We start from the raw sequence: 115,343 nt of genomic DNA, 5'->3' as shown, positions 1-115,343 counted from the left end.
TTCACTCAGCTGATCGGTTCACCCGGGGTTGCACGCCGGGCTCGAAATGCACGCCAGCGGTCGGCCCGTGTGAACTTGTTTCATATCAGGAAAATCATGCACAAGTGTTCACCCACCAGACACCACGATAGAGCGCACCTGGTGCGGGTGATGCGTACCCCCATAGATATACGCAGTCTGAACTTCATCCCGGATCAACTGCTGTGATGCGCTGATCTTTTTGAGTGCATGCTCCAACCGGTTTGCAGTGTCAGGATCACGCTTGGCATCAAAAAGCAGCAAGCACACCGGTTCGTCTTTGTACTCAAGCGCCTCGAACGGGTCTACCCCAAAACGCGTCGCGGAGTCGATCGCCAAGTACCAGCGAAAATTGACCGGAACGGTATCGACCGTATTGACCACCTGAAGTGTCCGGCAGTCCAGGGCCGGCAGGGTCTGTTGAATCAAGTCACGCGCCGACAGGTCGCCGCGTGACTTGTAGGGCCGGGCCATCACCTCGGCCATGCCGCCGAGACCGATAACACTCAGCCCGCACAACACCCAAACCAGCCGTCTGTGTACCCACTTTTTGGGTCGTCCCGACAGCGCAGTAACCACCCCCACACCCGCAAGCAGGCAGATCGACGGCGCCAGGTGTTGCGCTATTCGGGCACTTTGTCCATAGGGATACCAATGCAACGCGGCAGCTACCACGTTACCTGCAAACGGCATCAATATAATCCACAGCAGGAACCACTGCCGTGTCCTATAGAGAGAAATCGCACCGACACACACCAGAAGCAGCGTCAGAACACTGCCGAAGTGTCGACCGCCCAGCGGATAAGCCATCAGCCGGCCAGCAGACTGCGCCACAAACCAACCGAGAAATCCGAACCCATTCCCGGGAGGGAATCCCCCTTGCCAGAGCGTTTTAAGCAGTTCGCTGGCCTGTGCCTGAGGCACGATGATGACCGTGTATTGCGTGACAACCATGATGATGGCAAGCACCACGATCCCGAGCGTGAGATACAGTCTGTAGCGTTCACGTTTCACCAGGGCATCGGCCAAAAGACCTGTGATGACCCCCGCAGTCACGAAGACGGAGGGGAATGAACACAGCGGCGCCAGCACAATAACCAGAACCAGGCCGCTGATCTGCCAGCGGCCAAACGGATTGCACCGAAACCGATGGCCCGCAAACAACAGGCCCACAGCCAGCAGCAGATCCAGCGCGTAGGGTTTGAATTCACTGCCATGGCGGACGCTGTAATAGGCCACCGCCAGCACAGCCACCGCACACAGTGCAGAGCGTTGCTCAACCACATCATAGGCAAACCGGGCAAACAGCAGCAGCGCGGCAATCCCAAACACGAGCGCTGGTAATCGCAGGATCCATTCCGAATAGCCCGAGATCTGCATGAGGGTGCCGTGCAGTAACATGAACAAGGGAGGTGCAACCTGTCCCATATCGAGCGGCTGCAGCCAACCATCCCAGCTGCGATCCAGAAAATTAAGTGCCAGCATGACTTCATCACCCCACATCGGCATGCCCAGGGACCAGCGCAGCACCCGCCAGCCAATACCGAGACACAGCATCCAGCCCAACCAGCGGCAGGTCGAACGGCTATCGTTTTTAGCCCACTGCATCAAGGTCGCCGCTTCTTTTGGTGCCAGCCGTCCTGACTGTGGGCGGGCTGAAATAAAGACACCTGACGCCGCTTGAAAAAGGGCACCAGCACAACACCGGCAACAAAGCCCCCAATATGGGCGAACCAAGCCACCCCGGGCCCGTCACCTGTCGTGAGTGAACTCAGAATCTGCATCACGAACCAGATCACCAGCACTATTCCAGCTTTAAGCCGCATCGTATACAGAAAAAACCCGAGCGGAATCAGCACCAGTACCCGTGCCTTCGGATAAAGCAGCAGATAGGCGCCGAGCACACCGGATATCGCTCCACTGGCACCGATCATGGGCACCGTCGATTCGGTGTTCGGTAAAGCCTGTGCCAGAACAGCGACAATGCCGCAGATGACATAAAAGACGATGAAACGGCCGTGCCCCATGGCATCTTCGATGTTGTTACCAAAGATCCATAGATAAAGCATATTTCCTGCAAGATGCATGAACCCGCCATGGAGAAACATGGACGTGACCGGCGTTAACGCGGGTGCGATCCACTCCAGTTCCGGTGAAAGTCTGGCATGGTCAAACACCACTGCCGGGATCGCACCCAACGCATATACAGCCGCCACCTGTTCTGGCCCCAGCGACCATTGCCACAGGTAAATCAGTACACACGCACCGATCAGACCGACAGTGAGAAACGGTGTGCTCTCTGTAGGGTTGTCGTCGTGCAGTGGTATCAAAAGAATTTACCGGGTGTTGGGCTGCTTATTGTAAGTTGCGACAACACCACTGCTAGCCCGCTGAGAAGGCCCAATCACTGCAGGCGATGTTGCAATCCAGACTTGCGTCGGGCTTGCTGGCTGACCGCCAGTGACAGTATGTCTTGACTGCCCCAGATCTCCAGCGCGTGCACTGCTCGGCTCAAGGCGGTGTATATCAACTCCCGCGACAACACCGGTGAAGGTCGCTCGGGCAAAACCAAGACAGAACGACCAAATTCAGAGCCCTGGGATTTGTGCACCGTCATTGCATAAACGGTGTCGTGGGCCGGCAGACGGCCCGGCCAGATCGTGCGGTAAGCCCCGCTGGGCTGCGGGAAATAGACCGCCAACTGCCCCGGGCGACCGGGATCTTCCAGCGCAATGCCCATATCACCGTTAAACAAGCCCAGACGATAGTCGTTACTCAGGATGATCACGGGCCGGCCGGGATACCACGACACTCTGGCCGGTATCTGTCCGGCTTTTATCAACTGCTGTTCGATCAGCCGGTTAATGCCACTGACACCACTGATGCCGCTGCGATGCGCGCATAAAACCCGCAGTTCTCCATAACACTCAAAGACACGGTGGGCAGGCGCCCCGGCAATCGCGAGAGACAGACACTGGCTGTAACCGGACACGATACGCTCGATCAGAAGCCTTGATAACCCGGGCTGACCCTCGTACGGCAGCAGCGTTGTGGCGCTTGCAACAGGATCCTGCAGACAGTCGATCGTCTGGCTCACATCACCTGCCTGGACGGCGCTGGCCAGCCTGCCGATATCGCTTGTGCGGCCATATCGCCAGCTGTCCTGCAACACAGCGAGCGAACCGGCGAGTGGTGCCGCGTTACTCGGCCTGGCACCAGATACATCATGCACACCGGTTACCCGGCTAAGCCTGGCTGCCAGCGCCTCAGGCAAGCCTTGCGCACCGTTACAGATATCTTCGAGTACAGAACCAGCCTCCACTGAGGCCAGTTGATCAGGGTCCCCCAATAGAATCAGGCGGGCATGTCGAGGCATCGCCTCGACCAGCTTGACCATCAGCCCTAGATCGATCATGGAGGCTTCATCAACCACCAGCACACGGCAGGTCAGGGGGTTGCGGGCGTCATGAAACGGATTGCCATCGGCGGCATGAATTCCGAGCAACCGGTGTATCGTGGTCGTGCGTTCAGGCAGCTGAAGGTTTTCCAGCCCTGGCAGAGTGGCTGACTGTACGAACACCTCCCGTAGCCGTGCCGCTGCTTTGCCGGTGGGGGCTGCCAGGGTGATTGCATCTGCAGTCATGGCCGTAATGGCCTGCAACAGTGCGACGGTCCGCACTACGGTCGTCGTTTTGCCGCTTCCCGGACCCCCTGTGATGACACTCAAGGGACGAAAAACACTCAAGGCAGCGGCAACCTTCTGATCTGAACTGCCAAGACCCGCAGGGAAAACTGCGGTCAGGGCCTGGCTCAGAGCGTTATCGTCGATGTCGAGATCCGGCAGTTGAGCTCGAACTAGAAGGTCTTCAGCCAGTCGTTTTTCCCAGTCCCAGTAGCGGTAAAGATACAGGCGGCCGTCAGGTTCCAGTACCAGCGGCCGGTATTCGCCCGACATTGTCACCACGCTGGACTTTTTCAGTACAGCCATCCACTCGGCCAACGGTGGTGCAGTGATGTTCAGCTCATTGTCCGTGGTCAACAGACCGTGTTCGGCTTCGTCGGGCAGATAGACACAGACATGGCCAGAGCCTGTACGCTGACTGACCAGTGCGGCGGCAAGCCGCAACGGGTCGCCCGCAGTTGGGTCAAGCCGGCCCAGTAACTCGGCAAAATAAAATGCGATGTCGCTGAGATCGCCATCCTGCCGTGCGATTTCCAGTTGTTTGATCAGCGCACTCATGTGGCACTGCCCAGCAGTCTTTCGAGCGGCCCGATCAGTGCCTGACTGGGCCGGTCGTAATACACACCACATCGGTGGCCCAGCGCGGGATTCATGCCTCGAAGAAAAAGATAGTAAACACCGCCGAAATGTTTCTCGTAGTGATAATCCGGTATCCGATGTTTCAAGTATCGATGCAGAGCAACTGTGTAGATCAGATATTGCAACACATAGTGCTCACGCTCCATCACCTCTTTCAGCAGGTCGGGTCGGTAATCATCATAATTCGAACCAAGAAAATTAGACTTGTAGTCAACCAGGTAATAGCGGCCCGCTGCCTCAAAGACCAGATCGATAAATCCGTGCATGAATCCGGCAGTCGCACCCAGTTCAATTTGTTCGATGGCCATTTTGATATGGGTGTCTTCTGCTGAAGCCTGAGTCGCTGACTTGAGCGCTTGGGGGTTGTGTGCTGCGAACGGGTAGTAGAACTCCAGTTCATCGACGCGCTGAGATCGTTGAATATCTGCCAGTCGTAACGTGCCCTGTGGATCGAGCGGCACATGGATAACGCGGTCCACCAGCTGTGCTACTACATCCTGCCACCTCGCTTCATAACCGTGTGTCTTCAGCACCCGTTCGATAACCGCATTGCGGCGCTCCTCGTTAGGGTTCGCAAAATCCAGTTCTTCAAACACCTGATGCAGACAGGTTCCCGCCCGCGCACCGCGTGGAAAGGTAAAAACATCCGTTCGTTCGCCGTCATACAACACTCGCTGCTGGGCGTGATCATAATCCGGGAGTTCCGTAGTGTGCCCGGTCGAAAGTGCGCTGAAGCTCGTCAGCCGCCATGTTTGATCGATCTTTCGACTGACCTCTCGAGCAGCCATTGGTCGTTTAAACACGGCGTCGGATGTTGTAGGGCCGTTACGCTCAATACTGGGCTCGATCACCTGGATGGCGCCCTCGGACTTTTTAGCCAACCGCTCGAGCGTGTCGCGAATCTCTGGATCGGTGATTGCTCTGAAGCGAGCCTGAAGTGCTGTGATGAGATCATCTTGCGCGACATCCAGTGACCGGTGCAGCAACCAGGCCAATGCGGACGTAGCCGCATCGTTGACGGCACCCCAGGCGAGGTAGCAACGACAGCGTGCCCGGGTCAGCGCCACATAAAACAATCGTAGATTTTCGGCCAGTTCTTCACGGCAGGCCTGTGCCAGGTGCTGTTCAAAGTCCGCCGAACCAAAATCGACCGTGGCGGCGTTACCCTGGCTAGTGTCATGAAAAATACAGTGTTCAGAGCCAGCCACTTGAAGCCCACCGCTCCAGCTGAACGGTAGAAACACCACCGGATACTGCAGGCCTTTGCTGCCGTGCACGGTGACAATCTGGACTCGGTCCTCGTCACTCTCAAGTCTGAGCAGCGATGGATCATCTCTGACCGGCGGCCGTGTCATTGCTTCTGAAAACCAAGTAACCAAGTTGTTGAGTCCGGCGCAGTGCCGCTCCTGACCATGAATCAACTCAGCCAGCTGCAGCAAGTTTGTCAGGCGCCGCTCACCATCCTCAAAACCCAGCAGACGTGGATAGACACCCTCGACCGCACTCCATTCTCGAAACATTCGCATGAACCCGTGAGTACGCCACAGCTCATGATAGTGATGAAACCCGGCAAGCCGGGTATCCCACGCCAGTTCGAGTGACGAAAACGACTGCAGGGATGCGGCATCCATGCCCCAGAAGTCAGTCAGCAGTGCCGCCCGCACCCGTGCTTCCCGATTCGGCTCCAGTATTGCGATGAGAACACGCTCCAGCTCCACTGCTTCGTGCGTTTGATAAACGCTCTCCTGGGAATGTCGAACGCTGGCGATGCCGGCCTCTCGCATTGCAGTTTCCACAATCCGGGCCTGTGAATGCGTTCGCACCAGCACCGCGATGTTGCTGGGGCGAAGTGGCTCGTCACCGATCTTTGCCGGTATGGCGAGGAGCCGGGCGATTTCGGTTGCGCTTGCCGCCGCACACAACGAGCCTGCGCGGTGCTTCGCAATCGGCTTGTTGTCATCTTCTCGAGACAATGGCCAGATCACCATTGCCGGTGCTGCCAAGCCAGATTCGGTCAGCTGGGGCAGCTGCTTGGGTGCTGGTTGTGCAGGCGAAAAATCGATCTCATCCAACAAGAACGCAGGCAATTCTGCCCGCCGTTCAAAGAGCAGGTTTACAGCATGGACCAGCTGCGGTACCGACCGCCAATTCTGATCCAACGAAAATTGCTTCGTTGCATCCTGCCGTGCGCGGAGATACGTGAATACGTCGGCACCGCGGAAACTGTAGATCGCCTGTTTTGGATCACCGACGAGAAAGACGGGGCAATCAGACCCATGATAAATCTTGCGGAAAATGTCGTACTGAACGGGGTCTGTATCTTGAAATTCATCAATCAGTGCTACTCGATAGTCCGAACGAAGTTTCGCGACCAGTGAGTCACTTTGAGGGCCATGCAATGCGGTTTGTAGCCGTGTCAGCAGATCATCATAGCCCAGCGCCCCGCGCTCGGCCTTGCGAAGCGGTAATTCAGTCACCACGTACTGATACAACTCGCGTTGAAAAATCCGGTAGAGCTGCTGATAAATGTCCTCTAGGTTTTTAAGGCGTCCCGCAAACTCATCACAGGATTCAAAAAAGGGATGGGTTGGCGGGGTGTGCCCTTTTTTCACAGAACGGCGCTCGGAAATGACCGATGCTTGGAACCTGTCAAACCGTGTAAATTCACGTAGCGCCATAAAGTCGGGCCGCGTACGCTTGAGCAATAGGTCCATCTGTGCGATCCAGACGGCAACGCTGGATGTCCGGTAACGGTTGCGATTCAACCGATCGTCTTCGAGCAGAATCTTTTCTACGCTGTCTCGCTGGGCTGACCAGTCGTCAGCCAGCGTTTGGAAACAGCTCTGGAGCTCGTGTTCCAAGGCCTTGGGTGATTTGGGTTCGGGCAAGGAAGCCATGCGTAGGTAGGGTTTACCCATGAGGTTAGTTAGGCCGTTCAAAAGTCTTTCGGGATGATCTACCCCATTCGCCTGAAGCCAGTCGACCCATAAAACGCCGGCTGGGTATATATTTCGGCGCCAGAAATCGTCCACTACTTCACAGACGATCTGCCGTTCATCTGTCAGCAGTTCGGATTCAAACGGCTGTGCGCCTTCGAACGCATTTTCAGCTAGTACGCGTTGACAAAATCCGTGAATGGTAAAAATCGCAGCTTCATCAAAATCTGCGATGGCCCGCCGCAAACGTTTGAGGGCCAGTTCCGGATCTGGATCAGTTGCAGCAAGATGGTTCAGGAGCGCATCTTCTCCGGCATCCCCGTGTTGAAACACCCCGGCGGCCTGCAGCAACAGGTCTCGGATTCGTTCTCGCAGCTCCCGGGTTGCGGCATGGGTGTAGGTCACAACAAGAATGTTCCTGACCTGGAATTCGGCCTGGAGTACAGTTCTCAAGTAAAGCGCCGCGATCGTCCGCGTTTTGCCAGTACCTGCGGCCGCTTCCACCAGATTTATTCCGGCGAGCGGCACCGCGCAGATATCCAGAGTTGGCGTGGCCATCAGCGTACGACCACTCGGTTCGCCTGCAGTGGCCCGAGGATCCGAGCCGCAAGCTGTTCAAATTCTCCCTCTAGGATCTCGATGCCGCTATCGCGGAAAGCGAGCTGGTTGTAAACGTCCTCACTTTCACCCCAGGCATAATCGTTACCTGCCCACGTTCTGGCTGCCGCCTTGGCCGAGTCGCCACCGGCGCTGACATACTCCCACGCGCTGCGGGGGAAAAACGGCAGCGGGCGGGTCAAGCCCTCCTGGTACACCGCGATCAGGTCTGTCAGCAATGCGTGGGGTTGTGCGATGATGTCGAAGGATTCGGCCTGATCGGGACCGAACAATTGGCTGGATCGAGTGTACGGGGTGTCGGAGGCGCACAGGGCAAGGTGCGAGAGCCACAACCGGATTCGGTCGCGGGCCGTCAGATTCATCACACTGTAGTGCACCAGTCCGTTCGCTATGAGCGGAGACACTGTCCCTGTAAGGTGAGTCCCGGCAACATCCAGCGCCAGTTCAATCACCTCTCCGTCGGTACTAAAACCGGTCGACATTAAACGTTCATGCAGCGGTGCAATCTGATACCACTCAAACTCCAGTGCCCGGACGCCGGCTGTCCCCACGGGTACCTTACCGGCGGCGCGAAGCCGGTTGACCACCGCCTCAAAGCCTGCCCCTTGCTGTTTTTCCGCCAGCATGACTTCGCGCACCGCAATCGTGGTGTAATAGTCCAGGTCAACAGGTTCTCGCGTCTGCAGCATGACGTCGGCAGATTCAAGACGAATGTCCAGCACATCGCGCAACAACACCCTGGCGGGATGCGTAAAGAACTGCACCAGATTCTCCAGCGCGATCTCGGAATCGGTTTCTATCCGAGTCAACGGTGTGCCGACCAGCGCGCCAGGGCCAGGGACAGCAACATCCCCGGAGCGCACAAGCTCACGCGCATAACTGAACAATTGCGGGACATTGTCTTGAAAATAGCGCTCGTTGAATGCTTGCAGCGGGTGTTGAATGGTTATTGCTGAACTGGTCTTACACGTGTTTGACTGTGAGCGCGAAGTTCGATCTATGTAGTCAAGCAGTTCACTGATCAGTGTTGAAGGTGGTTTGGGACGGTCATCATGGATGTCGCGACCGGTGTAACTGATATAAAGCTGTTGGCGAGCACACAGCACTGCATCGAGAAAAACCTGACGATCTTCTTCTCTTTGCCGCCGGTCAGTGACACGAGGGTACTGGGCGATCAGATCAAACCCCTGGCGACTATCCGCCCGCGGATACACACTGTCATTCATACCCAGCAAACAGACCAGCTTGGCTGGTAGACAGCGACCCGCCGCTAGCGCAGCAAAGGTCACCGCACCAGTCCCAAAAAAACCGCGACTGGGTGCCGCCAGTCGCTGGGCGAGGTCATGCCGATAAACCTCTAGTGCCACCGTGCCGCTGTAACCGGCTGCTTCGGCACTGTGGGCAACGCCAGTCAGACCATCCCTCAAGGTACGCAGTTCACTTTCGTTACCCGCGTCCGAGGCAAAAAAGCGGTCGAGCAAACTATTGGCTTTAACGCTCCAGTCTATAACGGTGCGTTCACCAGAAAGTTCATTTCGCAGCGCAAAAACCCGCTCTAGATAACTGCGTAAACGGCCAACTACCTGAGCATCTGTGGTATCCGACGGGCCACAGGGCGCGAGTTGATCGAACACAGCGCCCGCTGGCAGGGCGTGGCCCAGTATCAAGCGGTCGCTACCACGTCGCCAGGTATTCTCCTCACCCACCGGCAATTCAAGCCTGCTCATATCCGCCGCATCGATGCCCCATCGAATGCCGCTCTCCCGGACCCAATGCAGGATCTGATCCACATCAGTGCCGGACAAGCCGAATTGTTTCTGAATGGCGGGCTCGAACAGCGGCGTAGACACCCCAGTGGCGTCATAGCGCCCAAACGGCATGTCCAGCAGTGCGAAAAAAGTCTCAATCAGTGAAGACCGCTGGCTTTGACCGCAATCCGCAATTCGAAAAGGAATTCTCCGGTCGTCGGTGAGCGAACCAAATACGGCCTCGATATAGGCTGTGTAGGTTTCGATGTCTGGAACCAACACCAGCACTTCAGCCGGGTCCAAGTCGGGTTGTCGGTCGAATTGATCCAGCAGGCGATCATGCAACACCTCCACTTCCCGCATCGGGCTGTGACACACGTGGATCTGAATGGAGTCATCCGACGGTTCTACCTCACGTTGTGCGCCCTCATCCCCACCCTCCCGAAGATAGAAAATATCGGACTGGATCTGTCCGAGTAGTGTGTTTGAAACGGGTGGGTGGAACACCTCCTCATCGAGCGCATCAAGTTCAAGAAGTTGACCAAAGTACGCCCTGCCTTGTCGTCCCAGAGAGGCGAGCAGGCTGTTACCTGTCTCCATATAGTCCGCCAATCCGCTCTGGTCGCTCAGTGCCCGGCGCGTGCGTTCCTTGTCGCTCACGATATCAGCCCAGAACACGGACGAGTAATTGAGTGCATAAATTCGCACATCACAATAGGCCGCCACGGTCTGCAGAATCCCCAAATAGACCTCAGACAGACTTGGCAGACCAAAAAGACTGATACGCGCAGGCAAACGATCTGCTGCGGCAGGCTCTTGTGCCATGACCTCGACCAGTCTCGCCCGCAGATTGAGCCAGTGTCGGTCATCACCTGTTGCCAGCAGGCGTCGCCACAGCGCAGCCTGCCAATGGGTGTCACCCCCCGACTCCCAGCGATGAATCCAATCCGGCCGGTAGATCAGATATTGCTCGAACTGTCTGCCCAAACGCTCGGCGAGCTGCCACTGGCTTATTGGCGACGCAGTTTCAAGATAATGTGCAAGGGCTGCATACCCGCTCCCAAACTGTTCTGACTGCAGCAGTGCCAACACCCGCCAGGCCAGTGTTTGTGCACTGAACCCATTGAACGGCGGTACATCCTCCGGCAACACGCGTCTGAAAAGCAGCCAAAGCAACTCGGCAGGAAACAGCATTTGGTTGTTGGCTGAAATGCCACGGTCAGTGGCCAATCGCAAGGCCAGCCAGCGCGAAACCGCGTGGCCCTGGACAGCGATCAGCTCAGGCTCGAGCGGCCCGACCGCACGGCTGTCAAGGTGCTCAGCGAGTTGGTCGGCAAGCACTTCAAGCTGGTTACCGTAGCAGACGTGGAGCAATTTGATACCTTGAAATAAGCCGAAACCAGAATATAAACCCCATCTTAGTCGGCATTATCGACAACAGGTAGCTCATCAGCTGATCCTCGCGGCCATAAGGCCCCAGAAATTCAGGCCACAGCCCCCTGTTGCGTCAGCTATCACCTGACGGACTGCGGCGGCTGCGCATTTCCTGCCGGCCGATCCAGGTGGCGGAAAACACGATCAGTCCGGCGCCGAGCCCTATCCACAGATCGGGCTGTTCACCGAACACAACCAGGCCAAGCAATATGGCCCACACCAGTTGCAGGAAAGAAAACGGCTGCAGGGCGCTGAGTTCAGCACTCTGGAAGGCCCGGGTCAGAAAATAATGGCCTAAGGTGGCGAACATCGCGGTGAGAAACAGCAGCGACCATTCCTCCATCGTTGGTGTTCGCCAGTAGATCAGCGCCAAAGGAAGGAGCGTGACTGTGCAGAATATTGACAGTAGGGCAACAATAACCGAACTCGATTCTGTTCTTGTGGCGACCTTTGCCAACAACAGGGAACAAGCGAACAGAGGCGCCGCAAACAACATAGCTACAGCACCGAAGTCAATGATCCGCAGACCGGGTCGGAGTACAATCATGGCACCGACAAAACCCAGCAATATCCCTGCGACACGATAATTCTTGACCCGCTCCCCGAGAATCAACATGGCACCCACTGCGGTGAAAACCGGCGTGGTAAACCCCAGTGCTGTGACCTCGGCAATCGGCAGTCGGCTCATCGCGTAGAACCACAACATCACACCGATGCCATGCACAAAACCCCGGCTTGCGTGTAAGCGTATTCTGGCAGACAGCAACTCATACAGCCCCACACGCAATATCACGGGCACAACCAGAACAATGCCAAACGCGTAGCGGATAAAAGCAGCCTGAATCGGGTGCATTTCGCCACCTAGGTATCGCACGATGCCAGTAACACCGATAAACATAATACCGCTCAGCAGCATCCATCCGACCCCTTTAACGTTGTTACCAGCCAGTGTTCTATCCTGGCTTAGAGCCGCAACGCGTCATGTTCGATATCAGTAACCGTTTAGTACTGTTTAAGTGTGGCTGCCAGCCGTTTCCGCACTGTTTGCCTTAAACTGGTCGGGGACAAAACTTCTACGTCAGAACCATGGCGCAGAATATCCATGACCAGCTCTGTTTCCTTGGCATACGGCACACTCAGCCGGTAACTGCCGTCGGGCTCTACTGTACTTTCTTGTTGTGAATGCCACTTTTCTGATGCAACCCAGCGCGCCGCCTCGGGTGTAAACCGCAGTACCGCTTGATGCGTCTTGTCTCCAGCAAAAATTCCGTAGCCGGCACCCAGGACCATTTCGAGCCGGCTGTCGCTGACTTCTTTTGCAGGCTGATCTTCTTTAAGGTCGGCACTCTCAATCGCATCGACGGCGAAACTTCGCAGACCTTTGCGCAGATGACACCAGCAGTCCAGATACCAGTTATCACGATAATGAGCCAGTCGCTGCGGTGAAACGACCCGCTCGGTATGCAGATTGCTGCGCCGGTTCAGATGAACGATAAAAAGCCGGCGCCGGGCCAGCAACGCGTTGGCGATAGAGGCAAATACGCGCGTGTCCATCTGGCGAGACGCCATGTAGAGTATCCGTATACGCTTTTCGATCTCTTGTGTCGGGTGTTCACCGCTGCCTAACAGTCGCCTGATGCGTTCGCGCAAAGGTTCAATATGCGGCTCAAGCAATCCTGGCTGCAGACTGCTGAGCAGATGGTCCATAGTCAGCAGTGCATAGACTTCTGAGGCATTGAACCACAGGCCAGGCAGAGCATACCGGTCATCGTCGCCAGTGGCTTCCAGTCGGTAGCAGTAACCCCGCAGTGCGGCATCCCACACGATCGGCGCTGCCATACGGTCGCGCATATATTCGAGGTCCCGGCGTACGGTTGCACGGGACACTTCCAACTCTTCCATCAACTGGCGGAGGGAGACCTGGCGCCGGCTGCGCAACAGACGGTCAATGGTATAAAAGCGTTCGGTTCTGTCCACAGAAACCCCGGGGTAAAAGGGGGCCGGATCATTATAGAACGACGGACCTGGTGGAGATACGCTCCGCGGATCTAGTCTTGTGTTGTAAGCGGACTCATTTCTGTCCAGTTATCCAGCCAAGGTGTCAGTTTTTGATGCCATAATAAAATCATTCACGTGCAGGCCATGGATCTTATGCGTCCACCAGCCGACCGTGACCCGGCCCCATTCGGTCAGTAGCGCGGGGTGATGACCTTCTTCCTCAGCCAGTGCACCGACCCGGTTGGTAAAAGCAAGGGCCTGTTCGAAATCTTTGAACTGGAATATGCGCTGAATCCGGTCCTCTCCATCGATGACAAGTTTCCCCCACTGCGGATGCTGCTTCAGAAAATCTTCAACTTCGTCCGCTGTGACCAAAGGAGCACCTACTCGGCAAACCTCACATTTCATCTGGCTGTAGTCGGTCATCGTTGTTCTCCTGGCGAATAATTTCTGGTTTCAGATCGAGGTCACTACTGTATCCGAATATCATTCCCCGTAAAATAAGCAGTCACTGGTCATCCTTCGCGCCCGTGCCGCACGACAAACATGAGTGACAAACCCACAGCCGGTGACCCTGCTGCCCAAGCGCTGGCAACCCTCGCTACACTAGGGCTCGGATTCGAGATCCTGGAGTGTGATCCTGTTCTCGCTGACACCACCGTATTCTGTGAACATTACAACATTCCCTTATCTGTCTCGGCCAACGTCATCGTTGCAGCGGGCAAATCAGATCCGCGCCAATATGCCGCCTGTGTTCTGCTAGCGACCACCCGGCTGGATGTGAATAAAAGTGTCAGAAAACGAATGGGGGTGAAAAAATGTTCCTTTGCCTCGGCTGAAGAAACCCGTGATCTCACCGGCATGGAGATCGGCGGGATAACGGCTGTTGGCCTGCCAGATTCACTACCGCTGTGGGTAGACAGCCGGGTGATGCTGCCGGATTACGTGATCCTGGGTGGTGGCAGCCGTTCGATCAAGATCAAAGTGTCACCTCAAATCTTTCGCTTGACGCCAAACACCACCATTATTGAAGATCTGGCGTTTGAACAACATCAAACCACAACCGGATAGATTAAGCGATGATGATGCTTGAGGAGCGCAGTGTCGACTGTCCCTATTGCGGTGAGTTCATCAGCATCAGTATTGATCCATTAACCGGCAATGACGCCTATGTCGAAGATTGCCAGGTGTGCTGTCGCCCTATCGTCTTCCGCCTGTCGACAGATCCTGACGGCGAAATTGTAGACGTTGTGGTACGGCGTGAAGACGACTGAAGTCAACCCCGTCTTAGGCCGACTCTTCAGGCAGCTTGACCAGGACACAGCCGCCGATTCGCCAACTGGCATCGTCCAGTTGCACCATGGTGTAAAACGCCTTCCACCGGCGCCCGTCTCGACTTTCGACCAGAACTTGATAAACAGGCCCGCCGCTGTCGTCGATAACACCCAGAAAACCGACGACTGCAGGGGCGATTAAGGCCGAATAACCCTGACGGACCATCATCATGAAAACTTCTGTTGTCGGAAATATGGAATGGATCTCCGGCGAAGCTTGGGCGTAGGCCGTAACCGCATCACTACGGGCGAAGGCGTTCAACTGGGTCTGAATCACTAAACGCATTGCAGCCACATTGTCTTTCTGATCGGCTTTTCCTATCGGGCCACCCATCAGGGCCAGGACCATCATCAGCGCCGGGATGGTTTTAACCATGGACCGCGTAACTACTCAAAACACCTACTCTGCCGATCGTTATAACAATTGGCATCAGATTTTTTTGATGTGTTCATTAAGGGATATTAGCGTGTTCAAAATTACCGGATGATCATAATTCCAGGGTCAGTGTGGCGGTACAATTACGCTGTGGCCACATCTACTGCATTTCGCTACCTGAATCTTCTCGTTGCGTTGATCTGTGCAGCGTTTCTGGGTTATGCCTACTGGCTGCAGTACACGGAGTTTCTTGACCCTTGCCCGCTGTGTATATTTCAACGCGTTGCCTTTTTTGCGCTCGGTCTGGTGGCGCTGGCTGCAGCGCTGCATAACCCAGGTAGGCGCGGGCGTACAATCTACGCGCTGCTGGGTGGGTTCTGTGCCGCCATGGGTACAGCCATCGCCGGCCGTCATGTCTGGCTGCAAAACCTACCCCCCGATCAGGTACCTGAGTGTGGTCCCGGACTTGAGTACATGCTCCGTGCATTCCCCTTGTCGCGGACAATTCGTGAAACGCTGACCGGATCCGGTGAGTGCGCATCAGTAGACTGGACATTTGCTGGCTTGAGCATGCCGTGGTGGACGCTGTTCTGGTTTGTCATGCTCGGCGCGTTGGTGCTGACCATCGGCCTAAGACGCAGATTCGCGTGTCACTGAGAGAGCGTTAACTGCCCTCAAACTTAGTGAACACGCTTTATTGCGTGCAACACTTCCTCCAACGCCCCTTCATCTTCCTCGCGCATAGCGGCAGTGCAGAGCCGGCGGACCCAATCTGCCGCATTCGCCGAATCCCGCAGGTCAATCGCCGCGGCCATGACCCGATCGAACTTGGACAGGGTACGGGCATGGGTATCGCTGTAACCTTTAACCAGACGACGGCAGCGGAGCATCTCTACAGCCAAATCATAATCACCGGGCAACGTCTGCAACACCGACCCCAGCCAGGTCTGCATATGCTGCTGCTCGACCGCATGACGCAAAAGACGGCGGCGCCATCGACGTAGACCCGCAATCAAATAGAGCTGCATGAAGCCGATTACTTTATCCGTACGGATCCTACGCCCGCGATTTATCATTCGATCCAGCCAGTTGAAAAGCCGCGGACTGCGCTCAACCAGGCGACCCAATCGGACGGGGAACATGGCACAGACTTCCTGCGCCCCGGGATGTAGAAATTCAGTCAACTGCAGCACACTGTCGTCGCCCACGCTGAATTCGTTGCGGATACGCGAGAACCGTGTTGCTCGAGTCTTCAGGTCTGCAACCCGGATGACATCGTCATAAACCATAGCGTTGGCAATATATTTTGCCGCAGCAACCGACAGACCGTAGTCCCGGGCTGCACCCCCGTGTAGACCATCTTCATGGACCATCGCTTCAAGCTGTTCAAGATATTCAATAACATAGTCAACGTCCTGAAAATCAGCAACGCTCTTGCACCCCGCGAGCGCCATCGGTTGAACTGCTGATGGAAGCTCGGCACACCTTGCCATGAGCTGCTGCCAATTTCGCCGTTGCAACACGGGCCCCTGAACAGTGTATTGGCGAGTCTGTTCCTTTTCAGTGGTGCCCTCGAGCTTAGGCTGTGCTTCGCGCGCGGTGGAAAACGCAACCTCAAAGGCTTTGAGGCTGGTCGCTACACCACGACCGGCCGCACGAATTGTTTCCTCGAAACTTTCCCGCGAGAATGGCAGCGCAGCTGAACCTGCCAGTGCACCAAATAGACTGGCCGAGATCACACTGCCTGAAGTCACCGCAATCTGTTCCATGTCAAAAGCTATATAGCGTTTTGATCTGGCTTGTCCTTGCTCGATCACCGGCAGCGAATCAGCCGTCCCGTCGCCGGGTACAGTCTTTTCGGACATGGCCAGCATGCGGTGTGTTGACGTGATCAGGATTGTGCGATCTGGCGTCACCAAGCCACGTATCAGGGCACGGCCTGATTCCATCATTTCGGCAGCGACAAGGATGTCTACATCTCCGGCTGATGGGGCCAGGGCAAATACGGGTGTGCGACCATGGTCGGGAGCCATTTCAACGTAGTAGATCGTGGCACCGGTACGCTGAGCAACACCGGCGATAGACGTCGCCTGGGCGCGGTAACCATTTCGTTCCGCGACATTGACGATCCAGTTACACAGTACCCCACCGCCTTGGCCACCCACTGCGAAGACAGCTAACTTGATGATATCGGGTGTAGAGTTCATATCTTAATCAGACCGGTTCAAATCCCAGGACCCTGCGGGACCGGCGGCGCTGGAGGATTTGGATCAGGCCAAGGGTCAGTCGGTGACGCAATCGTTCGAACCAGCCCGGGTTGTGGACTAAGTCAACCCGATAAAAAGAAGGACACAGAACCGCTGCATCAGCTACTTCACCACAATTACCGCAACCTACGCACGACTGATCAATATGTGCGACTGGGTCGTCGCGCAGAGGATCATCCAGAGTCTTAAGGGACAGAGAGGGGCACCCCGATAAACGTATACAGGCATGATCTCCCGTACACACGTCAGCATCTACGCCGAAACGCGGTTTGACCACACGCGCACCTGCTGCAATCGCCCGGTCTCTCACAGGTTGTTCTCGCCGCTGCCGGTTGAGCATGCACTCCGATGAGGCAACAATCACCTTAGGCCCTTCGTGGTCCGTATCCAACGCGGCTTGCAACGTGTCGCGCATTGCGGCAACATCGTATGTGTCGTCAACCTCGCGTACCCACTCCACACCGATACCCTTTACCGCCGCGCTGATCGGGTGACGGGTTGATTTTGAGCGATTCTCTGCGCGTGACGATGGAACATCCTGGCCACCGGTTGCGGCTGAATAAAAGTTGTCGACCACCACGATCACACCATCTGACTTATTGAACACCGCGTTACCCACACTCGATGTCAGACCGTTATGCCAGAAACCGCCATCACCGATGATTGACACAGTCCGCTGACTGCCGCCACCGTCGAAGGCGGCATTTGAGGCAGGTCCCAATCCATACCCCATGGTAGTGCCACCGATTTCAAAGGGCGCGAGACTGCCGAATAGGTGACAGCCTATATCGCCGGCCACTTGTAACGGTCCTCTCTCCTGTTGCACCATTTTCATGGCAGCAAACAGTGGCCGCTCGGGACAGCCAGTGCAGAAACTTGGCGGGCGTGCCGGCACGGTCTCGGATAGATCGGTCACCGGTTCAACAATGGGTTTATTCTGTGACTGCGCTGAGCTTGCGGGCAGTTCCTCTGGGGCATACCTCGCCAGAAACGTAGTGACCCCCTCCAGAACATGCTGACCGATATACTCCCCTGCCATTGGCAGGACATCTTTTCCGGACAGCTGAACACTGCCGCGGGCCCGATAGAGAATTGCTGCCAGCGCATCCTCAATGTAGGCCGGTTGACCCTCCTCGACCACCAGAACCGCCGATTTGCCTTCGCAGAAGGCAAGAAACTCAGCCTCGAGCAACGGGTAGGTCACATTCAGAACATACAGTGGTATTTGTGTTTCCCCGTACAGATCGGCGAGCCCCAAACGCTGCAAGGCTCGGATCACGCCGTTGTACATGCCGCCCTGCATCACGACTCCGATCTTGCCACCTGCGGGGCCGAAGACTTCATTCAATCCCCTGCTACGAATAAATTCCACAGCAGCTGGCCAGCGCTGGTTGATCTTCTCCTGCTCGTGAACATATGATGCCGGTGGTAACACAATGCGATCTGTTTGCCGCTTGGGTTCATCCAGAGCCTGAGTCACGCTGAGTGTTGGGCGGCGATTGGCCTTGGTCATAAAGGACCCGTAGACATGACAGGCCCGTATCCGAAGTTCGAGCATCACCGGGGTATTTGACGCTTCCGACAGCTCGAAACCGTCTTCGACAGCCTTCACAATCGAAGGCAGGTTTGGCCTGGGATCAAGCAGCCAGATCTGCGATTTGGTCGCGTACGCATGACTGCGTTCCTGCATGATCGATGAGCCTTCACCATAGTCTTCACCCACCAGAACGAGGGCGCCACCGGTTACTCCACCGGACGACAGGTTAGCCAAGGCATCGGAGGCCACATTGATACCGACTGGTGACTTAAAGGTCACCGCACCACGAATTGGATAGTGAACCGACGCTGCCAGCATGGCGCAAGCAGCCGCTTCGGAAGCATTGGCCTCGAAACGCACGCCCAGTTCCGCGAGAACGTCCTGCGCATCCGCCAGCACGTCCATCAAATGGGAAATCGGTGCCCCCTGATAACCTCCTACGTAACCTACGCCACACTGCAATAACGCTTTGGTCACAGCCAGAATCCCCTCTCCCCGGAATTCCTCGCCTGGACCCAGCCGCAGCTTTTCCACTTCCCGCTTAAAAGACCGCTCAGCCATGTTTCACACCTCAAGTTGCAGGACGATTATATAAATTCCGTCTGGTCATCCGCGACGGGACCAACGGGGTAGCAACCGCCCAGTAATTACATACTCCCACAACCGATAAACGAAGTAAGCGACTATACTGACCAGAACATACAGTACCAGCCGGTGAAAGAGATTGTGCCGTGAAACCACAGCCGGTACCACCAGGAGCACAAGCGCCAGCCAACTGCTCCAGATGACAAGCCAGCCGAGCCGATAAACCGGCCGAAACACGTTGGTTTTACGCGGTGTGGTCACCCGCTGCTGAATCCACCTCTGCTGCTGTGGGGTCGAGTAGGTAGCATAACAGACGGCTCCGCCCAACCCGTGATTCAATTGCCGTTACAATAAATTACGAACTGCCTGCTATACCAGAATTCGTACTGCCGTGGCACAACCAGGAGAAAACAACATGGTGATTGTTGTATTTGAATTCGAGCCTGATGAAACCCTTAAGGATCGTTACTTTGAACTCGCTGCCGTCCTTCTTGAAGAAGTCGAAAAAATCGATGGGTTTATATCGGTGGAACGATTCGAGAGTATCAGTAACCCAGGTCGTTACGTCTCGCTTTCGACCTGGCAGAACATGGCGGCCGTTAACCGCTGGCGTGAACAGCTTGATCACTCTCAAGCACAGGATGAAGCCAAATCGCGCAAGCTGTTTCTCAACTACCGAATCCGTGTAGCAGAGGTCGACCGCGACTATGGGCCGTCCTGATTCCAGCCGACTGAAGGCCGGGTTGTTGTTAACAACACGAATTGGCCCCATCGAGAAGATGTCTGAGTTCCATGGCTGAGTACCCGCTCGCACTCTATGGCGCTTTCTCTGAGACAGTGTTCGGCGGAAGCATAGCCGGCGTAATTGACCAAGCGTGGGATATGCCCGCCGACCAGATGCTACAGATCGCCCGGGAGATTGGGGCACCAGCCACCGGGTTCATCACCGGCATTGACGAGCATGGTGTTGATGTCCGATTTTTCTCGACCTTAACCGAATATCCGATGTGTGGTCATGGCACCATGGGGCTCATGACCTGGCTGGTCGAGCGTGGCTGGTTCGTGCCTGATAAAGGCAGCGCCATAACGACAACGCTGCGCACGCCGGCGATGACCTCAGACGTAGAAATCCGCCTGCGTGAGGATGGACGGCCCGAGGTGCTGCTCACGCTGGTACCGGCGGTATTCGAACCGGCCGTGTTACGCATCGACGAGCTTGCAGTGGTGTTGGGAATAAGCCAAGAGGGATTTAGGGACGATCTCGACATGAAAGTCACCATTACCGATTTCAGATCGTTACTGGTTCCCATACGCAGCGTGACTGATTTGGAGACAGTAACTCCCGACTTTCCCGCAATCACAGCTTTGTGCCAACGCACATCGATTGACACCATTGCCCTGTTTACCCCCGTCGTTGAAAACTCCACCATGATCCGTTGCCGGGAATTCTGCCCTGCAGTCGGCACGCCGGAATCAGCCGCATCGGGAACCACCAACCGCGCGATAAGCTGCTATCTGTACCAGGCGGGCCAGCTCGGCGCCCTGCAAAACGGCAAACTGACACTGCGTAGCGAGCAAGGCCATGAAATGGGACGTCCCAGTGTGGTCATGAGCGAGCTTTTAACACGCAATGGACAGGCGGTCGAAGTACGTGTCGGGGGCCTGGCTACCAAAACGATAGAAGGTAAGTTCTACCTGCCGTAAACCACCCAGTGGCCACAGGAACGGATCGTGCTGCAGGGGATCAGTGTCGCCGGGCCACCATATCGATTTCGACCAGAGCCTCCCGAGCGAGCGCCGTCACCCCAATACAGGTCCGCGCCGGTAGTCGACCCTCAGTAAAGTAATCTCGATAGACTTCGTTCATGGTTTCGTAATCGCGCTCGAACTCTGTCAGGTATATGCGACACGACATCACATGGCCCAGACCAAGGCCAAGGTTTTTCAGAACAATCACCAGATTGTCCATCACGCGCCGAGTCTGTGCAGTTACGCCTTCTGGTAGAGGCGCATTGTCGTCGTTCGGGTCCGTGGGCATCTGCCCGGTCAGTTGAATCCAGCCGTCACACTCAACAGCATGGCTGAATGGCGCAACGTGCTTTGGGGCTGCTTCGAAGTTATGAAAAATAAACCGGTCGTTCACTCTAATTTCCGCTTTGTTGCCAGAGGATAATATTTTCTTTGCGCCGATCTTTCGGTCGAACTTAAGTCATTTGGACACGCACGTACTTAGTGTTTAGGGCGCCGCATGGCGATGTTGTGCAGCTTGGTCAATACGGCCATCGCCTGAACGTCCTGCGGCAAATCCCCATCCGCCAGTTCTCCACACAATTCGGTGGCCGATGAAAGGTTCCCCGTCAAGCTATATGCGGTCATAATCGCCTCACGGATCAGTAGCGCGGAATTGTTCGATATATCGGGTCTCTTTTCTGCATTCACAGGACTGCTCCCTCGTTCGTTCTGTCTCTCCTTAACATGCGGTCTACAGGTTGTTTTTTCAAGGTGGTTTCGATCACCAGATCGCTCCTCTACGAGCCTACCCCCCAACGACCCCGAAATATGCTTTACTAGCAGAACAGCGTGCCAGCGCATCTGACCGAAAACTCAAGGATTCACGGGGACAAAGGAGACGACATGTCCCAGCAATCACAGAAATTCTGTACCAGTCATGCTAAGAACTCGACCTGGACGCCAGGTCTTCGCTCGTTTTTTGAATACCGCGACCTGGGTATAGGTGATGCGACGCATGGTCAGTTCAACGCCCATGTGATCCGCGTGAAAAAACCGGTTGAACAATTCCCCCACACCGGTCCGCACACCCACGCACTCGATTTTCAAATGTTTTTTGTACTGAAAGGCTGGATCAAATTCGTGTATGAAAACCATGGTGAACACTTATTCGAAGCCGGCGACAGTTGTCTGCAGCCGCCCGGCATAGTGCACGACGAAAGCGATTGCTCAGAAGACCTCGAGCTGATCGAGTTCACATCACCAGCCAGGTTTGAGACCCACCTGCAGAAAGCTGTTGAATAAAGCCGCGGCTTTATCCGCGAGCTGGGGCAGCAGTCACTCAACCGGGAACTTATTCTTCTCGGGCCCAGAGCTGCCGGCTGAGCACGCCCACACGGTTTTCGATGGCCTCAATCGCATCGAGGATGAGATCCTCCCGATAGCGACGGCCAACGACCTGGATGCCGGTCGGTAACGATTCGACTAAACCGATCGGCACGACGCCGGCGGGCAGACTGAGAAAGTTGGTGCCGGTACTGTACATCGCGGCCCGGAACACATCCTGAGTTTGTTCAAAAGATATTGCGTCACAGTCCCACGCTGGAGTCGGTTGCATAAAAAAAGGCGTTAAGACCAGGGGATACTCGTCCAGAAAAATGTTCCATTCGCGTGTCATGGTGGTACGTTCTTTGATGCCCACACGATAGCGCTCTGCATCGGCGACATCGCCCATCTCGAAATACCATTGAAAAATCTGCTGGATCGTCGAACTGCCATGTTCTCTCGCCAGTGGCATCATAAAAGCTTCGAGCTCACTGCCAAGAAGGTCAAACCAGCCCTGGGCTGCGTCTTCGATCGACGGTGTGGTCACCTCTTCTACACGGTAGCCCGCATCACTCAGGTAACCCGCAGCACGGTCAATACCGACCACCAGGTCAGGGTGGATCGGATAACCATATGATTCCCGGGTCACAGCGACCTTGATTGGCCCCTCGTCAGGCCAGTTATCAAACGGCACTGGCACCCAGAACGGATCACGTGCATCGGGTGCGGCCATGACCTGCGTCGCCAGGCGCACATCGCACACCTGCCGGCAGATTGCTCCCTGTACAGCCATCAGTTGGGCCAGCATCCCCCGCTCCGGCGGCATGGCTGACGGCACAAAGTTCGCGATCCGTCCAAAGCTCGGTTTTACGGTTGCAAGGCCACAGAAAGACGCTGGGTAACGCAATGACCCGCCGATATCGTTGCCATGGTGTATCGGCCCAAAACCGGCGGCCGCTGCTGCGCTGGCACCACCCGATGAGCCGCCGGGACAGGCATTTTCGTGCCATGGGTTGTACGTCCGGCCATTAAGTGGGTTGTCGGTGGTGAGCCGCATGGAGAATTCCGGCGTGTTGGTTCGCCCGACAATAATCGCGCCAGCGTTTTTCAGGTTTCGGACAACGGGTGAATCGTCTGTTGCAATGACATTCTTGTATGTCGGCACTCCGTTCGGTGTGGGTTGACCCTTCACGTCGATGTTGGATTTTATGGTGACCGGTACACCGTGCAAGGATCCCACCACCGATCCGGATGACCGTGCCCGGTCGGCCTCCTGGGCCTGTGCTACGGCTTCATCCGAATAGTCGTAGACGATGGCATTGATTGAACCGTTCCGGTCAGCGATCCGCTGCACCACGGAGCGCATCACCTCTTCACAGGAAAATGTCTTGTTGCGAATACCCTGTACGATGTCACAGGCACTGAGCTGCCAAAGTGCTTCGGTCATGTGAGACTCCTATATCGGTCGATCGCTGAGTACTGGTCAGTCGTCAATTCTGACGATGTAAGGGCAATCCAGGTTTTCATTTATGTTTCAAGTGGATCATTGTCACGGCGTTTCCGCTGGTATCGAGTCTGTAGGCGATGGCGGGCAGGTTTATTGAATTTTGGTGCGTGCCGCGCCACTGTGTCCCAGTTTTCCAATCATTGTGCGTAAACTTTGCCTGCGATTTTGTGCAATCCGCTGATGCCGGCCTGCGGCTGGACTCGCCCACACAGGGTAACAGTGTATCGCCATCAGCACATGTGGACGGGCAAAAGATTATCATCACGTTTTCTCAATCCGATCTGGTGAATACATCATGGGTGACATACGGACCGGGAGCTGTCATTGTGGAAAAATCCAGTTTGAGATCGATATCAGCCAAGGGTTTCTGGCGCTTAATCGGTGCGACTGCTCGCTCTGCCGGCGACGGGGTACGGTTATGGGTGGCATACCACTTGACAAGTTTAAGCTCATCTCAGGTGCTGACAACCTGACTTTGTACCAATGGCACACCAATACCGCCAAACACTATTTCTGCCAAACCTGTGGTGTCTACACCCATCATCAACGAAGGTCAGACCCTACCCAGTATGGGGTAAATATCGGTTGCGTCGACGGCGTAGATCCTTTTTTATTCGCCAATATTCCAGTTACCCACGGCGCTTCAGAATCACATTTCGACCCCTGAGATTTCGTAGTCCATATCGGTAAGTCGAGGCGTTATTGCCCGATAAAACGATGTGCTTTTGTCTCTGAGGTGTCAGGTCAGCGCATCGCTCAAGCTGTACCACTGAAAGGCTGCGATCTGGCCCACCCGTCTGAACCGGGCCAGAGGATAGCGTGGCGGCTGCGCGTTGAGCTGGACGGGAATGGGCCTGCTTTCACCCAAAAATTCCGCCAATCGGCGTCCCGCCTGATTGGCTGCTGTCACGCCACTCCCACAGTAGCCCATGGCGTAAAACGCCGTCGGGTCATCCTCGGCGTGCCCGACATGGGGCATATAATCGGGCGTCAGCGCGACCCAGCCCCCCCAGAAGTAGTCGGCGCTAATCGAATGCAACGCTGGGAATTTTCGTCGAATGATTTGCAACAGTCGGTCACGATGAGGCGCACTACCACTTTCCCGAATCGGGCCTCGACTACCGAGCATTACGCGGCCGTCTGGTAGCCGACGAAAATAATTGAGAAACTTACGGGTGTCGCTGATCGAATCGGTAGTCACAAAATTGCTCTCCCCGATCTCAGTTTCAGTCATTGGCCGCGTGACCACGATGTTCGACAGCACCGGTAACAGCCGGGAGTCCAGTGTGGGGTGTAACCGTTCGTTGGTATAGCCATTGGTCGCAAATACGATCCGCTTTGCGTGCACCTTGCCATCGGGTGTGTCGAGGCGGTGTGTTTGCCCACGCTTGCTCCAGCGCAGCACCGGGGAAGCAGAATATACCGTCGCACCAGCTTCACGCGCCATGCGCAAAATACCGTAACCCAGTTTCATCGGGTGAAGCACAAAACCATAAGTTGTGCGCAGTGCAGCATGAGCTTCTTCCCCCTTGAAATGATTTTGGGCAATCTCTGATGGGGAGAGCATCTGAAATTCAGTTCCAAAACTGCTCAGAACCCTGGCGTCGTCCTCCAGCTTCTTCACCGTAGAGCGGGCGTGGGCTACACGCATACGCCCATCGGGCTGAACATCGCAATCGATATTTCCTTCCTTGATCAGCGAACGAACAGTCTCTACTGCGCTCACCGCCTCAGCCCAGAGAGAGCGTGCACCGGACTCCCCCCAGCGGGTCGTCCACTCACTGAGCGAGACACGTCCCAGTGCCGGTCCGGCAAAACTGCCATTTCGCCCACTGCAACCCCAGACAGGTCGATTGGCCTCCAGCACCACAGGGCGGACACCATAGCGCTTGGCCAGATGAAACGCACAACTCAGCCCGGTGTAGCCACCACCAATGATGGCAACATCGGTCTCTATCTGTGATTGAAGACGCCCGTCATCTCCGGGTGGCGTACCGGCTGTGGCAGCCCAATAGGAATCAACATGATTCAGTCCTTCACCAGGACTGATAGAGTGCAGCGGGTCATAACTCATAGAACAAGTCCTCTTCTAGGGCCGTTCGCGCCGATAGCGCCTTTAAAGTGATGTCGGGGGCTTCAGCCCCTTTCCTTCTCATGCCATCCGCCTGAAAATTGTACCTCTATTTGTCAGCGACTGTATCCATGGCCATTGGCACTGTGATCACGGTCAGCCCGTACATCACCTTCTAACCAGACAAACAGGAACACACTATGGCGTTCTCCGGCAAACGAATCTTGGTAACCGGCTCGTCGCGCGGTATCGGCTATGCGACAGCAGCGCATTTCCTCAGTACAGGTGCACGAGTGGCCATCAATGGCCGCACGATCGCCTCTACGGCCCAGGGGATTGAACAACTGGGCGGCGGCGACCAACTCATTGCTGCCAGCGGTGACATCCAGACGACTGCGGGCTGTGTGTCAGTTGTGGAAACTGCTGCAAAAGGTCTCGGTGGTCTCGACATTCTGGTCAATTCGGCCGGAGTTGCCTACTTTCTACCCGTGGAGGCATCTGACGAGGCGATATGGAACATAACAATCGACACCAACCTCAAGGGCACATTTTTCTGCATGCGTGCTGCCCTGCCTTATTTGCGTGATTCGGAAGGCAATATTGTCAACCTGGCCTCGGACGCGGGACTTATAGGTGAGAACGGATTGTCGGTCTACTGTGCATCCAAGGGCGGTGTCGTAAACCTAACCCGTGCCATGGCACTAGAACTGGCACCGTCGATTCGCGTCAACTGCGTATGCCCGGGTTATGTCGACACAGACATGGTCCGTCGCGATGGCATTGACCAGACGGATGACCCGCAGGCAGCGGAACAGGCTATCATCGATTATGCACCGCTTAAAAGAATGAGTACGCCGGGGGAAATTGCAAAAGCCATCGCCTACCTTGCCAGCGACGACGCAGCTTTTATTACCGGTTCAGCATTGCCGATCGACGGTGGCAGTACAGCGGGCCATTGACACAGACCACAGATAACGAGCGTCTGCTCAGCGCGTTCCGTAAATACGGTCACCGGCATCGCCCAGGCCGGGCAGGATATAGCCATGCTCGTTTAACTGTCGATCAACTGCAGCCGTGTAGAGATGCACATCCGGATGGGCAGCAGTGAAGGCCGCTACACCCTCCGGTGCCGCCAGCAGACAGACAAATTTGATTCGCCTGGCACCGCCCTGCTTGAGACGGTCCACAGCGGCAATCCCCGAATTTGCCGTCGCCAGCATAGGGTCAACAACAATTACCAGACGTTCACCGATGTCCTGCGGGACCTTGTAATAGTATTCCACAGCTTCGAGTGTTTCGGGGTCACGATAAAGTCCTACGTGTCCCACCCGGGCAGATGGCAACAGGTCCAGCATGCCCTCCAGCAGCCCGTTGCCTGCGCGCAACACCGAGACAAAACACAGCTTTTTCCCTGACAGAACCGGGGCGTCCATGGCCTCGATCGGTGTCTCTATCCGTTTGGTCTCCAACGGCAGGTCGCGGGTCACCTCATAAGCAAGCAGCAGTGCGGTTTCCCGTAACAGCTGCCGAAAATAAGCCGTGGGCTGATCTCTGTCCCGCATGAGGGTGAGTTTGTGCTGTACCAACGGGTGGTCAACTATCGTAATACGGCTGTCCATGCATCGTGCCTCGCTGTTGTATCCTGACTAATTCTAGAACACGGTGCCCGTCATGTGCAGTCGCAGTGGGGCCGAACCGTCTGGGCGGCGCTGCTGAGCCAGGCGGCGCCCGGCTGACCAACTGCCCCCCTGAAGCAGGCATGCCAGTGGGAAATCATCTTCGTTAAGCGCCAGCAACTGCCGAACACGCGGTGCCAGTTCATCCAGCAAAGCGATGGTCAGCGCACGCCACTCAACCACGATTTCTGATGCGACAGCCAGTGGCTGATGGGTCAATGCAGCGCCGTCTGCCTGAATGACCCCGCAGTCCAAGAACAGACCACCATTGCGATACTCGGCCAAGCCGGTTAAGCCGTTGAGTTCGCACACCTCGATCCCGCCTCTGGCCAGCGGTTCAATCAGGGAGTAGGTCAACCACTGGCTGAGCTTGTGAAATGGCACCAACCCGGGAAACTCTTCAGCTGAGCAGGCCACGGGATGGTACCCAACATCACCCAGCGCAACACCGTCTTCGATGTGGCCCTGTGGCCAGATGGGATTGAGATGAGTCAGAACCACCGCAAGCAAATGATCCGCCGTCACTGGTCGTTCGCCCAAATTGTCCAGTATCCAGTCACAAGGGCGGCACAAGCCAGTGGCCACTGAGTCGGCGAGTACCTCACCCAGACGATTGAGCAGCAACGTGCGCTCTGCCAGACCGGGTAGGGGATTGTCGCCATTGGCCTTAAAACCGCTTTTTAGGCCGTTCACATCGAGTGCGATCAGGGCGTCTGAATCGACTTGGCAGGGCGATGCCGGATCCGATGAAAACAATCCCGCGACAAACATTCTGATGCTGGCGACAGCAAGCCCCTCGGAACGATGATAGACCATGCCAGTATCGTCATCCCGATACTGCCAGCGGCCACCGGCACCGGCATCCAACAGCACACTGATGAATACAAGATCCAACTCAGCGCGGCAACGACCGTCATCCGAGGCACCCACATAGTCCAGCAACAGATCGCTCAGATCGCCCGCTGGAGTTTCAAAGTGTCGCCAGCGGCTGTGGTAAGGGACCACCAGGTCAGGATAGTTGGTGCGGGTTTCCTGTGCCACGATCTGCGCACAGTCATCCAGCACAGAATCGTCATAAACGAAGTGATTGAGTGTGCCAGCCCGAGCGGCTTCGAGAATCCAGCGACAGCGCTGTCGTACGGCAGCAGCACTGAGCAGCACGGACAGAGACTTGCTGTCAGTAGTTTTCGATGTGACGGCCACGCGTCTTTGCGAGGTCATCGATGTCGGGCACCTCACCTGGTGTGTAATAACCTGCGGCTTTTTTGGCCTCCATCTCAACCTGCGCATCTTCGGGAATCAGATTGTCCGGTAGGGAGACACGCTCCCCGACGTCAATACCCTGGGTGGTGAGTGCATCGTACTTCGTATTGCTCATGGAGACGAAACGATCGATCCGACTGATGCCGAGCCAGTTCAGCACGTCGGGCATCAGTTCCTGAAATCGCACGTCCTGGACACCGGCGACACATTCCGTGCGCTCAAAATACGCATCGGCGCGATCACCGCCATGCTGCCGTTTGCGTGCGTTGTAGACCAGAAACTTGGTGACCTCACCCAGAGCACGCCCTTCCTTGCGGTTATAGACAACCAGGCCCACGCCATCATTTTGTGCCTCACGCACGCATTCCTCTATCCCGTGAACAAGGTACGGTCGACAGGTGCAGATATCCGAGCCAAAAACATCCGATCCGTTACACTCGTCATGTACTCGACAAGTCAACCTGCGGCTATTGTCGGTCAGGTAATCCGGATTGCCAAAAATATACAGCGTCGCGCCACCGATTGGTGGCAGGAAGACTTTGAGGTCGCTGCGGGTAACAAGATCAGAAAACATACCGCCTGTTTGCTCAAACAGGATGCGCCGCAGCTCCCGCTCGTTGAGCCTAAATCGTTCTGCCAAGCCGGGCAGATACCAGACTGGCTCAACGGCAATCTTAGTGACGTTGATCTCACCGTTTTCAAGCAGTACCCGCCCATCCACTTGGAGGCCCGCTTGCCTGCCGTGGATCACTTCCGGCAACGATAACCTGGCACGCGTTACAGCGACGCTGGGACGAACGTCTAACCCGTCGTCTATCTGTTCCTCAAAGCACTGGGCTACAAGATGTCCGTATGGGTCCATCGAGACAATGCGACTGGCATCAGACCACTGCGGGTGCGGTCCAATACGGGCGACAGGCGCGGTATTCGTAAGGTCCGGCCGATGCGAAGGGTCGAGTGCTCCCGCAGCTACAGCCAGCGCGCGGTAAATGCTGTACGACCCGGAATGCGTACCGATGGCATTATGGCGACCATCGCCGGTAAGGTTCGTCACAATGGGCCCGCGATCAGCAGCGTTAACCGCACCCCAGTTCAACTCGATCGGCGACTGATCTCCGGTCGGGTGCGAGTTGAGCACAATGTGCCGTAGCCGGTTTGGACGGGCGACTTTATCTTCTCTCATAGATTCACTTCGTAGGTAGCTGATAACGGGACTGCTCAAACAGCCAAACCGAAGAGGAAACGGCGCACTGTACTCCTCGACCCTGACAGGTTCAACCACGTCTGTTCCGGACTTTCCAGTGCTCCTGAGCCTATAGAATTGAGCCTTGCATCCGGGTTAGACCAACAATGCGGGTAAAACCACTCTGTTCTGCCGTTTTCTCACCGCATAAACTTGTGAAAACTCGACTCCAAGAATCGATCCCATGCTGTTCGTTCAGCGACAACCGGCGAATCAGCGGTGCTTGAATAGAAACCTCTTAAGCGGTGCTGCCACCCGGTTGGGTGCCTCCATCAGGATTGAGTGCTTCAATCCATCGAGAACAACAAATTCCGACTGCGGCAGTTCACCGGCAATAAAGTGATTAAGCCGCGGGTTGCAACCGCCGTCCAGTTCGCCTGTCAAAACCAGGCAAGGTGTTTCAATCTCATGGAGCCAAGGACCCATCTCGGTGGTGGCGTAAATACGAAAGACGCTCAGAAAAACATCAGTTAACGTATCGATCACCTGTTGTTTGCGTTGCTCGACCAGATCTGGCCGTGCGCGTACAAATTCGTCGGTGTACCAGCGATCCAGCAGGGTATCCAGTACCGGTGCCACACCCTCCCGCTCCATTTGGGCAATGAGCGCAAACAACTTTTTCCGCTCGTCGTCACTGCGCCCGGCAGCGGTACTGAGTAATCCGAGTGAGCTCACTCGATCCGGATGGGCTCTGGCATAAGCAGGACCGATCATTCCACCGAGTGAGTGCCCAACAACATGTATCTGCTCGTGTCCAAGTTTGACGCGCAGGGCCTCGAGATCCTCAACAAGATCATCCAGGCTGTAGGGGGGCGTGGGAACCGGGCTATGACCGTGGCCACGCAAGTCGTAACTGACGCAGGTGAAATAAGGTGTGAACTGTGGCATCAACCCATCCCAGGTAACCTTACGCGAGCCGATGCCGTGCACCATATAGAGTGGTGGGCCTTCCCCCTGGACGCGGTAATCCACTGCAACCGCTGCCATCAGATCACCTGTCTAATCGGAACGGACGCATTGTGCGCCGCAAAGTGCGGCATCACCTGAGTTGCAAAGTTTTCAATACACTCAAGCATCTCCGGTTGCGAGGTGCCGAAATTGATATTGAGGATAAAGCGGTCGACCCCGACGGCCTCGTACACCTTGAGCTTGTCAATCATCTCGGATGGTGTACAGACCAGGAGATTTTCTGCGGTTTCTTCGATCGGCACTGTCCTTGGCAACGGCGAGATTACGCCGTGATGCATCACGCCGGGTCCGCGGATGTTGTCGAAACGACCATAATAGTGGTGCGCAATTGCATTCTTGGCCCGCCGGTCCGCATCATCTTTAACCAGGAAAGAGACCCGTGACAGCGACAGCGTCAACGCCTCACCTGCCGGCCCAAGCTCGGATTTCCCCCGATCGAAGGCATCCACCTGGTCGAGCATGTACTGGTGATCTCCGGCAAGTGGTGTGGTCATAATATGGAAGCCCCGTCGGGTCGAGTGATAAATCGCCTCTGGCTTGACGGCGCTCATCAATAGCGGGATCTCACGATCCGGGCGTGGCATCACGGTCAATGGTTCAAACTGGTAGTACTTACCGCTCCATGACACTTCTTCTTCGGTCAACAGAGTCTGCAGTACAGCGACCGATTCATCGAACTTCTCCAGGGTTTTGTCTATCGGAATCCCCATGCGGGCAGTCTCAAACGGGAATGCCCCACGACCCAGGCCGACAAGCAGCCGATAATCGGTAAATATATCGGCACAGACCAATTCGCCGGCGTACACCCGCATGTCGTGCAGTGGCAGTACCGCGACGCCCAGAATTATCTTCACCCGTTTAGTAACGCCCGCAATCTTCACTGCAAACTGCAGCGGTGCCGGCATCATCAGAAGATTGATCAAATGGTGTTCGGTGATCGAGACCGCATCGAAACCCAGTCGGTCGGCAAGCAATGCCTGTTCAATCATGTCCGCGTACAGCTGTTTGCCACCATAAGCAGGATCAGGGTAATCGCAAGACAGTTGTACGCTAAATTTCATAAGTTCACTGACTGTGGCCGGGAAACGAAGTCTTTTTGTCCCTGGCCATTGAGGGCCTGAGTAAACACACAGTCTATCAAATAGCCCCTGGATCCCCCGGGATCAGGGTGGGGACTCAGAAGATACCTGTCTCGAGTCCTGCCGCCATGGCAGTGCCCAGTTCCTGACACTGCGCAACGAAAGCGTCTTGCCAGTCCCCGCGACAGATCAGGGGCTCCTGGACCGCCCTCCAGCCCAAACCGCTAACAATGGTCTCGATACTCCGCCGGGTACCGGTGCCATCGTGACCAGCGCGTATGTAGAGCGCATACGGCATGCCTCTGGTGTGTTCAAGACACGGGTAATAGATTCGATCGAAAAAGTCTTTCAACGCACCTGACATATACCCCAGGTTTTCAGTGGTCCCCAGTATGACTGCTTGCGCTGCCTGCACATTCGCCGGCTGTGCGTCGAAAGGCCGGTACGCTACAACCTCTACGTTTTCGATTTCTATCGACGACGCACCTTCTACCACGGCGTCAAATAGGCGACGTGTATTCACCGAAGGCGTATGTCCAACCACGAGTAAACGTTTTGGCGTCATCTGGTAGGTGATTCTGGGGCTGGCAGATCCTGGCGACAAGCCATCCGCCCCAGCGGACCGAACCTGTCATAATGGCATGCTGGTTGCACTGGGCATTTTGCTTAAAGGAACCAGACCGCTTTACAGCAGGTTGAATAGTCAGCACCCGGCGAATCCTCAATGCAACTCTCTGCAGCACAATTGAGCGAACTTCGGCGTAGTGGATTTTTGATTCTGCCCGGACTCTTCTCAGAGACCGACGTGGAACTTTTACATTCTCGCTTACCGACCTTGTTTGCCGATGGTGATCCTTCAAATATTGAAGAGAGAAGTTCTGGCCAGGTGCGTACCTCCATGGGACTTCATCTGCGCGATGACCTGTATGCTCGGTTGGTTCAACACCCGCGGCTGTTCACCCCGGCACAACAGATCCTTTGCGAACCACTCTATATCCAACAGGTCAAAGTCAACGTCAAAGTGGCATTCTCCGGTGAAGTCTGGCAGTGGCATTACGACTTCGCTACCCACCGGGAGGAGGACGGCGTCCCCCGGCCTCTGGCGTTGAATCTTCATGTGTTTCTAGAAGATGTAACAGAGTTCAACGGGCCTTTATGGTTTATTCCAGGTTCGCATCTACTGGGTGAACATCCTGCATCCCTTGATACATCCACCACAAGCTACCCGCTGTGGGTAGTCGATGATACAACCATCACCGATCTTGCAAGGCGGAACGGTATTGTGTCTGCCATCGGCAGGAAAGGCACGGCGCTGATTTTTCATGACACGCTTGTGCATGCGTCCCCCAACAATATGTCGCCTTGGGATCGCACCATCTTTTCCCTGATCTTAAATCCGGTTTCAAACGCCTATACCAAAATTGCGCGACCGGATTACAAACATCACCGGGACCTGACGCCCGTTGTGGCGTTGCCAGATGACTGTCTGGCTGTCTAGAGATTCTTATACAACATACAAAAACCCCGCCTCATGGCGGGGTTTTTATTGACAGGATTCAGAATAGGTCAGCCTGCCATCGCCTTAAGATTCTTCATCGCCGATACTTTAACCCGCCGGCTGGCAGGTTTTGCCGCCACATTCATGGTCTCACCGGGGCGGAATGGGTTGGGTACCCCCCAACGTGGTGGGGAGGCAGGTTTATCGACGATACTGATCTTCAGTAAGCCCGGCAGTTTGAATACACCGGCTGCGCCAGGTTTAAGGTGGCCCTCAATAACACTCGACAGACCGTCCACAACAGCAGTGACATCTTTACGGGAAAGACCGGTCTGTTCGGAAATGGCATTCAACATCTGGGTTTTGGAAAGGGGGGCACTATAGAAGTTGCTCATGGTTCTGGTTGCTCGTCTTTCAGGTTAAGAAAAGGTTCAGGGGTATGGATTCATTTCGAATCTGTAGACACACCATACGACAATTTTAGTAAAAAAAGCACCCCATAACAAATAATTTCTTGAGTTTGCATAGGATCCGCTCGTTGTAAAATCTTAGGTTCTCCCCCTCAGGCACTGATTTTATTACTGAATGGCCCAATACGTTTACAGCATGATGGGTGTGGGCAAAGTAGTCCCACCGAAAAAATATATTCTCAAGGACATCTCGTTGTCGTTTTTCCCGGGTGCCAAGATCGGTGTGCTCGGACTAAATGGCGCTGGGAAATCAACAGTCCTTCGGATCATGGCTGGGCTTGATCCGGAATTTGAAGGTGAGGCGATCCCGCAAAAAAACCTCAAGATCGGCTATCTCCCGCAAGAACCCGTGCTCGATGTGACCAAGGATGTGCGCGGCAACGTTGAGGAAGGTGTCTACGACAGGCGGGTACTACTGACACGGTTCAATGAAGTCAGCTTGCGGTTTGCAGAGCCCCTAGAAGACGATGAGATGGCCGCTCTGATTGAAGAGCAGGGCGAGCTGCAGACTCAGATAGATGCACTGGGTGCCTGGGAACTTGACCGCAATCTCGAGATAGCGGCCGATGCGCTGCGCCTACCGCCGTGGGACGCACGGGTCGAACACCTGTCCGGCGGTGAGCAGCGTCGAGTTGCTCTGTGCCGCCTGCTGCTCACAGAGCCAGACATGTTGTTGTTGGACGAGCCCACAAATCACCTAGACGCTGAATCGGTCGCGTGGCTGGAGCGTTATCTTGAGCGCTACCCAGGTACCGTCATTGCAGTGACCCATGACCGATACTTCCTCGACAACGTTGCGGGCTGGATCCTCGAACTCGATCGTGGGCAGGGTATCCCCTGGGAAGGCAACTATTCGTCCTGGCTGGAACAAAAGCATACTCGCCTGAAAATGGAAGAAAAGTCCCAGTCTGCTCGGCGTAAGACGATTGAGTCTGAACTCGAGTGGGTGCGCACCAACCCGAAGGGTAGACAGGCAAAGAACAAAGCCAGGCTCCAGCGCTTCAAGGATCTGGTTGAAGCAGACTACCAGGCACGAAATGAAACCAACGAGATCTACATCCCGCCAGGCCCCAGACTTGGTGACAAAGCGATAGAGGTCGACCAACTCACCAAGGGCTATGGCGACAAATTGCTTATCGATAATCTTTCTTTCGCTCTCCCCCCGGGGGCCATCGTCGGCATTATCGGCGCCAACGGTGCTGGCAAAACCACTCTGTTCAGAATGCTGGTCGGCGCAGAGTCACCCGACCAAGGCAGCATAACAATCGGTGAGACTGTCAAGATTGCTTACGTGGATCAGAGTCGAGATGCACTCGATGACAACCAGACGGTGTGGGAAGAAATTTCTGATCGTCAGGACACACTTGAGATCGGTTCCTACCAGACACCGTCGAGAGCCTACGTCTCCCGTTTCAATTTCAAAGGTAGCGATCAGCAAAAGCGTGTTCGGGATTTGTCCGGAGGAGAACGCAACCGCGTTCACCTGGCCAAGCTTCTTCGTAGTGGCGGTAATGTACTTCTGCTCGATGAACCCACCAACAATCTGGACGTTGAAACACTGCGTGCTCTGGAACAGGCACTACTCAATTTCCCCGGCTGTGTGGTGGTGATTTCTCATGATCGGTGGTTCCTGGACCGCATTGCGACCCACATTCTGGCTTTCGAAGGAAACAGCCAAGTCAACTGGTTCGCCGGTAACTTCGAGGAATATGAACAGGACCGTCAGCGACGACTCGGCGGCGACGCCCAGCCGCGTCGTATCCGATACAAACCCATAACCCGTAGCTGATGTGCTGACAGATGGAGCGGCGATAACGCATGTTGATTGACCGGCGAACTATCCGCAAAGGCCTGAGCGTCATTGCAGCAAACGACTGTGACGTCGCTCAGGCGCTGAAACGGGTCGGCTACCCCGAGCCTCGTATCCGGCCAGTCGGTTTCAAGGCATTGCTATCCATCATTGTCAGCCAGCAGATCTCAACCGGGGCAGCCCAATCCATCATGGGCCGAGTACGGGCCCTGCTGCCGGAAATATCAGCCCCCGCGACACTGGCACTGTCCGATGGTGCACTGCGCAAGGCCGGGCTGTCGGGCCGCAAAGTGGAATATGTCAATAGCCTGGCCCAGGCGATCGTGACCGGACAATTCGACCCAATCGCTCTTGAGCAGCAAGCGGATAGCCAGGTCATTGCGTCTATTTGTATGCTGCGTGGGTTGGGGCGCTGGAGTGCTGAAGTCTATTTGATGTTCTCGCTGCAAAGGCCAGATGTCTTTCCCGCAGGTGACCTTGCGTTGCAGCGTGCACTGCAGAAACTCAAGGGTTGGGACAACCGGCCCAGCGCCGACGAGACCCGTGCGGCTGTCGCCCACTGGATGCCATGGCGTACCGTGGGTAGTCTTTTCTTGTGGCACTTTTACCGCGGTGCCCCAACCTGAGACCTGCTGAAACTTGTTCTGTCCGTTCCAGCCAGCGGGCGGTTAAGATAGCTGCTCACTCTCAGCTGCTGCAGGAATCTTTTAATGGATAACCCGTTTGCCCGATTTGGCGTCGAACACCTGTCGGCCACATCCATGAATCAGTTCCGGGCCGATCCAGCGCTGGGAATTCTGTACTTGGTCTACAACATTCGTGAGCAGGGCAGCCCTGCCATGCACCGGGGCTCTGCAGTAGACGAGACAATTGGTGCACTGCTGTCTGACGAGGACTCGATGAACCAGTCCTCGGCCTGTGACCTGGCCACCCGTACTTACGATGCACTGATAAGCAAAACCGATGAGGTCTATGCCCAACACGCGATTGCAAAGGAACGCGACGTCGTCATTGCCTGTATGCAGCGCTGCTACCCGATCATGAGTGATTGGGATAAACCGCTTTCCTACCAACAACCCATCAATCTCTCGTTACAGGACATTGAGGTGCCGGTCATCGGTTACATCGATTTGCGTTACCCAGGGGAGGTCCGTGAACTCAAGACTTCCGGCAAACGGCGCCGCAGCATTATCGACGATCATGCTTTTCAGGTCAGTACCTATGCAATGGCTATTCGACAGGAAAGTGGTGCCTGGCCGTCGGCTGTACTCGATTACATTTGTCCAACGGGGATGGAGTCCTTCCAGTTGCAAAATGGCAACAAGTGGGTAAAAAAGGTGGTTGATACTGCCAACAGCATTCGCTGGCTGCTTGCAGCGGCATCGACAGAGGCAGAGCTGTGCCAATTGATCCAGCCCGACTTCAGCAAGCCTTTGTGGCGCTATCGTCCCAACAGCCGTGCGGCAGCAAAATCGCTTTTTGAGTGTTGATCAGAATTCTGGCTGATAAAGGCCGGCATAAAACGACTGGATGACAGGGTCGCAACGAATATCTTCTGCACGCAAGGGGCGGTTAAAAGCAATACCTTCCAGAGTACGGCAACGACTGAGCGCGACATAAGCCTGACCAGCCGCAAAAAAACCACGACCAAGGTCGATGTCGATGTTATCCAGCGTCAGGCCTTGCGCTTTGTGCACTGTAACTGCCCAGGCGAGAATAAATGGAAACTGGGTGTAGGTTCCAATAACCTCGGTGTCGACGTGACGTCTTTTGGCATCCCACTTGTAACGGTAACGTTCCCAGGATTCTCGCTCAACGCCTACGACTGCACCCGAGCCTGTGTCTGATAAAAGCTCTACCTCAATAGACTCGTGATCGAGATCGACCACTCTGCCTAGAGTGCCGTTTACCCAGTCAGGGCCATTTTTTGTGAACATGACCTGCGCGTCGGCCTTAAGGCGAAGCTCAGTCGGTGAAGGCAACTGGGTTTCATTCTCCAGCCAGTCCCCTTTGAGCTCAGCACTATAGAGCCATTCATTTCCCGTCAGCCGACCGAGTTGCTGTTCATTGAACTGGCGTGCCCGCGCATTTACCGCCGTCAGAACCAATCGATTCTCTGCATCACTCATTCTATCGCCTATAGAAGCATTCAGCGCTTGCACCGTGTGCTCAAGATGCCGGCCCAACCGAATGTTATCCAGCAGTTGAATGAACTTCTCGTCGGACTGGCGGAATGACTCAGTCAGTGTTACGCATGCCAGTGACTCATGCTTAAGGCAATCGGCACTAAAAAAGTAAGGTGATTCGTAGGCGTCTTCAAACAGCTGCCGTTCCTCGCAGCCGGCGATAACAGGTGGCAACTGATGCATATCTCCAACAAGCACGACAGTTTTGCCGCCGAAACGTGCCGATTTTTTCTTCGTGTTTAAGCGTAACGCTTCGTCGACCGCATCCAGCAAATCTGCTCGCACCATGGAGACTTCATCGATAACCAGAATATCCATTTGCGCGATGACGTCCCGAGCCGGGCCGAGAACTTTCTTGGCCTTGGGTTGTGGCCCTGGTGGCAACTGAAAGAACGAATGAATGGTTTGTCCCTGAACATTGAGCGCTGCCACACCAGTTGGTGCCAAAACGACCAGACGTCGGTCCAATTCAGCACGCAAGACCTCGATCAGGGTGGATTTGCCGGTGCCGGCTGAACCAGTTACAAACACCACCGCGGGCGTCCCCACACTCAGAAGGTCCAGCACTTGCTGAAATTGTGCTGTGATCTGGTAATTCAGCGACTTGGGCATTATGGGCAACTACCTGGGTCTCGAGTACACGCAAAATAAGCCGTATGTACACGCAACGACGGCGTCTCTGGAACAGTTCGTACATCCTTACCCGTTATGATTCTAGGCATATTACTGAAATATGATCATATGATTCTAGGCATATTACTGAAATATGATCAGCTGGATCTTGGTCAGTCATCCTTATATTCCCACACTGAGCACTGGATACAGGCTGCGCAAACAACCACTCACTGAATAATTTGAATTTCGAAGGCAATAATCATGGCAAGTCCAAACCTAAAATCTGACTTAAGCATACGAAAAAGTCTAACGACAACCGCGTACGAACAGCTTGAAGAGCTAATCGTTACTACGGTGCTGGAACCAGGCGCTAATTTGTCGGAAGCAACCCTTGTCGAACAACTTAACATTGGTCGAACACCCATCAGAGAAGCACTGCAGAAATTGGAACGCGAAGGGCTGATCAGGATTTTGCCGCGTAAAGGTATTGAGGTAACCGACCTTAATCCGGCCAAACAGCTTCTGATGCTGGAGTTGCGACGTAATCTGGAAAATCTGCTGGCAAGATCAGGTGCTTTGAGAGCTACAAAAGCAGAGCGTTTGGCGCTCATAGTCATCGCTGATGCGATAGACGAGGCAGCCGCTGCAGGGAGTGATATCGATTTCCTGCGACAGGACTACGCACTCAACCAGCTAATGGCACAAGTAGCTCACAACGAATACGCGAGCCGGGCCATTGGTCTGATCCACGGACTTGCGAGGCGATTCTGGTTCGTTCATTACAAGACCACCGCCAATATGCCTTTGTGTTCCAGCCTACACGCCAACCTTGCCCGAAAAGTAGCTGAAGGCGACCCAGAAACAGCAGCCGCTGCCGTTGACGCGCTGATGGATTACCTTGAGGAGTTCACCCGCGCAACCCTGAGGGCCCCTGACCGACCGAGCTAAACGCAACAGCCGGATTCACTTTGCCATCGATGAGCGCCACCGTCACTTCACTTTCTCAGGCCCGACGCAGTCAGACAACACTTGCCTATGAAAAACTTGAAGAACTGATTGTTACGCTGCAACTTAAGCCCGGCTCAAGCCACAGTGAAAATAGTTTACAGCAGTTGATCGGAATTGGTCGTACACCTGTTCGTGAGTCACTGCAGCGACTCTCCAGAGAAGGACTGGTTGAAATCCTCCCCCGCAAAGGCATCAAAATCACCCGGGTCGACTATGAAGGTCAGTTCCTGCGGGTCGAGCTGAGCCGTACTTTGCTTGCTTTGATGGCCAGAACCGGTGCTGTCAGAGCCACCTCGGAACAAAAACAGGCTTTTGGCGATATTGCAGTTGCTTACGACAAGGTTGCCCGGACTCCAGACCTGGACTCGATCATGCAGTTGGACAAGACAATGTTCAATCTTTTTTGCGATGCCTGCCACAATGAACACGTCTGTCGCGCGACAAGGCTTCTTGTGGGCGAAAACCGCCGGCTTCGATACATCCATTTTCAGAAACACGCCGACATCCCTGTCTTTGCTCGGATCCGGGCAGAACTTGCCCGTGCACTCCACCAGGGCGACCCGGAAGCCGCGGAAGCCATTGTTCACCGGCGAATGGACTACATTGAATCAACGTTGAAAGGCAGGATACATACCAACGACCAGTAAAACGCTCTGATATTTTCCCCCGCAACACCGGTTCACCCTTTAGGCTCAAGGTCTGCAGTTTGCAGTCGCAACCCAGAAAAAACCCTGCGTACAATATAGGGGGCATGCGCAGGGCTACAGGTTATTAAAGGAGAAATCATCCAGTCCCAGCAAGATACCTTGAAACTACGCTACTGCTTATTCAAAGATTCTTGTTCACCGCATAAGAAATAATTATTCATTGATAAATTACATAATGACAGTTATTTTTCAGCGGCCAGTTATCGTCACCTGCCGGTGGTGGATCAACCGCATCACGAGCAGTGTCACGGCACACACCGCATACGCCACCGGCCAGGCCCAGTCACTGCGTATCATGAGCAGATAGTGCACAGCAGCGAGTCCAAGCACCCCGTAAACCATCGTGTGTAACCGTTTCCACCACCGACCCAGACGACGCATCCAACGCCGGGTCGAGGTCAGCGCCATGATCAGCAGTATGAGCCAAGCGCTGAACCCCGCCAGCACGTAGGGGCGCTCGCTCACCTCCTCGCCCAGACGAGCGATGTCCCAGCCCAGCAGAAACGTGAGGAAACACACGAGGTGCGCTGAAGCGTAGGCGAAAACCCACAACCCCACCGCTCGACGGTAACGCAAAAGTGTGCTCCACTGTGCCCAGCGTACGATCACCGGCAGCACAAGAACAGTTATTAGAAGGTTAAAAGCCCAGATACCGGTTTCCCAGATTACGGTCTTTTCCGCATCTACACCCAGTTGATCCGTCTGCCAACCATAGATCAACAACACGCCTGGGACTGACAGTAGTGCGTGAATTGCGAATCGGCTCACCGGTACTGTTGCTTGCTACCAGGGTAAAGGTGCGCGACCTGCTCGGCGTAACCGTTAAACGGGCGCGAAGGAATACGTTCAATATCCCCATCACCCCAGATTCGACGCTCAGTTGCCTGGCTCCATCGAGGATGAGAAATCGAAGGATAAACATTGCTGTACCAACCATATTCCGACGGATTCTCCCGGTGCCAAGTCGCAACTGGCCTGTCCTGTGTAAAGGTGATCCGGACAATAAACTTGGGAGACTTAAACCCGTACTTCCACGGCACGGTAATGCGAAACGGCAAACCATTTTGCGGTAGATGCTGGTCACCATATACTCCGAAAGTCGCAAATGTCAGTGGGTGGATCGCCTCTTCCAGTGTCAGCGCTTCGACATACGGCCATTCAAGCGTGCTGAAAACAGAAGCCTGTCCGGGCAACTCATCTGGCCGATACACGCTGGTGAATGCCACATAGCGCGCAGATCTCATAGGTTCCACCACCTTGATGATGTCTCTCAGTGGCCGCCCGTTGTAGGGGATCACCATAGACCAGGCTTCAACACAACGAAAATCATAGATCCTTTCTTCCAGGTGGCTGAAGGGCATCCCCATCAACTCATCAATATCGAATGTGCCAGGTCTGTGGCAAAGGCCATCAAAAGTTACTGACCACGGCGAGAGATTGAAATCTACTGATCGACGGAAGGGATCTGTCTTTTCCCAGCCGAATTCATAAGCGTTGTTGTAGTGCGTGGCGGCGTACTTCGTCGTAAGGCGATGTGATTTGCCTGCACTGGCGACTGCGGTCGAGCCATCGTCGTCGCCCGATAGGCGGGGTGCTTCAGATGAATGACCCTGTACCTGACCTGCACGCGCTGTGAGTCGTTCGCCATAACGCAACGCCGTAAACCCACCCACGGCAGACAACGCGAGCCCGGCGGCCAATACTCTGCGTCGCGCGTAGGTGTGAGAATCGGTAATTCGGCCCATCCCTGAATTCCTCGCAATTGCGCTCTTGACTCCTGATTATGCCTCTTCCGGGTTGGTTAAATGCAACCCGTCAGGGCTGTGTTACCCTCAAAGACAGTCGAGCCCATCGAGCCCCATGTGAATAACCAATCCGGCACCAAGCAGTCGAACCCACGGCACAAACAAGGTGGCCACGTATACAGCGACTGCAGGCCAGCTGTGCAGCAGATGAAACCCAATGCTGCAACGGTCAGGATCGACTATGGGATCGGCCGCTAGGTGATCAAGGTCAACCAGCATGGTGGCCAGCATGATCAGCCAGGCGCGTTTCCACCTGTTACGAAAGAACAACCAGGCTGCAACCAGAGGCAGCAACTGGTGTAGAACAATGTGAATCAAGAAAGCTGTCAACAGGGACTCAAACGTGAGTAGTGCCAAATATCAGGCTGCTCTTGTACCATGTTGTAGATCTGATGTCGCCACCCAACTATTGTGGCAGCAGAAATCCGCAGGCCAGGCATGACATTTATAGTGAATGCGCCATTTCTACCTCTACCGGATCTAAGAGAGGTTCAACAGAACAACTGGGCTCAACAGCGCCAGCACTTATCCAATTCAGAGTTCTACCGACGATACCACCCAGCGGCACCGTTCTCGTTCCCGTTAGATCTGGACGATATTGCTGAACTTCCTCTAACAGATAAGGATATGTTGCGGACCGATCAGTCTGTACATCCGCCTTTTGGTAGCTATCTGGGGTTCCCGTCTAACCGTGTCGTACGACTGCATCGTACGTCGGGAACAAGCGGCCACGCGATGAACATTGCGCTGTCGAGTGCTGACGCTTTGATGCAGGCACACATTGCCGGCCGCAGTCAGTCTGCAGCAGGTTTGGGTCCGGGCGACATCGTGGTTCACTGTCTAAATTATCAGTTGTGGATGGGTGGCCTGACAGACCACCTCGGCCTAGAAAGTACCGGCGCTCTGGTCGTGCCGTATGGCAGCGGGGGCAGCGAACTTCTTATACGTACAATTCTCGATGTGGGTATTAATGCGATCTCCTGTACACCGTCTTACCCGGCACGGCTGGAACAGGTCATCACCGAGCGCTTTCCGGAGTTGACTCCCCGCGATCTCGGTCTGCGCAAGGGATTCATGGGCGGTGAAGCCGGACTCGATGACCCAACGTTCAGGCAACGCCTGGAAACAGTGTGGGGTATGCAAGCGATGAATGCCAACTATGGCGTCAGCGACTTCCTGTGCAACTTCGCCGGTCAGTGTACCGATCAGGCTGACCTTCATTTTCTGGCGCTTGATGTGGCGCTGCCTGAGTTGGTTAACGTCAATACGAGCGAACCACAACCCTGGCGAGCCGGTACCGAAGGAGAACTGGTTTTAACCAACCTTTCGAAGGACTGTCAGTCGCTGGTTCGGTTTCGGACAGGCGACCTGGTGCGCCTGACCAGCACCGATATGTGTCAGTGCGGTCGGACCGCACCGCGATTCCGGGTTATTGGCCGTACGGATGAAATGATCGTTGTCCGGGGTGTAAATACCTATCCCTCTGGCGTATCAGCCGCGGTCCTTTCTTGTCCCGAATTGAACGGTGAGTACCGAATTCGCCTGACACACAAAGGGCCCTACGATAGGCTGCCGCTGGAAGTTGAGCTGAACAATAGTGCCCACCCGTCGGATCATCTCTTGGCTCGACTCTCCCATCATATTGGCCAAGTGCTTCGACTCACCGTGGAGCTTAAGCTCCTGGCGCCGGGCAACCTGCCCCGAAGCGAAGGAAAAACCAAACGCGTCATCAAGGAGTATTTGTCATGAACACAACAGTGTTGTATTCAGTGTCTGAAGGCATCGCAACGATCACCTTGAACCGCCCACATCGGTTAAACGCGATCAATCCTGAATTGCTTTCGGGTTTCAAATCGGCTCTGGATCACGCTAACGCGGATGCCGATGTCCAAACGATTATTTTGTGTGGTGCTGGCCGCGCGTTCTGTGCGGGTGACGATCTGAAGGAATTTGATCAGCAGGTCCGCAATCCGGCCGAGACACGAGCGTATATCGAGCACATTCAGGACATTACCCGCGGGCTCTGTCTTAACGACAAGATGGTGGTCGGCGCAATTCATGGCTGGGCTGTGGGTGGTGGGCTCGAATGGACCATTAACTGCGACTTTGTCGTGATGGCTCAGTCCTGTCGATTTTTTTTTTCTGAAATCTCGCTGGGTGTGTTTGTCACCGGTGGTGTGACCCGCCTGTTGGTTGAACAGATCGGCCTTCAGAATGCGCGAGAAATGATTTTGCTGGGTGAACGCTACAGCGCAAGCGACGCTGCAGAACTGGGATTTAGTTGGCAAATCGCGGAAGATGATGAGGTTATGCCGCTGGCAAGGTCTCTCGCACAACGGATCGCTGTGTTGCCTGCCGGACCGGTGAAAAATCTCAAACTGGCCCTGCGGAAATCACCGACTGCTGACCTGGAATCAGCCATGGCATTGGAAACCGAAGCCACACTCGAGGGGTTTCTCGATCCATTGTCCGCGGATCGGGTTCGTGATCGGCTGTCTTAGAGATATTTACGGATAGTGTGGTGACGCCGAGGATCGATACGCCGGGCTATCTCCAGATTCGATAATGTGCCGTTTCGCTTACGCAGCGCTGTTGCCACCCGGCGCCACCAGCGTAGATCCCCTCTTTTGACCTGTTGCCTTTTGGTCTGTGTACTGGCTGCGTGTTCACTGTCTATCGCATCCGTCAGCCCTGCGGTTAAAGCCAAATCCAGCAGATCCAACATACTTGCGGTTGCACGCTCAGCATCGTTTTCTTTCAGCCAGTTTTCCACACAATAGGTCTGGTAAAGCAAACGCGCGGTGTCAATAACTTCCTTACGAGAGTAAAAAAGCGATCTGCCAGAATCGTCTGTTTCAGGCACTTGATGCGTATCCAACAGGTCAAGGCAGGCAGGCCAACCACTGGGCAAGCCAAGTGTCGTTAGTCTCTGTTCAGCCTGCCGTCTACACCCCAGCACAAGCCGTCGAGCTGGCGATGTTGTGCGTTTACTGACCATTTTCCACGTCATCCTGGTCGGTCAAGCCGATCCATCAAGACTCGTCAGTACGATGGCCGCATGCATCGCAACACCGACAGCCATTGCATCCTCATCGATCAGCATGTGATTTGAGTGGCACGGCGCTGCCGTACCTTCTGTTCCCGGTGGCGCTACTCCCAGAAATGCGAATGCGCCGTTATAACGCTGTAGCAGGTAGGAAAAATCTTCGGCCGCCATGAACGGCTCTGGCATTAAGCGATAGCCTTCTTCTCCGAGCAGGGCCTTTGCCGCCGCTGCGACGAGTCCTGAGCCCGCAGCATGATTGATGGTTGGTGGGTATCCACGTTTGAGCTTGGCCTCGCCCTGCAGACCGTGAGCGACAGCGATCTGCTCGATTAGACCGCAAACACCGGATGCCAATCGTTCTCGGGTGTCTTCCGACAAAGAGCGCAGGGTGATGTCGAGTTCTGCACTTTGGGGTATGACGTTATTGGTTGTACCGGCCTGTATTCGCCCCACCGTTGCAACTACCGGCTCAAATACGCTGAACCGTCGAGTGACCAATGTCTGTATGGCCTGCACCACCTCGCATGCGACCGGTACAGGATCTGCAGCGTTATGCGGCATGGAACCATGGCCTCCCCGGCCGATGATGCGGCCGTGAACAGTATCGGCTGCGGCTAGGATTGGTCCACTGCGACAACCCACCACGCCTGAGGGAAGCTCTGGTGCGACGTGCAGAGCAAAAACCGAGTCGGGTTTTCCGCCCGCTTCTAGCACACCTTCATCCAGCATGACCTTGGCTCCGCCATATCCTTCTTCTCCGGGTTGAAACATAAACAAGACGTTGCCACTGATATGTTCTACACGTTCACTCAACAGATGAGCGGCACTGGCAAGCATAGCGGTGTGCGCATCGTGGCCACAGGCGTGCATACGTCCCGGTGTTTGGGATGCATACGGCAACCCGGTGTCCTCAGACATCGGCAGTGCATCCATATCACCACGCAGCAGGACATTGGGGCCTGGACGAGCGCCGCGCAGGATCGCTACTAAACCCGTTGTCGCCTGCGATAGGTTGATCTCTAGATCCAGACCGGATAGGCCATCCAGAACAGTTGCCCGCGTCCGTGGCAGATCCAGCCCCAGCTCCGGTTCTCGGTGAATATCCCGCCTCATTGCCACCGTCTGCGATTGCAGGGCCCGCGCACCGGTCAGTAGTTGCTCGTACATTGTGTTCTCATCAGTGTTATTGGAATAGTGTGACAGCTCAGTTCAGATGATAGTGCACATCTCCGGGTCCAGAACAGCCCCGCCGGCGTAGCCGAGTTGAGAGTCCTTGGACGACTGGAGCTACCAGGGTCTTCACAACAGTGTTACCAGAAATGCCGCTACCTCGCGAGCGAATCCGAGATCAGACCAGTATCGAAGATGAGAAAACGGTGTTCGGCTGATCATCGCACCCCCGACATTAATCAATCGATCATCGCTCACAACCCGCGCATAGGCAGCGTTGACCGATTTCAGTGGCCAGGCCAGGACATCGTCTGGATCATAATAATTCAGCCATCGGGCCTTTGACTTCAGGCGTTTTGCTAGCCGCGGTGGTGGAAAACTGATCGGCACGATCTTCGGACAGGCAAACGTAAACAGCGGTATATTGCAACCGAACGTAATGATTCCTGTCAGCCAGTTCATTCGCTCAAAAGCAGACAACTCCTGTCGAGGCCAACGCTGGCTGTCCCAGACATAATTTGACAGGATATGACCGCCGAAAGAATGTGCCAAAACAACCATTGGCACCGGGTGGCTACCCAGCTGATCGTGATAAAGCGAAGCGATGTTCTGCTGAATTCGTTTATGAACGACGCGGTAGACTCTTAACTCATCAGAAGAAGCTCGTCCGGCCGACAACTGGCGATAGCCTGTGGCATCTCCCAGCACCGTAACCACCAGTTCGCGCAGTCGGTGCGCTCTCAACGATGCGGTGTCCAGACTTCGTTTGAGGTAGGCTTTCTCTGCAGGCGCGAGGATGTCATCCCAGTAGACCGGCTGCCAAGCGATTGCATCCGGTTCATACCCTTGTACGACCAGCTGCCGTTCAATGTTACGCATCATGCGGGCGGCATAATCGGGTCGCTGACGACCGATGCCGTGGATCATCACTACTGCGAGTTGCTTAGGCATGTCTCGATCAATCTGAGGTGTGAGGCAACATCTTTACAGGCTCTCGAGATACAAGTATAAAGTCAGCGGTTATCCAGTTGAATTAGATGCCGATCGGTGGCCCTTGTCAGTCGACGCAGCCACAACTGCAGCGAGTGCTTGCGCTGTTGATTTAATCACTTTGATACGACGCTGACCGAACAAATACCGTGAACGCACCGAACCAAATACCTTACCGAATACTCGTCACCAAGGTCGGTCTGGATGGCCACGATCGGGGTAGCCGCATCGTCGCTGCATATTTGCGCGATGCCGGCATGGAAGTCATCTATACACCCCCTTGGCAGTCTCTCGACGCCGTAGTACGGCTGGCCGGTGATGAAGATGTTGACCTTGTCGGAATAAGTTCTTTATCGACCGACCACCTCATTATTCCAGATCTCATGTCCCGACTCACTGCTGCGGACTTGACCCATGTACGAGTCGTGGTCGGAGGCATCGTCCCTGATGAGGAATACCCGCTGCTACTCGAATCTGGAGTCAGCGCCATACTGGGCCCGGGAACAGACCGGGGCACAATCGTTGAACAAATCAGCGGCTTCGCTGCAGCCGCCCGCCACGAACGAGACACCGAGTTTATATAGGAGGAGCAGTCATGCGTCGGCGCACAAACCCTGCCTCAACTGATCTCTATGATCAAGCCCACGCTCAGTGGGAGAAGGAATACGATCAAAACATACACAGCAAAGTCCCGGTGCAAAACCGTTCCGGCATCCCGATCCAACCCCTGTATGGGCCAACCCGAGATAGCGCTGAAAACTACCTTGAGGCCCTGGGCTTCCCCGGCCAGGTACCTTATACCCGGGGCATCTATACAACGATGCATCGAGGCAAGACCTGGAGCCAGCGTCAGTTAATCGGACAGGGGACGCCAGATGAGTACAACAAACGGGTCTTGCAATTGATTGATGCCGGTACAACCGCGATCAGCCTTATCCCCTGCAATTCTGTCTACCGTGGGAACGACTGCGACGATGTGCCTTTGCCGCTTTTGGGTACCTGCGGCACAGTGATCAACACAGCGGACCACATGGATTCGGCTTTGAAGGGTGTGGACATTGGTTCAATTTCAACTGCCATGAACGACCCCTCACCATTTACCCTGCTGTCGTTCGTGCTCAATACTGCTGATCGACGCAGTATTTCCTGGCAACATATCTCTGGCACCTCTAACCAAAGCGATTTCCTTTCACACTTTGTTGCAAACCACATGTTTTTCAGGTTGTCGCTAGAAGGCGCCAGACGAATTTTGGTCGACCACATCGCTTTCTGCCGTCAACGGATTCCCCACTGGAACCCATTATCAGTGGTTGGGCAGCATATGCAGCAAGCTGGTGCCACACCGGCCCAAGCTATGGGTTTCACCCTGTCATCAGCCTTGCAGTACGGCAGAGACTGTCTTGAGCATGGTATGGATCCTGACGATTTCCTACCCCGATTCACCTTTTTCTTTGATATCTCAATGAGTCTTTTTGAAGAAGTGGCAAAGTTTCGCGCGGGGCGGCGAATCTGGGCTAATCTGACGCAGAACGAGCTGGGTGCAAAAACCGCCCATGCTCGGCGCTTTAAGTTTCACGGCCAGACTTCAGGAGCAGACCTGACGCGTCAGCAACCACTCAATAATATCACTCGCGTCTCTACCCAAGCTATCGCTGGCATCCTGGGTGGATTGCAGTCGTTACACACAGATGCCTATGATGAAGTGAGCAATGTCCCCAACGAACACCCGGCACGTATTGCAGTTGCAACCCAGAATATCCTCCGCGAGGAGGCCGGCCTGTGCGACGTAATCGACCCACTCGGTGGTTCATGGTACGTCGAAGACCTCACAGACCAGATGGAAAAAAAGATCCTTAATGTCATGGCTGTGGTGGAAAACGAGGGGGGTATGTTCAAGGCCGTCGAATCGGGATTGGTTCAGCGCATAATCGGGGAATCGGCTCTCAACTGGCAAAGTCGCGTTGACAGCGGCGAGCAGAAAATTATCGGTGTCAACTGCTACCGCACGCCGCCTGCTGAAGACCAGCAAACGGTGACCCCGACCGTACGACCTGCTGCAGAGAAGATGCGTGCCCAAGTAGAACAGTTACGTCGCTTCAAAAACGAGCGCAGCCAGGCAGACGTCAAACGCACCCTGGCCGAACTGAGCCGCGCTGCCAACTCGAAAAACGACAATGTGTTTAGCAAAGTGGTCGAGGCGACAGCCGCCGGCGTTACCCATGGAGAAGTTGTCGGCTGTCTGCGGCAGGAACTTGGATTTGGTCATCCGCTTATAGTTGACTGAATTTGGACGTCCTGGAATCAAAACCAAGATCACTGATCCGCGCGCTGAAAGCCGGTGACCGTCGCGCAATTGGCCGGGCGATCACCCTCGCCGAAACCGATCAGGCCCGGATCACCGGCCTGTGCCAGGAAATCGGGCCGCACACCGGCCACGCGCAGATCATCGGTATCACCGGACCACCAGGATCGGGTAAATCCACGCTCATCGACGGGCTGATTTCCACGCTAAGGAGACTTTCACACACTGTCGCCGTTGTTGCTGTGGATCCGTCGAGTCCGATCAGCGGTGGCGCAATTCTGGGTGATCGACTGCGTATGCACAGTCACAATGCTGATGATGGCGTATTTATTCGATCGCTTTCCACGCGAGGTCATCTCGGAGGCCTTACTCCCGCCGTTCACAGCATCATCGATATTCTTGAATTCGCAGGCTTTGGCCGCATCATCCTGGAAACTGTAGGTACTGGCCAGTCTGAAATCGAGATCGCTGAAATAGCGCAGACCATAGTCGTTCTGTGTGCGCCGGGAATGGGAGACCATGTCCAGACACTGAAAGCTGGAGTGCTTGAGATAGCTGACATTCTGGTCGTCAACAAAGCAGACCTGGCAGGTGCCGATCTAACGGTTCAACAACTCAAGGCGATGCTGGCGCTTCGACCGCCTGTGCACGGCCAGGTGCCGGTTTTGCAGACGACAGCAACGACTGCCAGCGGACTCGATGAGCTGGTGGACGCGATCGTTTATCATGGAGTAAAAGACGGTGGGGATAGCACCAGGCGACGGCGAGAGCGTACTCGCCGCCTGCTGGCGAGCCGGGCCGGCGCCCTGCTGCAGGAGCGGCTGCTGCGACACGGCGACGGTAACCTCGACGCGATCTGCGACACCCTCGAGCGCGGTGAACGCTCCCTCGAGGACAGCGCCCGCGACGTACTCAAGCTGAAATACACCTGATCGACCAACCAACCTGCCCAAGTCAACAACTGCGAACGTTTCTCGCCCCAGTCAATTGGTTAGAATCTCCAACTTTCATGCGATAGGATTCTCTGTCCTTTGAACCTGAATCTGTACAGCTTCCCCAGACGCTTTCCCCGCTTGGATGTTCGATGCTGACTATGTTTGCGCCAATTGGGACCGGCCGGGGATTTGCGCAGAGGAATTGGTAAAAAGGTGCGCCAACGCAGCTGCGAGAAATTTTTGGAACTTAATTAGGAAAACCTGAATGATACTGAATGCCACGAGGCCACGATGAGCGGCCCGCTCACTGGAATTCGCGTGTTCGATCTGACGCGCGTTTTGGCAGGACCGAGTTGCACACAGATCTTGGGCGATCTCGGCGCCGATATCATCAAGATCGAACGGCCCGAAGTTGGCGACGATACTCGAAAATACGGCCCCCCGTTTGTACTTGACGTAGATGGAATCGAAACCACCGAAAGCGGCTATTACCTCTCTGCCAACCGCAACAAACGCTCGGTAACATTGAACCTCACCAGTGCCCAGGGCCAGTCCTTGGCCAAGCGAATGATCAACCAATGCCAAGTCCTAGCTGAAAATTTCAAGGTCGGAAATCTCGCCAAATTCGGCCTCGATTACGCGAGCCTCAAGACCGACAATCCAGGACTCGTTTATTGCTCAATCACCGGATTTGGTCAAACTGGGCCTAAGGCCAAACGACCCGGATATGATTTCATGGCACAAGGCCTGGGCGGCATCATGAGCATTACCGGGCCACCTGGCGGAGAGCCACATCGCGTTGGCATCCCCATTGCTGATTTGACGGCGGGCCTCTGGGCAACCCTATCCATCAATGCGGCACTACGACACCGCGAAGTGACTGGAGAAGGCCAGCATCTGGATATCAGCCTGTTGGATACCCAGGTGTCTTTGTTATCGATCCAGGGCCTGAATTACCTTACTTCGGGGGAAGTGCCGGGACTACTGGGCAACGCACACCCAAATATTGTGCCTTATCAGGTTTTCCCTACTGCCGACGGTAACATCATCGTAGCTGTTGGCAATGACGACCAGTTCAAACGATATTGCGAGTTTGCTGGCGTACCCGAGCTGATCAATGATGAACGTTTTGCCACCAATAAAGCGCGCGTGCAAAACCGTGAAGCACTCACCCAAATCCTCAACGAGGTGATGCAGCAAAAACCATCGGCTTATTGGCTGAAAGAGTTGGAGAACAATAAAATCACCTGCGGCCCCATCAACAACATCGACCAGGTTTTCGCCGATGCCCAAGTCATAGCCCGTGACATGCGAATCGAAATGGACCATCCCGCCGCCGGCGAACCGGTCAGTCTGATTGGCAGCCCATCGAAAATGTCGGTAACGGAGGTATCCTATCGGCACGCACCACCCATGCTAGGCCAGCACACCGAGGAGGTGCTTGAGGAACTATTAGGCCTCGATACCGCCGAGTGCGATCGGCTCCGCGAACAGGGCGTGATTTAGGGCAATTCTTAATAGTGCTTTTTTAAAGGGTCAAACTTTGATAGGGCAAGTAAAACCATAGCGGCAACATGCACAATGCCGAATAACCTAGGCTAGTGCGACGACTTAAGTGCTTTTGCGATATTGTTATGACTGCTCCTGTAGTTCGTGCATCTTGCGCGTCACGTGCCGATTTAACCGGCCGCACCTTCAGGTCTCTTTCCAAGATAGGCGAGAGATCTGCACAATGGCCGTAAGGCCCGACCAGGTCCGTGTCGACCGAAATGATCTCGCCGAAGCCCTAAACATAATCAAAACACTCGCTGTACCAGGGGCTGGTGTGTACCGGCGGTACCTAGCCGGGTCACCAGCCACTCACTGTCCGACCGAAGGATCCGGCCTATCCAGTGGGCAACGGCCAAGGTCGAGCATCGACAGTGTGGCCTGCTTAGAGCTCGGTGTACTTGGCGGTCAGGCCCCGGGCCTTCTCGATCGGGTACTTGCGGCGGTTCTGTTTCATCTTATTGACCGTCGCCTGTTCCAGATCAATTCCCAAACGCCGGGCCACCATCAAGGTATAGATCAGAATATCGGCTAACTCTTCGCCAACCGCCTGACACTGATCGTCAGACAAGTCTTCGCTCTGGTCAGCCGTCAACCACTGAAAATGTTCTACAAGTTCAGCTGCTTCAACACTCAAGGCCATCGAAAGGTTCTTGGGTGAGTGAAACTGGTGCCAGTCTCGTGCCGAGACAAAAGCTTCGATATCACTACTGAGTTGCTGAAGAAAGGTATCCACCGTTATTTTCCTTTACCTGTGGGTAAACTGGCCCCGCTGCGCAGAAACAGCAAAACCAGCAGGCGGGATTCACAACCGGTTTTGCAATATGACGCACGGCCAAAACCTTCATTTAAACAGATAAGACCTGCCGTGGCATTACCTGGGCTGGTCCAGATTTGGCACATAGCTGCGCCAGATGCGATGATAATCTGGATCACTCGCCCTGACACGAGCGTCACACTAGAATAGGCCGCCACTAAAATCAGAGATTTCATTTTATGCAATGGATCTGAACTGTGATTACAATCGGAGAAAACTTATGAGTGAATGCCCCGTATGCGGTGCCCAGATTACGCTGGCAACCGATACTGTCGTCGGAGAACTATTGGAGTGTCCCGACTGTGGCTCTGAACTGGAAGTCACTGAACTCAATCCACCAACACTCGCTGAAGCACCAGAGACCGAGGAGGACTGGGGAGAATGAGAGTAGGCTTCCTTCACTCGCTGATCAGGAAGGAGGAAAAACTTCTGATTGACGAGTTCAGGCAACGGAATGTCACGCCCATAATGCTTGATGATCGAAAACTGACTTTTGACCTTGAGTCGATCCCCGATATTGATATTGTCGTAGAACGCTGTATCAATCATTCCCGCGCTATGCATGGACTGCGGCTTTTCGAGAGCCTCGGTATTCGCTGTATTAATTCATCCGAAGTTGCTCGGGTATGCGGTGATAAGATTCTGACCTCTCTTGCGTTAAAAGAAGCTGGTCTGGCCCAACCATCGGTTCGCGTTGCTTTTACTGAAGATTCAGCGCTGGTGGCAATAGAGGAACTGGGGTACCCGGTAGTACTAAAACCTGCGGTCGGCTCATGGGGCCGCTTGTTAGCCAAAGTCAATGACCGCGAGTCTGCCGAATCGATCCTCGAACACAAAACAGTTCTTGGCAGCTACCATCACTCGATTTTCTACATCCAGAAATACGTCGAGAAACAAGGTAGGGATATACGCAGTTTCGTGGTCGGCAACGACTGTATTGCGGCGATCTATCGCAGTTCGTCTCATTGGATCACCAATACAGCGCGAGGTGCCGTCGCAACCAATTGCCCGGTAACCGACGAGATCGCATCGCTTTCGGTCGCTGCGGCATATGCAGTAGGCGGCGGCGTGCTTGCTGTCGACCTCTTTGAATCAACAGAAGGCCTGCTGGTCAATGAAGTCAACTACACTATGGAATTCAGGAATAGCATTGAATCTACGGGAGTTAATATTCCCGGCCGTGTTGTCGAATATGTACTGGAACAACTAAGGTGATTCGCGTATCCATTGTCGGAGGTTCTGGCTACACCGGTGGCGAATTGTTGCGGCTGCTACTGTTTCACTCCGAAAGCACAGTGCAGCAGGTCACCTCAGAACGATCTGCTGGAAAGTTTGTTCATAATGCCCATCCCAATCTGCGCGGCATAACTCGGCTGAAGTTCTGTGCAGTGAATGAACTTGAGTCATGTGATCTGTTGTTTCTCTGTCTGCCGCATGGAGAAATCATGGCCAGCATAGACCGTTTTCAGACACTGGCTCCGCGACTGATTGACCTCAGTGCTGATTTCAGGCTGACCGATGCTGAAAGCTATATGCGATGGTATGGCCGGCCACATTTACGCCCTGACCTACTTGGCACTTTTGCTTATGGCGTGCCGGAATTCAACCGTGAAAACATCATGCAGGCAGATCAGGTCGCCTGCGCCGGTTGCAACGCCACTGCCAGTACGCTGGCTGTACGTCCACTCGTGCGGCGCAATTTGGTTGAGTCTGTTGTCATCGAAGTCAAAGCGGGCTCTAGTGAAGGCGGTAATACAGGGAGCGATGCTTCACACCACCCGGAGCGCAGTGGGGCGGTGCGATCCTACCAACCTACGGGCCACCGACATGTGGGCGAAATGAAACAGGTGCTCGGTGATATCGCAATTCATTTTTCTGCAACCTCTATCGAGATGGTGCGCGGTATCCTTGCGACCTGCCATGTCTTTTTGAACGATGATTTGGACGAAAAAGCAGTATGGAAAATATACCGCGAGGACTATTCAGAGGAACCTTTTATACGGATCGTTAAAGAACGCAGTGGCATCCATCGCTATCCAGAACCCAAACTCCTGGCAGGTACCAACTACTGCGATATCGGGTTCGAGCGGGATGCCTCGTCCAACAGACTGGTGGTCATCAGCGCTATCGACAACTTGATGAAGGGCGCCGCTGGACAGGCCATACAGTGTTTCAACCTTATGCATGGATTTGACGAGACCTGTGGCCTCGAATTTCCGGGCCTGCATCCTATCTGACAACCTGCCGATGTGTCGTTTACTGTGGGTGCATGCTGCACAACCTTTCCGGATTTCCGACCACCTGCTGCATTTCGCTGCATTATCACGCGACAGCTCAGAATATCAGGGACACGGCTGGGGTTGTGCCTGGCTTCAAGACAATCAGTGGCAAATCTACCGGAATATCTCACCCATCTGGCAGGATGACATCTCACAATTCGGCGCCACTACTCTGCTTGTCGCTCATGCCCGAAGCGCTTTTCGAGATGAGGGAATTGCGGTTGAAAATAACATGCCGTTTTTCGACGGTAAGCGGGTATTTGTATTCAACGGTCAACTCCACGGTGTGCGGATCAAGGAGGAAGGGCGCATCGGCGCGGAAAAGATCTTCAACTACGTCAAACGATTTGACCATGGTGATCGACTCAAGGCCCTGACCAGAGGCACTGCGATCATCGAAAAAAGAACCCGCTACGTGCGTGCCATGAATTTGATTATTGCCGATACAACGTCTTCGCACCTCGCCACCTTGTACAATGAAAATCAGGCATACTTTCAGATGTACCGTGGACAGGAAGGAACGGCCGACATTGTCTGCTCCGAACCCTACCCCGGCAGGATCCGGTGGCAACCTATTAGTAACCGCAGCATCTTGACACTTTAAACATGTTGATTATCAAAGTCGGTGGTGGCGCCGATATCAATATTCCAGGCGTCGTGAACGATCTTGCCGCGTTAGATGACCCGTTTGTTGTGATACTTGGAGCCAACGCACTGCGCGACAGTATCGGCGAACGTCTGGCGATGACCAAACAGGAGCTGACTTCACTGTCTGGCTATACCAGTGTTTATTCTGACGAGTCAGCCATAGACCTCATCATGATGACCTATGCTGGCCTTCGCAACCGTCGTTTTGTCGAGCTTTGCCAACGCCAAGGTGTCAACGCGATCGGCCTCAGTGGTCTGGATGGCCGCCTCATTCAGGGCGAAAGAAATCGCGGTATTCGAGTTCGGGAGGGGGGCAAAACAATCCTTAAGCGGGATTTTTCTGGCAAACCCCGTTCCGCAAATACCACCCTGCTGGAACTGTTGCTGAAACACGAATACCGCCCCGTGATCAGCATACCCATCATCGACGAACAAGGCCATGCCATCAACTCTGAAAACGATGACATCGTAAATGTTCTGCAGAAAGGGCTCAATGCGACCAGAATTCTGCAGTTGATTGAGGCCCCCGGCTTTCTTGATAATCGGAAAGATCCGTCGAGTCTGGTACCCCAGATGAGTCAAGCAGAGTTGGCGCAGCGCGAACAGCAGGTAGAAGGCCGTATGAAACGTAAAATGCTGGCTTTACGCACCCTCTTCACCGCTGGTGCAGCAGAGGTGGTTATCGCAGACGGCCGAGTAGAACACCCCGTTCGGGATGCACTGGCAGGCTGTGGAACGATAATTCGATGAACGGTAGAGATTACGAAGAACGCTTCGCTTTACCGGTCTATCCCCGGCGGGGTGTGACCATCGTTCGGGGTGAAGGTGCCTTGTTATGGGATGATCAGGGAAATGAGTATCTGGACTGTACGGCTGGTGTAGGTGTTGCCAACATTGGTCACGCCAATCCAGCCGTAGCGACTGCTCTTGCGCACCAGGCAGAAAGCCTGATCACCTGCCCAGGTATATTTTTCAATAACACGCGCGGGCAGTTGATGAAAAAACTGGTCGAGATTACACCGCCCGGTCTGGAGCGCGTGTTTCTCTGCAACTCTGGCACGGAAAGCATTGAAGCGGCGATCAAGTTTGCACGAAAAACGACCGGGCGCAGCGGGCTGGTAACGGCGATGCGCGGATTTCACGGACGCACGCTGGGCGCACTCAGTGCAACATTTAAATACCGTGACGCGTTTGAACCTTTGCTACCGAACTGCAGCTTTGTTCCCCTTAACAACATCGATAAGTTAGACGCAGCCATCGATGACAATACCGCGGCCATCATTTTGGAACCTGTTCAGGGTGAGGGTGGTGTCCGTCCAGCCAACGCAGATTACCTGGCAGCGGCTCGTCAGTTATGCGATGACCGGGGGGTGCTTCTCATCATTGACGAAGTGCAGACCGGCTTCTGTCGTACTGGTGCTTTCTTTGCCTGCCAGCATCATGACCTTTCGCCGGACATGCTGTGCCTGGCCAAAGGGATTGCTGGTGGCGTCCCCATGGGTGCTGTCGTGTGCTCTGCGCGTGTCGATCCCGGCATAGGTGCTCATGGCTCGACCTTCGGTGGTAACCCCTTGGCCTGCGCCGCAGCACTCGCCGCCATTGAATTCATGCAGACCCAGCAACTGGCAGAACAAGCCAGGGTACGGGGTAATTATTTTGCTAGCCAGTTTGGCGCTCACCTGCCGGAACGGGTCAGAGATGTACGCCAGATCGGCCTGATGATCGGTATTGAACTCAAGGAAAAGGCCACTCCCTATCTGCAGGCCCTGCTGGACCAGGGCATACTGGCGCTGCCAGCCGGACCTACCGTGATCCGGCTGCTGCCGCCGCTGGTCATCACTGAAGCACAGCTCGACACGGTGATCGATAAGCTGCGCTTGGTACTCGCCTAACCCGTTTCGATCATCCCCCGGCTTTCAGATCCGATAATGTTCGGCTGGGTGTGATTGCCTCAGGATCGACAATCAGTTCTATCAGCGCGGGACCTGAAATTTCGAGCCCACGCCGCAGGGCCGGTAGAAATGCCGCGGTTTCCTCAACTCGTTCTGCATGAGCACCGTAGGCCTGGGCCAGCGCACAAAAATCAGGGTTAACAAGTTTCGTACCGATGACTCGGCCGGAGAACTGCCGTTCCTGATGCATCCGAATCGTACCGAACATCCCGTTGGTAACAACGACAATCACCACAGAAAGCCGGTACTGTACAGCGGTTGCAAGCTCCCCTGAAAACGAAACCCGGCCACGACACGAAGATTCCAGTCTTTTGAGAACTGCTGAATTTTCTCTCTCGCGTCCGGCTGCCAACCCCGTCCGCCAATGATCATGATCGGCTTTCGGGCAGCTTTAAGCCTTTATTCGAACTCCGCAACAGCTGCCGCGGCCGGCGCCGATTCCACACGCCGAAACGATGCGACAGGCTGATCAGCCGTTGTATCCCGCAGCATGTCTTCCGGTAAGGCGATCACAACCGGTCCGGCACGACCGTTAACAGTTGCATGAAAAGCACGGCTAACTACTTCTGGAATCCGATCCACATCTTCAATCTGTTCTACCGCTTGGCGGCATGTCCAAACATCGCTTTGTAATCTACTTCTTGAAATGCTTCACGCCCAATTGTGCCACGCTCAATCTGACCAACGAACATCACCAGAGGTGTCGAGTCCTAAGAAGCGATGTGGATACCTACTGCCGCGTTACTCGCCCCAGGCCCACGGCTGACAAAACACACCCGGGGCGGTGGGTGAGTTTGCCGTAGGCATCTGCCATCATCGCCGCACCACCTTCTTGTCTGCAGATGATGGTGCGAATCGACTCCACACTATGCAAACCATCGAGTGCCGATAGAAAACTTTCTCCTGGCACACAGAAAACATGATCTGTACCCTGTTGCTGTAGGGACTCAATCAATAATTAACCGCCAGTTTTGTTTATTTCCATGCCGCTATCTCCCGGCACGATAAACAAAAAACTAGAAAATATCCGTCAAGCAAGACAATGGTTACACTCAGTTTGTCCGGGCCAATGGCGCTTCTGCGTATGTGTTTCACTTTTGTGTGCTCAGGGTCGTGTTGAGACTTTTAGCCACAAAGTCTTAAACCCCATCTGCTCGAGTTTGCGATTCGCTTTTTCCAACTGTCCCATGGTCCTGAACGGACCGACCTGCACGCGAAAAATCTGTCCTTGACCTTGAATATTGACCCTCTGTATCGCTGGTTCAAAGCGGGTGATTGCCAGTCGGGCCTTCATTTTCTCCGCGATTGACTGTTTGCTGTAAGACCCCACCTGGAGCATGTAATATCCATCGGTATCCTGGATCTTGACTGATTTCTTGACAGGCTCTTTGCTGGTTTGTGTTCGCGGCGCGGTCTCTTCGACAGACACAACTCGTTCGACATCTGGCAGCACCGTGTAAAATTCAAAGCTAGCGCGAACAGGATCGGTTGACGGGGCTATCTTGCTGGCCGTATTGGCAACCTCACCCTCCTGCGACTCTGTAAACAATTGTTTCAGTCCAGCACCTATTCGGTCCGGATCGCCACTTTTCATGCCGTTGTACATAATGGTCCCCGCCCAACCACCCACCAGGCCCACAGCCAGTGTAAACATCAGCGACACTATTTGTCCTGGCCGTAATCTTACGTTCCTTCGGCGCCAGGGGAACATCTGTTCACATACTTGTCGGTGCCGATACACCGAGTAGACCGAGCGCGTTAGCCAATACGACTCGGGTGGCGTCTATCAGCGATAATCTGGCGTTTCGCAGAGGTGCATCAGCAGCTATAAAAGGATGTGCGTTGTAATAGGTGTGGAATTCGTTGGCGAGATCGCGAACGTAATACGCAACGAGGTGAGGTTCGTAGCTGCGTGCGGCAGTTTCGACAACTTCTGGATAGCGTGACAGTTCACGCAACAATCCCAGTTCGCGTTCTTCCGTCAACAAACCAAAGTCAGGATCATCAAGGTCTACAGCTATGTCTTTTTCGAGCAGCTGCTTGAAAACGCTGCAGATCCGCGCATGGGCGTACTGTACATAGTACACCGGGTTATCGCTGGACTGGGACTTTGCCAGATCCAGGTCGAAGTCCATATGCTGTTCAGGTTTACGCAGGGCATAAAAAAAGCGGGCCGCATCGATACCGACTTCCTGGCGTAATTCACGCAGCGTTACAAACTGCCCACTGCGCGTTGACATAGAGACCTTTTTACCGCTGCGGTACAGTACGGCGAACTGCACCGTTAATACTGTGAGCGCATCCGGCTCTTGGCCTAATCCTGCGATCGAAGCCTTGACCCGCTCGATATAACCATGATGATCCGCGCCCCAAATGTTGATGGCATGATCAAAACCACGTTCAAACTTGTCCAGGTGATAGGCAATGTCAGTTGCAAAATAAGTGTGGTTTCCGTTGGCCCGGATTACAACGCGATCTTTTTCGTCGCCGTAGTCAGTTGTGCGCAACCACAATGCACCATCTTTTTCATACATCAGACCGTTTTCGGTCAACTTCTCCACGACCCGTGCAACTGCATTTCCTGTGACCAGAGTGTTTTCCGAGAACCAGTGATCAAAAGTTACTCCAAACTGTGAGAGGTCTTCACGAATGTCATCGACCAGTGTATCTCTGGCCAAATCGTGTATCCGAGTAAAGCATTCCTTACCGAGTAAGGTTTTTGCGCGCGAAATCAGTGTATCGAGCAATTGATCACCGTCTGTGGGCAAAGAACCGATGATGGCGTCTAACGGCTGTCTCAAATCCTCCCCCAGATCGCGATGCAGGCTCGCTGCAATATCGAAAACGTAATCTCCCTGGTAAGCGTTAGCAGGAAATTCGAATTCTTCGCCACACAGTTCCAGGTAACGTAAGAACACACTGACCGCCAGGATATCCATCTGACGCCCGGCATCATTGATGTAGTACTCACTCGCGGCATCGTACCCGGATGCTCTGAGTACCCGAACCAGCGCATCGCCATAGGCGGCACCCCGACCATGTCCCACGTGAAGTGGGCCAGTCGGATTGGAGGACACGAACTCCACCAGAATTCGTTTTTGCTCTCCGGCGTCGCAACAACCGTAGTTATCCCCGGCTTTTCGGATCACAGGGATCAGTTTATAGAACGCATCATGGGTCAGAAAGATATTGATGAAACCCGGTCCAGCCACCTCGGTCCTGTCGATCAATGTGTTCTCCGGCAAGCGGGAGCGCAGCAAACTGGCCAGATCGCGTGGTTTCATTCGGGCGGATTTGGCCAATGTCATCGCAATGTTGCAGGCAAAATCGCCGTGATCTCGCTGCCGCGTTCGTTCGATGTGAACATCGGCTGGCACGTCTACACAGATTACGCCTTCCTCGATCAGAGCTGAAACGGAAATTTTCAGCAGATCGCTGAGTTGCTGGCGCATTATGGTTTTAGGATCTTGGGCGGTAATGTTGATCGACAGTGTTCAGGTCACACATCGCGAGATGTGCCGGAACTCTGTGTACAGGGATTCTAACCCCAGAACGCCAGCGACTTAAACGCTGCGTCCTGTAGTACCCTTACCCATGCTTAACTGTGCTCATGCACGAATCAGGTCGCCGTCGGGAATTCGCCAACCATGAACCACTTACAACTTAGTTCACTCAATCTGTTCTCAAGTCAGACCACCGACCGCGCGCCGGAGCAGCGCAATACCGAAACAACATTGGCCTGTCTGATCAACAGCGAATCCAGTCGTTTCTTACCGGTCTCGGGCGGGAATGTGTTTGTCCGGCGGGAAGCGTCTGGCTACCGGGCAGCTTTACTGTCGTTGCGCGAATTCGAAAAAACCTTCGGCGTGCTTGATGAATATGTTTACCTGGGGCGCGAATTTGATCGGCATTATTTTGCAGCCATAGTCGAAGAAAACTCCTCTGAGTATGGAGAATTCGCCGACCTCCGGACTTTTGCCGCATTACTGGACGAGCGTCATGCTGCACTTTTGAGTTATGCCCGAGCCATCGTCAATTGGCGACGGACTCAGGCTTTTTGCGGTTCGTGTGGTGCCCGAACGGTAGCCCGTTTCGGTGGGCATATGCTCCAATGCACTGCACCGCAGTGTACCCGTCAACACTATCCGCGGACCGATCCGGCGATTATCGTGCTTGTTGAGCTCGGTGATGAAGCACTTTTCGGTCGCAAAAGCGAATGGCCAGAGAACCGCTATTCCACCATCGCTGGATTTGTGGAACCAGGTGAAAGTGCAGAACAGGCAGTCATCAGGGAGGTCGCTGAAGAAACGGGAATACAGGTTGAAAGCGCACATTATCATTCATCGCAACCGTGGCCATTCCCAGGTACGCTGATGCTCGGATACCAGGCGCAGGCTGCTAGTCGTTCGATTTCCTTAAATGATAAAGAACTTGAAGACGCACGCTGGCTGAGTCGCAAACAAATCAGCGAAGGATTGGCAACGGGGCAATTTCAGCTGCCGACGGACATTTCCATTTCGTTTCGGCTGATTGAAGATTGGTACAACAAAAAAGACGGGGCATCACTGAGAACATTACGAGATCACCATCAGTAAAGATAGGTAATTAATGTTTGCGTTCAGGGGCAACACCGTTACAATGGGCGCTAGGGAAGCACCGTGTGTTTGCTTTCTGATCTTGAAGTAACCCTGTTTGGAGGAGTTATGTCGGAACGACATGTAGGTACAGTGAAGTGGTTTAACGAGCGCAAGGGCTATGGTTTCATAGCGCAGGAAAACGGAGACGATGTTTTCGTTCACTACCGCGAGATCCGGGGTGAAGGTTTCAAGACGTTGACCGAAGGTCAGCGCGTTGAATTCAGCCTTACCACCCGGGATAAGGGCCCAGCCGCTGAAGACGTAGCACCAGCGGACTGACCAGTTGTCAGCCGACCATTCCGGTCGGCCGGCTGTTCCCCGTCGCGATCTGGTTTCTTATTGCCGTGCGCAAGCACGGTAACGGCTGCTCTCGTCCGCGTGAAAAGGGTTGACCGTGGAAGCTTCTGCCGGGCTTGTTCCTGATCAGTGGACTGGCCTTGGTGATTGCTGTCTGTGTGACGGTCACCCTGGCTTTGACCGAGTCCGATGACGACATTCAGATCCTCTCGTTTTCAGCCCCGTTGATGGCGATAATCTCTGCGTAACCTTTGGCAATCCTAGCTGTTGTAGTAGCGCAGGTCAGGTTAATCAAAATCTCTTGACGATAGCGGCCGGAGTGTCGTCAATCTTGCACTGAGTACATCACTGTACCTGTTGGTCATTATGTTTTTGATGTTCGTACTCGTCGGCTTCATCTTAACTATGGCACTGATGGTTACGCACATCACTTTTATCCTGCTGAGCAGTGCGCGGGTTTATCGAAAGTTACCAATGCAGTATCTATTGTGATTTAACTTTTTCAATTGAGTGTTTTCAGTACCTGACGCACAGTTTCTAGCGTCCGATCAATCTCTAAATCCCCATGAGCTGATGAGATAAAACCGGCTTCAAACGCCGAAGGTGCCAGGTAGATGCCCGCTTCAAGCATGCCATGAAAGAAGCGACCAAATCGATCGGTGTCGCACGCCATGACATCAGCGAAACTGCTCACTGTATCTGCTTCGGTAAAGAACAACCCAAACATAGCGCCCACATGGTTGGTGGCCAATGGGATGTCCGTGTCTGAGGCGGCGCTGTGCAGACCTTCAATGAGTTTGTCGAGTCGCCCCGCGAGGCGTTCATAAAACCCTGCTTCAAGCACCTGTTGCAGAGTGGCTATCCCCGCAGCCATTGCCAACGGGTTCCCGGAAAGAGTTCCAGCCTGGTATACCGCTCCCTGAGGTGCCAAGTGGGCCATGATTTCGGCGCGCCCACCGAAAGCCCCAACCGGTAATCCACCCCCAACCACCTTGCCCAGTGTGGTCAGGTCGGGAATGACGTTGTACAGCGCCTGGGCGCCTGCGGCGGCGACCCTGAATCCTGTCATAACCTCGTCAAATATGAGTACAGTGTCGTATTGATCACACAATGCTCTGAGGCCTCCAAGAAACCCAGATTTAGGTGGTACGCAATTCATATTCCCGGCAACAGGCTCAACAATCACCGCGGCCAACTGTTCCCCCACCTCGTCGAACACCGTTGTTACCTGTTCCAGGTTATTAAATTCCAGGGTCAGCGTATGCTCAGCCATCGCTGCAGGCACACCCGGCGAGGTTGGCACACCAAGTGTAAGGGCGCCTGACCCGGCTTTGACCAGCAGTCCGTCAGCGTGCCCGTGGTAGCAACCTTCAAACTTGATTATTTTGTCCCGGCCGGTAAAGCCACGGGCCAATCGGATAGCGCTCATTGTGGCTTCTGTACCTGAATTGACCATTCGCACCTGCTCGACGGATGCCACAGACGAGCAAATCAGTTCCGCCAACTCAGTCTCCATAGCGGTCGGTGCACCAAAACTCAAGCCTTTCCCCGCTGCCTCCCGTACGGCAGCCACCACCGTTGGGTCGGCATGACCCAAAATCATCGGTCCCCAGGAACACACATAATCGATGTATTCTTTCCCATCCGTATCATAAATATAGGCGCCGTGTGCGTGATCGATAAATACGGGTGTGCCCCCCACGGCTTTGTAAGCGCGAACAGGTGAATTCACACCACCCGGTATGACTTTCTTCGCGGCGTTAAACAACCGCTGATTGGTGTCTTTCATTCTGATGCTCCGGTGTTGAAGACTCTGCTTGTGTCAGAAACAATTGCGCCTGATCTGAGTGCGCCGAAAAAAAGCTTTCGGTTAGAATGCTCTACTTTGGCTTATAAGGTAAGAAACCCCTATGGAGTATAAGACGTGGATGTGTGTCATCTGCGGTTTCATTTACGATGAGGCTGAGGGTCTGCCGGAAGACGGCATCGATGCAGGTACGCGCTGGGAAGATATCCCCGATTCGTGGCAGTGCCCCGATTGTGATGCAACCAAGATCGACTTCGAAATGATCGAGATCTGACGATCGAATATCTGAGTGTCTATACAAAACTCTGCCCATAAGTATCTAGTTCATCGGCTGACAACACAAACACCACCGATTCGCCATTCGCTGACATAAGCCAGGTAAACGGTACCCTAGCCCAGGCATTTTCGACAGCCAGCGCCGCGCTACCGGCTTCTACCACCAGTAATCCCCGCTGAGTAAGGTGTGCCCGCGATTCTGCCAAAACCTGCCGAATTATCGTAAGCCCATCTACACCGCCACTGAATGCTATTTCTGGCTCGTGGCTATATTCAAGCGGCAGTTCATCGATCAGTTGGTCTGTAACATATGGGGGATTACAAAGAATCAAGTCGTACCGACGACCAGGCAACGCTGTAAACAGATCGGATTGGATCAGCCGGATTCGATCACTCACCGCGTGGCGACGAGCATTTATAGCCGCCACAGCCAATGCGTCCGTGGAAATGTCCACAGCATCAAATCTGGCCCGGTTCAGAACCAGGGCAAGTGCAACAGCGATACAACCACCCCCAGTGCACAAGTCGAGCACATTTTGCACACCGCTTGGATCAAGCCAGGGTTCAAAACATTCCGGTATCCACTCGCCAATGTGAGAACGCGGGACTATCGCGCGTTCATCGATGTAGAACTCGGTCTCCGCGAACCAGGCACTGTTGAGAATATAGGCCAATGGTTGTCGGCTGCGGGTCCTTTCCAAGACCAGTTTTTCAGTTTCAGCCAGCTGCTGTACTGACAATTCCTGTGTCCAGTCTCCATCGAATGTGCCGACATCAATGCCTGATGCTGCCATCACCAGCCAGGCGGCTTCATCACGCGCGTTGTCTGTACCATGCCCAAAATAAAGCTTCGCGCGCTGGAGCTGCTGTTCCACTTCGGCCACACAATCTGCCAGTTTCATTTGCCCACTGCCCCGGTCAGCCTAAAGCTCAACTGGCCAACTGATTGCGCAGTTCCTGAACTATTTCCTGGCTTGTCAGCCCCTGCAACAGTTTCTGGACCTTGCCATCCCGCCCAATCAGATAGGTTGTGGCTGTATGATCCACGGTGTAACCCGCAGCTGAACCCCCGGCTTCAACTTTCCGGTAACCCACAAAATAGAGTTTTGCCACTTCTGAGACCTGTTCCCCGGTGCCGGTTAGGCCAACAATCTTGTCGTGGAAAAATGCTGCGTAAGCGCTGGCCTTTTCCGGTGTATCCCGATTGGTGTCCACGCTGACAAAAATCCCTACCACCTGTTCAATCTCTGAGCTCGAAAGATCGTTGAAGGCAACCCGCATTTTTGCGAGTTCAGTCGGGCAAACATCTGGACAGAATGTATAGCCGAAAAACAACAAGACCACCTTCCCTTTGAAATCGGCCAGTGAGACCTCACCGTCCTTTGAGACCAACGTAAAGTTGCCACCGACCGTGGCGTAAGGGTTTGTGACTTCACGGTCCTGATATTGGGTCCACAGTCCGGCAGCCAACCCAACCAGAACGGCAATCATCAGTGACACCAGCAGTCGCGGTTTTCGCACCAGCACTCTGAGGTTCATGTGCGATACGTGAGTCGGCGCCAATCGGCGCCACAGTAGTTCCTACGATAACGCTCTGAAATCACACACACGCATCCTGTATCTGGCTGGGTAATACGGATCGAGCCTGGCTGCTTGGACATAGTCGCACCGGCTCTTGACCGCAACGTTCGAGCATGAAGGGATGGTTGATTACCAGTCGATAGCGTTTGCGCGCCATCGAGACCCAGCCCCGGACTGCTATCCTTGCCCGGTCCAGGCTGCAGGGTTTGTAGTCAAAGTGCCGGTTCCACTGCTGCCGTGGTACCAGCACAACAAATTTTTTGGCAAGAGCGAACACAAACCACTTTTCGGTGAGCTCCACGCGCTGGACTCGACCGTAGACAAATGTATACCCAGCTTTGGGTCTGATCATCTCAACCGAACTGGCACGGTAGTAGTCTATTGTCCACATTCCCTGGTTGTTCGCCCGGGCTGTTGTCTCAGCTGAGACATATTCATCCAAATGGCGCAAGTTGGGCGATATAGCAACTGCACTGGCGAGCCCTTTGAGGAGCAATTGTCGCTGAAGACTCTGGCCGGCACTGTTGTAAATATAGGCCAGGGTACGGCCATAGCGATCAAGCGGATCTTCAGCTTCTTCAAGTCCGACCAATTGGCCACCAATCAGATCTCGTAATGTGCTCGATGCTTTTTTCGCAAGCGGCTCGGAAAGTCGTCCACCACGCCCCAGTTCCGGCGTGTTGATTCCGGCGAGACGTACTCTTTCTCCACTTTGGAGAACGATAGTATCCCCGTCAATTACATCACGAACAGCTTCATACCTGAGGTTCGCACCGACTTCAGTGCAGGTTGTGAACAGGACAAAAAATATTGAAAGAGCAGTTGTTGCTCTTGGTGTTTTCTGTGGAGAACCGCCGACCACCCTTGGTCTGGGGTTGTGGTGCTGGACAAAATACCTTGAATGGTCAGTCTTTGCGACCGTACTTTTGCTGAAACTTGCCCACCCGGCCAGCTGTGTCAATTATTTTCTGTTGACCTGTATAAAATGGATGACACGCGGAACAGATTTCAACGTGCAGATCCCGCCCCATGGTTGAGCGGGTTTCGAATGAGTTGCCACACTGGCAACTGACTTTAATCGCCTCGTAGGCGGGGTGAATATCGGCCTTCATGTCACGGGTCTCTAGTGCGTACTGCCTCTGTTTCAGCTGGTCGGGGACGCGCGATGATATGCTAATCGTCCGTCACCGGCAAGCCGGTTTATCGATTCATGGATTTAAAGAATTCCGCGTTGTTCTTGGTTGCACGCAATTTATCCAGTAGAAATTCCACAGCCTCCAGGTCATCCATGGGGTGGAGTAGCTTCAGCAGCAACCAGATCTTCTGCAATTCTGTGGGGTCGGTCAGCAGCTCTTCCCGCCGCGTACCGGATCGGCTGATAATGATGGCTGGATACACGCGTTTGTCAGCGATCCGTCGGTCAAGATGTATCTCCATATTACCGGTACCCTTGAATTCCTCGTAAATCACATCGTCCATTTTGGACCCGGTATCTATCAGTGCAGTCGCGATGATCGTGAGGCTACCGCCCTCTTCGACATTGCGCGCCGCTCCAAAAAAGCGCTTGGGTTTCTGTAATGCATTGGCATCAATGCCCCCGGTAAGCACTTTGCCCGATGCCGGTTGCACCGTGTTATAGGCGCGAGCTAGCCTGGTGATTGAATCAAGAAGGATCACGACATCCTTTTTGTGTTCCACCAGTCTCTTTGCTTTTTCGATGACCATTTCAGCGACTTGCACATGGCGGGATGCGGGTTCATCGAAGGTCGAAGAAACAACTTCTCCTCTAACGGTACGTTCCATCTCCGTTACTTCTTCAGGACGTTCATCAATCAGTAACACCATCAGCACACAGTCCGGCTCCGACGCTGTGATGGCGTGCGCAATCTGTTGCAAGATGACGGTCTTGCCCGTCTTGGGTGCTGAAACTAACAACCCTCGCTGCCCTTTGCCGATGGGTGATACCAGGTCAATGACGCGAGCCGTGAGGTCCTCTGACGAACCGTTTTCCTGTTCCAGACGCATTCGCTCATCCGGATGTAGGGGTGTCAGGTTCTCAAATAGGATTTTGTTCTTTGCATCTTCGGGTGGCTGAAAATTAATGGTCTCAACCTTGAGTAGTGCGAAGTAACGCTCTGAGTCTTTTGGCGGTCTGATCAACCCGGAGACTGTGTCGCCGGTACGCAGAGCGAAGCGCCGGATCTGACTTGGTGAAACATAGATATCATCCGGTCCCGCCAGGTACGAACTGCTGGCAGAACGCAGAAATCCAAACCCGTCCTGCAGTATCTCAACCACTCCTTCACCCTTAATTTTTTCACCGCGCTTGGCTTGAGATTTCAGGATCGCAAAAATCTGATCCTGCTTACGCAGGCGACTCACATGCTCCAGTTTGAGAGACCGGGCAACTTCAGCCAATTCGGTCGGTGTTTTCTCTTTCAGTTCAGTCAGGCTTAAAGACATAAGTTGATCTCAAGGTGTGCCGGATTGGCATAAGTTCTGTCTATACCGTCCCAGCTGGACGGACTCCGGCTCAGCATTAGCCGGCGGTATCGAGGAAATTCAGTTGGAAGGTGGTGTTGGGGTAAGCAGGGTTAGCGTCGGGCCTGTTGGGTTCAATGTACCACCTTCAACGTCCGTAAGTCCACTTAAACTGAACACTGTACTGGCAGTGGCGTTCGCTGGATCTAGAGGTTTTCATCGATAAATGCGATTAACTGGGATTTAGATACGGCACCGACTTTGGTCCCTTCGACGGCGCCGTTTTTAAATAGCATCAGTGTTGGTATACCACGGATCCCGTACTTGGGTGGTGTTGATGGATTATCGTCTACGTTTATTTTAGCAACAATCATCTTTTCTTGGTATTCGTCTGCAATTTCTTCGAGAACCGGTGCAATGGACTTGCATGGCCCACACCATTCGGCCCAGTAGTCAACTAAGACAGGTTTATCAGAAGACAACACATCTTGTTCAAAAGAATCATCGCTCACGTGTACGATTGTGTCTGACATATAGGTAAAGCCTCTACTTTGTTAAAGATATTAAAAGGAAACAAACCGTACCAGGTAAAGCGATTCTGGGCGCTGTGTTATACTTCAGCCTATCATCTCTTCTTGGTACCCATTCGGGAAAACATACGGCAACCACTCGCTGGCTCCAGATGTCATTCCGAAAAACACTTTTTACCAGAACTCCACCCCGATAATCAAGACGCAATTTGTCGCGATGCAGACTCGCACCGCAAAATCCGATCTATACAGCTGTTGCACCGCAACGTGTACAAATCTCGGATCGGGCTCTGCGCCAGCCAATTCAACGACACCATAACAAGAAATCAAATCAGTTAGCCGGTGATTCTGGCCGACTGCCCACACAGCCCCGACAGGCTCTCAATTCAGCAATATGGACGAAACTACCTATCTAACAGACAAGAAATTCGAGGAGTTTGACCTTCCGACAGCACTGGCCCAAGGCCTCAAGGATGCCGGTTTTAGCTACTGTAGCCGAATTCAGGCCCAGGCATTACCACTACTGCTCGAAGGACACGATGTAGCCGGACAAGCTCAAACAGGCACGGGTAAGACGGCTGCTTTTCTGCTCGCGACCTACAACCGGCTGCTGACAATTCCGCCTTCGACAGACCAGCGGCCCACCAGCGTGCGCGCTGTTATCCTCGCACCAACCCGTGAACTGGCGATACAGATTTACCGCGACGCCGAAACGCTGGGTAAGCACACCGATTTAAGACTCGGTCTGGTCTATGGCGGAACGGGATATCACAAACAGCGTGAGGATCTCAGTGAGGGTGTGGATATTCTTGTTGGCACGCCTGGCCGGCTTATCGACTATTTCAAGCAGGGTATCTTCGACCTCAAAGGCGTGCAGGCGGTCGTGCTGGATGAAGCTGACCGGATGTTTGATCTCGGCTTCATTCGTGATATTCGTTTCGTGCTCAGACGGATGCCGGCACCAACCAATCGCCTGAATATGCTGTTTTCCGCGACGCTCTCCCTTCGGGTAAGCGAGCTTGCCTATGAGCATATGAACAACCCCACGGAAGTGAAAATCGAATCCAGTACACCAGTTGCCCCTCGACTTCTTGAAGACGTGTACTACCCGGCAAATAGTGAAAAACTGACCTTGCTACTGGGTCTTCTGAAACAGACACCTGGCGATCGGATACTGATCTTCGCCAACATGCGAGTGACCTGCGACCGTTTAGGACGAAGCCTAAAGCGCGAAGGCTATTCCGCCGGTGTACTTTCCGGCGATGTCCCTCAGAATAAACGGGAAAAACTGCTCAAGGATTTTACTGAAGGGCGGCAGCAGATCCTGGTTGCTACCGATGTAGCCGCACGAGGCCTGCATATTCCCAGCGTGAGTCATGTATTTAATTATGATTTGCCCCAGGATCCGGAAGATTATGTCCATCGTACGGGTCGTACGGCCCGAGCCGGCGCTAGCGGTCATGCGATCTCATTTGCCTGTGAAGACCACGCGTTCTCGTTGATGGACATTGAATCCTTTATTGGCCACCCGCTAACCAAGCGGGAGATTTCAGACGCCATCATGCGCGCGCCTCGTGATGCTGCAACACAACACAAAGGACAAAGGTCAGAAGCCAAACGACCGCCGAAACAAGATAAAGAAAACGCCTCTGTAGTCCAAACGTCCGATCCTCCAAAACGGACCGTTGCCGCGAACCCAACGGTGCACAAAAAACCGGGGGGCACTGACAACACAGATCAACGTGTGCTATCGCCTCGTAATCAATCGGCCGAACGAATCGCGCCCGCGGTCGCAAAACAACACACTCCGCCCGAAAAAACGCGGCGAACAGACTTTGAAAGCCCCGCTGTTGGCTGAGTTAGCAACCGCTTGTTGTGAGCGGACAGGGTCAGTTCGCCGTCTAGAATCTACCTGACCGGTTTCTGCGGGGTTTGGAAATCTTGAAAAGAGAGATTGCGATCTAGGGCAGGCGATAAACGATGACGGTGTCACCACTTGGCTGTGAGAAGATTTCCACAAGCGTTGCACCGAGTGTCTCCAGTTGTTCTCCAGCCTGTGTATGATCCTGCCGCCGGTGAAACCGCAGTGCAATAAACTCGGATTGCGGCCAGCGCCCCTTGGCCAAATCCCGCAGGATCAGTCGATGATCACTGCTGATGAAGTCGCGGTCCAGGTAACGGTTACTGTAGAACGCAATACGCCGGTCATTGGTCACCAGGGAGCCGGTTTCAACCGCATGTTGGGCAAGCCAAACGCCTGATGCTTTTACTGACTCGGCTCGGGTCGCGTTGTCGAGTCCACTGATCGACTCGCCCACACCCCACAACAGCAGCAGAATGATTGCAGAGCGTCTCGCGATCGAAAGTTCGCGCCAGTGCAGAGAAAAAAAGAGTTTTTCAAGTACAAAAGGCGCTATCAACAGCACGGTCATGCCCAGCGCCAGCGGGTACCGCGGTGCCAGGAAAAGCATAATCGATGCAAAAATTGCAAGAATGACCAGATGCATGCCAATCACGCTCAGCCACAGGCGATCCAGGCCTGAATCGCGGAATGAATACCTGCCGACTGCCCCGAAAACCACCAATATTCCCCAGGGTACGGTCAGTTGTGAGAGTGTCGCTGACGCCACAATCATAAAGATAGCAAAACCAAAAAGCACATAAACGTATTTTGAAGAGTACTGTCCAAGAAACTCGCTGCGCAGGATGGTGAGCTTATGACCAATACCACTGGCCACTTGATGCCACGCTGTTGTCAGGACCTGTAATGGCTGATCTAAAACCGACAGGTGGTTCACCGAGACGTTCGGCATAAGGAGCCACCAGGCAAGCACCACCACCAAGGCGGCAGCTGCGACCACTGTTACCATCAGAACAGGCCAGCGTAGACCTAACGGCCTAGGCTTGAAAATGCTAAATAGAATCGGCGTGCAGAACAGAAAAACGAGCCCTTCAATGCGAAATAAACTGGCCACTAAAAGAGACAAAATGATCCCCAGTCTGTGGTAGAAGTCACCAAACATTCGGTAGCGCCCCAGGAAATAAAGCGCAACTAGAAAACTCACCAGGTATCCGGCATCACGAATGATGAATGCCCGGTATTCGTTGAATGCCGGGTGAATCAAGGCTACAAAAGCGGCCAGAACGGTCAGTCTTTTTGAGTCGCCGCCGAACACCCGTACCGTCAGAACAAACAGCACCACCGCCCCGGTGAAAAACAGCGTGTTCAGAATATGTCCGGACACTAGGTAGCTGACGCCTGCTATTTTGCTGACCAGTAACATCAATAAGGGATAGAAAGGCCACTTGTAGGTCGTTATGGCACCGGCCCAATCAGAATCGGCCAGGCGCTCTGCCGTGCGAATATATTCAATCCCATCATTGTTGATCACATGATCGATGTGAATACACCACAACGACAACAGTACGCTGACTACACTGCAGACCACCAGAACTGCTGCAACAAAACGGCTTTCAGCAGGTTGCTCAGACATCAGGTCCATGACGGTGTGATATAAATACTTAGCAGGAAAAATAGTGGCTGGCCTGATCGGTGATTCGGTCAATCAGGAAGAATACTTTCGTTCTGGTATAACTGGCTGAGCGTTTCATGTCGACGAACCACGTGGAATTTGTTGCCCTCCACGATTACCTCTGCAGATCGAGGTCTGGCATTGTAGTTGGAGCTCATTACCGACCCGTAAGCACCGACCGACTGAACCACGAGCAGGTCTCCCTGACTTATCGACAGTCGCTGACCCCGGGAGAGAAAATCCGCCGTCTCACATATGGGGCCGACAACATCATATGTCGCAGGTTCCACGTCCGCCGGCGACACTTCGATCACCCTATGGTGCGCACCGTAGAGCGCCGGCCGCAATAAATCATTCATCGCAGCATCCACGACCGCGAACTGGTGGCTTTCGGCAGATTTGAGATATTCGACCCGTGTCAACAGTACCCCGGCATTACCCACGATGGCCCGGCCAGGTTCAATGAAAAGCGGCAAATTACACTGTCGGGCTGACAGTGTATTGAGCAAGGCCTCGACATAAGCGTCCGGCTCAGGTGGCGTCTCGTCTCCATAACGAATACCCAGGCCGCCACCAATATCTAGGTGTTTCAATTGCAGCCCCTCTTGCCGCAAACTGAAAACCAGATCCAGTACGCGGTCCAACGCGGCGGTAAACGGTGACAATTCGGTAAGTTGTGAACCAATATGGCAAGCCAGCCCGATGATCTTCACATGGCTTGCATCGTGGGCCTGCCTGACCAGATCAGGTACCTGGTCTGTGGGAACACCGAACTTGGTTTCCCGCAGACCGGTCGCGATGTAGGGATGGGTGTGCGGATCGACATCCGGGTTAATCCGCAGTGCGATGTCTGCGACGACCCCCAGGGTACCGGCGATACGATCGACCCGATCAAGTTCTGCAGCTGATTCGACGTTTATACAGTGTATCCCAGTCTCTAGCGCGCTGGTGATTTCCGACTCGCGCTTACCGACACCGGAAAAAACCACATCGTCAGGTCGCCCGCCTGCCTTGAGCACGCGCTCGAGCTCCCCGCCAGAAACGATATCAAATCCGGAACCCATCTGGCACAGTAAGTTGAGGATGGCCAGATTCCCGTTGGCCTTTACAGCATAGTGAATTCTATGCGGGTAATCGCCAAAAGCATCGTCAAATAGTCGCCACTGCTGTTCGAGAATCGCTCTGGAGTAGACATAACACGGTGTTCCAACTGCCGAAGCGATACGGGCTAATGGCACGCCTTCGGCAAAATACTGCCCTTCACGGTAATGGAAATGATCCATTGCGGATCAGCCGCCTTCAGAATTCTGCTTTTTGTTCTGCTCGGACTGCTCGGCGGGCAAATAAAGTGGCCCCGTCTGACCACAGGCCGAAAGTGACACCACGGCTAGCGCCAGTGTGAACGCGATCAGGGCCGGGATGGCCGACTTGAGTGTCTTAATCCGGATCATCGTTGTATTAGGAGTACCCAGGTCGTAATTTACCGTTGTGCGAGTCGTGTGCGTGCTTCGGCAACAGCAGACCTCACGCTGTTCGGTGCGGTTCCACCGGGATGATCGCGCGCCGCGACGGAGCCTTCCAGTGTTAACACCTCAAATACATCAGCGTCGATCTTGTCAGAAAACTTCCGCAAAGTATCCAGTGATAGCTCGGCCAGGCCCAGCCCGCTCGCGTCTGCAGCTGCAACTGAACGTCCCACTGCATCGTGGGCATCACGAAAAGGCACCCCTCTCCTGACCAGATAATCTGCCAGATCTGTTGCTGTTGTGTGTCCTTTGGCGGCAGCGTCGTACATTTTCTCCTTATCAAATACCATCTGCCCCACCATCTTAGTCAGAACATCGAGAGAGCCTAGAGCGGTATCGACACTATCGAACAGGGGCTCTTTATCTTCCTGATTATCGCGGTTATAGGCCAGTGGCTGGCCTTTCATCAGAACCAGAAGTGCAACCAAGTGGCCGACCATCCGGCCGGTTTTCCCGCGTAGCAGTTCCGCCACGTCCGGATTCTTTTTTTGTGGCATGATGCTTGAGCCTGTACAAAACGCATCGCCGAGATCGACGAAACCGAAGCGCTCAGATGACCACAGCACCAGGTCTTCTGCAATACGAGAAAAGTGCGTGGCCATTATCGCTAGTGCGGCCGTGACTTCAATCACGAAATCCCGATCAGAAACAGCATCTAACGAATTGCGCATAACTGCGGTAAACCCCAGTTCATCTGCTGTCATCTGTTGATCGATAGCAAAACTCGTCCCAGCCAACGCAGCTGCGCCCAAGGGAAGAACATTTGTTTGCTCTCGACAATTTCTCAGCCGCTGCCAATCTCTTTCCAGCATTTCTACCCATGCCAGTAGATGATGACCGCAGGTCACTGGCTGAGCCGGCTGCAGGTGAGTAAAACCCGGCATGATCGTGTCAGCATGTGTAGCTGCGATCTCAACCAACGTCAGCTGAAGTGCGGTGATTCGAGCCCGCAGTTCGTCGATGGCATCGCGTACGAAAAGGCGCATGTCTGTTGCGACCTGATCATTTCGCGAGCGTGCAGTATGCAGTTTTTTACCGGCATCCCCGATTAACTCAGTCAGTCGTGATTCGATGTTCATGTGAACATCCTCCAGACTGGTTAACCAAGGAAAGCGCAGTTCCTCTATTTCCTTACCGATCGTTGTCAATCCTTCGACAATGGCTTCTGCCTCTTTCTCTGACAATATGCCTTGGGCAGCAAGCATGTGGGCGTGGGCCACAGATCCTGCGATATCGAATCTCGCAAGTCGGCGGTCGAAATGTTCGGATGCGGTGAACTGCTCTACCGAATCATCGGTATCATGCTCGAAACGACCGCCCCAGAGTTTGCCTTTGGTCATTGTCAGATCGCTCTTTGCATTGGACTTGCCTCGACAGGCTTTGGCGGTAGCTGACTTAACTTTAGATTAAGTCCTTGAGGTCGTCTTAGCTGAAGTTCGACCACCGCGCCTCGGATCAGGTCTACTGTAAGGCCGACATATACACCGCCAACGCTTTGATCTGCTCGGCCGACAGACGAAAAGCGATCGGGCCCATGATTGGACTTGCCCGCTGACCGTCTTTGAACGCCAAAAGCTGATTTTTCAAATAGGTCGGCCACTGACCTGTCAGCCTGGGATAGTTTGGCGGTATACCAAACCCTGCCGGTCCATGACAGCCCATACAGGCTGGAATTGACATCTCGCTGTCACCACCACGGTAAAGCTTTTCGCCGACATGAGCCAGTTCCAGATCGTCGGTCGAAACGGTTCTCGGCGGTGCCGTTTGTGAGGAAAACCAGGCGTCCAGGTCCTGCATGTCCTGTTCACTTAATGACTGGGTCATTCCTGCCATGATGGCATTCTTGCGTCCGCCAGATTTGAACTGTGTCAACTGCTGTGCAATATAACCCGGCACCTGACCAGCCAGAACCGGGTTTTGTGGCAATACACTGTTACCGTCCAACCCATGACACGCCGCACAGATTTGCGACTTGGCTTGACCGGCAGCTGGATCGCCATCCGCTTGTATCGCGCCCGCTGCAAACATGGCCAACGAGATCGAGATGGTGATCATTACCAGCCGTTTCATTAAACTGCTCCTTGTTGATTGCTCGACCCGATGCCCACAACGGTATCCCCAAATTAAGATGCCCTGGGGGTGGGGATCCAGTCGATCCAGACTTGATCAAACTGACGGTACAGGCACTAAACGCGGGATTATACCTTGTGAAAACCAAGCCCAGTGATTCGAACCTCTTGAGACAGGCAGCGTATGTATTGTCGGCCCACCATGCCAAAGACTGGCCAGATGATACCGGCAGCGAAGTCGCTTTCGCCGGAAGATCGAACGTCGGCAAGTCCAGTGCACTGAATGCAATCACGGGTCAAAATCGCCTGGCCCGGACCAGCAAGACACCCGGGCGAACCCAGCAGATCAATTTTTTTTCCCTGGACTGTCACTATCGACTGGTCGACCTGCCCGGTTATGGCTATGCCAAAGTCCCTCGAGACCTGCAGATTCATTGGGCAAAGACGGTCCAGCATTATTTTGAAAAGCGTTCCTCTCTCCGCGGTCTGATCTTGCCAATCGATATTCGCCGGGGAACAACGGCGATGGATCAGCAGATGCTGGCGTGGTGTCAGTCACAGCAACTGCCTGTGCATGTTCTACTCACAAAGTGTGACAAACTTAAGCGCGGTGCTAGGACAGATGCGCTGCGCGAGGTCAGTAAGAATCTGGCAGCTGAACACGGCGTAACGGTACAGCTGTTCTCAGCTACGAATGGTGTAGGTATCGAAGAAGCGCGTCAACAGATCATGGCACTCCTCAAAACCGTCGGACCTTCGTAAAAGATGTCAGCTGTGTGCTTCCGCCCAGTTTGCCCCACTGCCAACGTCTACACGAAGCGGCACCCTGAGTTGTGCAACACCGCTCATCAGTGAAGCGATAGTCTCCGGAACATCTTTGAGTTCACTGTCCGGAACCTCCAGTACGAGTTCGTCGTGAACTTGCATGATCATGCGTGTTTCGAGTGCCTGTTCAGTAAGCCAGCTGTCGATAGCCAGCATCGCCAGCTTGATCAGATCTGCTGCCGTGCCCTGCATCGGTGCATTGATGGCGGCACGTTCGGCGCCTTGGCGTCTTGCGTGATTACTTGAGCTAATGTCAGGTAGGTACAGCTTACGACCGAAAATAGTTTCGACAAACTGCTGCTCCCGTGCTTGCGTTCGTATCTGTTCCATATAGGCTTTCACCCCGGGGTAGCGATCAAAATAAAGCTCGATATACGACTGTGCTTCGGACCGGTTGATCCCCAGTTGGCGAGCCAGTCCAAATGCCGACATGCCGTAGATGAGTCCAAAATTGATGGCTTTTGCGCTACGTCTCTGGTCGCTGTCGACATCTTCCAACGCAGTGCTGAATACTTCTGAAGCCGTCGCACGATGGATGTCCTGGTTGTCGGCAAATGCAGCCAATAGTCCATCATCGCCAGACAAATGCGCCATGATACGCAACTCGATCTGGGAATAATCGGCAGCCAACAGTACCGAACCGGACTCAGGCACGAAAGCCTCCCGTATTCGTCGGCCGTCGGTAGTCCGCACCGGGATGTTCTGCAGGTTCGGATCGGTGGAAGACAAGCGTCCGGTCACAACAGACGCCTGGTGATAGGAGGTATGCACACGGCCCGTGTTGGGGTTAACAAGCAACGGCAACTTTTCGGTGTAGGTCGAGCGTAATTTACTGAGTGCCCGGTGTTCCAGAATCAGCTTTGGTAACTCATGTTGTTCAGCAAGTTCCTGGAGCACATTCTCTGAGGTGGACGGCTGACCTTTAGGCGTTTTACTGATCACCGGTAGCTGGAGTTTTTCAAACAGGATTTCCTGGATCTGCTTGGGTGAGGCGATGTTGAAGTCGGCGCCGGCCTGATCAAAGGCCTGCTGCGCCAGTGTGTCGATGCGCTCACCAAGTTCGCTACTTTGTCGGGCCAACATGTCGCTGTCCACCCGTACGCCCGTTCGTTCGATACGCGACAGTACTGGCAGCAAAGGCATTTCTATGTTTTCGAACAGTTCGCGCTGCTTTTCGAATTGCTTCAGGCGTGGATAAAGCGTCTGATGAAGACGCAAAACCAGATCGGCGTCTTCTGCAGCATACGGTGTCGCGGTTTCCACAGGGACCTGATTAAACGTCAACTGCTTTTTACCCTTGCCAGCGACATCTTCATAGCGTATCGAATTGAGTCCCAGATATTTCAAAGACAGGGTGTCCATATCATGTCGGGAGCCGGTGCTGTCCAGAACATAGGATTCGAGCATCGTGTCAAACCGGATTCCCCGGAGTTCTATGTCGTGATTAAGCAGAACAGATCGGTCGTACTTAAGATTCTGACCAACCTTTGGCAGGGTCGGATCCTCTAGCAGAGGTTTCAACTGCGCCAGAGTCTCCTCCAGCGGCAGTTGATCGGGCGCACCGGCATAGTCATGCCCCAGCGGCAGGTAAGCCGCCTCACAGGTTCGGTCGGTAAAAGAAAGTCCAACAATTCGAGCCTGCATCGGATCCAGCGAGGTGGTTTCGGTATCGATTGAAATCAACTCCGCCGACTGCAGGCGTTTTATCCAGCGGTTCAGCGCCTTCTGATCAAGAATGACTTGGTAGTCGACCGGCGGACTTTTTGCTTTGTCATCACCTGCTGATAAGCCACCGAGTTCCGACAGCCAGGTTTTGAATTCCAGGCCTGCATACAGCGTACGTAGACGAGATTTATCGGCGGGTTGCAACTGCAGGCCGTCCGGGTGCACATCGAGTTGCACGTCTAGCTTGATGGTTGCCAGTGCCTTTGACATCGGTAATTGGTCCAGGGCACCGCGAAGATATTCTCCGACCTTGCCACCGATTTCGTTCGCATGTTGAACCAGCTCGTCGAGGGAGCCAAACTCATTCAGCCATTTGCTTGCCGTTTTAGGGCCTACCTTGGGTACGCCCGGAATGTTGTCGACACTATCGCCCACCAATGTCAAAAAATCGACCATACGTTCAGGAGGGACACCGAATTTATTCACGACGCCGGTGGCGTCGTAAGTGATGTCTTTCATGCTGTCCACAAGCAACACTTTGTCTCCCACCAATTGAAACAGGTCCTTGTCTCCGCTGGCAATGAGCGTCTCGATTCCCATCTCGGATGCTGCCACAGCCAGCGTTCCGATGACATCATCGGCTTCAACTCCCTTGACACATATCAGCGGCAACCCCAGGGCCGAGATAACGTCGTGCAGCGGCTGTATCTGACCACGTAATTCATCAGGCATCGGCGGCCTATTGGCCTTGTATTTGGGGTACATCTGGTCTCTGAATGTGGGTCCGGGTGCATCGAACACCACGGCAAAATATTCCGATGGTTGCTCTTTGAGCAGACGCCGCAACATGTTCACAACACCGTAGACAGCTCCGGTTGGCTCGCCTTGGGAGTTGGTGAGATTAGGCATCGCGTGAAATGCGCGGTAAAGATAAGACGAACCGTCTACAAGAACGAGTTTGCCAGACACGCTTGATCCCCTCTAAGCAGGTTTCGTAGACAGGCAGCAGTCGGTGAAGTATCGCGCCACTGTCTATGTCACGAGTATACGGGGCTGTCAGAACGAGAAACAGTATTGTCTTGCTTGCATGGACAGGTTTACTGTCTGATATTCAAGTCTAAGCGCAGAATCCACAAAAACTCGAACTTACCGCCATAATACCCAAGATGTTCTGGGCACACTTTATACTGGAGTCAGCGTTGACCTCTCGCCTGCATCGTCCGTTGATTTTGATCTTTGCTCTTTTGTTGTTGGCCGGTTGTCAAACACTAAAGCAGAAAACAGATGCGCCCAGAAGTGAAATTCGCTTCTACACTATCAACAACCTAGATCAGCAAAGAGAGCTTTCATGGCTGCCAAAACGGCACGCTGAAGGTTGTTTTAACTTACCTGTATCACTCCATCTTTTTCGCATTGCACAGATCGGGTTCACAAGTTGTTCGGTCTATCGCAGTAAAGGTTGTGCACCCACCCATATCCACCCTATGGTTTGGTCGGGGAAAATCCGGAAAAACTCAAATAAACAAGAGCCAACTTTCAAGATGACTGAAGGCGCAATGTGGCTTTTCAGTCGTGGTCGAGAAGCAGCAGTCCGATCCTGGCAGTGTAGCCACTAGTGCCGGCTAGGTCGTAAATAGATCAATACCAAGCCGACTGGTGGGTCAATCAAACACACTTGTCGCGGCCACTCTCACAAACTCTGCTGGCGTGCGATCACCATTCCCTTCAGAATGTTTAAGGCCTCTCTGACCTGAGGATCGCTGACCAGTGACGGGTCGGCTTTCGTATCGACTGTAGAGTCCTGGTCTTTTTCGAGCTCATTTTCAAGATGCCCGGCTAGATCGGATTCACGGAGTCGGGAAGCGTCACCGTCGGGTGTCTGGCTAGATTCTGCAGGTTGACTCACAACATCCGGCGTGATGCCGGTGGCCTGAATCGAGCGGTCGTTGGGTGTGTAGTAACGGGCGGTGGTTAGTTTGAGCGCTGCTCCGTTAAACATGGGCAGTATGGTCTGAACCGATCCCTTGCCAAAGGTAGTCGTGCCGAGGATCAACGCCCGACCGTGATCCTGCAGAGCACCCGCCACAATCTCCGAAGCCGATGCCGAACCGCCGTTGACCAACACCACCAAAGGGGCATCATTCAGGTAGTCTTTGGGACTGGCACTGAACGTAACCTCCGAGTCCTCTGTTCTGCCTCGTGTCGAAACGATCAAACCATCTCTAAGAAAAGTATCGCTTACCTGTACCGCACCATCCAGAATGCCGCCGGGGTTATCGCGCAGGTCGAGAACCAGCCCACTGAGCGCTGTGCCCGCTTCCCGTGCTAAGCGAGCCAGCTGCTGGCGCAAAGAGGTAGCTGTACCGGTTTGAAACTGTGTGACCCGCACATAACCAAAACCAGTCTCCAAAAGCTCTGCTCGAACGCTTTCAAGCTGAATGATCGCCCGATTGAGTGTCACCTCAAAGGGTTCTGGTCGGCCCTTGCGTACGATGGTCAGAACAATTTCGGACCCGGGTTTGCCTCGCATCAATGACACGGATTCATCCAGTGAAAGCCCTTTAACCTGAACACCGTCCAGACTGATGATCAAGTCCCCTGATTTAAGTCCAGCCTTATGGGCAGGCGTATCATCGATAGGGGCGACGATCCTGATCACGCCATTTTCCATTGTCACTTCCAGGCCCAGCCCACCGAATTCCCCATGTGTGTCGATGTTCATCTCGCGAAAGGATTCCGAATCAAGATAGACCGTGTGCGGATCAAGACCGCCCAACATCCCCTTTATGGCATCGTTCAACAATTGGCTGTCATCGATGTCGTCTACATAACCCGACTTTATTTTCCCGAAGATCTCGGCGAAGATCTTGAGGTCTTTGATCGGCAGCTGCACCGTATTTTCAGCCTGTCCGGCATGCGCCACCAGAAAAGGACCTAAGCAAAAAGCCGCAGCCAATCCAATCAGCGGACGTTTCAAAGCTCTACACAGCACAATCATCCAATTTCTCCATGACGTCGACCCCACGAGCCCAGTCCGTGGCAGCGTCCACAGTATACGTCCAGCCCGGCCAGCTGCTGACCAGGCTCCAAAATGGCCGGATTCCTGCCCCAAATCCGCCCCGCTGAGGCCATTATCGGGCCTGAAAAGCAATGACAGCCACTCACCACTGGACAAATCGTACATTAGCGTATAAGGTAAGATTAATATTAACGTAATTTATCAGAAATCGGCGATATGGCCTTAGTTTCAGATAGTAAAAATCGTCAAATAGAAGGCGGAGATGCGGCATCACTTTTGGCGGACGAACGGGATTTGTACGTGGCTTCCCGGGCACTGAAAGCCATGGGCCACCCATTGCGCCTCAAAATCCTCTGCATACTGGCCGGAGCCCAGGAAATCAGTGTCCAGGATTTGGTTGAGATGGTAGGCACCTCCCAGAGTAACATCTCCCAGCACCTTTCTATCATGCGCGACAAGGGGATCCTTGATTCCCGCAAAGATGCGAACAAAGTCTTTTACCGAATCGGTGATGAGAAAATCCTTCAGCTGATCGGCACCATGCGCGAGGCGTTCTGCCCACCTGCTACCTGACCGGCGCCTTGCGATAGGCGCGCGCCGCTATTGGCGCACCCTAGCACCCGCTTGCTGTACACTAGCGCCCCCGTTTAATCAGTACTTCACGCCATGGACATTGAATTCATCACCACTAACTGGTATCTGTTTGCCGCGCTTGTGGTCATCTGCGCCCTGATCGCTGTAGACACGTTCAGACGTGGTGCTAACACAAACCAGGTTACTGCCGTACAACTGCCTCAGCTGATGAATCACGATGGCGCCGTCGTGGTTGATATCAGCGAATCTGCGGAATTTGAAAACGGTCATATTCCGGCTGCAATCAATATTCCGCTGGGCCAGCTGGACAGCAGCCTGAATCGATTGAAAAAGTATCGGGACAAAAAGAAACCGATTGTTCTGACGTGTAAGACTGGAACCAGAGCGGGGAGGGCCGCCGCTATATTGCGTAAAAACGAATTCTCTGACGTTTACACACTCGCGGGAGGTCTTGCGGCATGGGAAAAAGAAAACCTGCCGGTCGAACGCTGAGACTCTGAAGCACTAGGAGCCCTACCATGGTAGAAACCAACCCTACCGAACCGACTTTCGACATCAATCAGGTCTACGTCAAAGACCTGTCCTTTGAAGCGCCGAATAGTCCTCGGATATTTACCCGCGAATACAAGCTTAAATATGACCACGACTTCGAAGTCGTGCAGCAACCACTCGATGAAGCCAACGGCATTTTCGAGTCACAACTCAAGTGGACTGTTACTGCGAAAACCGAGGATGGTGAAATCGCCTACGTCACCGAATGCCATCAGGCGGGTATATTCACCTTGAAAGGCTATGACGACGAAACTCTGAATGAAATGGTAAAAAAAGCATGTCCACAAGTGCTATTCCCCTATCTACGTGAGGCAATCGGGCAAATGATCGCGAAAGGTGGTTTTCCCTCTTTTTACCTGCCCCCAGTCAGCATTGCGCTGATGTACGAAAACAAAAACGCGGTGATCGACCGTTCTGACAGCGGTGCCACCGGCTGAAAACCCCTACCCGGGAAACTTTACCAAACAAGGCGCCCGACGACACAGCGTGAACACCAAAAACCGGCAGCCTCTGGCGGTGTTGGGTGCAGGGTCCTGGGGAACCGCACTGGCTGGGCTGGTCGCGCATCACGGCCATCCGGTGTTGCTGTGGACTCGAGATCACACCCATGCACAGGAGATGATCGCAACGGGCCGTAACCAGCGTTTCCTGGGCTCGCTTGCACTACCCTCGGGTGTCGAACCCACCGCTCAATTTAACCGTGCTGTGGATGAGGCTCATCACTACGTCATCGCTGTACCCAGCCATGCATTCCGGTCGGTGCTTAACAGGTTGAACGATGCGCTGACGGGATGCTCTGAACCGCCGCAGATCTGCTGGGGAACGAAGGGCTTTGAATCCGGTACCGGTCTGTTGCTGAGCGAGGTTTTCGACCAGGTTCTGGGCCACACTGCCCAACCCGCCGTGTTGTCAGGTCCTAGCTTTGCCACTGAAGTCGCCCAGCGTTTACCTACAGCCCTCACCGTAGCCGCTCGCAATGAAACAGTTGCCGATACAGTGGCCTCATGGTTCAGAGACAACCGGACACGGGTCTATACGAGTACTGATCTGTCCGGCGTCCAGCTTGGGGGTGCGATTAAGAATGTCATGGCAATCGCCGCTGGAATCAGTGACGGCCTGGGGTTCGGGGCAAACGCGCGCGCGGCCCTGATCACCCGAGGCCTGACAGAAATGAGCAGGCTGGGTATCGTTCTGGGGGGTCAGGTCGAAACTTTTATGGGCTTGACAGGGATGGGGGACCTCATCCTGACCTGTACCGACGATCAGTCAAGAAATCGCCGACTAGGCCTGGGTATAGGCAAAGGCAAATCCAAAGAAGACATGCTGTCGGAAATCGGTCAGGAAGCCGAGGGCATCAACACGACTCGGGAGTTGTACCGAAAAAGCGCAGTGACTGCAGTCGAAATGCCGATTACTGAACAGGTATATAAGGTCCTGTTTGAAGACCTCGATCCAACGCTTGCGGTTACGGCACTGCTTTCTCGTCAAGCAAGAACTGAAAACCCCTAACCAACGTCCAGCTTAACGCCAGGCCTTCTGCAGCGCCGCGAGTTTTGCCGCGCCCGGTATCAGCTTGCTGAGCTCCAACGTGCTGAGGGGGGTATTGGATGTGTTATTCATAGCGTGCAGATCTTGAGCTTCTTCGTTTATATATAAAAGACCCGTCACAATTTCCCCTTCATCTTGGTGATCACGAATGTAAGCTGTTGCTGCGCCGGCATCGAGCGGGTTGTAATCATTATCGACCTTGCGTAACACGATTCGGCTGCCGTCATGTAATGTTATCGTCGTCACGTCCTGCACCCGGTCGGTCTCTATCGGCTCACGACTGGGAATAAAATCCGCATAAACAGTTGTACGTTCTGACTCGCGGGTATAAGCATAACTTTTTGTCGAGCCTTCGTGATCGTTAAATGTTACACAGGGGGATAGCACATCCAGCAGTGCAAATCCTGGATGTCGGATCGCGGCTTTTAGCAAGGGTACCAGGTTCTGTTTATCACCTGAAAATCCACGGGCGACAAAAGTGCACCCGAAATTGATGGCTGTCAACACAGGGTCAATTGGCGGCTGCTGGTTGACAGCACCGCCTTTGCGGGCAGTACTACCGACGTCTGCCGATGCTGAAAACTGTCCTTTAGTGAGCCCGTAAACACCATTGTTCTCCAGTACATAAAGCATGTTCACGTTACGCCGAATAGCATGGCAGAATTGCCCGAGCCCGATAGACAAAGAATCACCATCTCCAGAAACACCGATGTAGTGCAGATCGCGGTTCGCGGCGTTTGCGCCGGTGACGATCGAGGGCATTCTGCCATGTACTGAATTAAAACCGTGCGCCGGCCGTAGAAAATAGGTCGGTGTTTTACTCGAACAACCAATACCGGAAACCTTGGCCACCCGGTGAGGTTCGATTTCAAGTTCAAAATAGGCTTGAATGATTGCAGCAGAGATCGAATCGTGGCCGCATCCAGCACATAAGGTCGACATAGCACCTTCGTAATCGACGATCGACAAGCCCAGTCCGTTCTGTGGCAGTCCCTTCGTAATTCTCGGTTTCTTGATAAAACTCACGCTGCTTTCCCCTGAGCGATTTTTTCCAGCAGCGGCTCATAGATTTCATTACTGGCCATGGGCATGCCCCCATAGCTGAGAATCGGAATCAGTTTATTCGCACTGACCCCGGCTTCTATCTGCAACAAGCTGCGCAGCTGTGCGTCGCGGTTCTGTTCGACGACAAAAATCTGACTGTAACTGGCTAAAAATTCGACAACGGTCTTGCTGAAAGGAAATGCTCGAATCCGCATGTAGCCTGTTTGAACACCTTCAGCGGCCAGCTTGCTCCGCGCTTCCCGAACCGCGCCGTCGCAACTGCCTAGCGTGACAATCGCACAACTGGTTTTGTTCGAAGTTTCGATCACCGGTTCCGGGACCAGTTCGGCAGCCGTATCAAACTTACGGCGCAACCGATCAACGACTTCCAGATACTCATCGGCCCTTTCCGTGTAGCCACCGAATTTGTTATGCCCTGAACCGCGAATCAGGTAGGCCCCGTTGGGGTGTTCTCCGGGCAGTGTCCGGTAACAGATACCATCCCCGTCGACATCGAGGTAGCGGGCAAAAGTATCCATCTCGCTTAAGTCCCTTGCGGTATACACCTTGCCTCGATCAGGCTGATAGCTGTCATCCCACGTCAACTCCGGACAGGGCCAGTCGTTCATGCCGATGTCCAGGTCCATCATGACGATTATTGGCGTTTGCAGCCGGTCTGCCAGATCAAAAGCGGACACCGCCATCCGGAAACATTCTTCCGGATCGGCAGGGAAAAGCAGAACATGCCGCGTGTCGCCGTGGGATGCAAAAGCGGCAGCGAGAATATCACTTTGTTGGGTTCTCGTCGGCATTCCCGTCGAGGGGCCTGCCCGTTGAACGTCGAATAGGACCAGCGGTATTTCCGTGTAATAAGCCAAACCCAGGAATTCCGACATTAGCGACACACCAGGTCCGCTCGTTGCCGTAAATGCGCGCGCGCCGTTCCAGGCAGCCCCCAGCGCCATACCAATCGCAGCCAGTTCGTCCTCAGCCTGGATAATGCAGAAATTCTGTTCGCCGGTTTCCGGATTCTGTCGCAGCTGTCTGCAAAAGTTACCGAACGCATCAAACAACGATGTCGAAGGCGTGATTGGGTACCAGCTGCCAACCGTAGCGCCAGCGTATACACACCCCAAAGCCGCCGCTGTGTTTCCATCAATCATGATGTGATTGGACATAGCATCCATTGGAACCAGCCGGCTCTCCAGCGGGCAGTTAAATTCTGTCTGTGCGTAGTCATAACCCAGCTCGAATGCCTGCATATTCGACTCGACTAGATCGGGTTTGTCGGTAAATGTTTCACCCAACAGCTGACGCACGACATCCCGATCTATTTCTATCAGCGCTGCAATAGCACCGACATAGGCGATGTTCTTCATCAAGATACGTGCACGAGCGCCGGTGAACGACTCGTTGCACATTTTCGACAGTGGTATTGGAAAAACAGTGATATCCGATCGATCTTGGAGCTCTGCCCTCGGCCAGCTGGCATCATAGATCAACACCCCATTGGTGACCACAGACGCCAGGTCTTCCGCATACGTCTGCGCGTTCATCGCAACCATGATGTCGACTTTGCCGGACCGAGCCAGATAACCCTCTCCTGTCACCCGGATCTCATACCAGGTGGGCAGGCCCTGGATGTTCGAAGGAAAATAGTTCTTACCGACAACTGGAATACCCATGCGAAAAATCGCTTTCATCAGCAGTGTGTTGGCACTGGATGAACCCGTACCATTCACCGTAGCGATTTTAACGACGAAATCGTTTATCCGGTCTTTCGATTGCATCCTGCAACCTCTTCATCGATCGCGTAAGGAATCAACAAGTCGGATTTATACATGTCCCAGGCACCGGTGGGGCAGCGTTCTGCACACAAGGCACAGTGAACACACAGATTTTCGTCCTTGACCATGACCCGGCTCGTCTGCGGCAGTGAATCCGATACATAAAACGGTGCGTCGGAGTTTGTGACCGGGGCGCTCAGGCGCTGAACCAGATCGGTTCTGTCGCCGTTGTCAGTGATGGTCAAACAACGGACTGGACAGACATCGATACAGGCATCACATTCGATACAAAGCTTAGCCGTAAACACTGTCTGGATGTCACAGTTCAGACAGCGCTCGACTTCTGTCACAAACTGTTCTGCTGAAAACCCAAGCTCCACTTCTATGTTGAGTTCATCAAATCGCTGCTTGAGTTCGACGTGCCGCATCCGGCGGCGATCCGAAGGGTCATAATCATTGCTGAAACTCCACTCGTGGATGCTCATTTTGGTGCTCAGCAGGTTCATGCCATGGGGCAAGCGCTTGTCCAGCGGTTCACTCCAGCAGTGCTTGTGAATCGATATCGCCGCCTGATGCCCGTGTTCAACAGCCCAGATGATGTTTTCCGGCCCAAAAGCTGAGTCACCCCCAAAAAATATGCCTTGGCGGGTCGATTCGAATGTCACTTTCTCGATCTTCGGTACATCCCACTCGTCAAACTCGATGCCGAGATCACGTTCGATCCAGGGGAAAGCATTTTCCTGGCCAATGGCAAGAATCACATCGTCACAGGCAAGAAATATCTCATCGATGACGGTTGACTGGAGATTGCCGTCTGCATCGACCTGATATTCAAGATGGTCAAATATCATTCCTTTCAGCTGACCCTCGTCGACAACAAATGATTTTGGTGAATGGTTGACGATAATTTCAACCCTTTCCTCTTCGGCGTCCTCCAGTTCCCACGCCGAAGCCTTGAAATAACCGCGCGGTTTGCGCGCCATCACCTTGACCGTCTTGCCCCCCAGTCTTAGTGCAGTGCGGCAACAGTCCATCGCTGTGTTTCCTACGCCGATGATGAGCACCCGCTCGCCGATACGGTCGGTGTGCTCAAAGGCGACCGACTCAAGCCAGTCAATACCGATGTGGATTCGATCGGTTTCCCGTCGACCGGGCAGATCAAGTTCTTTTCCCCGCGGCGCGCCGGTACCGACAAACACGGCATCAAAGTTTTCTCCCAGCAAATCGGCCATGCTGTCGATCCGGTGACCCAGCCGAAGATCCACGCCCAGTTCAACTATCATTGCGATTTCATCATCCAGTACCGGTCCCGGCAATCGGAATGCGGGGATATTGGTCCGCATCAGCCCACCGGCTTGATCGAACTGCTCAAACATCACGATCTCATAGCCGAGCGGCAACAAATCGTTGGCTACCGTTAACGATGCACAACCGGCACCAATACAGGCAATACGCTTTCCGTTCTTTTTTGCGGGTACAGCCGGTAAGTACGGTCTTATATCGTCGGCCAAATCTGCAGCGACCCGTTTCAACCTGCAGATGGCAACAGGCTCTTCTTCGACGCGACGACGGCGACACGCCGGCTCGCAGGGCCTGTCACAGACTCGGCCCAGAATCGCTGGAAAAACATTTGAACGGCGATTGAGAAGATAAGCATCCGTATAGCGCCCCTGCGCAATCATTCGGATGTATTCGGGGACATCCGTATGGGCAGGACAACCCCACTGGCAGTCGACCACTTTGTGGTAGTACCGAGGGTCAGACGTATCTGTCGGCTTCAAAGCGTTTTACTGAAGATTGTCGGTATATCGTGTTCAGTGGTTGAGCGAACAGCAACCACAGGACCACCAGCCTAAAACACCGCTACGCCGTGCCGAGCCCGTCGCTAATGCTCGACTGAGGAATTTTTGAGCTAAACGCACCTAATTAGGTCCAGGCCACTACAGACGGTGGGATTCTATATATAAGTGAAGATTATACATACCAAAAGGTTTACATGATATTAAAGACTTGTTATTTACGCCACCTGATGGACAGTCTATGGAGAATCAGTTGGCACCAGTCGCTGACTCAGCCAACCGGATGGCGCACTTGGCTGAATTGTTGGCCGGGCTGTTTACGAAAGTGCTGACTGGATAGACCGACAGGTCAACGTCACCGTTCAACAGCAGTTCTTGCACCTGTTCGGTCTTCGAGACTGACGGATCCAACCACTGTGTCTGGGCCGCGCGCGGGAGTATGACCGGCATCCGGTGATGAATGGTGGCCGCCTCACCACTGGCCGGCGTTGTGATTACGCAGAATGTCTGGATACCCTCGGACGCAGCATGCGCATTATCTGACCACAGACCGGCCATGACGAAAGGCGATCCGTCTGTTCTGCCCAGATGGTAAGGCTGTTTCCGGCCATTGGCGAGCTTTTTCCATTCGTAGTAACCATCACACAGAACCAGACATCGTTGGTGTCTGAATGCATCTCGAAACATCGGTTTCTGGTGGATGGTCTCGGCGCGGGCATTAATGGGACGTATTTTCCCGGGTTCCTTCATCCAGCCCGGCACCAATCCCCAGGTGAGCAAGTCAACCCTGTGTGCACCAGTCTGGTGTCGTACCACCAGTGCAGCCTGGGAGGGAGCGATGTTGTAGCTTGGTGGCAACGGGTCAATACCCTCGGCCACCAGGCCCGCCACGATCTTTGAAAACTCTGACAGCGCACTGTGGCGCTCGAACCGTCCACACATTTTCGCCTCACCCACCTCTCTCGCCCGCTAAAGCACGATAAACTCATCTACTGTACCGCGAGCATGCTGTGCCGCTGTTGGTACCTTCCAGACTCGATGAGCAGTTACGAAAATTATACCCAGGCCAGTGCCGTCTACGACCATACCCGCGTGCCGGTGGGTCTGAATATAATCACGGCCGCTCTATCTTCCGGGTCCACAAAACCGGAATTACAGATTCTACTGGATGCCGATTGCGGTACCGCACTTTATGCGTCAGCGCTGGTCGACCGGGTCCACCGCGTGGAAGCCAGGTGAAAGTTACTTTGATGCTGAAGCCGTACTGGATTACGCATGGCGAAAAGGCGATTCGATCTGGGCCCTGGCCAGCGATCACGAACTCCAAACCGCCCTGACTCAGGTCGCCGAACTGTCCGCTAGGGGTCAGCTGCAGTCCTTCATGCAGCGATACGATGCTGACCGACCGGCGCTGGGTCAAGCCAGTTTTTCAGTCGCAACCAAGAATTAATACCGTCCGGGCAGTCCTGAATAATCAGATCACCGCAGCGGTCGCTTTTGAGTCACCTCGCCCTTACAATGCTGAATCGGCAATGTTATGCCGCGGTCGTCAGTTGTCTTCTTGATGAAAACAATCCCTAGAATTCTTCTGCCAATTATTGTCGTGGCATTGGGTGTCGCGGGGTTTGCGCTGCTCAAATCGAGCGCGCCGGTTGATCAACCGCTCGAACCCAGTGCGCGGGTTTGGTCAGTCGCTGCTGTCATTGTCGAATACAAAGGCTTGTCGCCTACGCTTCGTCTCTACGGTCGGGTCGAATCCCCCCGGGAAACTCGACTGCGCTCAGCGGTGCCCGCAGACGTCAAGGAACTGACTGCTCTGTCGGGACAAGTGGTGAAAAAAGGAGCACTATTGCTGCGTCTGGACGACCATGACCTCCAGCTATTGCTGCGCCAGCGAAATGCCGAAGTCGCAGACATCAAGGCACAGATCGAAAGTGAAAAAAACCGGCATGGATCAGACATCACAGCACTGAAACATGAGCGTGCGCTTTACAACCTTGCGGAGCGTACCCTGAAAAGAGCCGAACGCCTTGCTCAGACCCAGGCTGGCACTCAAGCCAGGGTTGATGAGGCGCAGCGCGCCTTACGCCTCCAGGCTCTCGCCCTGGCCAATCGTCAGCGAGCCGTCAGCGACCACACCCCTCGACTGGCCCAGCTCGATGCACGGCTGAACAGGAGCAAAGCCGTGCGAGATCAAGTTCGTCGAGACCTGCAGCGTTCCGAGCTGACCGCGCCGTTTGATGGGCGCATTACTGCGGTACACGTCTCCCCCGGAGACCGTGTACGTCCCGGTGATCGCCTGATCGATTTATTTGACACGAATTTCGTTGAACTGCGCACCCAGATTCCTAATCGGTTCCTGCCCACCCTTCGACAGGCCCTAAACCACGGCAGTACCGTCACTGCGACAACAGAACTTGACGGCAACCCGATCGCACTTGAACTTGACCGGTTGGCCGGCAAAATCGAGAGGGGTCAGGGGGGAGTGGACGCCTTTTTCAACATCATTGGTGAAAAACACCTGATTGAACTTGGTCGTACGGTATCGGTATTCGTCGACCTTCCAGAAGAAGCCAATGTCTTTGCCCTACCGGCGACGGCCGTCTACGGTGCCAATAACGTTTACCGCATTCAGGACAACCGGCTGTCGATGGTTCACGTTGAGCGGGTCGGTGATTATCGTAATGGACAGTGGGGCAGCTGGGTCCTTTTCCGCAGCGAAGACCTCTCCGATGGCGACAAGGTATTGGCCAATCAGTTACCGAACGCTGTCGAGGGTCTGAAAGTCGACATCCTGACCCTGACTGACTGACATGTCGTTGGAACCGAGAAATAACCTGCTCGGTCTGCTGGCGGGTCATCCGGTTGCTGCCAACCTGATGATGACGATGATGATCATCGCTGGTATCTGGGGGCTTTCAAAACTAAACGTCCAGTTCTTTCCTAATTTTGATATCGACTTTGTTTCCGTCAAAGTCGTCTGGGTCGGCGCGAGCGCAGAAGATATCGAGAAACTCATTACCGAACCGCTTGAACAGCAGCTGCGAGGGGTTGATCGCGCCAAGGAACTGCGGTCTCGATCTGTAGACGGACTGTCACTGGTTACCCTTGAATTCAAAGAAGGCACTGACATGGGTTTTGCCGTCGACCAGGTCAAAGAGCAGGTTGACCTGGTACGCAATCTGCCAGCGACTGCTGAAACACCGGAAATCGGTCGCATTATCAATTACGAACCCATTGCGAGCGTGCTCATCGCAGGACCCGACGATCCGCGCGGTCTACGCAGCATCGTCCGCCGTTTTGAACGCGAACTGCTTGAACGGGGCATCTCGAATATCCGGATTTTCGGCTTACCAGAAGAGGAAATCGCAATCCAGATACCCTCAGAAACGCTGCGCGAATTAGGGATATCGCTGGAGGATATTGGCAGACGCATCGGTGCGGCGTCACGAGATCTGCCGGTGGGCGTAATCGGCCGTGGTGAGTCAGCTAGGCAGCTTCGCTTCAAGGATCAACGTCGGGGTGAACTCGCCTTTGCAGACCTCCCTGTTATCGCAGCTGAGGACGGTCGTCTGCTGACGCTGGGCGACATCGCTGATATCCAGCGGCGACCACAGAACGCCCAGACAACGGTCACCTATCGTGGCCGGCCAGCCGTAGAAATGAGGCTGTCGCGTTCCAAGGATGCAGACAGTTTGAAATCAGCTCGAATCATGCGTGAATGGGTCGAGCAAACCCGGCCCTTGCTGCCGACCGGGTTTGAACTCAATGTCTACGATGAACGCTGGAGCTACATTAAGGACCGGATCAATCTGCTGCTCAAGAACGGCGCCACCGGTCTGGTCCTGGTCATACTGATACTTTACCTATTCCTGAACGTGCCGGCAGCCAGTTGGATCACAGTCGGAATTCCAACCTCTTTCATGGCAGCGCTGGGTGCGCTTTATGTTTACGGTGGGTCGATCAACATGATCAGTCTGTTTGGCCTGATCATGACGCTCGGCATCATTGTAGATGATGCTATTGTTGTCGGGGAAGATGCTGTGACGCATTTTGAACGCGGCGACAGCCCTTTAACATCGGTACAAAAAGGTGCTCAAAGAATGCTGGCACCGGTACTCGCATCGTCGCTGACAACGATTGCTGCATTTATGCCGCTACTTCTGGTAGGTGGCATTATCGGCATCATCCTGCGAACGCTGCCGGTGGTGGTGATCTGCGTTATCTTGGCCTCCTTAATTGAAGCGTTCCTTGTTTTACCCGGTCATCTTCGGGGCACTTTTGCTCGCGTCGGGAGCTATCGTCCGCGCCGGCTGAGAAAAAAACTCAACGACGGATTTGTCCGTTTCAGAGAAACCCGTTTTCGCCCCACGATCGTCGCGGGCGTTCGCTATCGCTGGTTGACGGTAGCGCTGGCAGCTGCGATTTTCATCGTCAGTATCGGCTGGATCGCCGGTGGCCGTATCGCGTTCAATTTTTTCCCGGTTGCCGAGGGGCCGATCTTTTTTGCCAACGTTGATTTCGTCGCGGGCACGCCAAAGAAACATGTCGCCGACCATCTTGACAAGGTAGAACAAGCCTTGTGGGACACGAATGATCATTTCGGAGGTGGCCTGGTGGTAACGGCGATTTCACGACTGGGTCTGGGCGAAAGCGGGGATTGGGAACGGCGCAGAAGCGAAAATATCGGTTCTGTACTGGTTGAGCTGGTTAAACCGGATGCCCGCGCAGTCCGCAATAGAACCTTCATCGAAGAATGGCGAGCCCGAATCCCTGACGCTCCCGGACTTGAAAACCTGTCAATCAAGGAACCGACTGCCGGTCCACCGGGACAGGACATAGAGGTTCAGATCACGGGGCCGAGCCTGGTAGCGGTCAAATCAGCAGCGTTAGCACTGAAGAATGTATTGATTGATATCCCGGGTGTGTCGGGTGTTGAAGACGATATGCCGTATGGCCGCGAACAGATCATACTCCGGCTGACCCCGACTGGCGAAGCACTGGGCCTGTCGGTCGAAAATCTGGGCCGGCAGCTTCGGGCTGGTTACGAAGGCTACCTGGTACAGGTCATGGCTGATAACAACGATGAAGTCGAGGTTCGTGTGGTCTTGCCTGACGATGAAAGAAATCGGCTAGACAGCCTCAACGAATTTGAGGTCATGCTGCCTGGTGGCGGAACAGTCCCATTTGCCAACATTGTTACGCTTCAGACCAGACGTGGCTTTGATTCTATCCGGCATGTCGAAGGCAACCTCGCCATAACCGTGACCGGTGACGTCGATGATGCGGTCAACAACGATAACCGGATCATCGCCAACCTAAAGCAGAACACTCTACCCGGACTCGAACAACGCCACAGCGTCAGGTTTTCGTTTGAAGGTCGGCAAGCGGACCAGCGGGAAACGCTGAGCGACATGAAGCGCGGCGCAATTCTAGCGTTGGTCCTGATCTATCTCGTTCTGGCGTGGGTCTTCGGATCCTATGGCTGGCCGCTGCTGGTCATGGCGATTATTCCGTTTGGCCTGGTGGGTGCGATCTGGGGCCATACACTGATGAATATCGATCTGACCATTCTTTCGATGTTCGGGTTTTTCGGCCTGGCCGGTATAGTGGTCAACAACTCAATCATCTTGGTGGTATTTTACAAACAGATTCGAGCTGACGGTCTTGATCCCGAACAGGCGGTGGTCGAAGCCGCCTGCCAGCGCCTGCGGGCGGTGTTATTGACTTCGCTGACGACCATCGCTGGGTTGACCCCGCTGCTGTTTGAGACTTCGCTTCAGGCTCAGTTCCTGATCCCGATGGCGACCTCCATTGCCTTTGGTCTGGCTTTCGCAACGCTGCTGGTTTTATTCCTGGTGCCAGCTCTGCTCATGATCTACGAGCACTCATTCTTTGCACGGCGCTCGGCCTCATTAGCGGCCAATTCATCGTCTTAGGGTCAGCAGCACTCTTTCTCAACAAATGGCTATTGCCGTTGATCGCAATGAGCCAATAACTTATGCTTTCCCCTCGGTTTATGTCGGAATTTGACGAGACTGAATGAAAGGGTGAAGATGCGCCCCTGTATATACAGTGGCGTAGTCTAAGTAATTCTTGAGCACAGCCTAACGGCACGCTCACAGAAATTGATTCTTCTAGGAGGAAGGAACTTTATGAAAGATATTAACCATCTTAAGGAACGGCTTTCGCAAGGCCGAATCACACGACGGGATTTCATTCGCAGCGCGATCGCACTGGGCGTTGCTCTGCCGACCGCCACATCGCTGTCGAGCGCCGTATTGGCGGCAACGCCCAATAAAGGCGGTATGCTTCGACAGGCATTGACCGGTGGCGCGTCCAGCGACAGCTTGGACCCGGCAACATATTTGGACTCCTACATGATCAATGTCGGCATGGGGCAGCTGCGCAACAACCTCACCGAAATCGATGAGAACAACCAGCTTGTTCCTGAGCTCGCAGAGTCATGGGACTCTTCGGATGGCCAAACCTGGGCCTTCAAACTGCGTCAAGGTGTCGAGTTTCATAATGGCCGATCACTCAAAGCCAGCGACGTAGTCGCATCGATCCAGCATCACCTGGGAGAGAAGACCAAATCAGCGGCCAAAGGCATTGTCTCGCAGATCACCGATATTACGGCAGACGGCGACCATCAGGTTACGATGGTGCTGGAAGGCCCCAACGCAGACTTTCCGTATCTGATGTCGGATTATCACCTCGGAATCTGTCCTGCCAACGACGACGGGACCATAGATACGCAGTCCGGCCTTGGAACCGGCGGCTACAAACTGGAGTCATTCGATCCCGGTGTGCGTACGCTGACTGTTCGCAATCCCAACTATTGGAAAGCCGGGCGGGCCCACTTCGATTCGGTTGAGACGCTGTTCATCTCTGATACCGGCGCACGAGAAAACGGGCTGATGTCCGATGAGCTCGACGTAATCACGTCCCCCGCGGCGGCGACTGCAGGTCGCCTGGCGAAACGACCGGGGATCGAGGTGTTCTACACCAACGGCAATCAGCACTGCACTCTGCCCATGCTCAACAATGTGTCGCCCTTCAACGACAACAACGTAGTCATGGCGCTCAAGCACGCGATTAATCGCCAGGAATGGCTGGAAAAGATCTGGTTTGGCTATGCTTCACTGGGTAACGACATCCCTATTGGGCCGGCCAATCGTTACCGGGCGACCAATGAGGAGATCCCCCAGCGGGAATATGATCTCGACAAGGCCAAGTACTACATGAAAGAGGCCGGGCGATCCTCGCTTGATCTGAAAATCTCGGTAGCGGACACGGCCTTTCAGAACTCGGATGACGCCTGCGTGTTGTTCCAGGAAACAGCCCGTCCGGCGGGTATCAACATCGAGGTGGTACGCAAACCTGAAGACGGTTACTGGTCTAATGTCTGGTTGGTCGATCCCTGGGTCGCGTCGTACTGGGGCGGCCGCCCGACAGAAGACTGGATGTTCAGCCAGGTGTACTCTAAAAATGCAATCGACACAGGCTGGTCTGAAACCTTCTTCAATAATCCACGTTTTGAGGAGTTACTGCCGCAGGCAAGAGCAGAGCTTGATGATGCCAAGCGCCGCGAAATGTATGTCGAGATGCAGCGCGTTGTGCACGACAACTGCAGCGTCATTATTCCGATATTCTCTGCCTATGGCCATGCCAGTTCCGACAAGGTCAAGCGTCCTGAAAATATCGCGTCAAACTGGGAGTTCGATGGCAACAAGAATGCCGAGCGCTGGTGGTTCGGTTAATCAGTTAATAACCCAAAGTTCATGGCGGCTGCTTCGGCAGCCGCTTTTTTTGGTGCCGGTCAGAACCCGTGACCGAAAGGTTTTCGCGGAATAAGAATCGGTTATCCGCCTGGCTGGCAGTAACAGATCTCAAAGATTCAAATCCCGAAGTAAGTCTCTTTGATGTACTGCTCGTTGCGCAGTTCGTCCGCGGTACCGGTCATTCGAACCCGGCCAGTTTCTAACAGATGAATCTCCTCGGCCAGGCTCATCGCGAAATTGACGTTCTGTTCCGTGATCACGATGGTCAACCCTGCTTGTTGGTTGAGGTTTTGCAACACTGTGGCGATGTCTTTGCAGACACGGGGTGCCAGGCCAATAGTGGGCTCGTCTACCAGCAACAATTTGGGGTTGGCCATCAGGGCCCTCCCTAAAGACAGCATCTGCTGCTCACCGCCACTCTGTGTTGCCGCCTCCTGGTTCTGGCGTTCCTCTAGTCTAGGAAACAGTTCAAACACCCGCTGCAGGTTGGCTTTCAGCTGGTCTCGGGCGACATATGCGCCCGTGAGCAGATTTTCGCGGACGTTCATGAATGGGAACAGGTTCCGACGTTCGGGCGCATAGCCGATACCCAGCTTGACGATCTGAGCAGTCGATAACCTGCCAAGATCAGCATTATCGAACCATATTGAGCCCTTGTGGTCAGTCAGGCCGAGTATGGTATCGAGCAGAGTGGATTTGCCCGCGCCATTGGGGCCAATGATACCCACGATCTGGCCCTCGTTTACGCTGAGAGAGACGCCGCTGATGGAACGGGCCTTGCCGTAGAACACCTCCAGATCACTAATTTCCAGTAATGCCATGCTAATACTGTGGAGTGCGCTTATCCTGGACCAGGTATCACTGTCCCAGATAAGCCTCCTGAACTGTTTTATTATTAACCACCTCGTTAAAGGTACCTTCAGTGATGATCTCGCCAAAAGATATAGCGATTACCCGATCCACCAGCGGTGCCATTGATCTCAGATCGTGACTGACCATCACATAGGTCAAGCCATGCTTCTTTCGCTCGACCAGCAGTTCTGAGATCTGGTCGATTTCGCCAAGCGTCAGGCCCGCGAACACTTCGTCCAGCAGCAGCAACGACGGCTGGACAGCCAGCGTACGGGCCAGTTCCAGCCTTCTGAGATCCCCCATCGCGAGTTCGCTGGGTCGCTGTGCTATCTGGTGATTGTTAAATCCCACACTTCTGCCGATTTCTGTCTCCAGTGCCTCTTCTGCTTCCTCAGTCACCATCTTCCAGAGGTTGTCGGGCAGCATACCGACCCGGATGTTTTCGCCTACCGTCATCTCCGCGAACGGCCGCGGCACCTGGTACGTCCGGGCAATGCCGAGCTTCACACGCTCGTGAGTGGGGTAACGCGAGATCGCTTCCCCTTTGAAAAAGATCTCACCGGAATCCGGTCGGAGCTCGTTCATGATCAGGTTGAACACGGTCGTCTTGCCGGCACCGTTGGGTCCGATCAGGCCGACAGTCTCGCCTTCGCCGACGTGAAAACTCAGCCCGTTCACCGCGCGCAGGCCACCGAAGGTCCTGGTCAGGTCCCGAACCTCGAGCAGATCAGTCACTTTGAGGATCCGGGCGTGGTCTGAAAAATCGTTCTCGCAACCTTTCGAAGAGACTGTATAACCCTTTGGGCACGTAATAGTACAAGACCAGGGCGATCACGCCGTAGATCAGGTAGCGACCTGCGCCGGGAATATAGGGGCGCAGCAATTCGAGTAAAAACGTCAGGAAATACGCGCCGATGATCGGACCGATGATCGTCCCGGCCCCACCCAGCAGGGCAGCCACCAGGATCGTGAACAGGAAATTGATCTCAAAAATGCCACGCGGTGCGATCGAGCCGAGGTAGTGGGTATACAGCGCCCCGGCAATGCCAGCCACCATCGCGCTGACCATGAAGGCAAACAGTTTCAGGCGCGTGGTATTCAATCCTGAGCTCCTGACCGCATCCTCGTCCATCCTGATCGCGCTCAGCGCAATCCCCAGCCGGGTCCTGATCAACAACCACAAGCCCACACCGATGGCGAACATGACCAGAAACGACAGGTAGTAGTTGGGCACGGCGCCTGAGACCAGCGTCGGCAGGCCGGACAAACCCCGGGTTCCCCCGGTCAGCTTGGGCTGAACTACCTGCATGGAGTGATACATCAACTCCATGAACGCGAGTGTCACCAGCGCGAAGTAAGTCCCCCGGATCCTCAAGGCCGGCAGAAAGAATAGGGTACCCCCGATCATGGTCGTCACCACTGCCGTCGGAATCGTGATATAGAGCGGCCAGTTCAGGTGGTAGGTCAACATCGCCGTGGTGTAGCCGGCGATGCCAATCAGAAAAGGATGGCCGAAGCTGATATAGCCCGTCCGGCCCGACAGAATGTCCCAGCTCATGGCAAACATGGCGAGGAAATTCGCAAATATGAAAATGCGCAGGGTCCCCGGGGAGATGAACAGCGGCAATAAGCTCATCCCCAGCGCGAACAACAACCACCACCGAAGCTGGCCTAGAAGCCACATGCCGGGCGATCAGAGCTCTGCTTTGCCGAATAGGCCTTTAGGCGCAACCGCCAGGACCACGATGATCAGCAACATGGTGAATACACCCCGCAGTTCTGCCGCAATCAGCGTGGTGGTGATCGTCTCCATGAAGCCGATGATATGGGCGGCAATCAGACTGCCAACAATGCTCCCTATACCCCCGACAATGACGACAGCCACCGCAGTGATCAGAGGAAACACCCACATACCGGGATCCAGCTGCGTATAGGTCGCGAAGAACACGCCGGCGATCGCACCCAACGCGCCCGACAGTCCCCAGGTGATCAGGTTGATCCGCTGGGGATCAATTCCAGAAATCAAGGCACCCTTGGGGTCCATGGACACCGCCCGGATTGCCCGGCCAATATGTGTTTTATGGACGAAGACCATCAGTCCGCCGAGCACCACCCAGCTGACGACTGTCGCCAGCAGGATGTTCTTCTGCACCGCAACATCGTAGACATAGATCACACCAGGCACCAACGGCCACATGCTTCTGGGTGCTGGAGAGAAGACCACGATAATGGCGGCCTGCATTACCACGGCCAGGATCAGCGTTGAAATCTCTACTGCAATGGCGTCGCCTTGCAGGCGCTTGACCAGCAGCTGGTAGGTGAGCACACCGAAAATCACGCCTGCGAGCGCCGCAAAAAGGAAACTCGGCACCTTGGGCAGCGAATACATCTGGACAGCGACAAAATACACGTAGCCGCCAAGCATGATGTACACCCCATAGGCGAGGTTCAGCACCCGGCCCACGCTGAATATCATTGTGAAGCCGACCGCGATCAGTGCATAAAGACCGCTCAGCAGAAAGCCCTGGATAATGATCTGGCCCATTGTCTTGAACACTCCCGGCCACCGGCCCGACGTGACAACCAGAGGTCAACCGTCAGTTCCCTTGTGCCCAAAAAAGCAGGGGCCCGCGAAGGCCCCTGCCGTTATCATCTCAGCATTCTGCTTTCACTGCTTAATCCAGGACGGCACAGTAAATTCGCCCGTCTTGTATTTTTCGGGATAGACAACTGCTGTCGTTCCGTCTTCGTACCACTGTATGACGACCATGGACGGCGCACCGTCATCCAGCGGCTGGGTGATATCGAACTTGATGTTGTGGGTGTATTCCCGCTGGGTTCTCGGTTCAATCTCACCGGGCTTCCAGAAAGCGTAACGCAGCCACAACTTGCCGTCCTTGTAGATCTTCAGGTCTTCATTTTCCATCTCGGTGACCCACGCGTCAAGCGGCGCGAAACCCCCGGCACGTTCTGCGGCATTGAACGCGTTGTAGATCCCGTAATAGGCATTGAACCCGTTGAAGTGGGGAAAGATCGGACGACTGTTACCGTACTTGGCTTCATACTTGTCCACGAATGCCTGGGTCCGGTCGTCCATAGCAAAACCCACCGACGGAATTGGGCTCAGGGTAGACGTGCCGCCGCCCATCTGGCCGGTGTCGTTCCAGAAGTCCTTGCCAAAGGCCGCGACGTTGATGCCGGTCATCGGCACTGGCACCTGCAGCTTGACGTACTGCGACGAGGGTACCTGACTTCTGACCGAAGAGATCAGGTAGATGAAATCAGGTTTCGACTTTACCGCTTTGTTGAAAATCGGCGAAAAATCGACCGTGTTGGTGTCATAGACGATGTGATCAATAATCTTGATCCCAGCTTCAGGGGCCAGCATCTGATCAACCAACTCAAACACACCACCGCCAAATGCCGTGTCTTCCTGCATCACGACGGTGGTCTTCCACCCCATCTTGTCAGCCAGGATGTCTTTACCAAAGTCAACGTACAGCGTTGCCAACGCGAAATCGTTGGCGACATTCATGAAGTACATCTTGTACTTGTCGTATTCATTGACCACCATGTCGATGATGCCGACGTACGACGTCCACGTATCCAGCGTGGGGATTCGGTACTCGGCCATGCGCGGGAGCCAGCCCAGGGACACATCATCAATACTGCCGGAGATGATGAATTCAACCTTCTCCGTCTCGGCCAGGTACTCGTAGGCCTTGATGCCCTCGATCACGTCCTCGCGGGTATCGGCTTTGACCAGCTTGATCGGTCGGCCGCCCAGGACCCCACCGGCGGCGTTGAGTTCCTCGATGGCAATTTCTGCACCGCGGATCGTGCTTTTACCCGTATCGGTATCGAATGAACCGATGTAGCCGATGATGACTGGGTCTTTTGCAGCCTGTGCGGACAGACCTGTGAGCATACCCGCGGCCATCAATAGACTCGCCACCCAAGTCATAATAAATCGTTGAATTTTCATTTTAATCCTCCTGCAGATTCGTAACGAATAGCTGCACTTTTAGTCGATGTATACTGAATACAGACCGAACAAGTATCCCACAACCGTATTCGTTGTCAATTCAGTTGAATTGCTAAAACTATCTTCAGGCACCGTCGAGCGTTATCTGCCCATTCACATCATGAATTATGGCATCTACTTCAATTTCCACCATCATGCCGGGCGTGGTCAATCCGGCTTCAATCGCGGTACTGACGGGCTCGATGCCTGCAAAAATCTCCCCGTGTGCCCGAACAAAGCCGCCGGCATCTTTCATGTCGGTGAGATAGGCCCGGGTTCTCACCACATGCTTAATCTCAGCACCGACACGAGCCAGTGCATCGGTGATCCGCTCAAACGCGTAAATCGTCTGGGCATAGGTATCTCCTGGGGCGTGCAGTTTGCCACTGGGTTCAATAGCTGTTGTGCCGGCTACAAAGACGAACGGGCCAATACGTTTAGCCCGGACGTAGGAACCGATCTTCTCAAACCGGCCGCCGCCTGAGGCTGACATGATCACCATAATCTCGTCAGTCTAACGCAATCTAAAATACTGAGACACGCTACCGAGAATCGTCACGATGTTCACTCGACTTGCCCAAAAACGAACCCGACTGGCTGATAACGTCTATGAACAGATCCTCTCTGCGATTCTGTCGGGTGAGATAATGCCCGGTGAGCGCCTGATTCAGGAAACCATCGCCAGTCAGATCGATGTCAGCCGTACCCCGGTCCGAGAGGCTTTTTTGCGGCTTGAACGCGAAGGCGTGCTGGAGGCTGCGGGACGCGGCGGCTTTCAGATCCGCAACATTACCGAACAGGAGATAAAAGATCTGTACCTCGCCCGAGAGGCCGTCGAAGGATTCGCAGCCAAACTCCTAGCCGGAGCGCTTTCCCAAGAACAAGCACAGAACATTGAAGCAGCGGTCAGATCTGAGATGGAATTGAAATCCATCCGCAAAGAAGAACACTTTCACGCCAATCGAAAGATCCATCGAACTATCGTCGCCCAAACCGGTAATGGGATACTGCTCGACATGTTTGACAGCATCTGGAATAGGGGCATTTCTATCCGCAGCTTTGCGGCTTACCCGATACCAGACAATCAAGGCAAAAGAGAACAGCACCTGTTATTGCTTGACCAAATTAAGACGGGGAACGTAGACGAGGCAGTGAACGCCATGGTGGCACACATCCGCGAGGGCCTGCATAACCATGTTCGTTGGCTTCATGAGGAAAGACACTGAGCACGAGCCGGACTGGCAGCGTTCAGGCTGTACCCGTTGTTTGACGGCATCTCTATGATCCACATTAGGCAGGGCCTATAATCAGTGTATTCAGTATACAAAGCAGCGAGGGCAGCATAATGTGTGGTATAGCAGGCAGAATTCTGGCTGAACCCGGTCGGGTTGGCGCAGACCTCGTCAAGCTGATGCACGCCCAGCGCCACCGTGGTGCGGATTCAACCGGCTTTGCGCTTTACGGCAAACCCCTTGAGACCGGTTATATTGTGCGGGCGATAACTGCCCGACGACAGAATCTGTCGGCAGATCTTGAATTTTTTCTCGGCCTTCTGCGTGAGCACGGCAGCGACTTTTTGAGCGACCCAACCCATGACGAGGCTGATTCAGATCATGTGTCTGTGCGCATGGAGATTCGTGAGCCCACGTCTGTCACAGATTGGGTGCATCAGATCGACGAATATTCTGATCGAATTGAAGTGCAGTCTGTCGGCCGGGCTCTGGAAATTGTAAAGGACCTCGGCGGTGCCGCAGAGGTCGCGGAAAAACACAACATCCGTGATTTCATTGGTTCACACGGACTGGGCCATGCTCGGATGGCGACGGAATCGGATGTGTCACCGACTGCCAGCCATCCATTCTGGGCCCGACCTTTTCCCGATGTCGCCATTGTTCACAACGGCCAGATTACCGATTACTACACCTGGCGGGCACGACTGGAACGAAAAGGCTACCGTTTCATGACTGAAAACGACAGTGAGCTGCTGGCGGTATGGATATCCGACCGTATGAGCCAAGGCGAGACCCAGGCTGATGCATTGAAGCGTTCGCTGACGGAGATCGATGGCTGCTTCACCTTTCTGTACAGCAACCACGACCGGCTGGGATTCGCAAAAGATCGTTGGGCCATTAAGCCGCTGGTGGCGGTAGACAGCAACGGTACACTCTCGATCGCAACCGAAGAGCAAGCTGTACGAACAATTCACCTTGACGAAGTCGAAGTGGTCAACTTTGACGGTCCCAGCCTGACGCAGACCTGGCAGACTCACTCATCGCTGGACCGTGCAGCATGAACGGACACGAAGTTCGGGTTGCCAACCGACCGCTACGCGAGTGCAACCAGGCGATTCGGGCTGGAATCGAATCCGGCCAGCCCGTCACCGTGACTGATACCCGTTCCCGCCATAATCTAGGCATCGGCCTGCCTGCTGGTGCAGAGGTTCATTTCGAGGGCAGTGTCGGGTACTACTGTGGCGGTCTCAACAACGGCGCCCACATCACGGTATCGCACAACGCCGGCTGGGCCGCGGGAGAGGCCATGGCCAGCGGCGAAATCACGATAAACGGCTATGCCGGTATGAGCCTCGGGGCCTCGATGCGCGGTGGTCTGATTCACGTCAAAGGGGATGCCGGCCCTCGCTGTGGTATCTCCATGAAAGGCGGCGACATTATTGTCGAAGGCACGATCGGCTATCTGTCGGGGTTTATGGCACACGCCGGCCGCATCATCGCGCTGGGTGGCGCCGACGAGGCGTGTGCTGATTCCCTCTGGGGCGGTGAAGTCTGGATCGCAGGCCCCATTGCGTCTTTGGGTGTGGATTCAAAAATCGCGCAACCGACTGACGATGAAATTGAACAAATCGAGGGTCTGCTCGCCAGCAGGGGCCTGGATAACGGCAGCCGCTCTTGGCAGAAAATCGTATCGGCGCAGCGGCTATGGCACTTTGAAAGTCGAGATGCAAGCGCATGGCTGATGATCTGAAAACACCCTATAGCTATCCGTTTGCGACACCCGCAGAAGACGCTGTCGCAATGACAGACGGCGCCGATGCTAACCGGCCAGCCGGTGTCCCTTCGTCTTATGAAAAAGGTGGTTCTGTCCGTTGGACACCCCAATCTATCTCCGAGGTGCATGCACTGTCTCGCCTGGGCCGTTACCAAATCCGAGGCTTTAATACCTTCAACCACCGGATGCCCACGTTCGATGACCTGACATTCGTACCGGCCACCATGACCCGCCTGCCGCTTGAGGGTTACCGGGAAAGCTGTGACACGCGCACCGTTTTGGGCAATCGTCCCGGTCTGGTTGAAAAACCGATTGAACTGGACATTCCTATTTACATTGCATCCATGTCGTTCGGTGCGCTGTCCGCGCCGGCGAAGGCTGCACTGGGATACGGCGCATCCAAAGTTGGCAGTATGACGTGCACCGGCGAAGGGGGCATGCTGGAAGAAGAGCGACAAGCCTCCAGCACACTGGTCTACCAAATGACCCCGTCGCGCTACATGCTCGACCTCGAGCATCTGCGCATGGCGGATGGGATTGAGCTGGTCGTGGGGCAGGGGGCCAAACCCGGCACCGGCGGTGTGCTGCTGGGGATGAAAGTCTCAGACAGAGTGGCCGCGATGCGTTCTCTGCCTGAAGGTGTTGATCAGCGGTCCACCGTCCGCCACCCGGATTTTCTAGGCGCCGACGACATGCAGGTCAAAATCGAGGAACTGCGCGAGGCAACCAATTACCAGGTGCCGATTTTTCTCAAGATGGGCGCTACCCGGCCACGTTACGATGTTGCCATCGCAGCCAAAGCCGGGGTGGACGTCATCGTCGTCGATGGTGCTGAAGGCGGCACCGGGGCGTCCCCAGAACTGCTACTCGACCATACCGGCATACCGCTTATTTCTGCGATTCGCGCTGCGCGTGAGGCACTGGATGACTGCGGCAAGACTGACGAAGTCTCACTGGTCGCGGCCGGCGGCATCCGTTCCGGCACGGACGTTGCCAAATGCCTCGCACTGGGCGCCGATGCGGTAATGATCGGTACAGCCGGTCTCGTCGCCCTGGGCTGTAATTCACCCCGCTACTTTGATGACTATGCGGCGCTGGGCACCGCACCGGGTCGATGTCACCACTGCCATACCGGTCTATGTCCAGTTGGCGTGGCAACACAGGACCCTGAGTTGGAAAAACGCGTGGACGTTCCAGCTGCATCCGAACGTGTGGCGCGATTCCTGACAGCGATGACCATGGAAGTCTCGCTGCTGGCTAAAGCCTGCGGTAAATCCAATGTCCACAACCTTGAAGTGGAAGACCTCAGAGCTATGTCACTGGAAGCATCAGCCTTCACTGGCGTCAAGCTCGCCGGTATTGACCGACCCTACAGCTGGTAGGAAAACGTACCGAAACGATGTGGCTAACGTCCCGAAGGCGATTCGCTCATCGGCATCGAAGTCCGCGGGCCGATCTTGAACCGCGGCGCTGTTCCCCACTCCTGTAAACCAACCCCGGCAACATAATCTCCAAGCATCGGGCCGTGTTTAAACAGGTGGCCTGAACACCCGCCGACGATCAGCACGTTGCTGTGCCGAGGGTGGAAATCTATGATGAAGTGCGTGTCCGGCGTCATCGAGATATGACAAGCTTTCTGGTCGATCACAATTTCATGTGCAAGGCGTGGAAACCGGTAAGCCCAGTACTGCCGTGACCGGGCAATAGCCGACTGGTCGACCACCCGATCCTCATCATCCAGATCAATATCTGTGGCATGCCAGGCGATTGCAGCCTTAACCCCCCAGCCGTAGACCGACGGGACTCCGTAAGCCCCATACCCATGATCCACAAAACAGGGCATCTGATCAGCGTCAAATGACCGATCACCATCAGGTGTCGACGTGTAAACAATATCCTGTCGGATCACCTTCAGCATGGCACCTAAGGTCTGGCGAAACAGGTATGCAAGCCACGACCCACAACACATAACCACCAGATCAGCGGGCAGCGGTTTTCCATCCAAAATCGGTGTCTCGGTTTCGTCTGTGATCACGCGACCCCTGCGAAACTGACCCCCTTCACGCAGGAACTGCTTAAAAGTTTCAGTAACCGCACGATGGGCTAGCACCATACCGGCTTCAGGCTCCCATAACCCGAAAGCCACTTTGCGAAAATCAAACTGCGGAAATCGTACCGGTAATTCATCAGGCCCGACACGCACATAGGGAACACCCAGTTTGTCGAACGTGGGCATGGTGACCTCTTCCCAGGTGCTGTGACCTTCTTCGGCCAGAATCAGCGCACCGCACTCGATGTAGAGTTCTGTGTTGAGCTCCTGTTCCAGCTCCATCCAGCGCAGCCGCGCTTCACGCACCCAGCGGGTGTACATCTCATCACTGCCATGAATAGCGCGCAGAATCCGGTTGTAGTCGGAAGATGATGCGCGCGAATGACCGGGCTCCCAGCGATCGACCAGCATCACGCTGCAGCCTCGTCGTCGGAGGTAGCGGGCGGTCATTACACCAGCAATTCCCGCACCAACTACCACAGCATGTGTAGACGTGGGCACTGTCAACTCACCATTGCTCGGCATTGATGAATACAGTATACAATTAGTCTGGTTGTACTCACGTGCAAATCTGAATTTAATGCGTAAGCTTAGGGACTCAAACTTGGAGATTCACGCACATGGGCCAGGCACATAAACCGCTTCCAGAGGGTGTCCATACCGTGGTGCTCGGAATGGGTGACTTGAACGGGTTGTTAAGGGGTAAACGCATCCCGGCGGAAAACTGGGCCAATATCTGTGAGTCCGGAATGGCGATGTCGAACGCCACCTTTGCCATCGATATGACCTGCGATGTGTGGGACACCCCCTATACGAATTGGGACACTGGCTACCCGGACATGTATGTCATGCCCATTGGTGAGGTCCACCCGATCCCCTGGGAAGAGGGCGTCGTCTATTCGTTCGCCGAAGTCGTAGGCGCAGATCATCAACCACTCGCGATAGACCCGCGGGCTGCGCTTGTGAGAGTTTTACAAAAAGCTGCTGACATGGAGTATGAGGTGCGTATCGGTACTGAACTTGAGTTCTACCTGCTGGACAAAGAAACTTTGAAACCCAGAGATCGCGGTATCCAGGTTTATGGTCTGCCCAGGGCAGCTGAGCTCGAACATGTGTTGGGACCGATTCGCCGTCATTTGACCGCAGTCGGTATACCCATCGAGCAGTCCAACCCGGAATACGCGGCTGGTCAGGTTGAAGTCAACATTCGATACGACGAAGCACTGACTGCTGCGGACCGCGTGGTCACGTTCAGAGGGCTTGTCAAAGAATTGGGAAACACGCACGGGTACCATGCAACGTTCATGTCCAAACCCTTTTTCGCCGAGTCCGGTAATGGGTTCCACGTTCATCACTCATTGTGGCGAGACGGCAAAAACCAGATGGCTGACAATGGCGCACTGTCAAAGCTTGGACGCCACTACCTGGCTGGTCTGCAAAAACACATGGTGGAAATGTCCATGGTGTCTGCCACAACACCGAACGCCTACCGCCGCCGCCAACCCTACTCTTTCTGCCCGATAAACAACGCTTGGGGGGTCGATAACCGAACGGTTGGACTGCGTGTCATCCTGGGCAACGACAGCGCAGTCCGGGTAGAAAAACGGGACGGTTCGGCAGATTGCAATCCCTATCTCTTACTGGCGCTGGAAATCGCTGCCGGTCTTGCTGGGATAGAGAACGAGCTCGAACCGACGGCTGAAACCACAGGCAACGCATATGAGGAACAAGAACATCAACCCATACCGACTGACCTTGCAACGGCTGTGGCACTCGCCCGCGAATCTAGTCTCATGGCCGAGGTACTGGGGGCGGATTTACTCGAGATCCTGATTCAGCAGTCGGAACGGGAAATAGAGTTCATCGCCAACCAGGTCACGCCCGTTGAAATTGAGCGGTACTTGGAAAATTTCTGATGAAAATCGCCCGAGTCATCGGTTCAGTAACCGGTACTATCAAAGACGACCGCCTGGTGGGCCAAAAACTGCTACTTGTGGACATTGTAGATGCCAGTGGGGCCGTACTGAACCCGAGCCAGGTGATTACTGATACCTGTGGTGCCGGAGTTGGTGATATGGTCTTACTGGCGTCGGGTTCGGCAGCTCGAATATCATCAGAAACCAGCGGCGTTCCGACTGACGAAACAGCTGTTATGCTGGTAGACGCAATTACTGTAAACAATCAACTGACTTACCAGGTAAATTCTGACTAACGAGGACTACACCATGGCAGAAAAATTGGGTCCGGGGCATGTCGCCCTGGGGATGATTGAAACCCGGGGCGTTGTCCCGGCAATAGAAGCAGCGGACGCAATGGTCAAGGCTGCAAATGTCACCATCATAGGCCACGTCAAGGCAGGTGGCGGCCTGGTTTCAGTGCTGGTCAGAGGCGAGGTCGGTGCAGTCAAAGCTGCGACCGATGCCGGTGCCGTTGCAGCCAACAAGGTGGGGGAACTGGTTGCTGTCCATGTAATCCCGAGGCCAGACGCGGAAATCGAAGGCCTGCTGCCGTCGCTGGGCTGAGCGACGCAGTTCGCACCGCCCGTTCAAGACTCTGACTGACCTGCCAACCGGTCAATCCTGAGCGGGGCAGGTCGTACCGCTTTTATGAGTACCACAGAGATCCAGCAAGTCGTTGGGGCTTTCGCTACGACGCCCGCGGTTACACCCGCCGATGAGCATCCTTTGAACAGGATCACCGTACTCGGCGCGAATGCAGAGGGGTGTACGCTGGCTTGTCTGTGTCTGGCTGCCGGCTGCGACGTCACCCTGTTCTCCGCCTATGCCCGGGATCTGGACCCCCTCAGGCAACGCGGTGCAATTACCATTCGTGGCAGCGGTCCGGTCGGGACGTATCAGATAAATCAGTCCGAGGTACCGTCCATCACGCTGTCATCCAGCCTGGATGACGCCGTTCTCGGCGCCGATGCCATCTTTGTCACCGGTCCGGTTCTCAAGCAGCGTACCTACGCCATGGTGTTGGGTGGACATCTGAACGACGGTCAGGTGGTCGTGATTGCGCCGGCCCGAACTCTTGGGGCGGTTGAAACCGCTTGGTACCTCAGGGTGGGCGGTAATTCTGCTGCCATATCAATTATCGAGCTTCAGTCTCTACCTTTCTGGGTCGATGACCGTGGCGGGACGCTCTATCTGACCGAAACAGGACCAGTCACCACAGCGGTGTTGCCCAGTGGAAACACGGGTGTCCTGCGCACAATGGCCGCACTGATACCCGATCTGGTGCCCGTCGCCAGCGTACTTCATTCCGGTTTTGGCGATGCCAGCGGCCTGGTCGAAGTCGTGGGCTTGACACTGGGCGGTCTGGCCCTACAAGACGGCCAAACGCCGCTGCCTGCCGGCGCAGAACCCCTGGTCGAACGACGCGTTTTCCGGACTCTTCTCGGTGAGCGGCACAGTCGCATCGTGACAAAACTGGCGGATGAACGACGTGCAGTTGCTGCACGTTGGGGGGTACGTAATCTGCCCTCGACCGACGAGTGGCTGGATCGTTTCGCCGGTACGATGACTGGCACGATGGTCCGCCCAGTACCTCAGCCAAATCAGGCGGATCATCTGATCCGCTGTGCGACAATGGGCTCGCTGGTGCCGCTGCAATCGGCAGCACAGTTGGCGGGATTGCCTGTACCGGCAACGTCCGCAATGATCGAACTCGCCCACCAGAGCATTGGCGGTGACCTGCTCCATGCCGGACGCCGGCTCGATAACATGGGCTTCGTCGATACAGACTTAGATAGCATACGAACACAGCTGGACGCAATGACGGTGGCTACTTAATGGACGCTGACTTACTGTCAATCTACGAAGCCCGGCGCGCGGCTGAGTTGGCCTGGGAAGCTTTTCGCAAATTTCGCGGTACTGATGTCTCGTTGATTGATGAGATGGTTCAAACCGTGTCATCGGCCATAGAGCCCGAATGTGCACGTCTGGGGTTGTTGGCTGCAGAGGAAACTGGTTACGGAAATGCCGAAGACAAGCGGCTCAAAAACCTCTTTAACTGCCTGACGGTCGCGGACTGGCTGCGCAATGTGCGCACGCTGGGCGTTCTATGGCAGGACGATGTCACAAAAATTGTTGCTGTGGGCGAACCGATGGGTGTGGTTGCCGCGCTCATTCCGGTGACCAACCCAACTTCGACGATCATTTATAAAGTATTGTCCGCAATCAAAGCCGGCAACGCCATCGTCTGCGCGCCCCATCCTCGCGGGGTACAGTGCGGGCTGGAAACAATCCGCATCATGGCACAAGCTGCTGAACAGATGGGCGCACCCCGCGGCCTGATTCAATGCCTACCACACGTGACGCAGGAAGGCACTGCTGAACTGATGCGACATCGACGCACTTCTGTGGTCATGGCAACCGGCGGCAGTGCTATGGTGCGCGCCGCCTATTCATCCGGCAAACCGACGCTCGCGGTGGGGCCCGGTAACGTTCCTGTCTATGTTCACAGTTCCAAAGCCCATGAACTCGATGAAATTGCTGAGCAGATTATGGTGTCTAAATCTTTTGACTACGGCACTGCCTGTGTATCCGAACAGTCGGTGATCGCTGACCAGGGCATTGCTCAACAGTTGCGCTATGAGATCAAGTCCAGAGGGGGGTATTTCTGTACTGTGGAAGAATCGGCACGACTGGCCGACGTGATATTTACGGAGGAATTATCCATTCGCATTGGCAGCGTTGGTCAGTCAGCCCATCGCCTTGCACAACTCGCCGATATCACATTGCCCCCAAATACGCGGGTGCTGCTGTCAGAACAGACCGAAATCGGTCGCCACATACCGCTGTCTATGGAGAAACTTAATCCAGTACTTGCCTGGTACGAAGCACGTGATGTCGCCAGCGGCTACGACCTGTGTCGGCAGGTCGTTGAGTTGGGCGGCTGGGGACATACTGCGGTGACTTATTGTGACGATCCAGATACCGTGGCCCAGTTTGGTCAGTTACCGGTGGGGCGATTGCTGGTCAATACACCCGCCATTACCGGAGGCATGGGATTTTCCACCGATCTGGAACCGAGCTTCATGCTGGGCACTGGCACAGCATCCGGCTCAATCGTCTCGGACAATGTGACCGCCCTGCATCTGATCAACATCAAACGCATCGCTTATGAATCGCGCCCATGGCGAGATATTTACGATCTCTAGGACCTATACGATGAATCCAGACCTTACTATTCGTGCACTGATACAGATCGACAGGCTGCAACCTAAATTTGCAGCCTACACCGGCGCCACTGTTCAAGGTTCGATCCCACTGGCCGGAGACACGGTGTTGATCGGCGAACTGGCACCAGGCAACGAAGTCTTCAGGCTCGTGGACAAAGCACTCAAAGCTTCCAGTGTTGAGGCAACTTCACAAATCGTGGAACGCGAGTTCGGCTTTTTCATTTTGCGCTCGCCGAACAATTCGGAGGTCAGCGCAGCACGCGATGCCATTTTGAGCGAACTGGGCATGTCCATGAGTCAACGCCTTAAACCTCAGGTTGAATCAACCCAGATCATCACTTCGGTCGAACCTTATCAGGCTCAACTTCTGAACAAGTGGTCCAGCGGATCACTGGTGGTGCCGGGTCAAACACTTGGTATCATTGAGTGCGCACCAGCGGCTTATATCTCGATCGCCGCCAATGAAGCAGAAAAAGCGGCGGAGATTGACATCGTACAAGTGCAAGCACTGGGTCGATACGGCCGATTTTTCATGTCGGGCAGTGAGGCTTCGGTACAGACCGCACTGGAGGCGGCAACCACAGCCATCGATTTGGTCGAGGGCATCGAAACGGCGCCGCAATGACCCGAAGCCCGCGTGTCATCGGCGCAGAACAGATCGCTGACGCCCGTCAGCGCGGTCGACAGGTTTTGGAAATTCTGCCAGGTGACATCGTCACCCAACTGGCACGAGAATCTGCCGAAAGCGCCCGCATCACACTCGTCGATGGCCCGCTAGTAAAACCGGCCATCCCACAGACTGATGGCGCAATCACCCTCCAGCGCAGCCTATATCGAAGGAGTCCCAAGTGGATTGCACCCAAACCCAGGCAGGGCAGAACACCCGGCACGATTTCTCGTCTTGCTCTGATCGGAGCCGGTGGCGTTGGCCTGAATATTGCACATCTCGTGGCGAATCGCGGCATCGCAAACGAAGTTACCCTGATTGATGTCGCGCCCGGTGTGGCCGAAGCGACCGCGTTAGACCTTAACCACGCGTCCGGAATTACCCGCAGTGGTGCACACGTTCAAGGCGGCACCGACTTCAGTCTGATTGCCGAAGCTCAGGTGGTCGTCATCACGGCAGGTCGTCCGAGAAGCCCTGGCATGAGTCGTGCCGACCTGATGACGATCAATCGCCGAATTATTCAGTCAATCTCCGAATCCATCCGCACCCATGCACCGAATTCAATCGTGATCGTTGTCACCAACCCGTTAGATGAAATGACCATGACCGTTCTAGAGGCTACCGGCTTTCCGCATCACCGAGTGCTGGGCATGGCGGGCACATTGGACTCCAGCCGTTTCCGGTGGTCGCTGGCGCAAAAGGCGGGTGTGCCAGTAACTGATGTCGAGGCCGTGACGCTGGGCAGTCATGGGGGCGACATGGTGCCGATAGTGTCAACCGCATTGATTCGTAATAAGCCCGTAACGACAGTCCTGTCAGACGATGACATTCGGGACTGTGTCGAAACTACCGTGCATGGCGGTGAATCGGTCGTGGCATTGCGTAAGACAGGTTCTGCGACACTAGCGCCCGCCCACGCGGTCTGTGAGCTCCTGGATGCCATTCGCGGCGCCAGGCCCGGTGCATTGCCCGTATCGGTCATGTTGAACGGAGCGTATGGTATCCACGATGTTGTACTGGGTGTGCCTTGCGTGCTGGATAGTAGCGGTCTGCGAGAAATTTTTGAGCTGCACATCACTGAGGAGGAACAAGCACTGCTTGAAGCTGCAGCTGAATCTGTACGCAGCAGACTTGGTCAGGCAGCAAACACAAACATCTGACCGGCCCCAGTGGCGTTAGATTGCCCCAGACATCCGCTGGCGACAGGCTGTGCCAAAAGCTCTGAAAATCGCAAGATAGAACGGATTCTCAGCCACTTTCCATTCCGGGTGCCATTGAACCGCCAGGCTGAAAGCGGCTGAACCCTGCACTGATAAAGCCTCGATCAAACCGTCGGGTGCAGTTGCTTCTACCACCAACCCTGCGCCCAACTTTGCCACGCCCTGGGTATGCAGTGAATTGACTGACACGTCTGTTGTACCGGCCAAGCTCGCCAGCAGCCCCGTGTCTGTCAGTTCCAGTTTGTGCGTCGGCGCGTACTGTTCATCCAGTGGCCGCGTGCTGTCCTCGCGATGCCTGATCAGGCCCTCGACCTGATCGAGTTGCGGGTGCAACGTACCGCCATACGCCACATTCACCTCCTGACACCCCCGGCAAATGGCCAGCAACGGTATAGCACGCTCCACCGCTCGTCGCAGCAGCTTAAGTGTGGTTGCATCACGGTGGGGGTCGTGGGGTGGCACACTGTTGTTGCCCCCGTAGTGCTGTGGTTCTATGTTGGACGGACTACCTGTCAGTAGCAGGCCATCTACCCGACCCAGTAACTCTTCGATATCAAGCCGCCTGCCGAGCGGCGGAATCATCATCGCCATAGCATCGGCACCGTCAACAACGCCATCGATGTATTTCTCACCCACGACATTGAATGGATGAGGGTCGATCTGCTTGCGGCAGGCCGAAACACCAATCAGCGGTTTTCGTTTTGTGCCACTCATGCCGACCCTAGATTGCTGTCCAATATCATGTAAGCGTTTGTAGTTGCTCGCCTTTGTCTGCCTCGTAAGAGAATCACAATCTACAGCACCAACATGAAGCGCGCAAATCTATTGACAGAATTGCTGTGGCAAATTGTGGCATAGGTGTGGCGGCATCGACCCCTACCCGACCCCCTTTTTATTTTCTTGCGTAATATTATGTTGTACCCACGCAGCGGTGGGAGATTTGGGGTTTTGAGTTATGTCCGGTATAGAGGGGAGTAAAAAATTAAAGGTGGTGGAGCAATGGTCTAATATGAGCCATTGTATGGATGTGTAATCCCTCTGGTGAAGGGTACTGCTGGGGAGCAGTATGCAGGGTTGCTTATGCTCTGTGGGCTTGGGTAAGACCCGTAAAGGCTCATTGCATATCCATTTCCATCACCCTCTATTCCGAACATCCGACTAAAAC

Annotated in this window: 112 protein-coding genes and 2 pseudogenes; 51 read left to right on the top strand and 63 right to left on the bottom strand. The window is 54.4% G+C overall.

Features of this window, described 5'->3' with window-relative positions:
* Positions 1-108: 108 nt before the first annotated feature.
* The 8 genes from MK323_07240 to MK323_07205 form a co-directional block, all read right to left on the bottom strand.
* Positions 109-1,626 (bottom strand): glycosyltransferase family 39 protein, encoded by a 1,518-nt coding sequence (locus MK323_07240; GenBank protein MCH2481954.1) that lies wholly within the window; start codon positions 1,624-1,626, stop codon positions 109-111.
* On the bottom strand, positions 1,626-2,348 hold the full coding sequence (locus tag MK323_07235; protein ID MCH2481953.1) for a rhomboid family intramembrane serine protease: 723 nt from the start codon (positions 2,346-2,348) through the stop codon (positions 1,626-1,628). Before MK323_07235 ends, MK323_07240 begins: the two co-directional genes overlap by 1 nt.
* A 74-nt stretch (positions 2,349-2,422) precedes the next feature.
* Positions 2,423-4,258, bottom strand: a complete 1,836-nt coding sequence (gene recD / locus MK323_07230) for an exodeoxyribonuclease V subunit alpha (GenBank protein ID MCH2481952.1) — start codon at positions 4,256-4,258, stop codon at positions 2,423-2,425.
* Complete coding sequence (gene recB, locus MK323_07225; protein ID MCH2481951.1) at positions 4,255-7,833, bottom strand: exodeoxyribonuclease V subunit beta; 3,579 nt, start codon at positions 7,831-7,833, stop codon at positions 4,255-4,257. Before recB ends, recD begins: the two co-directional genes overlap by 4 nt.
* The gene (recC, locus tag MK323_07220; GenBank protein ID MCH2481950.1) at positions 7,833-11,015 is read right to left on the bottom strand and encodes an exodeoxyribonuclease V subunit gamma; all 3,183 of its coding nucleotides are present in this window, start codon (positions 11,013-11,015) and stop codon (positions 7,833-7,835) included. The genes recB and recC overlap by 1 nt, the downstream gene beginning before the upstream one ends.
* 133 nt (positions 11,016-11,148) lie before the next feature.
* Positions 11,149-11,991 (bottom strand): DMT family transporter, encoded by an 843-nt coding sequence (locus MK323_07215; protein ID MCH2481949.1) that lies wholly within the window; start codon positions 11,989-11,991, stop codon positions 11,149-11,151.
* A gap of 86 nt (positions 11,992-12,077) precedes the next feature.
* Positions 12,078-13,052, bottom strand: coding sequence for a YafY family transcriptional regulator (locus tag MK323_07210; GenBank protein ID MCH2481948.1), 975 nt, complete (start codon positions 13,050-13,052; stop codon positions 12,078-12,080).
* Positions 13,053-13,160: 108 nt separating this feature from the next.
* Positions 13,161-13,499 carry a 4a-hydroxytetrahydrobiopterin dehydratase gene (locus MK323_07205; protein ID MCH2481947.1) on the bottom strand — a complete coding sequence of 113 codons (339 nt, stop codon included), beginning with the start codon at positions 13,497-13,499 and terminating at the stop codon, positions 13,161-13,163.
* A 120-nt stretch (positions 13,500-13,619) separates the two neighbouring features.
* On the opposite strand from MK323_07205, the gene MK323_07200 reads away from it, so the two are divergent.
* Together MK323_07200 and MK323_07195 are read left to right on the top strand one after the other, a co-directional pair.
* Complete coding sequence (locus tag MK323_07200; GenBank protein MCH2481946.1) at positions 13,620-14,144, top strand: hypothetical protein; 525 nt, start codon at positions 13,620-13,622, stop codon at positions 14,142-14,144.
* A gap of 8 nt (positions 14,145-14,152) precedes the next feature.
* A complete protein-coding gene (locus MK323_07195) occupies positions 14,153-14,347 on the top strand; it encodes a CPXCG motif-containing cysteine-rich protein (protein MCH2481945.1) in 195 nt (64 codons plus the stop codon).
* A 13-nt stretch (positions 14,348-14,360) separates the two neighbouring features.
* Here the strand turns inward: MK323_07195 and MK323_07190 are convergent, their stop codons facing one another.
* A complete protein-coding gene (locus MK323_07190) occupies positions 14,361-14,783 on the bottom strand; it encodes a DUF4864 domain-containing protein (GenBank protein ID MCH2481944.1) in 423 nt (140 codons plus the stop codon).
* A 150-nt stretch (positions 14,784-14,933) separates the two neighbouring features.
* On the opposite strand from MK323_07190, the gene MK323_07185 reads away from it, so the two are divergent.
* A complete protein-coding gene (locus tag MK323_07185; GenBank protein ID MCH2481943.1) occupies positions 14,934-15,440 on the top strand; it encodes a disulfide bond formation protein B in 507 nt (168 codons plus the stop codon).
* A gap of 23 nt (positions 15,441-15,463) precedes the next feature.
* Here MK323_07185 and MK323_07180 read toward each other — a convergent pair whose 3' ends face one another.
* From MK323_07180 to MK323_07170, 3 genes are read right to left on the bottom strand one after another with little or no spacing between them, the layout of a single operon-like run.
* Positions 15,464-16,990 carry an indolepyruvate oxidoreductase subunit beta family protein gene (locus MK323_07180; protein MCH2481942.1) on the bottom strand — a complete coding sequence of 509 codons (1,527 nt, stop codon included), beginning with the start codon at positions 16,988-16,990 and terminating at the stop codon, positions 15,464-15,466.
* 7 nt (positions 16,991-16,997) lie between these two features.
* The gene (locus tag MK323_07175) at positions 16,998-19,148 is read right to left on the bottom strand and encodes an indolepyruvate ferredoxin oxidoreductase subunit alpha (GenBank protein MCH2481941.1); all 2,151 of its coding nucleotides are present in this window, start codon (positions 19,146-19,148) and stop codon (positions 16,998-17,000) included.
* Between the two features lie 45 nt (positions 19,149-19,193).
* Complete coding sequence (locus tag MK323_07170) at positions 19,194-19,433, bottom strand: hypothetical protein (protein ID MCH2481940.1); 240 nt, start codon at positions 19,431-19,433, stop codon at positions 19,194-19,196.
* 154 nt (positions 19,434-19,587) lie between these two features.
* Between MK323_07170 and MK323_07165 the strand changes: the two genes are divergently transcribed.
* Complete coding sequence (locus MK323_07165; GenBank protein MCH2481939.1) at positions 19,588-19,893, top strand: antibiotic biosynthesis monooxygenase; 306 nt, start codon at positions 19,588-19,590, stop codon at positions 19,891-19,893.
* A 71-nt stretch (positions 19,894-19,964) separates the two neighbouring features.
* Entirely contained in the window at positions 19,965-20,876 is a 912-nt protein-coding gene (locus tag MK323_07160) for a PhzF family phenazine biosynthesis protein (protein ID MCH2481938.1), read from the top strand.
* Between the two features lie 40 nt (positions 20,877-20,916).
* Here the strand turns inward: MK323_07160 and MK323_07155 are convergent, their stop codons facing one another.
* Both MK323_07155 and MK323_07150 read right to left on the bottom strand, forming a co-directional pair.
* Positions 20,917-21,315 carry a RidA family protein gene (locus tag MK323_07155; GenBank protein MCH2481937.1) on the bottom strand — a complete coding sequence of 133 codons (399 nt, stop codon included), beginning with the start codon at positions 21,313-21,315 and terminating at the stop codon, positions 20,917-20,919.
* Positions 21,316-21,401: 86 nt separating this feature from the next.
* Positions 21,402-21,548, bottom strand: coding sequence for a hypothetical protein (locus MK323_07150; GenBank protein MCH2481936.1), 147 nt, complete (start codon positions 21,546-21,548; stop codon positions 21,402-21,404).
* Positions 21,549-21,806: 258 nt separating this feature from the next.
* Between MK323_07150 and MK323_07145 the strand changes: the two genes are divergently transcribed.
* A complete protein-coding gene (locus MK323_07145; GenBank protein MCH2481935.1) occupies positions 21,807-22,205 on the top strand; it encodes a cupin domain-containing protein in 399 nt (132 codons plus the stop codon).
* Positions 22,206-22,254: 49 nt separating this feature from the next.
* On the opposite strand, the gene MK323_07140 is transcribed toward MK323_07145, so the two are convergent.
* Positions 22,255-23,673: an amidase gene (locus MK323_07140; GenBank protein ID MCH2481934.1), complete on the bottom strand. Its 1,419-nt coding sequence runs from the start codon at positions 23,671-23,673 to the stop codon at positions 22,255-22,257.
* A gap of 355 nt (positions 23,674-24,028) precedes the next feature.
* On the opposite strand from MK323_07140, the gene MK323_07135 reads away from it, so the two are divergent.
* On the top strand, positions 24,029-24,400 hold the full coding sequence (locus MK323_07135; GenBank protein MCH2481933.1) for a GFA family protein: 372 nt from the start codon (positions 24,029-24,031) through the stop codon (positions 24,398-24,400).
* A 72-nt stretch (positions 24,401-24,472) separates the two neighbouring features.
* Here MK323_07135 and MK323_07130 read toward each other — a convergent pair whose 3' ends face one another.
* Positions 24,473-25,807: an FAD-binding oxidoreductase gene (locus tag MK323_07130; protein ID MCH2481932.1), complete on the bottom strand. Its 1,335-nt coding sequence runs from the start codon at positions 25,805-25,807 to the stop codon at positions 24,473-24,475.
* A gap of 197 nt (positions 25,808-26,004) precedes the next feature.
* Between MK323_07130 and MK323_07125 the strand changes: the two genes are divergently transcribed.
* A complete protein-coding gene (locus MK323_07125) occupies positions 26,005-26,763 on the top strand; it encodes an SDR family oxidoreductase (GenBank protein MCH2481931.1) in 759 nt (252 codons plus the stop codon).
* Between the two features lie 27 nt (positions 26,764-26,790).
* Here the strand turns inward: MK323_07125 and upp are convergent, their stop codons facing one another.
* The 6 genes from upp to MK323_07095 form a co-directional block, all read right to left on the bottom strand.
* The gene (gene upp / locus MK323_07120) at positions 26,791-27,423 is read right to left on the bottom strand and encodes a uracil phosphoribosyltransferase (protein ID MCH2481930.1); all 633 of its coding nucleotides are present in this window, start codon (positions 27,421-27,423) and stop codon (positions 26,791-26,793) included.
* A gap of 33 nt (positions 27,424-27,456) precedes the next feature.
* Complete coding sequence (locus tag MK323_07115) at positions 27,457-28,701, bottom strand: URC4/urg3 family protein (GenBank protein ID MCH2481929.1); 1,245 nt, start codon at positions 28,699-28,701, stop codon at positions 27,457-27,459.
* Positions 28,658-29,926 carry a GTP cyclohydrolase II gene (locus tag MK323_07110; GenBank protein MCH2481928.1) on the bottom strand — a complete coding sequence of 423 codons (1,269 nt, stop codon included), beginning with the start codon at positions 29,924-29,926 and terminating at the stop codon, positions 28,658-28,660. Before MK323_07110 ends, MK323_07115 begins: the two co-directional genes overlap by 44 nt.
* A 273-nt stretch (positions 29,927-30,199) precedes the next feature.
* Positions 30,200-30,973, bottom strand: a complete 774-nt coding sequence (locus MK323_07105; GenBank protein MCH2481927.1) for an alpha/beta hydrolase — start codon at positions 30,971-30,973, stop codon at positions 30,200-30,202.
* Positions 30,973-32,016, bottom strand: coding sequence for an LLM class flavin-dependent oxidoreductase (locus MK323_07100; GenBank protein MCH2481926.1), 1,044 nt, complete (start codon positions 32,014-32,016; stop codon positions 30,973-30,975). Before MK323_07100 ends, MK323_07105 begins: the two co-directional genes overlap by 1 nt.
* Before the next feature lie 115 nt (positions 32,017-32,131).
* Entirely contained in the window at positions 32,132-32,599 is a 468-nt protein-coding gene (locus MK323_07095; GenBank protein ID MCH2481925.1) for a flavodoxin family protein, read from the bottom strand.
* A gap of 159 nt (positions 32,600-32,758) precedes the next feature.
* Between MK323_07095 and MK323_07090 the strand changes: the two genes are divergently transcribed.
* Entirely contained in the window at positions 32,759-33,532 is a 774-nt protein-coding gene (locus MK323_07090) for a phytanoyl-CoA dioxygenase family protein (GenBank protein ID MCH2481924.1), read from the top strand.
* A gap of 68 nt (positions 33,533-33,600) precedes the next feature.
* On the opposite strand, the gene MK323_07085 is transcribed toward MK323_07090, so the two are convergent.
* The gene (locus MK323_07085) at positions 33,601-33,927 is read right to left on the bottom strand and encodes an HU family DNA-binding protein (protein ID MCH2481923.1); all 327 of its coding nucleotides are present in this window, start codon (positions 33,925-33,927) and stop codon (positions 33,601-33,603) included.
* Positions 33,928-34,117: 190 nt separating this feature from the next.
* Here MK323_07085 and ettA point away from each other — a divergent pair, with 190 nt between their 5' ends.
* From ettA to MK323_07070, 3 genes are all read left to right on the top strand, one after another.
* Positions 34,118-35,791, top strand: coding sequence for an energy-dependent translational throttle protein EttA (gene ettA, locus MK323_07080; protein ID MCH2481922.1), 1,674 nt, complete (start codon positions 34,118-34,120; stop codon positions 35,789-35,791).
* A 29-nt stretch (positions 35,792-35,820) separates the two neighbouring features.
* Positions 35,821-36,438: a DNA-3-methyladenine glycosylase 2 family protein gene (locus tag MK323_07075; protein ID MCH2481921.1), complete on the top strand. Its 618-nt coding sequence runs from the start codon at positions 35,821-35,823 to the stop codon at positions 36,436-36,438.
* An 84-nt stretch (positions 36,439-36,522) separates the two neighbouring features.
* Positions 36,523-37,302: a hypothetical protein gene (locus MK323_07070; GenBank protein MCH2481920.1), complete on the top strand. Its 780-nt coding sequence runs from the start codon at positions 36,523-36,525 to the stop codon at positions 37,300-37,302.
* Here MK323_07070 and MK323_07065 read toward each other — a convergent pair whose 3' ends face one another.
* The gene (locus MK323_07065; protein MCH2481919.1) at positions 37,303-38,610 is read right to left on the bottom strand and encodes a DEAD/DEAH box helicase; all 1,308 of its coding nucleotides are present in this window, start codon (positions 38,608-38,610) and stop codon (positions 37,303-37,305) included.
* Between the two features lie 264 nt (positions 38,611-38,874).
* On the opposite strand from MK323_07065, the gene MK323_07060 reads away from it, so the two are divergent.
* Positions 38,875-39,561, top strand: coding sequence for a GntR family transcriptional regulator (locus tag MK323_07060; protein ID MCH2481918.1), 687 nt, complete (start codon positions 38,875-38,877; stop codon positions 39,559-39,561).
* A gap of 29 nt (positions 39,562-39,590) precedes the next feature.
* Positions 39,591-40,268 carry a GntR family transcriptional regulator gene (locus tag MK323_07055; protein MCH2481917.1) on the top strand — a complete coding sequence of 226 codons (678 nt, stop codon included), beginning with the start codon at positions 39,591-39,593 and terminating at the stop codon, positions 40,266-40,268.
* 249 nt (positions 40,269-40,517) lie between these two features.
* Here MK323_07055 and MK323_07050 read toward each other — a convergent pair whose 3' ends face one another.
* The 3 genes from MK323_07050 to MK323_07040 all read right to left on the bottom strand — a co-directional run bounded on the left by MK323_07050 (position 40,518) and on the right by MK323_07040 (position 42,463).
* A complete protein-coding gene (locus MK323_07050) occupies positions 40,518-41,096 on the bottom strand; it encodes a sulfoxide reductase heme-binding subunit YedZ (GenBank protein ID MCH2481916.1) in 579 nt (192 codons plus the stop codon).
* Positions 41,093-42,073, bottom strand: coding sequence for a protein-methionine-sulfoxide reductase catalytic subunit MsrP (msrP, locus tag MK323_07045; protein ID MCH2481915.1), 981 nt, complete (start codon positions 42,071-42,073; stop codon positions 41,093-41,095). The genes MK323_07050 and msrP overlap by 4 nt, the downstream gene beginning before the upstream one ends.
* An 87-nt stretch (positions 42,074-42,160) precedes the next feature.
* Complete coding sequence (locus tag MK323_07040; protein ID MCH2481914.1) at positions 42,161-42,463, bottom strand: DUF6122 family protein; 303 nt, start codon at positions 42,461-42,463, stop codon at positions 42,161-42,163.
* Between the two features lie 108 nt (positions 42,464-42,571).
* Here MK323_07040 and MK323_07035 point away from each other — a divergent pair, with 108 nt between their 5' ends.
* Positions 42,572-43,882: a phenylacetate--CoA ligase family protein gene (locus tag MK323_07035; protein MCH2481913.1), complete on the top strand. Its 1,311-nt coding sequence runs from the start codon at positions 42,572-42,574 to the stop codon at positions 43,880-43,882.
* Complete coding sequence (locus MK323_07030; protein ID MCH2481912.1) at positions 43,879-44,634, top strand: enoyl-CoA hydratase/isomerase family protein; 756 nt, start codon at positions 43,879-43,881, stop codon at positions 44,632-44,634. The genes MK323_07035 and MK323_07030 overlap by 4 nt, the downstream gene beginning before the upstream one ends.
* Here MK323_07030 and MK323_07025 read toward each other — a convergent pair.
* From MK323_07025 to MK323_07015, 3 genes are all read right to left on the bottom strand, one after another.
* Positions 44,631-45,131 (bottom strand): hypothetical protein, encoded by a 501-nt coding sequence (locus MK323_07025; GenBank protein ID MCH2481911.1) that lies wholly within the window; start codon positions 45,129-45,131, stop codon positions 44,631-44,633. The two genes, MK323_07030 and MK323_07025, sit on opposite strands and share 4 nt — an antisense overlap.
* 21 nt (positions 45,132-45,152) lie before the next feature.
* Positions 45,153-46,346, bottom strand: coding sequence for a M20 family metallopeptidase (locus MK323_07020; protein ID MCH2481910.1), 1,194 nt, complete (start codon positions 46,344-46,346; stop codon positions 45,153-45,155).
* Positions 46,347-46,478: 132 nt separating this feature from the next.
* Positions 46,479-47,300 carry a hypothetical protein gene (locus MK323_07015; protein MCH2481909.1) on the bottom strand — a complete coding sequence of 274 codons (822 nt, stop codon included), beginning with the start codon at positions 47,298-47,300 and terminating at the stop codon, positions 46,479-46,481.
* Between the two features lie 188 nt (positions 47,301-47,488).
* Here MK323_07015 and MK323_07010 point away from each other — a divergent pair, with 188 nt between their 5' ends.
* The 4 genes from MK323_07010 to MK323_06995 all read left to right on the top strand — a co-directional run bounded on the left by MK323_07010 (position 47,489) and on the right by MK323_06995 (position 52,082).
* The gene (locus tag MK323_07010; GenBank protein MCH2481908.1) at positions 47,489-47,923 is read left to right on the top strand and encodes a cobalamin-dependent protein; all 435 of its coding nucleotides are present in this window, start codon (positions 47,489-47,491) and stop codon (positions 47,921-47,923) included.
* Positions 47,924-47,934: 11 nt separating this feature from the next.
* The gene (locus tag MK323_07005; GenBank protein MCH2481907.1) at positions 47,935-49,623 is read left to right on the top strand and encodes an acyl-CoA mutase large subunit family protein; all 1,689 of its coding nucleotides are present in this window, start codon (positions 47,935-47,937) and stop codon (positions 49,621-49,623) included.
* Between the two features lie 2 nt (positions 49,624-49,625).
* Entirely contained in the window at positions 49,626-50,573 is a 948-nt protein-coding gene (meaB, locus tag MK323_07000) for a methylmalonyl Co-A mutase-associated GTPase MeaB (GenBank protein MCH2481906.1), read from the top strand.
* 294 nt (positions 50,574-50,867) lie between these two features.
* Positions 50,868-52,082, top strand: coding sequence for a CoA transferase (locus MK323_06995; protein ID MCH2481905.1), 1,215 nt, complete (start codon positions 50,868-50,870; stop codon positions 52,080-52,082).
* A 211-nt stretch (positions 52,083-52,293) separates the two neighbouring features.
* Here MK323_06995 and MK323_06990 read toward each other — a convergent pair.
* The 3 genes and pseudogenes from MK323_06990 to MK323_06980 all read right to left on the bottom strand — a co-directional run bounded on the left by MK323_06990 (position 52,294) and on the right by MK323_06980 (position 53,117).
* Positions 52,294-52,450: pseudogene (locus MK323_06990) on the bottom strand (aminopeptidase P family protein).
* A 59-nt stretch (positions 52,451-52,509) separates the two neighbouring features.
* Positions 52,510-52,860, bottom strand: coding sequence for a nucleotide pyrophosphohydrolase (locus tag MK323_06985; GenBank protein MCH2481904.1), 351 nt, complete (start codon positions 52,858-52,860; stop codon positions 52,510-52,512).
* 2 nt (positions 52,861-52,862) lie between these two features.
* Positions 52,863-53,117, bottom strand: coding sequence for a hypothetical protein (locus MK323_06980; GenBank protein ID MCH2481903.1), 255 nt, complete (start codon positions 53,115-53,117; stop codon positions 52,863-52,865).
* A 44-nt stretch (positions 53,118-53,161) separates the two neighbouring features.
* Between MK323_06980 and lysW the strand changes: the two genes are divergently transcribed.
* Genes lysW through MK323_06950 form a run of 6 tightly spaced genes read left to right on the top strand, consistent with a single transcriptional unit; the run spans position 53,162 to position 57,760 of the window.
* Positions 53,162-53,326: a lysine biosynthesis protein LysW gene (lysW, locus tag MK323_06975; protein ID MCH2481902.1), complete on the top strand. Its 165-nt coding sequence runs from the start codon at positions 53,162-53,164 to the stop codon at positions 53,324-53,326.
* On the top strand, positions 53,323-54,156 hold the full coding sequence (gene lysX / locus MK323_06970; GenBank protein ID MCH2481901.1) for a lysine biosynthesis protein LysX: 834 nt from the start codon (positions 53,323-53,325) through the stop codon (positions 54,154-54,156). Before lysW ends, lysX begins: the two co-directional genes overlap by 4 nt.
* Positions 54,153-55,178 (top strand): N-acetyl-gamma-glutamyl-phosphate reductase, encoded by a 1,026-nt coding sequence (argC, locus tag MK323_06965; protein ID MCH2481900.1) that lies wholly within the window; start codon positions 54,153-54,155, stop codon positions 55,176-55,178. Before lysX ends, argC begins: the two co-directional genes overlap by 4 nt.
* Entirely contained in the window at positions 55,144-55,824 is a 681-nt protein-coding gene (locus MK323_06960; protein ID MCH2481899.1) for a hypothetical protein, read from the top strand. Before argC ends, MK323_06960 begins: the two co-directional genes overlap by 35 nt.
* Positions 55,825-55,826: 2 nt before the next feature.
* On the top strand, positions 55,827-56,618 hold the full coding sequence (locus MK323_06955; protein ID MCH2481898.1) for a [LysW]-aminoadipate kinase: 792 nt from the start codon (positions 55,827-55,829) through the stop codon (positions 56,616-56,618).
* Complete coding sequence (locus tag MK323_06950) at positions 56,615-57,760, top strand: aspartate aminotransferase family protein (GenBank protein MCH2481897.1); 1,146 nt, start codon at positions 56,615-56,617, stop codon at positions 57,758-57,760. The genes MK323_06955 and MK323_06950 overlap by 4 nt, the downstream gene beginning before the upstream one ends.
* Positions 57,761-57,770: 10 nt before the next feature.
* On the opposite strand, the pseudogene MK323_06945 reads toward MK323_06950, so the two are convergent.
* The 3 genes and pseudogenes from MK323_06945 to argS all read right to left on the bottom strand — a co-directional run bounded on the left by MK323_06945 (position 57,771) and on the right by argS (position 61,272).
* A pseudogene (locus MK323_06945) lies at positions 57,771-58,775 on the bottom strand (thiamine pyrophosphate-dependent enzyme).
* Positions 58,776-58,925: 150 nt separating this feature from the next.
* Positions 58,926-59,474 carry an SPOR domain-containing protein gene (locus MK323_06940; GenBank protein ID MCH2481896.1) on the bottom strand — a complete coding sequence of 183 codons (549 nt, stop codon included), beginning with the start codon at positions 59,472-59,474 and terminating at the stop codon, positions 58,926-58,928.
* 61 nt (positions 59,475-59,535) lie between these two features.
* Positions 59,536-61,272: an arginine--tRNA ligase gene (gene argS / locus MK323_06935; protein MCH2481895.1), complete on the bottom strand. Its 1,737-nt coding sequence runs from the start codon at positions 61,270-61,272 to the stop codon at positions 59,536-59,538.
* 195 nt (positions 61,273-61,467) lie between these two features.
* On the opposite strand from argS, the gene nudC reads away from it, so the two are divergent.
* Both nudC and MK323_06925 read left to right on the top strand, forming a co-directional pair.
* A complete protein-coding gene (gene nudC, locus MK323_06930; protein ID MCH2481894.1) occupies positions 61,468-62,415 on the top strand; it encodes an NAD(+) diphosphatase in 948 nt (315 codons plus the stop codon).
* A 108-nt stretch (positions 62,416-62,523) separates the two neighbouring features.
* A complete protein-coding gene (locus MK323_06925) occupies positions 62,524-62,736 on the top strand; it encodes a cold shock domain-containing protein (GenBank protein ID MCH2481893.1) in 213 nt (70 codons plus the stop codon).
* Between the two features lie 7 nt (positions 62,737-62,743).
* Here MK323_06925 and MK323_06920 read toward each other — a convergent pair whose 3' ends face one another.
* Complete coding sequence (locus MK323_06920; protein MCH2481892.1) at positions 62,744-62,953, bottom strand: hypothetical protein; 210 nt, start codon at positions 62,951-62,953, stop codon at positions 62,744-62,746.
* 303 nt (positions 62,954-63,256) lie between these two features.
* A complete protein-coding gene (hemL, locus tag MK323_06915; protein ID MCH2481891.1) occupies positions 63,257-64,543 on the bottom strand; it encodes a glutamate-1-semialdehyde 2,1-aminomutase in 1,287 nt (428 codons plus the stop codon).
* A 121-nt stretch (positions 64,544-64,664) separates the two neighbouring features.
* Between hemL and MK323_06910 the strand changes: the two genes are divergently transcribed.
* On the top strand, positions 64,665-64,835 hold the full coding sequence (locus tag MK323_06910) for a rubredoxin (protein ID MCH2481890.1): 171 nt from the start codon (positions 64,665-64,667) through the stop codon (positions 64,833-64,835).
* 19 nt (positions 64,836-64,854) lie between these two features.
* Here MK323_06910 and prmB read toward each other — a convergent pair whose 3' ends face one another.
* The 6 genes from prmB to trxA form a co-directional block, all read right to left on the bottom strand.
* Positions 64,855-65,739 carry a 50S ribosomal protein L3 N(5)-glutamine methyltransferase gene (gene prmB / locus MK323_06905; protein ID MCH2481889.1) on the bottom strand — a complete coding sequence of 295 codons (885 nt, stop codon included), beginning with the start codon at positions 65,737-65,739 and terminating at the stop codon, positions 64,855-64,857.
* 28 nt (positions 65,740-65,767) lie between these two features.
* On the bottom strand, positions 65,768-66,376 hold the full coding sequence (locus MK323_06900; GenBank protein ID MCH2481888.1) for an SCO family protein: 609 nt from the start codon (positions 66,374-66,376) through the stop codon (positions 65,768-65,770).
* 61 nt (positions 66,377-66,437) lie between these two features.
* The gene (locus tag MK323_06895) at positions 66,438-67,379 is read right to left on the bottom strand and encodes a thermonuclease family protein (protein MCH2481887.1); all 942 of its coding nucleotides are present in this window, start codon (positions 67,377-67,379) and stop codon (positions 66,438-66,440) included.
* Positions 67,324-67,530: a 50S ribosomal protein L31 gene (rpmE, locus tag MK323_06890; protein MCH2481886.1), complete on the bottom strand. Its 207-nt coding sequence runs from the start codon at positions 67,528-67,530 to the stop codon at positions 67,324-67,326. The genes MK323_06895 and rpmE overlap by 56 nt, the downstream gene beginning before the upstream one ends.
* Positions 67,531-67,618: 88 nt before the next feature.
* The gene (gene rho / locus MK323_06885) at positions 67,619-68,881 is read right to left on the bottom strand and encodes a transcription termination factor Rho (GenBank protein ID MCH2481885.1); all 1,263 of its coding nucleotides are present in this window, start codon (positions 68,879-68,881) and stop codon (positions 67,619-67,621) included.
* Between the two features lie 224 nt (positions 68,882-69,105).
* Positions 69,106-69,432: a thioredoxin TrxA gene (trxA, locus tag MK323_06880; GenBank protein MCH2481884.1), complete on the bottom strand. Its 327-nt coding sequence runs from the start codon at positions 69,430-69,432 to the stop codon at positions 69,106-69,108.
* 391 nt (positions 69,433-69,823) lie between these two features.
* Here trxA and MK323_06875 point away from each other — a divergent pair, with 391 nt between their 5' ends.
* Positions 69,824-71,287 (top strand): DEAD/DEAH box helicase, encoded by a 1,464-nt coding sequence (locus MK323_06875; protein ID MCH2481883.1) that lies wholly within the window; start codon positions 69,824-69,826, stop codon positions 71,285-71,287.
* A gap of 103 nt (positions 71,288-71,390) precedes the next feature.
* Here the strand turns inward: MK323_06875 and MK323_06870 are convergent, their stop codons facing one another.
* The 5 genes from MK323_06870 to MK323_06850 form a co-directional block, all read right to left on the bottom strand.
* Positions 71,391-72,923, bottom strand: a complete 1,533-nt coding sequence (locus tag MK323_06870; GenBank protein ID MCH2481882.1) for a hypothetical protein — start codon at positions 72,921-72,923, stop codon at positions 71,391-71,393.
* 68 nt (positions 72,924-72,991) lie between these two features.
* Positions 72,992-74,245 carry a diaminopimelate decarboxylase gene (gene lysA / locus MK323_06865; GenBank protein MCH2481881.1) on the bottom strand — a complete coding sequence of 418 codons (1,254 nt, stop codon included), beginning with the start codon at positions 74,243-74,245 and terminating at the stop codon, positions 72,992-72,994.
* 6 nt (positions 74,246-74,251) lie between these two features.
* On the bottom strand, positions 74,252-74,413 hold the full coding sequence (locus MK323_06860) for a lipoprotein (protein MCH2481880.1): 162 nt from the start codon (positions 74,411-74,413) through the stop codon (positions 74,252-74,254).
* 29 nt (positions 74,414-74,442) lie between these two features.
* Positions 74,443-75,828: an argininosuccinate lyase gene (gene argH, locus MK323_06855; protein ID MCH2481879.1), complete on the bottom strand. Its 1,386-nt coding sequence runs from the start codon at positions 75,826-75,828 to the stop codon at positions 74,443-74,445.
* Positions 75,829-75,949: 121 nt separating this feature from the next.
* On the bottom strand, positions 75,950-76,558 hold the full coding sequence (locus tag MK323_06850) for a cytochrome c4 (protein MCH2481878.1): 609 nt from the start codon (positions 76,556-76,558) through the stop codon (positions 75,950-75,952).
* Positions 76,559-76,695: 137 nt separating this feature from the next.
* Between MK323_06850 and yihA the strand changes: the two genes are divergently transcribed.
* Entirely contained in the window at positions 76,696-77,319 is a 624-nt protein-coding gene (yihA, locus tag MK323_06845; GenBank protein MCH2481877.1) for a ribosome biogenesis GTP-binding protein YihA/YsxC, read from the top strand.
* 6 nt (positions 77,320-77,325) lie between these two features.
* Here yihA and polA read toward each other — a convergent pair whose 3' ends face one another.
* Both polA and MK323_06835 read right to left on the bottom strand, forming a co-directional pair.
* Positions 77,326-79,956 (bottom strand): DNA polymerase I, encoded by a 2,631-nt coding sequence (polA, locus tag MK323_06840; GenBank protein MCH2481876.1) that lies wholly within the window; start codon positions 79,954-79,956, stop codon positions 77,326-77,328.
* A gap of 781 nt (positions 79,957-80,737) precedes the next feature.
* Positions 80,738-82,045: a S41 family peptidase gene (locus MK323_06835; protein MCH2481875.1), complete on the bottom strand. Its 1,308-nt coding sequence runs from the start codon at positions 82,043-82,045 to the stop codon at positions 80,738-80,740.
* Positions 82,046-82,282: 237 nt separating this feature from the next.
* On the opposite strand from MK323_06835, the gene MK323_06830 reads away from it, so the two are divergent.
* The 4 genes from MK323_06830 to MK323_06815 all read left to right on the top strand — a co-directional run bounded on the left by MK323_06830 (position 82,283) and on the right by MK323_06815 (position 84,721).
* The gene (locus MK323_06830) at positions 82,283-82,639 is read left to right on the top strand and encodes a metalloregulator ArsR/SmtB family transcription factor (GenBank protein ID MCH2481874.1); all 357 of its coding nucleotides are present in this window, start codon (positions 82,283-82,285) and stop codon (positions 82,637-82,639) included.
* Between the two features lie 93 nt (positions 82,640-82,732).
* Positions 82,733-83,152: a rhodanese-like domain-containing protein gene (locus MK323_06825; GenBank protein MCH2481873.1), complete on the top strand. Its 420-nt coding sequence runs from the start codon at positions 82,733-82,735 to the stop codon at positions 83,150-83,152.
* 26 nt (positions 83,153-83,178) lie between these two features.
* A complete protein-coding gene (gene secB, locus MK323_06820; GenBank protein MCH2481872.1) occupies positions 83,179-83,649 on the top strand; it encodes a protein-export chaperone SecB in 471 nt (156 codons plus the stop codon).
* A gap of 49 nt (positions 83,650-83,698) precedes the next feature.
* The gene (locus MK323_06815; protein ID MCH2481871.1) at positions 83,699-84,721 is read left to right on the top strand and encodes an NAD(P)-dependent glycerol-3-phosphate dehydrogenase; all 1,023 of its coding nucleotides are present in this window, start codon (positions 83,699-83,701) and stop codon (positions 84,719-84,721) included.
* 12 nt (positions 84,722-84,733) lie between these two features.
* On the opposite strand, the gene MK323_06810 is transcribed toward MK323_06815, so the two are convergent.
* The 4 genes from MK323_06810 to MK323_06795 form a co-directional block, all read right to left on the bottom strand.
* The gene (locus MK323_06810; protein MCH2481870.1) at positions 84,734-85,786 is read right to left on the bottom strand and encodes a 2-oxoacid:ferredoxin oxidoreductase subunit beta; all 1,053 of its coding nucleotides are present in this window, start codon (positions 85,784-85,786) and stop codon (positions 84,734-84,736) included.
* Positions 85,783-87,594 (bottom strand): 2-oxoacid:acceptor oxidoreductase subunit alpha, encoded by a 1,812-nt coding sequence (locus MK323_06805; protein MCH2481869.1) that lies wholly within the window; start codon positions 87,592-87,594, stop codon positions 85,783-85,785. Before MK323_06805 ends, MK323_06810 begins: the two co-directional genes overlap by 4 nt.
* Complete coding sequence (locus MK323_06800; protein ID MCH2481868.1) at positions 87,573-89,372, bottom strand: FAD-dependent oxidoreductase; 1,800 nt, start codon at positions 89,370-89,372, stop codon at positions 87,573-87,575. The genes MK323_06805 and MK323_06800 overlap by 22 nt, the downstream gene beginning before the upstream one ends.
* A 267-nt stretch (positions 89,373-89,639) precedes the next feature.
* Positions 89,640-90,347 (bottom strand): SOS response-associated peptidase, encoded by a 708-nt coding sequence (locus MK323_06795; protein MCH2481867.1) that lies wholly within the window; start codon positions 90,345-90,347, stop codon positions 89,640-89,642.
* An 81-nt stretch (positions 90,348-90,428) separates the two neighbouring features.
* Here MK323_06795 and MK323_06790 point away from each other — a divergent pair, with 81 nt between their 5' ends.
* The 5 genes from MK323_06790 to MK323_06770 all read left to right on the top strand — a co-directional run bounded on the left by MK323_06790 (position 90,429) and on the right by MK323_06770 (position 97,153).
* Positions 90,429-90,629 (top strand): hypothetical protein, encoded by a 201-nt coding sequence (locus tag MK323_06790; GenBank protein MCH2481866.1) that lies wholly within the window; start codon positions 90,429-90,431, stop codon positions 90,627-90,629.
* Positions 90,583-90,840 carry a hypothetical protein gene (locus MK323_06785; protein ID MCH2481865.1) on the top strand — a complete coding sequence of 86 codons (258 nt, stop codon included), beginning with the start codon at positions 90,583-90,585 and terminating at the stop codon, positions 90,838-90,840. The genes MK323_06790 and MK323_06785 overlap by 47 nt, the downstream gene beginning before the upstream one ends.
* Positions 90,841-90,954: 114 nt before the next feature.
* The gene (locus MK323_06780) at positions 90,955-92,202 is read left to right on the top strand and encodes an HlyD family efflux transporter periplasmic adaptor subunit (GenBank protein MCH2481864.1); all 1,248 of its coding nucleotides are present in this window, start codon (positions 90,955-90,957) and stop codon (positions 92,200-92,202) included.
* A gap of 1 nt (position 92,203) precedes the next feature.
* A complete protein-coding gene (locus MK323_06775) occupies positions 92,204-95,329 on the top strand; it encodes an efflux RND transporter permease subunit (GenBank protein ID MCH2481863.1) in 3,126 nt (1,041 codons plus the stop codon).
* 216 nt (positions 95,330-95,545) lie between these two features.
* Positions 95,546-97,153, top strand: a complete 1,608-nt coding sequence (locus MK323_06770) for an ABC transporter substrate-binding protein (protein ID MCH2481862.1) — start codon at positions 95,546-95,548, stop codon at positions 97,151-97,153.
* A 137-nt stretch (positions 97,154-97,290) separates the two neighbouring features.
* Here the strand turns inward: MK323_06770 and MK323_06765 are convergent, their stop codons facing one another.
* From MK323_06765 to MK323_06740, 6 genes are all read right to left on the bottom strand, one after another.
* Positions 97,291-98,001: an ABC transporter ATP-binding protein gene (locus tag MK323_06765; protein MCH2481861.1), complete on the bottom strand. Its 711-nt coding sequence runs from the start codon at positions 97,999-98,001 to the stop codon at positions 97,291-97,293.
* 31 nt (positions 98,002-98,032) lie between these two features.
* The gene (locus MK323_06760; GenBank protein ID MCH2481860.1) at positions 98,033-98,761 is read right to left on the bottom strand and encodes an ABC transporter ATP-binding protein; all 729 of its coding nucleotides are present in this window, start codon (positions 98,759-98,761) and stop codon (positions 98,033-98,035) included.
* Positions 98,754-99,677, bottom strand: coding sequence for a branched-chain amino acid ABC transporter permease (locus MK323_06755; GenBank protein ID MCH2481859.1), 924 nt, complete (start codon positions 99,675-99,677; stop codon positions 98,754-98,756). The genes MK323_06760 and MK323_06755 overlap by 8 nt, the downstream gene beginning before the upstream one ends.
* A 42-nt stretch (positions 99,678-99,719) precedes the next feature.
* The gene (locus MK323_06750) at positions 99,720-100,571 is read right to left on the bottom strand and encodes a branched-chain amino acid ABC transporter permease (GenBank protein MCH2481858.1); all 852 of its coding nucleotides are present in this window, start codon (positions 100,569-100,571) and stop codon (positions 99,720-99,722) included.
* Between the two features lie 123 nt (positions 100,572-100,694).
* Positions 100,695-102,011, bottom strand: a complete 1,317-nt coding sequence (locus MK323_06745; GenBank protein ID MCH2481857.1) for an ABC transporter substrate-binding protein — start codon at positions 102,009-102,011, stop codon at positions 100,695-100,697.
* A gap of 124 nt (positions 102,012-102,135) precedes the next feature.
* On the bottom strand, positions 102,136-102,543 hold the full coding sequence (locus MK323_06740; protein MCH2481856.1) for a Rid family hydrolase: 408 nt from the start codon (positions 102,541-102,543) through the stop codon (positions 102,136-102,138).
* Positions 102,544-102,610: 67 nt separating this feature from the next.
* Between MK323_06740 and MK323_06735 the strand changes: the two genes are divergently transcribed.
* The 4 genes from MK323_06735 (at position 102,611) to MK323_06720 (ending at position 106,438) form a co-directional block, all read left to right on the top strand.
* Positions 102,611-103,276, top strand: coding sequence for a GntR family transcriptional regulator (locus MK323_06735; protein MCH2481855.1), 666 nt, complete (start codon positions 102,611-102,613; stop codon positions 103,274-103,276).
* Positions 103,277-103,395: 119 nt separating this feature from the next.
* Positions 103,396-104,343 carry a glutamine amidotransferase gene (locus tag MK323_06730; GenBank protein MCH2481854.1) on the top strand — a complete coding sequence of 316 codons (948 nt, stop codon included), beginning with the start codon at positions 103,396-103,398 and terminating at the stop codon, positions 104,341-104,343.
* Positions 104,340-105,032: a protein glxC gene (locus MK323_06725; GenBank protein MCH2481853.1), complete on the top strand. Its 693-nt coding sequence runs from the start codon at positions 104,340-104,342 to the stop codon at positions 105,030-105,032. The genes MK323_06730 and MK323_06725 overlap by 4 nt, the downstream gene beginning before the upstream one ends.
* Positions 105,017-106,438, top strand: a complete 1,422-nt coding sequence (locus MK323_06720; GenBank protein ID MCH2481852.1) for an FMN-binding glutamate synthase family protein — start codon at positions 105,017-105,019, stop codon at positions 106,436-106,438. Before MK323_06725 ends, MK323_06720 begins: the two co-directional genes overlap by 16 nt.
* A gap of 23 nt (positions 106,439-106,461) precedes the next feature.
* Here the strand turns inward: MK323_06720 and MK323_06715 are convergent, their stop codons facing one another.
* Positions 106,462-107,631, bottom strand: coding sequence for an FAD-dependent oxidoreductase (locus tag MK323_06715; GenBank protein MCH2481851.1), 1,170 nt, complete (start codon positions 107,629-107,631; stop codon positions 106,462-106,464).
* A gap of 95 nt (positions 107,632-107,726) precedes the next feature.
* Between MK323_06715 and MK323_06710 the strand changes: the two genes are divergently transcribed.
* The 7 genes from MK323_06710 (at position 107,727) to MK323_06680 (ending at position 114,118) form a co-directional block, all read left to right on the top strand.
* The gene (locus MK323_06710) at positions 107,727-109,022 is read left to right on the top strand and encodes a glutamine synthetase family protein (protein MCH2481850.1); all 1,296 of its coding nucleotides are present in this window, start codon (positions 107,727-107,729) and stop codon (positions 109,020-109,022) included.
* A complete protein-coding gene (locus MK323_06705; GenBank protein MCH2481849.1) occupies positions 109,022-109,318 on the top strand; it encodes a EutN/CcmL family microcompartment protein in 297 nt (98 codons plus the stop codon). Before MK323_06710 ends, MK323_06705 begins: the two co-directional genes overlap by 1 nt.
* A gap of 13 nt (positions 109,319-109,331) precedes the next feature.
* Positions 109,332-109,628 (top strand): BMC domain-containing protein, encoded by a 297-nt coding sequence (locus MK323_06700; GenBank protein MCH2481848.1) that lies wholly within the window; start codon positions 109,332-109,334, stop codon positions 109,626-109,628.
* 84 nt (positions 109,629-109,712) lie between these two features.
* Positions 109,713-110,900, top strand: coding sequence for a hypothetical protein (locus MK323_06695; GenBank protein MCH2481847.1), 1,188 nt, complete (start codon positions 109,713-109,715; stop codon positions 110,898-110,900).
* Positions 110,900-112,270, top strand: a complete 1,371-nt coding sequence (locus MK323_06690) for an aldehyde dehydrogenase family protein (protein MCH2481846.1) — start codon at positions 110,900-110,902, stop codon at positions 112,268-112,270. Before MK323_06695 ends, MK323_06690 begins: the two co-directional genes overlap by 1 nt.
* Positions 112,233-112,916: a BMC domain-containing protein gene (locus tag MK323_06685; protein MCH2481845.1), complete on the top strand. Its 684-nt coding sequence runs from the start codon at positions 112,233-112,235 to the stop codon at positions 112,914-112,916. The genes MK323_06690 and MK323_06685 overlap by 38 nt, the downstream gene beginning before the upstream one ends.
* Positions 112,913-114,118: a malate dehydrogenase gene (locus MK323_06680; GenBank protein ID MCH2481844.1), complete on the top strand. Its 1,206-nt coding sequence runs from the start codon at positions 112,913-112,915 to the stop codon at positions 114,116-114,118. Before MK323_06685 ends, MK323_06680 begins: the two co-directional genes overlap by 4 nt.
* A 15-nt stretch (positions 114,119-114,133) precedes the next feature.
* On the opposite strand, the gene MK323_06675 is transcribed toward MK323_06680, so the two are convergent.
* A complete protein-coding gene (locus tag MK323_06675; protein ID MCH2481843.1) occupies positions 114,134-114,892 on the bottom strand; it encodes a gamma-glutamyl-gamma-aminobutyrate hydrolase family protein in 759 nt (252 codons plus the stop codon).
* Positions 114,893-115,343: the final 451 nt, after the last annotated feature.

It is taken from the genome of Gammaproteobacteria bacterium (assembly GCA_022450155.1).
Taxonomy (GTDB): domain Bacteria; phylum Pseudomonadota; class Gammaproteobacteria; order Arenicellales; family UBA868; genus REDSEA-S09-B13.
Note: the sequence above shows the minus strand (reverse complement) of the source record. Positions and strands in the feature narration are given on the sequence as shown.

Excerpts from the sequence above, each read along its gene's own strand:
- argS (MCH2481895.1), bottom strand. The coding sequence starts at position 61,272 with ATGCGCCAGCAACTCAGCGATCTGCTGAAAATTTCCGTTTCAGCTCTG.
- ettA (MCH2481922.1), top strand. The coding sequence starts at position 34,118 with ATGGCCCAATACGTTTACAGCATGATGGGTGTGGGCAAAGTAGTCCCA.
- MK323_07005 (MCH2481907.1), top strand. The coding sequence starts at position 47,935 with ATGCGTCGGCGCACAAACCCTGCCTCAACTGATCTCTATGATCAAGCC.
- upp (MCH2481930.1), bottom strand. The coding sequence starts at position 27,423 with ATGGACAGCCGTATTACGATAGTTGACCACCCGTTGGTACAGCACAAA.
- msrP (MCH2481915.1), bottom strand. The coding sequence starts at position 42,073 with ATGGGCCGAATTACCGATTCTCACACCTACGCGCGACGCAGAGTATTG.
- MK323_06850 (MCH2481878.1), bottom strand. The coding sequence starts at position 76,558 with ATGAAACGGCTGGTAATGATCACCATCTCGATCTCGTTGGCCATGTTT.
- MK323_07100 (MCH2481926.1), bottom strand. The coding sequence starts at position 32,016 with ATGAAATTTAGCGTACAACTGTCTTGCGATTACCCTGATCCTGCTTAT.
- MK323_06785 (MCH2481865.1), top strand. The coding sequence starts at position 90,583 with ATGCGTCAGCGCTGGTCGACCGGGTCCACCGCGTGGAAGCCAGGTGAA.
- MK323_07160 (MCH2481938.1), top strand. The coding sequence starts at position 19,965 with ATGGCTGAGTACCCGCTCGCACTCTATGGCGCTTTCTCTGAGACAGTG.
- MK323_07020 (MCH2481910.1), bottom strand. The coding sequence starts at position 46,346 with ATGTACGAGCAACTACTGACCGGTGCGCGGGCCCTGCAATCGCAGACG.
- MK323_06790 (MCH2481866.1), top strand. The coding sequence starts at position 90,429 with ATGAGCAGTTACGAAAATTATACCCAGGCCAGTGCCGTCTACGACCAT.
- MK323_06740 (MCH2481856.1), bottom strand. The coding sequence starts at position 102,543 with ATGTCAGCCTCAGGCGGCGGCCGGTTTGAGAAGATCGGTTCCTACGTC.
- MK323_07175 (MCH2481941.1), bottom strand. The coding sequence starts at position 19,148 with ATGGCTGAGCGGTCTTTTAAGCGGGAAGTGGAAAAGCTGCGGCTGGGT.
- MK323_07025 (MCH2481911.1), bottom strand. The coding sequence starts at position 45,131 with ATGGTCAGTAAACGCACAACATCGCCAGCTCGACGGCTTGTGCTGGGG.
- MK323_06835 (MCH2481875.1), bottom strand. The coding sequence starts at position 82,045 with ATGATTGTGCTGTGTAGAGCTTTGAAACGTCCGCTGATTGGATTGGCT.
- MK323_06710 (MCH2481850.1), top strand. The coding sequence starts at position 107,727 with ATGGGCCAGGCACATAAACCGCTTCCAGAGGGTGTCCATACCGTGGTG.
- MK323_06860 (MCH2481880.1), bottom strand. The coding sequence starts at position 74,413 with ATGATCCGGATTAAGACACTCAAGTCGGCCATCCCGGCCCTGATCGCG.
- recB (MCH2481951.1), bottom strand. The coding sequence starts at position 7,833 with ATGGCCACGCCAACTCTGGATATCTGCGCGGTGCCGCTCGCCGGAATA.
- MK323_06940 (MCH2481896.1), bottom strand. The coding sequence starts at position 59,474 with ATGTTTACACTGGCTGTGGGCCTGGTGGGTGGTTGGGCGGGGACCATT.
- MK323_07105 (MCH2481927.1), bottom strand. The coding sequence starts at position 30,973 with ATGGCAGCGGTTGCAGTGGATTACCGCGTCCAGGGGGAAGGCCCACCA.
- MK323_07200 (MCH2481946.1), top strand. The coding sequence starts at position 13,620 with ATGAGTGACAAACCCACAGCCGGTGACCCTGCTGCCCAAGCGCTGGCA.
- MK323_06780 (MCH2481864.1), top strand. The coding sequence starts at position 90,955 with ATGAAAACAATCCCTAGAATTCTTCTGCCAATTATTGTCGTGGCATTG.
- MK323_06720 (MCH2481852.1), top strand. The coding sequence starts at position 105,017 with ATGGCTGATGATCTGAAAACACCCTATAGCTATCCGTTTGCGACACCC.
- MK323_07055 (MCH2481917.1), top strand. The coding sequence starts at position 39,591 with ATGAGCGCCACCGTCACTTCACTTTCTCAGGCCCGACGCAGTCAGACA.
- MK323_07035 (MCH2481913.1), top strand. The coding sequence starts at position 42,572 with ATGACATTTATAGTGAATGCGCCATTTCTACCTCTACCGGATCTAAGA.
- MK323_06690 (MCH2481846.1), top strand. The coding sequence starts at position 110,900 with ATGGACGCTGACTTACTGTCAATCTACGAAGCCCGGCGCGCGGCTGAG.
- MK323_06775 (MCH2481863.1), top strand. The coding sequence starts at position 92,204 with ATGTCGTTGGAACCGAGAAATAACCTGCTCGGTCTGCTGGCGGGTCAT.
- MK323_06745 (MCH2481857.1), bottom strand. The coding sequence starts at position 102,011 with ATGAAAATTCAACGATTTATTATGACTTGGGTGGCGAGTCTATTGATG.
- MK323_07115 (MCH2481929.1), bottom strand. The coding sequence starts at position 28,701 with ATGACCTCGCAAAGACGCGTGGCCGTCACATCGAAAACTACTGACAGC.
- MK323_06675 (MCH2481843.1), bottom strand. The coding sequence starts at position 114,892 with ATGAGTGGCACAAAACGAAAACCGCTGATTGGTGTTTCGGCCTGCCGC.
- MK323_07140 (MCH2481934.1), bottom strand. The coding sequence starts at position 23,673 with ATGACCGAAGCACTTTGGCAGCTCAGTGCCTGTGACATCGTACAGGGT.
- MK323_06825 (MCH2481873.1), top strand. The coding sequence starts at position 82,733 with ATGGACATTGAATTCATCACCACTAACTGGTATCTGTTTGCCGCGCTT.
- lysX (MCH2481901.1), top strand. The coding sequence starts at position 53,323 with ATGAGAGTAGGCTTCCTTCACTCGCTGATCAGGAAGGAGGAAAAACTT.
- MK323_06705 (MCH2481849.1), top strand. The coding sequence starts at position 109,022 with ATGAAAATCGCCCGAGTCATCGGTTCAGTAACCGGTACTATCAAAGAC.
- MK323_07205 (MCH2481947.1), bottom strand. The coding sequence starts at position 13,499 with ATGACCGACTACAGCCAGATGAAATGTGAGGTTTGCCGAGTAGGTGCT.
- MK323_07070 (MCH2481920.1), top strand. The coding sequence starts at position 36,523 with ATGGATAACCCGTTTGCCCGATTTGGCGTCGAACACCTGTCGGCCACA.
- argH (MCH2481879.1), bottom strand. The coding sequence starts at position 75,828 with ATGACCAAAGGCAAACTCTGGGGCGGTCGTTTCGAGCATGATACCGAT.
- MK323_06770 (MCH2481862.1), top strand. The coding sequence starts at position 95,546 with ATGAAAGATATTAACCATCTTAAGGAACGGCTTTCGCAAGGCCGAATC.
- MK323_07215 (MCH2481949.1), bottom strand. The coding sequence starts at position 11,991 with ATGCTGCTGAGCGGTATTATGTTTATCGGTGTTACTGGCATCGTGCGA.
- recD (MCH2481952.1), bottom strand. The coding sequence starts at position 4,258 with ATGAGTGCGCTGATCAAACAACTGGAAATCGCACGGCAGGATGGCGAT.
- MK323_06910 (MCH2481890.1), top strand. The coding sequence starts at position 64,665 with ATGGAGTATAAGACGTGGATGTGTGTCATCTGCGGTTTCATTTACGAT.
- MK323_07240 (MCH2481954.1), bottom strand. The coding sequence starts at position 1,626 with ATGCAGTGGGCTAAAAACGATAGCCGTTCGACCTGCCGCTGGTTGGGC.
- trxA (MCH2481884.1), bottom strand. The coding sequence starts at position 69,432 with ATGTCAGACACAATCGTACACGTGAGCGATGATTCTTTTGAACAAGAT.
- MK323_06725 (MCH2481853.1), top strand. The coding sequence starts at position 104,340 with ATGAACGGACACGAAGTTCGGGTTGCCAACCGACCGCTACGCGAGTGC.
- rpmE (MCH2481886.1), bottom strand. The coding sequence starts at position 67,530 with ATGAAGGCCGATATTCACCCCGCCTACGAGGCGATTAAAGTCAGTTGC.
- MK323_07075 (MCH2481921.1), top strand. The coding sequence starts at position 35,821 with ATGTTGATTGACCGGCGAACTATCCGCAAAGGCCTGAGCGTCATTGCA.
- MK323_06750 (MCH2481858.1), bottom strand. The coding sequence starts at position 100,571 with ATGGGCCAGATCATTATCCAGGGCTTTCTGCTGAGCGGTCTTTATGCA.
- MK323_06925 (MCH2481893.1), top strand. The coding sequence starts at position 62,524 with ATGTCGGAACGACATGTAGGTACAGTGAAGTGGTTTAACGAGCGCAAG.
- MK323_07090 (MCH2481924.1), top strand. The coding sequence starts at position 32,759 with ATGCAACTCTCTGCAGCACAATTGAGCGAACTTCGGCGTAGTGGATTT.
- MK323_07180 (MCH2481942.1), bottom strand. The coding sequence starts at position 16,990 with ATGAACTCTACACCCGATATCATCAAGTTAGCTGTCTTCGCAGTGGGT.
- MK323_06875 (MCH2481883.1), top strand. The coding sequence starts at position 69,824 with ATGGACGAAACTACCTATCTAACAGACAAGAAATTCGAGGAGTTTGAC.
- prmB (MCH2481889.1), bottom strand. The coding sequence starts at position 65,739 with ATGAAACTGGCAGATTGTGTGGCCGAAGTGGAACAGCAGCTCCAGCGC.
- secB (MCH2481872.1), top strand. The coding sequence starts at position 83,179 with ATGGTAGAAACCAACCCTACCGAACCGACTTTCGACATCAATCAGGTC.
- MK323_06920 (MCH2481892.1), bottom strand. The coding sequence starts at position 62,953 with ATGTCGTCATCGGACTCGGTCAAAGCCAGGGTGACCGTCACACAGACA.
- MK323_06695 (MCH2481847.1), top strand. The coding sequence starts at position 109,713 with ATGAGTACCACAGAGATCCAGCAAGTCGTTGGGGCTTTCGCTACGACG.
- lysW (MCH2481902.1), top strand. The coding sequence starts at position 53,162 with ATGAGTGAATGCCCCGTATGCGGTGCCCAGATTACGCTGGCAACCGAT.
- MK323_07125 (MCH2481931.1), top strand. The coding sequence starts at position 26,005 with ATGGCGTTCTCCGGCAAACGAATCTTGGTAACCGGCTCGTCGCGCGGT.
- rho (MCH2481885.1), bottom strand. The coding sequence starts at position 68,881 with ATGTCTTTAAGCCTGACTGAACTGAAAGAGAAAACACCGACCGAATTG.
- MK323_07095 (MCH2481925.1), bottom strand. The coding sequence starts at position 32,599 with ATGACGCCAAAACGTTTACTCGTGGTTGGACATACGCCTTCGGTGAAT.
- MK323_07135 (MCH2481933.1), top strand. The coding sequence starts at position 24,029 with ATGGGTGACATACGGACCGGGAGCTGTCATTGTGGAAAAATCCAGTTT.
- hemL (MCH2481891.1), bottom strand. The coding sequence starts at position 64,543 with ATGAAAGACACCAATCAGCGGTTGTTTAACGCCGCGAAGAAAGTCATA.
- MK323_07195 (MCH2481945.1), top strand. The coding sequence starts at position 14,153 with ATGATGATGCTTGAGGAGCGCAGTGTCGACTGTCCCTATTGCGGTGAG.
- MK323_06870 (MCH2481882.1), bottom strand. The coding sequence starts at position 72,923 with ATGTCTGAGCAACCTGCTGAAAGCCGTTTTGTTGCAGCAGTTCTGGTG.
- MK323_06680 (MCH2481844.1), top strand. The coding sequence starts at position 112,913 with ATGACCCGAAGCCCGCGTGTCATCGGCGCAGAACAGATCGCTGACGCC.
- MK323_06700 (MCH2481848.1), top strand. The coding sequence starts at position 109,332 with ATGGCAGAAAAATTGGGTCCGGGGCATGTCGCCCTGGGGATGATTGAA.
- MK323_06980 (MCH2481903.1), bottom strand. The coding sequence starts at position 53,117 with ATGAAATCTCTGATTTTAGTGGCGGCCTATTCTAGTGTGACGCTCGTG.
- MK323_06685 (MCH2481845.1), top strand. The coding sequence starts at position 112,233 with ATGAATCGCGCCCATGGCGAGATATTTACGATCTCTAGGACCTATACG.
- MK323_07190 (MCH2481944.1), bottom strand. The coding sequence starts at position 14,783 with ATGGTTAAAACCATCCCGGCGCTGATGATGGTCCTGGCCCTGATGGGT.
- MK323_06730 (MCH2481854.1), top strand. The coding sequence starts at position 103,396 with ATGTGTGGTATAGCAGGCAGAATTCTGGCTGAACCCGGTCGGGTTGGC.
- MK323_07015 (MCH2481909.1), bottom strand. The coding sequence starts at position 47,300 with ATGCCTAAGCAACTCGCAGTAGTGATGATCCACGGCATCGGTCGTCAG.
- MK323_07110 (MCH2481928.1), bottom strand. The coding sequence starts at position 29,926 with ATGAGAGAAGATAAAGTCGCCCGTCCAAACCGGCTACGGCACATTGTG.
- MK323_06950 (MCH2481897.1), top strand. The coding sequence starts at position 56,615 with ATGAACGGTAGAGATTACGAAGAACGCTTCGCTTTACCGGTCTATCCC.
- MK323_06900 (MCH2481888.1), bottom strand. The coding sequence starts at position 66,376 with ATGAACCTCAGAGTGCTGGTGCGAAAACCGCGACTGCTGGTGTCACTG.
- MK323_06830 (MCH2481874.1), top strand. The coding sequence starts at position 82,283 with ATGGCCTTAGTTTCAGATAGTAAAAATCGTCAAATAGAAGGCGGAGAT.
- MK323_07065 (MCH2481919.1), bottom strand. The coding sequence starts at position 38,610 with ATGCCCAAGTCGCTGAATTACCAGATCACAGCACAATTTCAGCAAGTG.
- MK323_07030 (MCH2481912.1), top strand. The coding sequence starts at position 43,879 with ATGAACACAACAGTGTTGTATTCAGTGTCTGAAGGCATCGCAACGATC.
- nudC (MCH2481894.1), top strand. The coding sequence starts at position 61,468 with ATGAACCACTTACAACTTAGTTCACTCAATCTGTTCTCAAGTCAGACC.
- polA (MCH2481876.1), bottom strand. The coding sequence starts at position 79,956 with ATGCCTAATCTCACCAACTCCCAAGGCGAGCCAACCGGAGCTGTCTAC.
- MK323_06735 (MCH2481855.1), top strand. The coding sequence starts at position 102,611 with ATGTTCACTCGACTTGCCCAAAAACGAACCCGACTGGCTGATAACGTC.
- MK323_07150 (MCH2481936.1), bottom strand. The coding sequence starts at position 21,548 with ATGACCGCATATAGCTTGACGGGGAACCTTTCATCGGCCACCGAATTG.
- MK323_07165 (MCH2481939.1), top strand. The coding sequence starts at position 19,588 with ATGGTGATTGTTGTATTTGAATTCGAGCCTGATGAAACCCTTAAGGAT.
- MK323_06995 (MCH2481905.1), top strand. The coding sequence starts at position 50,868 with ATGAGCGGCCCGCTCACTGGAATTCGCGTGTTCGATCTGACGCGCGTT.
- MK323_06715 (MCH2481851.1), bottom strand. The coding sequence starts at position 107,631 with ATGCCGAGCAATGGTGAGTTGACAGTGCCCACGTCTACACATGCTGTG.
- lysA (MCH2481881.1), bottom strand. The coding sequence starts at position 74,245 with ATGGATCATTTCCATTACCGTGAAGGGCAGTATTTTGCCGAAGGCGTG.
- MK323_07145 (MCH2481935.1), top strand. The coding sequence starts at position 21,807 with ATGTCCCAGCAATCACAGAAATTCTGTACCAGTCATGCTAAGAACTCG.
- MK323_07085 (MCH2481923.1), bottom strand. The coding sequence starts at position 33,927 with ATGAGCAACTTCTATAGTGCCCCCCTTTCCAAAACCCAGATGTTGAAT.
- MK323_06955 (MCH2481898.1), top strand. The coding sequence starts at position 55,827 with ATGTTGATTATCAAAGTCGGTGGTGGCGCCGATATCAATATTCCAGGC.
- MK323_06805 (MCH2481869.1), bottom strand. The coding sequence starts at position 87,594 with ATGCAATCGAAAGACCGGATAAACGATTTCGTCGTTAAAATCGCTACG.
- MK323_07060 (MCH2481918.1), top strand. The coding sequence starts at position 38,875 with ATGGCAAGTCCAAACCTAAAATCTGACTTAAGCATACGAAAAAGTCTA.
- MK323_07130 (MCH2481932.1), bottom strand. The coding sequence starts at position 25,807 with ATGAGTTATGACCCGCTGCACTCTATCAGTCCTGGTGAAGGACTGAAT.